The following is an 81083-nucleotide window of genomic DNA, read 5'->3' as shown; positions in this document are numbered from 1 at the left end:
CGCCCTCGGCGCCGCCGTTGCCGCCGCTGCGCCCCCTGTCGCGCTCGCCGCGCAGGCGGCGCTTGCCCTCCTCGCGGCCCGCCGCGCCTGGCTCTCTGCGCGCGGGCTCCCCGTGCCGAGGATGCGCAGCCTCAGCCAGACGGCTGGAACGCTCGTGAGGCTGCTACGCTTGCGCGCCCCCGAGGGTGGCTGGCTCGCCGCCGGCCAGGGCGACCTCGTGAACCTGTTCATGCTCGCCGCCGCGGCGCTGACGCTCGCCCATGCGGTTTCGCCGCCTGCCTCGGCGCCACTTGCCGCCTTCGCCGTGCCGGCCGTGGCGCTCGGGCTGCGCGCGCTCGCCGAAGGCTTCCCGCGCGGCGGAGGAAGCCTCGAGGGGGCAGCGCTTGCCGCGGCGCTGGCGGGTGGCGCACTGGTGCTCGCCCTTCGCGGCGGGCCACCTTCCTGGTGCCTGCTCGCGCTCTGGTTCGCCCTGTTTCCCGCGCTCGCCTGGCGACGGCGCGCTTGATGCGCCGCGCCGCGCCGGCATCTATGTCGCCATGGCACAGAGCATCGTCCCCGCCTTCCTCTCCCGCGCCCCCACCGTCGCGGTGATCCGCCTCGCCGGCCTCATCGCGCCGCCTTCGGGCTTCCGCGCCGGCTCGCTCTCGCTCGAAGGCATGGCCGGGGCGATCGGGCGCGCCTTCGCCGTGCGGCGGCTCGCGGGCGTCGCGCTCGCGATCAACAGCCCAGGCGGATCGCCCGTGCAGTCGAGCCTGATCGCCGGGCGCATCCGGGCGATGGCCGAGGAGAAGAAGCTTCCCGTCACCAGCTTCGTGCAGGATGTGGGCGCCTCGGGCGGCTACTGGCTCGCCTGCGCTGGCGACGAGATCTTCTGCGACGAGAGCTCGATCCTCGGCTCGATCGGAGTGATCAGCGCGGGCTTCGGCTTCGGCCGGGCGATGACCCGCCTGGGCATCGAGCGGCGGCTTTATACCTCGGGCGAGCGCAAGTCGCTGCTCGACCCGTTCGGGCCGGAGCGCGAGGAGGATGTCGCGAGGCTCCGCGCCGTGCAGCAGGACATCCACCAGAGCTTCAAGGCGTGGGTGCGCCTTCGCCGCGGGCAGAGGCTGAAGGCGCCGGAGGAGCAGCTCTTCACCGGCGAGTTCTGGACGGGCCGGCGCGCCGTCGAGCTCGGCCTCGCGGACGGCATCGGCGAGCTGCGCACGACGATGCGGCAGAGGCATGGCGAGAAGGTGCGCTTCGCGGTGTTCGGCGGGCCGCGCCGGCCGTGGTGGGCGCGCTTCGTGCCGGGCGCGGATACGCTCGCCACTGCGGCGGCGGATACGGTGGCGGAACGGATCGCCTTCGCGCGGTACGGGCTCTGAGCCGGCCGCGCTTGCGGCAGATCAAGGGTTGCGGGAGGCGGTGGGCGTAGTCTGCGCCATCGAGCCGGGGGAACCGGCCGAGCGGAGGACCGCACCGTGCCCGAGGCCGCAGCTCGCGACCGCCTTCTGCCCTGGTTGATCGGCCTCGTCATCATCGTCGGCGCGGCCGGGGCGGCGGCCTGGATGCTGATGTCTGATGCCTGCGCCGTACCCAGCATGGCGCTGTTCGTCGCACTCGCGGTGATGCCGGCGGTCTATGTCGTGCTGATGTTCCTGACCCTGACGACCCAGGACTAGGCGCTCGCACTCCCTCCGCCCTGCGCCGCCGCAGTCGGCGGTGCCTGCCTTCGCCGGCTGCCGAGCCACGAGCACACCACGTAGAACACCGGCGTGAAAATCAGTCCGAACGCCGTGACGCCGAGCATGCCGGCGAACACCGCCGTGCCGAGGCTCTGGCGCATCTCCGCCCCCGCCCCCTCTGCGATGACCAGCGGCACCACGCCGAGGATGAAGGCCAGCGAGGTCATCAGGATCGGCCTGAGCCTCGTGCGCGCGGCCTCGACCGCCGCGTCGCGCCGCGACAGCCCGCGCTCCTCCGCCTGCTTGGCGAACTCGACGATCAGGATCGCGTTCTTCGCCGCAAGCCCGACGAGCACGACGAGCCCGATCTCGACGAGGATGTTGCGGTCGAGCCCGCGGAAGTTCACGCCGACCATCGCGGCGAGGATGCACATCGGCACGATCAGAACCACCGCGAGAGGCAGCGTCCAGCTCTCGTAGAGCGCGGCGAGGAGCAGGAACACGAACACGACGGCGAGGCCGAAGGCGAGGATCGCGGTGTTGCCCGCGAGCTTCTCCTGTAGCGCGATCTCGGTCCACTCGAAGCCGAAGCCGGGGGGAAGCCGCTCGCGCGCGAGCTGCTCGATCGCCTCGATCCCCTGTCCTGTCGAGAAGCCGGGCACGAGCGCGACCTGAACCTCCGCCGCCGGATAGAGGTTGTAGCGGGTGACGCGGTATGGGCCCGTCGTGTCGCTGAAGGTCGCGACGGAGCCGATCGGCACCATCTCCCCGGTGTCGTTGCGCGTGCGCAGGTTGGCCACGTCGCTGATGCCGAGGCGGAACGGATTGTCCGCCTGCGCGGTCACCCTGTAGATGCGGCCGAGGATGTTGAAGTCGTTGACGAAGGCAGAGCCGTTGTAGATCGAAAGGGCCTCGAACACCCGTTCGATCGGCACCCCGAGCATCTCGGCCTTGGTGCGGTCGATGTCGGCGAAGACCTGCGGGCTTCGCGTGTTGAAGAGGGTGAAGGCCTGCGCGAAGCCCGGGGTCTGTGCGGCACTCCCGGCCATCGCCCAGGTCGCGCCTTCGAGCGCTGGATAGCCGCGACCCGCGCGGTCCTGCACGTAGAGCTTGAGGCCGCCGCCCGTGCCGATGCCGGGAACGGAAGGCGGCTCGATCACCAGGATGAAGGCTTCCTGGATGCCGAACATCCTCTGCCTCAGGGTGGCGAGGATGTCCTCCGCCGTCAGCCCCTCCGCCTGCCGATCCTCGAAGCTCTTGAGGGTGACGAACACAACGCCGGTGTTCGGCGCATTGGTGAAGGTCGCGCCGTCGAAGCCGACGAAGGCGACGGAGGACTGCACGCCCGGCGTCTCGAGGATCATGTCCGAGGCGCGGCGCACCACCTCGTCTGTGCGCGCGAGCGAGCTGCCGGGCGGAAGCTGGAAGGCTGCGATGAAGTAGCCGCGGTCGAGCGGCGGGATCAGCCCCGTCGGCGTCTCGACGAGGCGGAAATAGGTGAGCCCGAGCAGCCCGGCATAGACCACGAGAACGATCGCGCCGAGCCGCACGAGCCTGCGCGTCAGCCCCGCATAGCCGCGCGCCATGCCCTCGAAGGCACGGTTGAAGCCGCGGAAGAAGAGGCGGAACGGCGCGCCGAGCACGCCCGCGATGCCGCGCGGCGCCTCATGCGTGTGCGGCTTCAGCAGCAGCGCGGCCATGGCCGGCGAGAGGGTGAGCGAGACGAAGCAGGAGATCGCCGTCGAGACGGCGATCGTCACCGCGAACTGGCGGTAGAACGAGCCCTGCAGCCCGGCGATGAAGGCGGTGGGGATGAACACGGCGGCGAGAACCAGCGCGATGGCGATGAGCGCACCACCCACCTCGTCCATCGTCTTGTAGGCGGCCTCGCGCGGAGAGAAGCCTTCGGCGAGGTAGCGCTCGACATTCTCGACGACGACGATCGCATCGTCCACGACGATGCCGATGGCGAGCACGAGGCCGAACAGCGACAGCGTGTTGAAGCTGATGCCGAACGCCGCGAGGAAGGCGAAGGTGCCGATGATCGAGACGGGGATAGCGACGATCGGGATGATCGCCGCGCGCCAGCTCTGCAGGAACAGGATCACCACCAGGACGACGAGCGCGATCGCCTCGAGGAAGGTGACGATCACCGCGTCGATCGATTGCTGGATGAAGACCGTCGGGTTGTACACGACCGAGTACCCGACGCCTGCCGGGAAGTCGCGTGAGAGATTCTCGACGGCCTGCAGCACCGCATCGGAGGTCGCGAGCGCGTTCGAGCCGGGCCGCTGGAAGATGACGATGGCCGTCGCCGGCCGGTTGTTCAGGTATGAATTGACCGTGTAGTCCTGGGCGCCGAGCTCGATCCGTGCGACGTCGCGCAGCCGCGTCACCGTGCCGCGCTCGCGGTCGGTGCGGATGACGATGTCGGCGAACTGCTCGGGCTCCGACAGTCGCCCCAGCGCCTGGACACTGATCTCGAAGGCCGAGGGCGAGATGGCGGGCGGCTGGTTGATCGACCCGGCTGCGACCTGGACGTTCGCCGCGCGGATGGCGTTGACCACCTCGCCCGCCGTCATGTCGCGCGCGGCCACCTTCGCGGGGTCGAGCCAGATGCGCATCGCGTACTCGCGCGAGCCGAACACCTGCACGTCGCCCACGCCGTCGATGCGGGCGAGCACGTCCTTCACGTAGAGGGTGGCGTAGTTCGAGACGTACTGCTCGTCCCGCGAGCCGTCGGGGCTCGTCATGTGGATGACCATCATCAGGTCGGGCGAGGCCTTGCGCACGGTCACGCCGAGGCGGCGCACCTCCTCCGGCAGCCGCGCCTCGGCGACCGCGAGGCGGTTCTGCACGAGCACCTGGGCCTGGTCGATGTTCGTTCCGGGTCGGAACACGACGTTGATCGAGACACGCCCGTCCCCGGTCGACTGCGAGACGATGTAGAGCATCCCGTCGACGCCGTTGATCTCCTGCTCGATCGGGGTCGCGACGGTCTCCGCGATCACGGTCGCCGACGCGCCGGGATAGGTGGCGGCGACCGTCACGGTCGGCGGCGCGATCTCGGGATATTCGGCAACCGGGAGCGCGCGATAGGAGATCGCGCCGACGATCGTCAGCAGGACCGACAGGACGGTCGCGAAGATCGGGTGGTCGATGAAGAAGCGGGAGAGGCGCATCGGAGAAGCCTCAGCCCCCGCCGGCCTGTTGCGCAGCCGCGGCGGTGATCTCGCCTGGCTGCGGCGTGACGCGCGCGCCGGGTCGGACGAAGGGGTTGGCCTGGCCGTTGATGATCACCCTGTCATCGACGCGGAGGCCGGAGCGGATCACGCGCAGGCCATCGACGATCGGCCCTGGCGTGACGACCCGTGGCTCGACCGTGTCGTTGGCGCCCACGACGAGGAGGATCTTGCGCGCCTGGTCGGCGGCGATGGCGGAATCGGGCACGAGCAGCGCCTCCCCTTCGCCCGCGAAGAGGCGCAGCCGGCCGAACAGGCCCGGTGTCAGGAAGCTGTCGGCGTTGTCGAACACCGCACGGCCGCGCATCGTTCCCGAGCGTGGGTTCACGACGTTGTCGACGAAGTCGAGCCGGCCTTCGCGCGTGTAGCTCGTCTCGTCGGACAGGCGCACGCGCACGGGCAGCATGCTGTCGCGGCCGGAGGGGCGCGAGCCCTCGCGGGCGAGACGCGAGTACTTCAGGTAGTCGGCCTCGGAGACGTCGAAGGTGAAGTGGATCGGGTCGGTGCGGACGATCGTGGTCAGAAGCGTCGCCTGCGCGCCGGTCGTGCCGCCGGTGATCAGGTTGCCGACATCGACGCGCCGGTCGCTGATCCGCCCGGCGAGCGGGGCGCGCACCTCCGTCCATTCGAGGTTGAGCTGGGCGTTGCGGAGATTGGCCTGGGCCGATTGCAGGCCGGCGAAGGACTGGCGGAGCTGCGCCTGGCGCGTGTCGAGCTCGCGCTGCGGCAGGGTGCGCGTCTGCACGAGCGGGATGGCGCGCTCGACCTCGCTCTGGGCGAGCTGCACCAGGGCGCGGGTGCGCGTCACCTCCGCCTCGGCGATCTCGACGGCGATCTGGAAGGGACGCTGGTCGATCGTGAAGAGGAGGTCGCCCGGCGAGACGATGTCGCCGTCGCGGAAGTGGATGGCCTCGATGAAGCCCGACACCCGGGCCCGCACATCCACCATTTCCAACGCCTCGAACCGGCCGGTGTGCTCGTCCCATTCGGTGATGGTCCGGGCAAGCGGCGTTGCGACCGTCACGGGCGGTGGCGGCATCTGCGCCGCAGCCGGGGCGGCGGCAAGCAGGACCGCGGCCAGCGTGGCGGCGGGGGCGAGCAGGAGGGGGCGAGCCATGCGAGGGACTCCGTCCGCACGAGCGGGGTGGGCTGTTGCAGCAGGTCGGTGGACCTTGATTTTTGGCAAGACCCGATGCTGCTGTGCAGCAATAGCAGATCGTATGTTGCAGTGGCATTACAGCGTGCTGCCCGCGCGGCTTTGCTTGCCCCACCGCGCCTGCGGCCCTAGAACCGCCGCGCAACCGAGGACCCACCCCCGTGATCCGCATCCTTCTGCTCGGCCTCGTGCTGGCCGGCGTCTGGTATCTCTACAGGATGGTGACACAGCAGAACGCCTCAGGCGGCGCTGCCGTGACCCCGGCGAACGACAAGGAGCCGGTCGCGCCGCCCTTGGCCGAGGCGCCGGCTGCCGACACCTTCGCCACTGACGCACCCTCGGAGGCAATGGCTGCGTCCGAGCAGGCGAGTGCGCTGGAGCGCGAGGCGTCCGCAGCCGATGCGGAGGAGATGATCGAGTGCCCCGTCTGCCAGGCCTACGTGCCCGAGACAGCGCATGACGGCTGCGGTCGGCCCGACTGCCCGATTCCTGCCCTCGCAGAGGCGCGGCAGGGCGAAGGGCGGCCGGGACCGGGCTGAGCGCCAGTTGTCGCTGCACTGCAGCATGGGTAGAACCGCCGGATACTGACCGAACGCGACGAGGCAAAGGTCCGAACGAGACGCGCATGGAGTCCCGCCAGGAAACGGTCGCCCCCGCGGTGCGGGAGGCCCCGAGGAGCTTCCAGGAGATCATCCTCCGGCTGTCCGCGTTCTGGGCGGCACGCGGCTGCGTGATCCTGCAGCCCTACGACATGGAGATGGGCGCGGGGACCTTCCATCCCGCCACTACGCTGCGGGCGCTCGGGCCGAAGCCGTGGAACGCCGCCTATGTGCAGCCCTCACGCCGGCCATCGGACGGGCGCTACGGCGAGAACCCCAACCGGCTCCAGCACTACTACCAGTACCAGGTGATCCTGAAGCCCTCGCCGCCCGACCCGCAGGGCCTCTATCTCGAGAGCCTCCGCGAGCTCGGGATCGACCCGCTGCTGCACGACATCCGGTTCGTCGAGGATGACTGGGAGAGTCCCACCCTCGGCGCCTGGGGGCTCGGCTGGGAAGTGTGGTGCGACGGGATGGAGGTGACGCAGTTCACCTATTTCCAGCAGGTGGGCGGGATCGCTTGCGAGAAGCCCTCTGCCGAGCTGACCTACGGGCTCGAGCGTCTGGCGATGTACATCCTCGGCGTCGAGAACGTCTACGACCTGCCGTTCAACGACCCCGCGTCGCCGACGGCGCTCGCCTATGGCGACGTGTTCCTCCGTGCCGAGCAGGAGTTCAGCGCCCACAATTTCGAGCACGCCGACACGGCCACGCTGCTGCGCCATTTCGAGGATGCCGAGAAGGAGTGTGCCGTGCTGCTCGCGCACGGGCTCGCCCTGCCGGCCTATGACCAGTGCATCAAGGCCTCTCACCGTTTCAACCTGCTCGACGCCCGGGGCGTCATCTCGGTGGCGGAGCGGGCTGCCTATATCGGTAGGGTGCGGGCGCTGGCGAAGGGCTGCTGCGAGGCGTGGCTGGCCGGCGAGCAGGTTGCCTGATGCCCGAGCTTTTTCTCGAACTCTTCAGCGAAGAGATTCCCGCGCGCATGCAGGGCCGCGCGGCGGAGGAGTTCGCCCGCGCCGTCACAGAGGCGCTCGGCGCGCTCAACCCGCGCGAGGTACGGAGCTTCAGCGGCCCGCGGCGCATCGGCCTCGTCGTGACCGCCGAGGCAGCGACGGAAGCGAGCGCGAGCACAGAGCGCGGACCACGCACAAGTGCGCCGGAAGCCGCGCTCGCAGGGTTCCTCAAGAAGCACGGCGCGACGAAGGACGCGCTGCGCGAGGAAGGCGGGTACTGGGTGCTCGAGAAGAGCGCGCCCCCACTCTCCGCCGCGTCGCTGGTGGCCGAAACGATGCCAGGCATTATCCGCCGCTTCGGCTGGCCGAAGTCGATGCGCTGGGGCGGGTCGAGCAGCTTCGCCTGGGTACGGCCGCTCAGGCGTATCCTTTGCACGCTCGACGGCGCGGTGATTGCTTTCTCGCTGGCAGAAGGCGTCGATGACGGGCACGGGCTCGTCGCCTCCAACGTCACCGAGGGCCATCGCTTCCTCTCCCCCGGCGCCATCACGGTCTCTGGCTTCGAGGATTACGCGGCGAAGCTTCGCGACGCGAAGGTGATCGTCGACCCGGCCGAGCGGCGGGCAGCGATCGTCGCGGGCGTCGAGGCGCGCGCGGCCGAGGTCGGCTGCACCGTGGCTGGCGACCCCGGCCTGTTCGACGAGGTGGCCGGCCTCGTCGAATGGCCTGTGCCGCTGCTCGGTCGGATCGACGACGCGTTCATGGACCTGCCCGACCGGGTGCGGCAGCTCACCATGCGGCTGAACCAGAAGTACTTCACGCTGCTGACCGCAAACGGCTCTGCCGCGCCGTATTTCGTCGTCGTCGCCAACATCGAGGCAAAGGATGGCGGGCGCGCCATCGTCGCCGGCAACGAGCGGGTGCTGCGCGCGCGCCTCTCCGATGCCCGCTTCTTCTGGGACCAGGACCGCCGGCAGAGGCTCGATTCGCGCCTGCCGCGCCTCGAGGCGGTGACGTTCCACGCCAGGCTCGGCACGCAGGGCGCGCGCGTCCTCCGGCTCGTGCGGCTCGCGGGCATCCTCGCGCCGATGCTCGGGGCCGACATCGCCAAGGCAGAGCGGGCGGCGATGCTCGCCAAGGCCGATCTCGTCACCGGCATGGTCGGCGAGTTTCCCGAGCTTCAGGGCTACATGGGCCGCCGCTACGCCGCGCATGACGGCGAGGACGAGGCGGTCGCGCTCGCGATCGAGCAGCACTACGCCCCCGCCGGGCAGGGCGACGCTGTTCCCTCCGCGCCGGTCAGCGTCACCGTCGCGCTGGCAGACAGGCTCGATACGATCGCTGGCTTCTTCGCCGCCGACGAGCGCCCCACCGGCTCGGGGGACCCCTTCGCCCTGCGGCGCGCCGCGCTCGGCGTGATCCGGCTCGTGCGCGAGAACGAGCTTCGTCTCGATCTCGTCGTCCTCCTGGGCGAGGCGGTCGCGGCCTTCGCCGAACCTCTCGGGCTCGACCAGGCGCGGCAGGCGGCGCTGGTCGACGGTCTCTACGGCTTCCTCATCGAACGCCTGCGCGTGCAGCTTCGCGCCGAAGGCCGCCGGCATGACGTCATCGCCGCAACGCTCGGCGCGCAGCGGGACGGCGACCTCGTGCGGCTTCTCGCGCGGGCGGATGCGCTCGCCGCACTGCTCGGCACGGAGGATGGCGCGAACCTCCTCACCGCTCACAAGCGCGCGAGCAACATCCTCCGAATCGAGGAGAAGAAGGACGGCCGCGCCTATGCCGAGCCGCCCGACGCCGCGCTGCTTCGCGAACCCGCCGAAACCGCGCTCGCCGCTGCCTTGGATGCCGCCGAGCCGGCCATCGGCGAACGGCTCGGGCGGGAGGATTTCGCCGGCGCCATGGCCGAGATGGGCCGCCTCCGTGCGCCCGTCGATGCCTTTTTCGCTGCCGTGACCGTCAACGCGACGGAAACCGAACTGCGTGGTAATCGGTTACGGCTCCTGTCACGGATCCGGGCGGTCACCGCCCGGGCCGCCGATTTTTCGTTGCTCGAGGGGTAAGCACAATGGACGGAACCACCGCGACCAAATGGGTCTACTCGTTCGGCGCGGGCGCCAACGAGGGCCGCGCGGGCATGCGCAACCTCCTCGGCGGCAAGGGCGCCAACCTGGCGGAGATGGCCTCGATCGGCCTGCCCGTCCCCCCCGGCTTCACCATCACCACCGAGGTCTGCACGGCGTTCTACGCCAATGACCGGAAGTACCCCTCCGGCCTCGAGAAGCAGGTGAAGGATGCGCTGGCCGCGGTCGAGCAGACGACGGGCTTCCGCTTCGGCGATCCCGCCAACCCGCTTCTCGTCTCCGTCCGCTCCGGCGCGCGCGTGTCGATGCCGGGCATGATGGACACCGTCCTGAACCTTGGCCTGAACGACGCCACCGTCGATGGGCTCGCGAGGAAGTCGGGCGATGCCCGCTTCGCCTGGGACAGCTACCGCCGCTTCATCCAGATGTTCGGCGGCGTCGTGCTCGATGTCGATCATCACCGCTTCGAGGAGATCATCGACGAGGTGAAGCACGAGAAGCTCGTGACGGAGGATACCGCGCTGACGGCGGAGGACTGGCAGCGCGTCGTCTCCGGCTACAAGAAGGTCGTCGAGGACGCCACGGGCAAGCCCTTCCCGCAGGACCCGTGGGACCAGCTCTGGGCTGCCGTCGGCGCCGTGTTCGGCTCCTGGATGAACCAGCGCGCCATCACCTATCGCCGTCTGCACGACATCCCGGCCGACTGGGGAACGGCGGTGAACGTCCAGGCCATGGTGTTCGGCAACATGGGCGAGGATTGCGCGACTGGCGTGTGCTTCACCCGCGATCCCTCGACCGGCACGAACCTTCTCTACGGCGAGTTCCTGGTGAATGCCCAGGGCGAGGACGTCGTCGCCGGCATCCGCACGCCGCAGCCTCTGTCGAAGGCCTCCGCCAAGCCGGGCGAGGTCTCGATGGAGGAGGTGATGCCGGAGGTGTACGCCGAGCTGATGCGCGTGCGCGGCGTGCTCGAGACGCACTATCGCGACATGCAGGACATCGAGTTCACCGTCCAGCAGCGGCGCCTCTATATGTTGCAGACGCGAAACGGCAAGCGCACCGCCGCTGCCTCGCTCTGCATCGCCGTCGACATGGCCAATGAAGGCCTGATCGAGCGCGAGGAAGCCGTCCGCCGCGTCAACCCTGCCTCGCTTGACCAGCTGCTTCACCCGACGCTCGACCCGAGCGCGAAGCGCACGCCGCTCGGCAAGGGCCTGCCGGCCAGCCCGGGTGCCGCCTGCGGCGCGGTGGTGTTCTCTGCCGAGGAGGCGGAGGCGCGCGCGCAGAAGGGCGAGAGCGTCATCCTCGTGCGCATCGAGACGAGCCCCGAGGACATCGCGGGCATGCATGCGGCCAAGGGAATCCTCACCACCCGCGGCGGCATGACGAGCCACGCGGCGGTCGTCGCACGCGGCATGGGGCGGCCCTGCGTCGCCGGCGCTGGCGGCCTCGCGGTCGACTACACGAGCCAGACCCTGTCGGCCGGCGGCCAGGTGGTTCGCGGCGGCGAGACGATCACCATCGACGGCGCGACCGGCGAGGTGTTCGTGGGCTCCGTGCCGATGATCGAGCCGCAGCTGTCGGACGAGTTCGCGACCCTGATGGGCTGGGCCGACGAGATCCGCACGCTGAAGGTCCGCACCAACGCCGAGACGCCTCTCGATGCGGATACGGCACGCAAGTTCGGCGCCGAGGGCATCGGCCTCTGCCGCACCGAGCACATGTTCTTCGACGCAGAGCGCATCCTCGCCGTGCGCGAGATGATCATGGCGGACGATGCAGAGGGACGGCGTCGGGCGATCGGCAAGCTGCTGCCGCACCAGAGGAAGGACTTCGTCGAGCTGTTCCGCATCATGGCCGGGCTGCCGGTGACGATCCGCCTGCTCGACCCGCCGCTGCACGAGTTCCTTCCCCACTCGGAGGAGGAGATCGCCGAGGTGGCCGCCTCGATCGGCGCAGAGGCCGAGGCCATGGCGCGTCGTGTGGCCGATCTCTCCGAGGCGAACCCGATGCTCGGCCATCGCGGCTGCCGCCTCGGCATCTCCTACCCCGAGATCTACGAGATGCAGGCCCGCGCCATCTTCGAGGCCGCGCTCGAGGTCGCGAAGGAGACAGGCAAGGCGCCCATCCCGGAGATCATGATCCCGCTCGTCGGCATGAAGAAGGAACTCGAGATCACCCGCGCGCAGGTCGACCGCATGGCCGAAGCGGTATTCGCCGAGAAGGGCGCGAAGGTCGAGTACAGCGTCGGAACGATGATCGAGCTGCCCCGCGCGGCGCTGACCGCCGACCGCATCGCCGACGTGGCCGACTTCTTCAGCTTCGGCACGAACGACCTGACGCAGACCGTGTTCGGCCTCTCGCGCGACGATGCGGGCAAGTTCCTTCCCGCCTATCTCGAGCAGGGCATCCTCGCGAAGGACCCGTTCGTCTCGCTCGATCGCGAGGGCGTGGGCGCGATGGTGAAGATCGCCGTCGAGAAGGGCCGCGCGACGAAGCCCGACATCAAGCTCGGCATCTGCGGCGAGCATGGCGGCGACCCCGCGTCGATCGCCTTCTGCCAGGAGGTCGGGCTCGACTACGTCTCCTGCTCGCCCTACCGCGTGCCAGTCGCGCGCCTCGCCGCCGCCCAGGCGGCGCTCGGCGTGGGCGGCGTCGACCGAACGGCCTGAGCCGCGCAGGCGGCGTGGCCGTGCCGCGCCGCCTCACTCCGCCGGCAGCACCCGTGGCTTGTCGTCTTGCGGCTTGTCGGTCCGCGCCTTGTCTGCGCGAAAGGGCTGGGTGAGGAGCCTGTCGAGCCGAAGCTCTGCCGGGTCACGGAACGTCTCGATGCCGATGGTGAAGCCGAGCTGGCCCGCTGCGGGCTCGGCGCGGTAGGTGCCGAACCACCTGTCCCATACCGACAGGCAGAAGCCGAAATTGCTGTCGGTCTCCTCGCGGATGACGCTGTGGTGCACGCGGTGCATGTCCGGCGTCACGATCACCCGCCGCAGCGCCTGGTCGATCCACCCGGGCAGCCGCACATTGCCATGGCTGAACATCGAGCAGGCGTTCAGAAGCACCTCGAACACGAGGACGCCGAGCGCCGGCGCGCCGAGCGCAATGACGACGGCGATCTTGATCACCATCGACAGGACGATCTCCACCGGGTGGAAGCGAAGGCCGGTGGTGACGTCGAACTCCAGATCGGTGTGGTGCATGCGGTGCAGGCGCCAGAGCGCCGGCACGGCATGAAAGACGCGGTGCTGCGCCCAGATAGCGAGGTCGAGGAGCACGACGGTGAGCGGCACCGCCGCCCAGAACGGTGCGTCGAGAAGTCGGAACAGGCCGAGCCCCTGCGACTCCGCCCAGAGCGCTGCGCCGACCGCGCCTGCCGGGAACAGCACGCGCACGATCAGGCTGTCGAGCGCGACGATGCCGAGGTTGGATGGCCAGCGCGAGGTGCGCCCGTGCGCCTGGTGTCGGCGCGGGGCGAGCAGCTCCCACGCCGCCATGGCGATCAGGACGGATACGAAAACGCCGAGCCGGACCAGCGGCTCGACGGCAGCTCCCCCTTCAGTCATCGCGGCCGCTGAAGGCTACTCGCCCCTCGCCTCGGCCTCGGCCAGCGCGCGGGCCATCTGGCTCAGCGCAAGCTGGTGCCGCTCGTTGCTGATATGGGCGAAGTTCCGCGCAACCTCGAGGCAGAGTCGCTGGCGCTGCGTCATCGGCGCAGGCTCCTTGCCGGGGCCGATGCCGTCGAAGAACCAGGAGATGGGTACGCCCAGAACCTGTGCGATCTCGTAGAGCCGGCCGGCGGCGATCCGGTTCAGCCCACGCTCATATTTATGGGCCTGCTGGTAGGTCACACCGATCGAATCGGCGAGCTGCTGCTGGCTGAGACCGAGCATGAGGCGGCGCTCGCGGATGCGCGCCCCGACATGGCGGTCGATCGACCCGGCGCGGAGAGGCGTTCGCCGTGCTTCCTCGCGCGTCTCATCGGGTTGCATCCGGGACATCACGTCCATGGCACCCTCCGGAGTTGTTGGCGTGGCGCCGGGGCGGCGCCTGCATGGGTCCGCACCTAACACCCAAACCGTGGCGGAATTCGCCTCCCGCGTAAGAACATTGTCGTGAGCACGCGCCGGAGGTTCGCCGAGCCCCGAAGTTTTCCTCGCTATCCCAGTCCCTTGGCGTGCGGCGGTTAACACCTCACGCGATCATGAGCGCAATCCCAGGGCGAGGTAGACACGCTCGCTCGGCGGCCAGGCCTGCACGACGGCATCGCGGTAGGCATAGGCACCCCAGCCAGCGGCCCCGAGCACCAGGATGGTCGCAACCCAGCCGATCGTCGCCGCGCCGCCGAGCCGCGGGCGGGCGGCAGGGGGCCCGTCCGGCGGGGTGGGGAACCGGGCGAAGCCGCCTTTGCCTTCCTGCGCCTCGCGAAATTCGGCGAGCGCCTCGTCCTCGGCCGGCTCGGGCGAGGGCGGGATCTCCGAGGCCTCTGCCCGGGCGGGGCGCTGCGGCGCCTCCGGCCATTGCACGGGTGCGTCGGCGTCCTGCATGTCGCGCCGGGCCAGCCACACATTGCCGCACTTGGCGCAACGCACGCTCTTGCCTGCCGCGCCGATCAGCGACTCGGCCACGTCGTAGCGCGCCGAGCAGCGTGGACATTCGATGATCATGCGAACCCGCCCCAGGACCGTCACGGCTCCGCCCCAAGGGGCCGCGGCCGCAACGTCTCCCGCCGCGCGCGCCGGCGCAAGGGGCGAGATGCGGGCATCGCGGAACGGCTCCTACACATGCGTGGGGCATGCCGCTACCCTGGCCAAAACGCCCGGAGGAGATGCCAGAATGCTGAGACGCTCGCTGCTCGCCGCGCCCGCCCTCGTCCTCGCTGCGCCGGTGCGCGCACAGGGCTGGCCCGCTCGGCCGATCACCGCCGTCGTCACCTACCCGCCAGGCGGCGTGACCGACACGACGGCGCGGGCGATCTGCGAAGGGCTCGCGCGCGAGCTCGGCCAGCCGGTGGTGATCGAGAACCGCCCCGGCGCGGGCACCTCGATCGGCTCCACGCATGTCGCACGCGCGACCCCGGACGGCTACACGATCCTGTTCGGTGCGACGAGCCTCGCCATCAACCCGACCCTGCAGCCGCAGCTCACGCCGAAGGACCCGATGACCGAGCTTCGCCCCATCGGCATGGCGATGCGAAGCCCGTTCGTCCTGCACGTGCACCCCGACGTGCCGGCCAAGACCGTTGCGGAGCTGATCGCGTATGCCAAGGCCAATCCCGGCAAGCTCTCGGGCGGTTCCTCGGGCAACGGGGCGGTGAACCATCTCGCGCTCGAATTGCTGAAGGCGCGTGCCGGCATCGACATCCTGCACGTCCCCTATCGCGGCGGTGCGCAGATGGTGCTGGACCTCGTCGCAGGCCGCGTGCAGCTCGCCTTCCAGGCGGCGCTCGAGGCGATCCCGGTGATGCGCGAGGGCAGGACGCGGGGCATCGCCATCTCGTCCGCGGAACGGTTCGCCGCGACGCCCGAGCTGCCGCCCGTCGCCGCCACGCTGAGCGGTTTCGATGCGGTGTTCTGGCAGGGTGTTTTCGTCCCTGCCGGCACGCCCGATGCCGTCGCCTCCCGCCTTGAGGCCGCCCTCATGAAGGTGACGGGGGATCGTGCGCTCCAGGAACGGTTCGCCGCCCTTGGCGCGGTCGCGGCGTCAGGCGATGCCGCGGCGCTGCGCCGCCTGCTCGCCGAGGAAACCGAGCGCTGGGGCACCCTGATCCGCTCCGCCAACATCACCGTCTGACACAGGACACGGTCATGCTCCGCCGCCTCGCCCTCGCCTCGGTTCTGCTGGCCTCGCTTCCCGCCGCCGCGCAGGAGCCGCTCCGCCTCGTGGTGTGCGCGCCGGCCGGCTCGACGGTCGACATCACCGCGCGGCTCTGGGCCGATGCGCTGAAGGACAGGCTGGGCCAGCCGGTGGTGGTCGAGCCCCGCGCCGGCGCCGGCGGCATGGTCGGCGTCGAGCATGTCGCACGGGCGCGTGCGGATGGCACGACCGCACTCGTCTGCTTCCCGGGAAGCTTCACGATGCGCCCGCATCTCGGCACGCCGATGCCGATCGACCCGAACACCGCGCTCGCACCGGTCGCGCTGCTCGCCACAGCGCCATTCGTCTTCGCCGCGGACGCCCGGCTCGGCGCGACGCTTCCCGCCTTCCTCGAGCGCGCCAGGGCACCGGGGGCCGACCTGTCCTACGCCTCCGTCGGCAATGGCAGCCTCGCCCATCTCGGCATGGAGCTCTTCAAGGCGCGCACCGGCACGACCCTCGTGCACGTTCCCTATCGCGGCAGCCCCGAGGCGATCGCCGACATGCTCGGCGGGCGGATCGCTGCCTTCATCACGCCGCTCTCCGCCGTCGCCGGCCACGTCGAGAGCGGGCGGATCGCGGCGCTCTTCACCACGGGAGAGGCGCGGCTGCCGCAGCTCCCGACCGTTCCGACGGCGCGCGAGGCCGGCCTACCCGACCTGACGGTGGTGACGTGGCACGGTCTCTTCCTTCCTGCCGGCGTGCCGGACCGGGCGATGGCGAAGCTGTCCGCCGCCGTGCTCACGGCAGCGCGGGAGGACCGCGCGCTACGCGAAGGGCTCGCCCGCGCGGGCTCCGACCTGCCCGTGACGACGCCGCAAGAGGCGCGCGCGCATATCGCCGCGGAGAGCGCGACCTGGAAGCAGGTGATCGCCGAGGCAGGCATCAAGGCCGATTGAGCGCGCTTCCCGGTCAGGCTACGCCCGGGCATCATCGGGCCAAGAACGAACGATCGAGGAAGGATATGCCCATGATGATCCGACGCCGCTCGCTGCTCGCCGGCACCGCCGGGGCGGGGGCAGCCGCGCTGCTCGCCCCCTCCGCCCGCGCGCAGGCCTGGTCGCCGACCCGTCCCGTCACCGTCCTCGTGCCCTTCGTCGCCGGCGGGCCGTCCGACATCATCGCGCGGGTGATCGCTGCGAAGATGCAGCTTGGCCAACCCGTGGTGGCGGAGAACCGGCCCGGCGCGAACGGGTCGGTCGCCGGCCAGATGCTCGCCCGCGCCCAGCCCGACGGCTACGCCTTCCTCGTCGGCTCGATCGGCGTCTTCGCGATCAACAAGGCGCTGCGCGGCGCGTCGATCGGCTACGACCCGGAGGCCTTCACGCCGATCACGCTGGCGGTGACGACGCCGAACGTGCTGACCGTGCACCCCTCGTCGCCCGCGAAGAACCTGCAGGAGTTCGTCGCCTGGCTGAAGGCGAACCCCGGCAAGTTCGGCTACTCCACCTCAGGCGTCGGCGCCTCCGACCACCTGACCATGGAGCTGTTCAAGCAGCGCACGGGGACCGACATCACCCACATCCCCTACCAGGGCGGCGCGGCCGCGGCGACCGACCTGATCGCGGGCAACGTGCACGCGACCTTCCAGAACATGCCGACGATCCATGCCCATGTCGCGAACGGGCGGATGCGCGCGCTCGCCGTCACCGCGCCGGAGCGCCACCCGCAGATGCCGGACGTGCCGACCATGGCCGAACAGGGCATGGCCGACTTCAACGTCACCTCCTGGCAGGCGATGATGGGCCCGGCAAACCTGCCAGCGAACATCCGTGACCGCGTGGCCGCTGAGGCGCGCAAGGCGCTGATGGACCCCGAGGCCAAGGACAGGCTGACGAAGATGGGCTTCGATGTCGTCGCCACCACGCCGGAGGCGCTCAAGGCGTTCCAGGCCGACGAGGTGCGGCGCTGGACCGAGGTGGTAAGGACCGCAAAGATCGAGGCGGCATGAGGCATCGGCGCGGCGCGGCGGACACGCCCCCGCCGCGCCGCCCGCTCAGGCGTAGGGCATCCCCTGCGTGTTGACGTAGAGCGAATAGACGCTCTGGCTTGCCGCCATGAACAGGCGGTTCCGCTTCAGCCCGCCGAAGCAGAGGTTGGCGCACCGTTCCGGCAGCGCGACGCGGCCGATCGGCTTGCCGGCGGGGTTGAACACGAGCACCCCGTCGAGCTCGTTGCTTCCCATCCCCCAGCCGACCCAGAGATTGCCATCGACATCCACCTTGAACCCGTCGGGCGTTCCCGGACCGGCATCGAGAAGCGGCCCGCCGCCCGTGAGCCTTCCGTCATCGCCGACATCGAAGGAGCGGATCACCCGCGGCAGCACGCCGGCCTCGACGATGTAGAGCTTCTTCTCGTCGGGGCTGAAGGCGAGGCCGTTGGGGCGATTGACCTCGCCGGTCGCGACGGTGAGCCGGCCGTCGCGCGGGTCGAACCGGTAGACGTTCGTCGGCAGTTCCGGCTCGGCCTGCGTGCCCTCGTAGTGGCCGAGGATGCCGAAGGGCGGATCAGTGAACCAGATCGTGCCGTCCGACTTCACCACCACGTCATTGGGGCTGTTGAGGCGCTTGCCGTCGTGACGATCCGCAAGCGTGGTGATGCGGCCGTCATACTCCGTGCGCGTGACGCTACGCGTGTCGTGCTGGCAGGTAATGAGCCTGCCCTGCCGGTCGCGCGTGTTGCCGTTGCTGAAGTTCGACGGGCTGCGGAATATCGAGGTGCGCCCCGTCGCCTCGTCCCAGCGCATGATGCGGTTGTTGGGGATGTCGGACCAGAGCAGCGCGCGCCAGTCACCCATCCACACGGGGCCTTCGTTCCAGCGCATCCCTCCATGCGCGATGCGCTCGACGGAGGCGAGAACGAGCCGGTAGCGGCCGAAGGCGGGGTCGAGCACCTGCACCGCCGGGTCGGGGGTAGCGTTCGGTCGGCCGCCATTGCGCCAACGCGCTGGAACTCGCGGCAATCGTTGCGGCGGCGGCGATGGCGCCGCGTCTGGTCAGGGTCATGATCGCTTCCTCTCCTTGGCGGCGCGGCCTTGCTGTCGCGCTCGCGCAACGAGGTGTCGCACACACCCCCCTTGCCCGTCAGCCCGGGATGGGGTGCCATCGCCAAACACGAAAGGGAGAGCAAGCCGAATGGACCTGCTGCTTCGCGGGCGCACCGCGCTCATCACCGGCGGATCGAAGGGGATAGGCCGGGCCGCGGCCGAGAGCATGGCGGCTGAGGGGTGCGACGTGATCCTCGTCTCGCGCACCCTCGGCGCGCTCGAGGAGACGGCCAGCGCCATCCGCTCGCGGCATCAGGTGAACGTGCGTGTCCATGCGGCCGACATCGCTGTGCAGGGCACGGCGGAGGACATCGCCGCGCGCTTCCCCGAGATCGACATCCTCGTCAACAACGCAGGCGCCATTCCCGGCGGCAGCCTCGCACAGGTGGACGGAACGACCTGGCGCCAGGCCTGGCAGCTCAAGGTGTTCGGCTACATCGACATGTGCCGGGCCTTCTATCCGCTCCTGAAGGGCCGATCGTCGGCCGCGTTCATTCCGTCGATCGTCAACGTGGTGGGGAACGCGGCGGAAACGCTCGACCAGGCCTACATCTGCGGCGTCACGGGCAATGCGGCGCTCTATGCCTTCACGCGGTCGCTCGGCGGCACGGCGCCGAATGACGGGCTTCGTGTCGTCGGCCTCTCCCCCGGTCCGGTCGCGACCGACAGGCTGATCGGGCTGATGAAGAAAAAGTCGGGCGACAGGACAGGCGACCCGGAGCGCTGGCAGGAACTGTTCGCGCCCATGCCCTTCGGCCGCGCCGCGACACCGGAGGAGATCGGCGACATGATCGCCTTCCTGGCGAGCCCACGGTCAGGCTTCACAAGCGGCACGATCGTGACGATCGACGGCGGCATGGCCGCCCGCTCCCGCGCGTTCTGAACAGGATCACCCGGATGACACAGACGACCATCACCACGACCGACGACGTCAGCCTCGCGGTCGAGGACACAGGCTCGGGCGCGGCGATCGTGTTCGTGCACGAGTTCGCCGGAGACATGCGCAGCTTCGAGCCGCAGGTGCGCTTCTTCTCCCGCCGCTACCGCTGCATCACCTACAACGCACGCGGCTATCCGCCCTCTGCCGTTCCGCCCACGCCCGACAGCTACAGCCAGGAGCGCGCGCGCGACGACATCCGCGACGTGATGGATGGCCTGGGCATCCAAGGGGCGCACATCGTCGGCGTCTCGATGGGCGGGTTCGCGACGCTGCATTTCGGCCTCGCCTACCCGCACCGGGCCAAGTCCCTCGTCATCGCGGGCGTCGGCTACGGCGCGCCGGCGGAGAAGCGGGCACAGTTCGCCGAGGAGTGCGAGGTGGCTGCGAAGCGATTCGAGACGCTGCCGATCGCCGAGGCCGCAGGAAGCTACGGCCGCGGGCCGACGCGCGTGCAGTACGAGAACAAGGATCCGCGGGGCTATGCCGAGTTCATGGCCCAGCTCGCCGAGCATGACCCGAAGGGCGCTGCCAACACCCTGCGCGGGGTGCAGAAGCGACGCCCGAGCATCTTCGAGCTCGAGCAGCCGATGCGGGCGCTCTCCGTGCCGAGCCTGGTGATGACCGGTGACGAGGATGACCCCTGCCTCGAGGCAAGCCTGTTCATGAAGCGCTGCATCGCGACGGCAGGGCTCGTCGTGATGCCCTGCACGGGGCACACGCTGAACCTCGAGGAGCCGGCCGCCTTCAACGCCCACCTCGCCGAGTTCTATGCGGCGGTGGAGCTCGGCCGCTGGCCGAAGCGCGACCCGAGAAGCACCACCGGCTCGATCCTCGGCACGCGCTGATACGCCATCGCGTGTCGCATCGCACGTCGCGGTGCGACTCGCGCAGTGCTGCGTTGACTCCGGTGGGGGCTGCGCCAACCTAGCGGTCATGCGTGCCCTGCTCGCCGCCCTGATGGCAGCTTCCGCCCTCGTCCCGCTCCCGGCCGAGGCGCAGGACGGTTCGCGCTTCCGCGTCGTCAACCGCACCGGCGAGGTTGCCGTCGGCCTCTACGCGGGCGAGCCCGGCCAGCCGGGGCGGAACCTGATCGCCGGTCGCGCGATGCGGCCAGGCCAGACGGCCCAGGTTACCCGCTCCGTCCCTGGCTGCGTCGTGGATGTGCGCCTCGTCACAGCCGCCGGCTCTGTGTTCGACCAGAAGGGCGCGGATATCTGCGCCGAGCCGGAGATCACCATCGGCACAGCGGTCCAGACGCAGGTGCAGTCGAGCTCGTCCGAGGCCCTTGCGGCCGTGCAGCGCGCGCTTGCCGCCCTCGGCTACGACCCCGGTCCGGCGGACGGGCAGATCGGCCCGCGGACCCAGGGCGCCGTCGCCGCCTTCCAGCGCGACCGTGGGCTCCCCCCGTCGGGCGTGCTGGACGGGCCGACGCTCCAGGCCCTGCGCGCCTCCTCCGCCGCCGTCGCCGCCCAGTCGCCTGACGGCAAGCCGCCGCCTGCCGGTGCTGCGGCCCCCTCGCGAGTCGCGGGCGGCAAGCCACCGCCGGCATCCGGCCCCGACCGCCCCGAGCCGATCCCAGGCGGCCGCGTCGCCGCCCTGCCGAGCCCGGGCGCGCAACGCCCGCCGGCCGCCCAGCCGCCCCAGCCTCAGGGGGCGCAGAGGCGGGCCAGCACGGGAACCGGGTTCGTCGTTGCAGAAGGCCGGCTGCTGACGAACCAGCATGTCATCGGCAACTGCCGCGGCGTGCAGGCCGTCGCGCAGGGAAACCGGCGCGTGCCGCTGACGGTGCTCGCGTCCGACAGCCAGCGCGACCTCGCCCTTCTCTCAGGGCCGGCCGATCTCGGCCCAGTGCTCACGTTCCGTGAGGGGCCGGCGCGGCGTGGCGACGAGGTCGTGACCTACGGATTCCCGCTGACGGGCATCCTCGGCAGCGGCCCGACGCTGACGACCGGCGAGGTCTCGGCGCTGACCGGCCTGCGCGATGATCCGAACACCATGATCATCTCCGCGCCGGTGCAGAGCGGCAACTCGGGCGGTCCGCTTCTCGACCGCTCGGGCAACGTGATCGGCGTGATCGTCGCCAAGCTGAACGCGCTCAGGGTGGCGGAGCGGACCGGCGGGGACCTGCCGCAGAATGTCAACATCGCCATCCATGGCCGCGTGGCGCAAGAGTTCATGCGCCGCAACGGCGTCACGCCGCGCACCGCCGCATCGTCAGGCTTCCGGCCGGCGGCGGAGGTCGGCGAGGTCGCCCACCCCTCGACGGTCCTCGTCGAGTGCCTGCGCTGAGCTGAGCCAGGCGTTCAGCGCCCGGCCAGCCCCGCCTCGCGCAGTGTTCGCTCGAGCCCGGCGATCAGCCTGTCCATCTCCGCGAGCCCGAACGCCGTGGGCGCCTGGAAGGGCGGGCGGTCATGCACCGCCTCGAGGCCGATCTGCCGCGCATAGCCGCGCTTGCCGTAGCACAGCGCCTGCTCGATGGAGCGGATGCGGAACACGATGAGCGGCAGAGCCGCCCTGTGCAGGGCCTCCGCCTCGGCCAGCGACGCCTCGGTTCCCTGCCGGAACAGCTCGTAGATCCGCACCTGCAGCGCGACGATGTCGGGCGCGGGGATCAGCCCCGCCACGCCGGCGCGCAGGTTCGAGAGGAACTCGATGCCGCCATGGCCGCAGAACAGCGCGAGCCGGCCCTCCGTCCGCTCGGCCAGCTCGGCCGTCTCGACCGCGGTTCCTTCCGCCTTCAGCACGGTCACGTTCGGGTGGTTCCGGTGCAGCGCCACGAGGCCCGGCACGGAAAGATTGACCGCGAGGTTGAAGGGGTTGTGCTGGACGGCGACGGGGCAGTCGAGTGCATCGGCGGTCGCGCCGAAGAAACGGATCAGCGCCGCCTCGCCGCCCTCTATCGCCGGCGGAGGCTGGAGGATGATCACGTCCGCCCCGTTGCCGCGCGCCTCCCGCGCGAAGGCGAGCTGCTCGGGCTGCGTGCGCTCGCCCACCGTCACCATGAAGGGCTTGCGTCGCGCGAGCGCGTTCGCGACGAGCGCGACGATCTCGTGCCGCTCCGCCGTCGTGTGCTTGCCGACCTCGGTGATCAGGCCGAGCGCCATCAGCCCGTGCGCCCCCGCGCCGAGGCAGTGCTCGACCTGGCGGCGCATGGCGTCGGGGTCGATCCGCCCATCCTCGCGGTGGAAGGCATAGAGAACGGGATAGATGCCGTGGAACGGCCAGGTCCCCCCCGTCATCGGCCCCGTCCACGCATGCTGCCTCGCCGCATCACCCGCCTCCCTCGCCTTTTCGTTCGTTCTGCAATCGGCCTGAAACCTCCGACATCATGCCGAGAAACTGCGCGTGCATGAAGCGGCCCTGACCCACAAGCCCAGGAACACACGCGCCATGCAACGACCCCTCGCCACGCTGATCGCAGCGTCCTGCCTCGGCCTCGCCTCGCCGTCCGTCGCGGCGCCGATCGTGCAGGCGCTGGCAAGCGGCACCGTGCAGCTTCTCTCCTACCCCGCCCTCGGCCAGTCCTTCACCGCGGAGGACGCGACCGTGTCGGTCGGCTTCTGGATCCAGGAGATCAGGCCGGACATCGCCCCGGCGGGAGACAGCGTGTCGATCACGCTGCGCGAAGGCGCGGGGGCGTCCGGCGCGGTGCTCGCCACCGCCACGGTGTCCGGCCTCGCATCGGGCTTCGCCGGCTGGGTGGATGCGGATTTTTCCGCCATCGCACTGACGGCGGGGAGCGTCTACACCGCCGTGATCGGCGACCTCACGCCGCGCTGGAGCCTCTCCTTCTACGCGGCCGATGCCTATGCCGGCGGGCAGATGCTGTTCGCGAGCGCATTGCAGCCGACGCATGAGGCGAAGTTCCGCGTGCTCCCCGTGGCCCCGGCCGAAGAGGAGCCGCCGATCGCGGTGCCTGAGCCGGCCGGCGCGGGCCTCGTCGGCCTCGCCCTCGCCGCCCTGGTCGCGGCGCGACGGCGGCGGGGCGGGTAGCGCCCGCCGCTATCGCACCCGCTCAGGCCGCCTGCCCAGGCCGCCTGCTCAGGCCGGCTGCTTCGCCGGCACGGGCTGCGCCGTCGCGGTGCCGTTGTTCAGCACCGAGCCCGACACGTCATTGAGCGACAGCGAGGGGTCGAGGCAGAGGATCTCCTCGAATTCGGTCACGTTGTGGATCTCGGTGCCCATCGAGATGTTCGTCACACGCTCGAGGATGAACTCGAGCACGACGGGCACCTGGTGCTCGTCCATCAGCGCGCGGGCCTTCTCGAAGGCCTCCTTGAACTCGTTAGGGCTCTTCACGCGAATGGCCTTGCAGCCGAGGCCTTCGGCGACCGCGACGTGATCAACGCCGTAGCCGGCGACACCCTCCTCCTCGGCCATGTTGATGTTGTCGAAGGCGAGGCTCACCTCGAAATCCATCTGGAAGCCGCGCTGCGCCTGGCGGATCAGCCCGAGATAGGAGTTGTTCACCACCACGTGCAGGTAGGGCAGCTTGTGCTGCGCGCCGACGGCGAGCTCCTCGATCAGGAACTGGAAGTCATAGTCGCCGGAAAGCGCGACGATCTCACGGTGCGGGTCGGCGGCGCGCACGCCGAGGGCCGCGGGAAGCGTCCAGCCGAGCGGGCCCGCCTGGCCGCAATTGATCCAGTTGCGCGGCTTGTACACGTGCAGGAACTGCGCGCCCGCGATCTGCGACAGGCCGATCGTCGAGACATAGCAGGTGTCCTTGGCGAAGGCGTCGTTCATCTCCTGGTACACGCGCTGCGGCTTCAGCGGCACCTGGTCGAAATGCGTCTTGCGCAGCATGTTGCGCTTGCGGTGCAGGCACTGCGCGGCCCACTCGCTCCAGTCCGGCAGCTTGCCGGCATTCTTCCACTCCTCCGCCACCTCGATGAACATCGCGAGCGCGGCGTGGGCGTCGGAGACAATGCCGAAATCCGGATTGAACACGCGGCCGATCTGAGTCGGCTCGATGTCGACATGGATGAAGCGGCGGCCCTGCGTGTAGGCCTCGATCGAGCCGGTGTGGCGGTTGGCCCAGCGGTTGCCGATGCCGAGGACGAAGTCGCTCTTGAGGAACGTCGCGTTGCCGTAGCGGTGCGACGTCTGCAGCCCGACCATGCCGGCCATCAGCGGATGGTCATCGGGGATCGCGCCCCAGCCCATCAGCGTCGGGATCACGGGAATGCCGGTGACCTCGGCAAACTTCACGAGAAGGTCGGACGCATCGGCGTTGATGACGCCGCCGCCGGCGACGATGAGCGGACGCTCTGCCGTCACGAGCATGCCGAGCGCCTGCTCGACCTGCGCCCGCGTCGCGGCAGGCTTGTACACGGGCAGCGGCGCGTAGGTGCTCTCGTCGAACTCGATCTCGGCGTTCTGGACGTCGAGCGGCAGGTCGATCAGCACCGGGCCGGGGCGGCCCGACTTCATCACGTGGAAGGCCTGCTGGAACACCCGGGGAACCAGGCCTGGCTCGCGCACCGTGACCGCCCACTTGGTCACCGGCTTGGCGATGCTCTCGATGTCGACGGCCTGGAAATCCTCCTTGTGGAGCTTCGCGCGCGGTGCCTGGCCGGTGATGCAGAGGATGGGGATGCTGTCGGCCTGGGCAGTGTAGAGGCCGGTGATCATGTCGGTTCCCGCAGGCCCCGAAGTGCCGATGCAAACGCCGATATTGCCAGGCATCGCCCGGGTGTAGCCGTCGGCCATGTGCGAGGCGCCCTCGACATGGCGGGCGAGGATGTGGCGGATCGTGCCGCGGCGCTTCAGCGCGGCATAGAGCGGGTTGATGGCGGCCCCTGGCACGCCGAAGGCAACCGTGACGCCCTCCTTCTCGAGAACGCGAACAGCCGCCTCGATCGCCGGCATTTTCGGCATCGCACCATCTCCCATCGCCTGATCCGCCCAAGCCACGCCGCCCGCTCCCGAGGCGGTCGTTCCGTGGCCGGCGAGCAAATGGGATGGCGCAACCCGCGGAACAAGGCATACGGGATTGCTTTCCACGATGCGGAACCGCACCCGGAGAACCGGCGCGGATCAGGCGGTTGGCCGGCCTCCGAACTGCCCGGTCACGGTCTCTGCCGCCCGCGCCACGAGCGCGCCCGCGGCATACAGGGCGGCATCCCCGATGCGGGCGAGCGGCCCGGAGAGGGAGAGGGCCGCGACGGGCCGTCCCTCCTCGTCCACGATCGCGGCAGCCACGCAGCGGAGGCCGACGGCATGCTCCTCGTCGTCGATCGCGAAGCCGCGGCGGCGGATCTCGGCGAGGTCGTCGCGCAGCCTCCTCGGCGTATCGAGGGTCTTCTCCGTCATCCGCGCCAGGCCGTACAGCTGGAGGATTCGCGTGACCTCCGCATCGGGCAGGCGGGCGAGCATCGCCTTGCCGACGCCCGAGCAGTGCATCTTCACCCGCCCCCCCGGCCGGGAGATCGCCCGCATCAGCTGGCGGCACTCCACCTGGCCCATGCACACGACCTCGCCGCCCTCCTCGATGTAGAGGTTTACGGTCTCGCCGCTGTCCTCCATCAGCCGGCGCATCACCGGCCGGGCGAGCGCAAGCACGTCGCGCGCACGGCGGAAGGCCTGGCCGACGATGAACGCCTGCACTCCGACCTGCCACACCCCCTCGCCGGCGACGAAGCGCACGAAGCGCTGGCCCTGGAGCGTAGTCAGAAGCCGGTGCGCCGTCGATGGCGCAAGGCCGACGACCTGCGCCACATCGCCGAGGCTCATGCCATCGGCGCTCTCGGCGAGCGCGTTCAGCAACGACAGCGCCCGGGTGAGGGACTGCACCTGGCTCGGGTCGCGCGGGCTTGCCCGCCCCCTCGCCGTCTGCCGTGCCGTTCCTGCCATGAAAACCCCTCCGCCCGCTCGATCGGCGGGCGGAGGCTAGAGAGGCGGCCGGCAAAATGGAAGCCCGTCCCGCGATGCGGAACGGGCGCCGGCATCAGGAGTTGGGGCCGCGCGTCATCGCATACGGCTGCCAGCGGGCGAGGCCGGAGCCTGGCAGGACCGTCGGGTTCACGCAGCTCATCGGCCAGCGGCCGGACAGCACGAGCGACAGCTCCTGCCCGACGCGCCGCTTGCGTGCCGGGTCGAACCGCGCGGAGGCGGACGCGTTGTGCGGCGAGAGGATGACATGCGGCATTTTCAGAAGGGGGTTGTCCGGCTTCGGCGGTTCGACCTGGAACACGTCGAGCCCCGCGCCGGCGATCCACTGCTCTTCCAGCGCCTTGATCAGCGCCGCTTCATCCACCGTCGGGCCGCGGCCGGTGTTGATGAAGATCGCGCTCTTCTTCATCTGCCGGAAGTGCTTCTCCTTGAGGAAGCCGCGCGTGAGCGGCGTGTCGGGCTGGTGCATCGACACGAAGTCCGACTGCGAGAGCACCTCGGACAGCGAGCCCGGCCGTACTCCGTAGTCCGACAGCGTGAGCTCCTCCACGAACGGGTCGTAGGCAACCATCTGCAGCCCGAACGGCGCGGCGCGCCGGGCCACCGCGCGGGCCACGCGGCCGAAGGCGAGGAAGCCGAGCGTCAGCCCCATCAGGCGTGGCACCTGCAGAAGCTGCGGCCGCCCCTCTCCCCAGCGCCCCTCGCGCACCATGCGGTCCTGCTCGATGGCGCGGCGATGCGTGGCGAGAAGCAGCATCATCGCATGGTCGGCCACCTCCTCGATGAAGGTGTCGGGGCAGTTGGTGACGGGGATGCCCTTCGCGGTCGCGGCCGCGACATCCACATAGTCGACGCCGACGGTGCCGAGCGCGATCAGCTTGCACTTGGAGAGCGCGTTGATCATCGCGGCGTTGAACTTCATGCCCTTGGCATAGACCGCATCGGCTTTCGATGCGGCGGCGATGAAGCCCTCCTCGGTCGCGGGGCACTCGACGATCTCGACATCCATGCCCTCGAGCGCCTCGAGCTCATGGTCATACCCACCGCCCGCGGTGGTGAAGGAGGCGCCTGCGGGGGTGAGGATCGTGAACTTCGCCAAGTCGGTTTCTCCGTTGTGCTGCGTCAGGCTTGCGGCGGCCGGGCGCGGGCCGCCTGGTCGGTGCGCGGGGCGGGGTCGTCCGTGCGGCCGTCCTATTCCTTCACCGCCCCCGTGAGCGAGGCGACGTAGTAGTCGACGAAGAAGGAATAGAAGATCGCGACGGGGAGGGAGCCGAGCAGCGAGCCTGCCATCAGCGCGCCCCACTGGTAGACGTCGCCCGTCACGAGCTCGGTGAGAATCGCCACCGGAACGGTCTTCCTCTCGGAGGACTGGATGAAGGCGAGCGCGTAGATGAACTCGTTCCAGGAGAGTGTGAAGCTGAAGATGCCTGCGCTGATCAGCCCCGGCACCGCGAGCGGCAGGGTGATGCGCCTCAGGATCTGCAGCCGCGTGGCGCCGTCGATCAGCGCGCATTCCTCGAGCTCGTAGGGGATCGACTTGAAGTAGCCGATCAGCAGCCAGGTGCAGAACGGCACGAGGAAGGTCGGGTAGACGAGGATGAGCGCGAGAGGGCTGTCGAACAGGCCGAGCTGCACCACCATCGTCGCGAGCGGGATGAACAGGATCGAGGGCGGCACGAGATAGGCGAGGTAGATGGCGAGCCCGACATAGGGGCTGCCCGTGAAGCGCAGCCGCTGGATCGCGTAGGCCGCGAGCGTGCTTGCGAAGAGGGAGAGGAAGGTGGAGCCGATGGCCACCCCCATCGTGGTCAGGAACCACGACGGATAGGCCGTGTTGAACAGAAGGTGCTTGATGTGCTCGAGCGTCGGCGAGCTGATCCAGAACGGATTGTGGTTCTTGAAGTCCATCAGCTCGGCGTTCGGTTTGAACGCCGTCACCGTCATCCAGTAGAACGGGAACAGCAGGATGAAGATGAAGCAGCAGAGCGGCAGGTAGATCGTCACGAAGCGCCGGCGCTTCGTCTCCCAGGCCATCGTCTCCGGCTGGTTGTCCTGCGGCTTGGCGACGGGCGGCGCGTCGTCTGCGAGGGCAGCGTCAGTCATTGGCCTCTCCCTGCTGCCACTTGCGCCGCGCGAGCGCGAAATAGCTGAACAGCGTTGCGAAGACGAGGAAGGGGATCATGCTCACCGCGATCGCCGCGCCCTCGCCGAGCTGCCCGCCGGGAATGCCGCGCTGGAATGCGAGCGTGGCGAGAAGGTGGGTGGAGTTCACCGGCCCGCCGCGCGTGATGGCATAGACGAGCTGGAAGTCGGTGAAGGTGAAGATGATCGAGAAGGTCATGACGATCGCAAGGATCGGCATGATCATCGGCACGGTGATGTAGCGGAACCGCTGCCAGGGCGTGGAGCCGTCGAGCAGCGCGGCCTCGTAGAGCGACGGCGGGATGGTCTGCAGCCCGGCGAGTAGCGAGATCGCCACGAACGGAATGCCGCGCCAGATGTTCGCAGCGATCAGCGACCAGCGCGCCGGCCAGGCCGTGGAGATGAAGTCGATGTTGGTGTCGCGCCAGCCGAGCACGTCGACGAAGACGTAGGAGATGATCGAGAACTGCGGATCGTAGATCCACCAGAACGCGATCGCCGAGAGCACCGTCGGCACGATCCACGGCAGCAGAATGATGGCGCGGATGAAGCTCTTGATCGGCAGGTGGTTGTTGAGCAGCAGGGCGAGCCACAGGCCGAGCGCGAACTTCCCGATCGTCGCAATCGCGGTATAGAAGACCGAGTAGAACACCGCCGACCAGAAGATCGGGTCCTCGAACAGCCAGATGAAGTTCTCGAGGCCGACCCAGATGCCGCGTCGGCCGATCGTCGTGTCGGTGAAGGCGAGCCAGATGCCCAACCCCAGCGGGTAGGTCAGGAACACCGTCAGCAGCCCGACCGCCGGCAGAAGGCACATCACGATCAGGAACGGCTTCCAGTCCAGCAGCCAGCCGATCCAGGTCTCCTCGCGCCGCGGCGGCGTCCAGCGTGTCGGCGCGGCCGCTACGGCCGTTGGCGTGGTGTTCATGTCCTGCCCTCGAGCCTTCTCGGGGTGGGGCGGCACCCTCTGCGCGAGGGTGCCGCCCCGTCTCCGCTCAGCGTGCCCGGAAGAAGCGCTGGGCCCGGCGCTCGGCCTCGCGCGCCGCCTGCTGCGGCGTCGACTGGCCGGAGGCGACGGCGGCGCACATCTGCACCATGATGTAGTCCGCGTTCGCGGCCGCCGAGGCCTGGCTGATCGGCCCCTTGTAGCCGATCCAGTAGTCCGATCGCATCACGTCGCGGAAGATCGCGACCTTCGGGTCGGACTGCCACACCGGGCTCGCCGCGTAGGCAGCGAGCGGCTGCGACCAGTAGCCGAGGTTCGCCTGCAGCCACGGGTCGTACTGCTCGGCCTCCATCAGGAAGGCGATCAGAGCCTTCGCCGCGTTGGGGTAGCGGCTGTGGCGGAAGGTCATGGCGTTCAGCGTCAGCCCCGCCATCGGCGAGGCGGCGGCCTTGCCCTTGGGCAGGAGCGAATGCTCGGTGTCGGCAGCGATCGGCGCCGTTGCGGGATCGTTCTTCAGCGCGAAGTAGAGTGAGACGCCGTTCGCCGTCAGCCACAGCTCCTGCGCCGCGTACGCGCGGTTGTTGCTGATGTCGCCCCAGGCGATCGTGCCCGGGATGAACGTCGCGTAGAGCTCCTTCAGGTACTCGAGCGCGGCGATCGTCTCGGGGCTGTTGATCGCGACATTGCCGTCGGGGTCGACGAGGAACCCGTTATGCGACCAGACGAGCCAGTTGGCGAAACCGTTGCCGTCGCCCACCGCGTTGCCGAGCGCGAAGCCGGACGGCTTGTTCGCCGCCTTGAGCTTCTTGCTCAGGTCGAGGAACCCGGCATGGTCATCCGGCGGCGCCTGGAAGCCCAGCTCGTTCACTGCCGACTTGCGCCACACGAGCGGCCCGCCCGAGGCGCCGAAGGGGATGCCGATCCAGTTGTTCGTTCCGTGGCGCTTGCCGTAGCGCTGCGCCATGGCGAGCCAGCCGCCGTAGCGCGCACCGAGATACTCGGCGACGTCGGTCAGGTCGACGAGCTTGTCGACATAGATGTGCGGGCTCTCGTTGAAGCCGATGATCACGTCGGGGCCGGCGCCGGTATTCGCCGTCACGGCCGTCTGCTGCGTGATGTCCTCCCAGCCGACGAAGTCGACGCGCACCTGCACGCCTGTCTGCTGCGTGAAGCGGGCGCAGTTGGCGCGGAACACCTCCTCGTCGGGCTGCACGAAGCGCACCGGGCGCAGCATGCGCAGGCTCGCGCCGCTCTCGATCGGCCAGGAGGGCGGGTTGACATTGGCGCGCTGGATTTGCGCACCCGCCCCTCCGGACAGCGCGACGGCGGCCGCAGCCGATGCGCCAAGCATCAGCGTGTCGCGTCGGGTGATGATGTTCGCCATGGTGTTCCCTCCGTTTTCGTTGATCACGCGTGACTAGATCCGCCGCCCCGTCTGCTTGTCGAACAGATGCACAAGCTCGGGGTCGGGCATCACCGGCAGCACGTCGCCGTGCCTGGCGGCGATGCGTTCGCGGAACGCTCCCAGCATCGAGGCTTCGCCGTGGCGCAGCACGACCTGCGTCTCCGACCCCGTCGGCTCGACGACCTGCACGGTCGTCGGCACGCCCGCGGGGTCGAGGCGAAGATGCTCGGGCCGGATTCCGTAGATCACCTCCGCGGGCCGCGCACCCGAGCCGTTCGGCGGCAGCGGCCAGGCGGCGCCGTCGGCGGTGCGGAAGGCGCCGCCCTCGATTTTGCCCTCGATCATGTTCATCGCCGGGCTGCCGATGAAGCCCGCGACGAAGAGGTTGTTCGGCCTGTCGTAGAGCTCGAGCGGCGGGCCGATCTGCTCGACGACGCCGTGGTTCATCACCACGATCTTGTCGGCCATCGTCATCGCCTCGATCTGGTCGTGCGTGACGTAGACCGTCGTCACCTTCAGGCGCTGGTGCAGCTCCTTGATCTCGGCGCGCATCGCCACGCGAAGCTTTGCATCGAGGTTGGAGAGCGGCTCGTCGAACAGGAACACCTGCGGGTTCCGCACGATCGCACGCCCCATCGCGACGCGCTGGCGCTGGCCGCCGGAAAGCTGCCGCGGGTAGCGATGCAGGAGCTGGCCCAGGCCGAGGATCTTCGCCGCACGGCCGACCTCCTCCTCCATCACCTCCTTCGGCGCGTTCGCAAGCTTGAGCGAGAACGCCATGTTGTCGAACACGGTCATGTGCGGGTAGAGCGCGTAGTTCTGGAACACCATCGCGATGTCCCGGTCCTTCGGCGGAACGGTGTTCACCACCCTGCCGCCGATCGAGATCGTCCCGCCCGTGATGTTCTCGAGCCCCGCGATCATGCGCAGAAGCGTCGACTTGCCGCAGCCCGACGGCCCGACAAGCACGACGAACTCGCCATCCGCGATGGAGACGTTGACGTCGCGCAGCACCTGGGTGCTGCCGAAGTACTTCGTGACGTCCTTCACCTCGACCGTGGCCATGAACTCTCCTTCTCGCGCCGTGTGCGCAGGCCGTGCCGCTCAGGCGATCCGCGACACCGCCGTTTCCTTTGCCGTGATGAACTCGACCAGCGCCGGCTTGCCTTCCCGTGTCGCGGCGATGCCGCGCCTGATCGCGGGAACGATGTCGGCCGCGCGCTCGACCCGCTCGCCATGCCCGCCGAAGGCCCGGGCCATCGCGGCATAGTCGCCGCTGATGTCGGTCGAGCGGAACTTCTCCGTCGAGATCGGCATCACCTTGAGCTCGATCGCCATCGAGAAATTGTTGAGCAGGATCGACAGGATGGGGATGCGCTCGCGCACCGCCGTCTCGAAATCCATGCCCGTGAAGCCGATCGCTGCATCACCCCATACGTTGATGCAGAGCTTCTCGGGAGCGGCCAGCTTCGCGCCCATGGCGAGGCCGAGCCCGTAGCCGAGCTGCGTCGTCTTGCCCCAGCCGAGATAGGACAGCGGCTCGCTCGCCACCCAGAAGGGGGAGAGCTGGTCGCGCGGGCTGCCGGCATCGTGGGTGATGATGGTGTTGGCCAGATCGACCGTGCCTGCGAGGTCGCGCAGCACGCGGTAGGGCGACAGCGGGCTCGCCTCGCTGTCGCGCTTCTCCGCCCATTGCGCGAGCCAGGCCTCGCGCACCGAGGCGATCTCGGAGGCGACCGACGACGGGTCGCGCGTCTCCTTCACCCTGTCGGCAAGCGCGTCGAGCAGCGCATCGAGCGTCAGCGCCGCGTCACCGACAAGGCCGATCTCGACCGGAACGTCCTTGTTCAGATGATCGGGGTCGAGCGTCGCGTGGATGATGCGCTTTCCCTTTGGCATCGCCACAGCGAAGCTGCTCTCGGTGAAGGAGCAGCCGATTCCGAGGATGACGTCGGCCGCCTTCAGGAAATGCGGCACCGTCGCCGGCACGGCGAGGCCGCCGGAGCCGAGCGCGAGCGGGTGGTTCTCGGGGAACGCGCTCTTGCCGCCGAGGCTCGTGGTCACCGGCGCGGCGAGAAGCTCGGCCAGTTTGCGGAGCTGCGGCCAGGCCTTGGCCCAGTGCACCCCCTGGCCGGCATAGATCACCGGCCGCTTCGCCCCCGCGAGAAGCGCCGCGGCACGCTCGACATCGGCCGGGTCGGGGCCGTAGCGGGTGGCCAGCACGGGCGTGTAGTCGAGCGGCCCCGCCACCTCCTCGTTCCACATGTCGGCCGGGATCTCGACGAGGCAGGGGCCGCCCCGGCCATTGCGGAGCCGCGTGAAGGCCCGGCGCATCACCGCGCAGACCTCGGAGGCGAGCACGATCGGCTCGGCCGACTTGGTGATGCCGCGCATCTGCACGGAGGAGTTGAAGTTCGGGTCGATATGGGCGAGCCGGCGCGGGTAGCCCATGGGCAGGACGAGAACGGGTACGCTCTCGCCATAGCACTGGGCGACGCCGCCATAGGCGTTCTCCGCACCCGGTCCATGCTGCATGCAGAACGCACCGATCTGCCGGCCGGAGGTGACGCGCGAGATCGCGTCCGCCATGTGCAGGCCGATGCGCTCCTGTCGGACCATGATCGGGCGAATGTCGATCGCCGCCGCGTACTCGATCAGGTGATTGACCGGATAGCCGGTCAGCACCTCGATGCCTTCGCGCTTCATGATCTCGGCGATGGCTTCGCCAAGCTTCACCCCTGTCCTCCCCCGGCGACAAGCGCCTTCATGCGCCGCGACGAGGCGCGGCACCTGTTTTCTTTTGGATCGTTCCGCCGGAAGCCTAGACGCCGTTTCGGCCGGGCCGCAACCCCGAAAGCCGGAACAGGACCGGCTCCGGCCCGGCCGTTGATCCGCCTCAATGCGATGGCGTGGCGTTCAATGGTGAACTTGAAATGTTCGAATGTTCCAGGCCGGGAAGAACCAGAAGAGGCAGGAGGCCCTGACATGAGACCCATCCATTTCGCGTTCGCCGCTGCAATGGCACTGGCCTCCGGCCAGGCTGCGGCGCAGGCCTACGATCCCGTGGCCCGCGGGGGCGAGCTCTACCGCTCCGCCTGCGCCTCATGCCATGGGGTGGACGGAAAGGGCGGCGGCCCGGTCGCGCGCTATCTGGAGACCAAGCCGTCCGACCTGACGACGATGACGCGGCGAAACAATGGAACCTTTCCGTTCTACCGTGCCTTCCAGGTGATCGACGGCCGGGAGGAGGTGGCCCAGCACGGCCCGCGCGACATGCTCATCTGGGGCAACATGCTGCGGTTCGAGGCTGGCGACCAGTACGGATCGCTCATGCGCGAAACCTATGTCCGCGGCCGCATCTACGAGCTCGTGAGCTACCTCGACTCGATCCAGCAACGCTGAGCCTGCAATCCGACCACCGCCGGCCGGCGGTGGTCGGATGGAACTCCGTCATGAGGGGGACGTGATGCGTGGATCGTGGCTTTTCTTGATGACGTCCGTGACACTTGGCGCGGGCGCGGCTCATGCAACCGACACGCAGACACTGCGGAGCGGGCAGGCCTTCTACCAGTCCGCCTGCGCGCAATGTCATGGCATCGACGCGAAGGGCGGCGGCCCCTTGGCCAATGTCCTTACCGCCAAGCCGACCGACCTGACGACGATGTCGCGTCGCAATGGCGGACAGTTCCCGTTCTACGAGGCGTTCAAGATGATCGAGGGCAGGACGGCGGTGCCCGCGCACGGCACGCGCGAGATGCCTGCCTGGGGCGCGATCCTCGAGATCGAGCAGCGGGGCCAGCCGCAGGGCACCTCGCCGAGCACCTACGTCTATGGTCGGATTTCCGAGCTGCTGGTCTATCTCGAGTCCGTCCAGCAGCGCTGAACCTTCGTGCCACGGCCGGCGGCGGCCCAACGCGTGGCGGAGGGGGCGGCCACCGTTGGCCGCTTGCGGCGCGCAGACGCGGCGTGCTGCGCTGCGTCCTTCTGCCATCACCTGGAGCGATCCCGATGACGGACCCTTCGCCGGACCGCCGTTTTCCCCCCGTTCTTGCCGGGCGCAAGGCGCTCATCGTCGGCGTGGCGAACGCGCAGTCGATCGCCTGGGGCTGCGCCCAGGCCATGCACAGGGCTGGCGCAGAGATCGCGATGACCTACCTGAACGAGAAGGCGAAGCCGCATGTCGCGCCGCTCGCCGAGGCCGTGGCCGCGCCCATCTTCCTGCCCCTCGAGGTGCGCGACACCGCGCAGGTCGATGCGGTGGTCGATGCCGTCGCCACCCGCTGGGGAAGGCTCGACATCCTCGTCCACTCCATCGCCTTCGCCCCGCGCGAGGCGCTTGCCGGGCGCGTCGTCGATTGCCCGCGGGAGGGGTTCCTCACGGCCATGGAGGTGTCCTGCTGGTCGTTCCTCGACCTCGCCCGCCGGGTCGAGCCGCTGATGGCCCAAGGCGGAACGATGATCACCATGTCCTATCTCGGCGCCACCGAGGTGGTGGAGAACTACGGCGTCATGGGGCCGGTCAAGGCCGCCCTCGAGTGCGCCGTCCGCTACATGGCGACGGAACTGGGACCGAAAGGTATCCGCGTGCATGCCGTCAGCCCCGGCCCGCTCGCCACCCGCGCCGCCTCGGGCATCCCGGATTTCGATGCGCTGATGGAGCGCGTGGCCTCCCGCGCGCCAACGCGACGGCTCGTGACCATCGAGGAGGTCGGGGCGGCCTGCGTGTTCCTGGCGACCGACTACGCCGGCGCGATGACCGGCAACACCCTCTACATTGACGGGGGCTACAGCATCCTCGGCTGACGCATTTCCGTAATCTTACCGAAACGTAGAGTTTCGATAGGCTTCCGTGATATACGCGCTCAAAGGATTGACCTGCGTCAACCTGAGGGCGCGTGGCCAGCATTAGGCTGCAAGCGACCAGGGATGGTCGGGTATGCGCTGCCGCCGGGAGAGCGCGCCTCGATGATCGGAAACGCACCCTTCGGGAGATCGGCGGCATGCCAAAGCACCGTATCGACAGCTTCTTCACCACCCCGGCCGCGCGGAACGACCGCTGGCGTGACCTGCATGCCGCCGCGAAGGCCTGGGCTGCAGGGAGGGGCGATCGGGCGTCGGTCGATACGCACTTCGCGGGGCTCGGGGCCACCGAGGAATTCTATGCCTATCCCGGGGCACGCCTGATCGCGGCGCTGGCCGAGAAGATCGGACGCGACGACGCACCTGGCACCGCCGCCCTGGCCAGGCGCATCTCGACGTCGATCGCCGCGCAGAGCTACCGCGAGGAACTCGGCGAATGGGACCTGACCGACGAGCAGCCCGACGCCCTGTCCGAGGCGATGCCGCCAACAGCGGCCACGGTGCACGCGCGGCCCTATTTCGAGATGCTGATGGTCACGCCCGTGCCGCCGGCGCGCTACCCGCATCTCGTGTCGGAGATGCGCAAGCTCCGCCGCCCGGAGGACCCATTCGTCTACGAGGTGGTGCCCGTCGGCAGCCTCGAGGACGCGATCTGCGCGATCATGCTGAACCCCAACATCGCAGCAGTGACGATCTACGAAGGCTTCGCGCTCCGCTCACGACATGACGCGCCGGTGCTCCGGCAGATCCTCGAAGGCAAGGTCGATCCCGCGACGGCAGACGATGCCGACCTCGCGCTCAAGCTCGCCAACGGCATCAAGAACACCCGCCCCGAGCTGGACATCTATCTGCTCTCCGACAGGCGGGTGGAAGCGCTCGCTGGCGACCCGCGCAGCGCGCCGATCCGCCGCGTCATGTACCAGATCGAGGAGATGCTGGAGCTGCATCTCTCGGTGATGGAGGGCATCTCCGAGCGGTTCCAGACGCCGTTCTTCGACAACCTCAAGAAATACGCGCAGCGGCCGATCGCGACCTTCCATGCCCTGCCCATCGCGCGCGGCAAGTCGGTGTTCAAGTCCGCCTGGATCCGCGACATGGGCGAGTTCTACGGCATCAACCTGTTCCTCGCGGAAAGCAGCGCGACGACGGGCGGCCTCGACAGCCTTCTCGAGCCCACGGGCAACATCAAGAAGGCGCAGGAGCTTGCCGCCCGCGCGTTCGGCGCCGACCACGTGTTCTTCGTGACGAACGGCACCAGCACGTCGAACAAGATGGTGCACCAGGCCCTGCTCGGCCCGGGCGACATCGTCATCCTCGACCGCAACTGCCACAAGTCGCACCATTACGGCTGCGTTCTCAACGGCGCGCAGCCGCTCTATGTCGAGGCGTTCCCGCTGACGCAGTACTCGATGTACGGCGCGGTGCCGCTCGCGTCGATCAAGAAGGCCCTTCTTGCCGCCAAGGCGGAAGGACGGCTCGACCGCGTGAAGATGGTTGACCTGACGAACTGCACCTTCGACGGCCACATGTACAACACCCGGCGCGTGATGGAGGAATGCCTCGCCATCAAGCCCGACCTGATCTTCCTCTGGGACGAGGCGTGGTCGGGCTTCGCGCACTGGTCGCCCTTCCTCCGCCCGCGCACGGCGATGGGCGCGGCCGAGGCGATCGAAAGATGGATGCATTCCAAGCAAGCCGTCGATCAGTACGAGGCGCAGGCGAAGGAACTCGGGCCCGACCCATCCGATGAGGCACTGCTGGCGGCACGGCTGGTGCCCGATCCGAGCAGGATCCGCCTCCGCGTCTACCAGACGAACTCGACGCACAAGTCGATGTCGGCGATCCGCCAGGGCTCGATGGTGCTGGTGCGTGATGTCGAGTTCCACCGCGTCGAGAGCCAGTTCCACGAGGCGGTGTTCACGCATGCCTCCACCAGCCCGAACCAGCAGCTGATCGCCTCGATGGATGTCGCGCGGCGGCAGATGGAGCTCGAAGGCTACGGACTGGTGCTGAACGCGATCGAGATCGCGCTCGACATCCGCCGCGAGGTGAACGCGCACCCGATCATCTCGAAATACTTCCACGTCGCCGGCGCCGACGAGATGATCCCCGCCGAGTATCGCCAGAGCGGCTTCGTCGATTACCTCGTCTCGGGGGCGACCTGGGGCGACGCGCTGAGGAGCATTGAGGAGGACGAGTTCATCCTCGACCCGACGCGCATGACGCTCGTCTGCGGCAGGGCCGGGTTCGACGGCACGCAGTTCAAGGGGCTGCTCGCGGGCAAGTACGACATCCAGCTCAACAAGACCTCGCGCAACTCGGTGCTTCTCCAGTCGAACATCAACAACACGAGAAGCGACGTCGCCCATCTCATCCGCGTGCTGCTCGAGATCTGCACCGAGATCGAGAAGCGCCTCGCGCATGGCGGCGAGGAAGGACGGAAGGCCTTCGCCGCGCGCGTGAAGAGCCTGATGGAGGACGTGCCGGACCTGCCGAACTTCAGCCGGTTCCACCAGGTGTTCCGCACCGATGCGGGCGAGCGCACGCCGGAAGGCGACATGCGCACGGCCTTCTTCTCCGCCTATGACGAGGAGGGCTGCGAGTACGTGCCGCTGTTCGGCGACGAATGCGACAGGCGGCTGGCCGAAGGGCCCGAGATGGTCTCGGCCAACTTCGTCATCCCTTATCCGCCCGGCTTTCCGATCATGGTTCCCGGCCAGGTGCTGACGCCCGAGACGATCACCTTCATGCGCAAGCTCGATGTGAAGGAGATCCATGGCTACGAGCGGGCGCGGGGGCTGAAGTTGCTGAAGCCAGACAGCGTCGGCGCGCGGCGGTCGCGCTGAGCGCGGGGGAGGACAGAGCCATGCAAGCGTTCTTCCAGTTCCTCGCCGCAAACCCCTTCATCCTGCTGTTCCTCACGGTGGGTCTCGCCGTATGGCTCGGCAGGAAGAGCATCGCGGGCTACGGGCTCGGCATGGTGGCATCCGCCATCATCATCGGCTGTGGCCTCGCGGTGTGGGCGAGCGTGTACGGCGTCACGCTCGCGCTCGACAATTTTGCCAAGAGCCTCTTCTACTATCTCTTCATGTACGGCGTGGGGCTCCGCGTCGGGCCGTCCTTCGTCAACAGCCTCGGCGGCGACGGCATCAAGTTCACCTTCCTCGCGATCGTCTCCTGCGTGATCGGGCTCGCCATCGTCGTGCTCGGCGCGCGCATCCTCGAACTTCCCCCGGGTGCAGCCGGCGGCATGCTGGCCGGCTCGCAGACCATGTCTGCCGCGATCGGCTCGGCCGAGCAGGCTGTGACGGCCGGCGTGGTGCGCCTGCCAGAGGGCACGACGGCCGAGCAGGTCACGGCGATGATCGCGCTGTCCTATGGCATCACCTACATCTGGGGCACCGTCGGCATCATCCTGATCACCAAGTACCTCCCCGCCTGGTGGGGCATCGATGCGAAGGCCGCCGCCCGCGCCTACGAGAAGGAGCACGGCGTCGCCTCGGGCGACAGTCCTGCCCTGTCTGGCTGGACACCGGGCGCGCTTCGCGCCTACCGGCTCGAGAACACGGCCTGGGTCGGCCGCACGATGCGCGAACTCCTGCGCGAGAACCCCGAGTACCGCTTCGCAAACCTCGTGCGCGACGGCGCAGCGCTCGGCGCGGCGCAGGAGGAGCCGCTGCGGCTCGGCGACGTGATCGCCCTCGGCGGCCGCCGCGAGGCGATGACGGAGAAGATGGGCCTGATCGGGCCGGAAGTGTCGGACCGGCTCGCGCTCGACATTCCGCTCGACCAGGCGGAAGTGCTGATCACCAACAAGGAGATGCTGCAGAAGACTCGCGACGAGTGGCGCGCCCTTCCCGGCGCCGACCAGGTCCAGGTGCAGAAGATCGAGCGTGGCGGCGTGCCGGTTCCGATCGGCTCGAACACTACGCTGCAGCGCATGGACGTCGTGACGATCGTCGGCCTCAAGGACGCGGTCGACCGCATCGGCCAGACCTTCGGCCGCGTCGTACGCCCCTCCGTGGCGACCGACCTGTTCACCCTCTCCTTCGGCATGATCCTCGGCTTCCTGATCGGCGCGATCAGCTTCCCGGCCTTCGGCGCCAGCATCGGGCTGGGCAACGCGGGCGGGCTTCTCGTTTCAGGGGTGATCGTCTCGTCGCTCTCCTCCCGGCTCAGGTTCTTCGGCAATACGCCGACTGCGGCGCGCAACGTTCTCGAGGATCTCGGTCTCGTCGTCTTCGTCGCCATCGTCGGCATCAACGCGGGCAACTCGCTTCTCGCGCAGCTCACCGGCGTGCTCGCGCTCAAGATCTTCCTCGTCGGCTTCGTCGCCTGCTCGGTGCCGCCGGTGATCGTGTGGGCGATCGGCTACCACGTGTTCCGCATCAACCCCGCCGTGCTGATGGGCGGTGTCGCCGGGGCTAGAAGCCATTCCGGGCCGTGCCGCGAGGCGGCAGTGGAGATCCAGTCCAACGTGCCGTGGATCGGCTTCCCCGTCGGCTACGCGGTCTCGGGCGTGCTGCTGACGGTGTTCGGCTACTTCGCGATGCTTCTCGCGCAGTAGCGGGTGGAGGCGGCGATGGCGTGGGCCCAGGAGTTCCTCGTCAAGTATCCCGAGCTCACGCTCTTCCTCGTCATCGGCATCGGGTACTGGATCGGTTCGCTGCAGCTCGGGCCGCTGAAGCTCGGGCCCGTCACCGGGTCGCTCTTCGCCGGCATCGCGGTGGGGCAGGTCGCGCATGTGCCGGTCTCCGGCACGGCGAAGTCGATCCTGTTCCTGCTGTTCCTGTTCGGCATCGGCTACTCGGTCGGGCCGCAGTTCATGCAGGCCCTGAAGCGGGACGGGCTGAAGCCCGTGCTTGTCGCGGTGGTGATGTCCGTCGCCGGCCTGGGCACGGCCTTCGCCGTCGCCAAGCTCCTCGGGCTCGACCCCGGCTTCGCGGCGGGCCTGGTTTCCGGCGCGCTCACAGAGAGCCCTGCCATGGGCACGGCGACGGAGGCGATCAACGCGCTGCCCATCCCCGAGGCGGACCGTGCCCGCTTCGTCGCCCACATCGCGGTGGCCGACGCGGTCTGCTACCTGTTCGGCGCGGCAGGGATGATCTGGTTCCTCAGTTCCCTCGCGCCGAAGCTGATCGGGGCCGACCTCGTCGCCTCCGCCCGCGCGCTCGAGGCGGAGCTCGGCATCACCCATCAGGCGCCCGGGACGGCATCGGCCTGGCGCCGGTTCGAGCTGCGCGCCTATCGCGTGACCGAGGGCGGCCCGGCGGTCGGCAAGACCGTCGCCGAGATCGAGCAGGGCGCCTTGCCGCAGCGCATCTTCCTGCACCGCGTGCGGCGTGGCGATGGGTGCCGCGACCTGGCGCTCGACGACAGGCTGGAGGCAGGCGACATCGTCGCCGTGTCCGGCCGGCGCGAGGTGCTGGTCGACCTGATCGGCCGCCAGCGCGAGGAGGTCGAGGACCGCGAATTGCTCGATATCGTCGTCAGCGTCGTCGATGTGCTGGTGACGTCGCGTGCCATCGCCGGCAGGACGCTTGCAGAGCTCGCGACGGCAGAGACCTCGCGCGGCGTCTATCTTCGCGCCATCACGCGTGGCGGGCAGGAGATCCCGATCGCCCCGGGCACGGAGATCCTGCGCGGCGACGTGCTCACGGTGGTCGGTGCGGTGCCCACCGTCGAGCGCGCGGCGAAGCTGATCGGCCCGATCGTCCGCCCGACGGAGCAGACCGATTTCGTCGTGCTCGGGCTCGCCATCTTCCTTGGCGGGCTCGTCGGCGTGCTCGTGACGATTCCGATCGGGGGAATGCGCATCTCGCTCTCGACCAGCGTCGGCACGCTTCTGGCCGGGCTGGTCGTCGGCCATCTCCGCACGCGGTACCCGTTGTTCGGCCGAATTCCCGACGGCGCGATCGCGCTGATGACCGCGCTCGGGCTTGCCGCCTTCGTCGCGATGACGGGGCTGCATGCCGGGCCGATCTTCTTCCAGGCCATCGCCGAGGCAGGGATCGGCCTTCTGCTCGGCGGCATGGTGGTGACGATGGTGCCGCTCATCGTCGGGCTCTATTTCGGCCACCATGTGCTGAAGCTGCACCCGCAGCTCCTGCTCGGCGCCCTCGCGGGCGGCCAGACGATGACGGCCGCGATGGCCGCCGTTCAGGAGCGCTCGGGCAGCACCGTCTCCGTCCTCGGCTACACCCCCGCCGTGCCGATCGGGCACATCCTGCTGACGTCATGGGGCACGGTGATCGTCAACCTCGTCGCCGCATGAGCGGCGGCGCCTCACGCGGGCGCCATGGCGAGCCGCGCGACCTCGATCACGCCCGTGACCATGATCTGGATTCCGACGCAGAGAAGCAGGAAGGCCGAGAGTGTCGTGACCACCCTCGCCCCCTCGTTGCCGGCGAGCCGGACGATCCTGTCTGCGTTGCGGTAGAAGAGCAGGATGATCGCCGCGACCACGACGGCAGCGGCAACGAAGCCGCCGACCGCGGAGACGATCAGCGCGCCCTCGCGCTCGGTTCGCGCCGCACCGAGCGCGATCGAGACCGCGATCGTGCCGGGGCCCGTCGTCAGCGGCATGGTCAGGGGATAGAAGGCCATCTGCATGATCGGCGCGGTATCCATCGCCGCCGGCGCCGCTTCCTGCTCGGGTCTCTTCTGCAGGAGACCCCAGCCGGCGGAGGCGACGACGAGGCCGCCGGCGATCCGCAGCACGGGCAGGGTGATGCCGAAGAAGGCGAGCACGAAGGTGCCGAAGAAGTAGCTGCACAGCATCACCGCGAGCGCATAGATGGCAATGCGCGAGGAGAGCTTCTTCCGCTCCGAAGCTGCCGCCCAGACCGTCATCTCGCGAAACACGAAGACCAGCCCGACCGGGTTGATGATCGACAGGAGCGCCACGAAGGCCAGCAGGAAATCGTCGATCACTCGTTCCATTCGGGCACTATCCCACCGGCGCCCTGCGGCGCACAACGACAAGGACCATGACGATGAGCACCCGTCGCATGCTTCTCCTTTCCGCCCCCCTTGCGGCGTTGCCTGGCGTGGCGCGCGCCGCGACGGCCGCGGAGATCGACCGCGACGCCACCGCGGCGCTCGCCCGGCTGTACCGCGCCAAGCCGCAGGCCAGGGCGCTCGGCGAGAAGGCCGTGGCCATCCTGATCTTCCCCGAGGTGACGAAGGCCGGGCTCATGATCGGCGGCGAGATCGGCTACGGTGCCCTGCGCCGCGGGGACAAGACGGTCGGCTACTACCGCACGCAGGCGGTGTCCTACGGGCTCCAGGCCGGGGCGCAAAAGTTCAGCTACGCGCTGTTCCTGATGAACGAGGAGGCGGTGCGCTGGCTCGACCGGTCGGACGGGTGGGAAATCGGCTCGGGCCCGTCCTTCGTCATGGTCGACGAGGCCTATGCCGCCCGCATGTCCTCGACGACGCTGACGCAGGATGTCTATGGCATCGTGTTCGGCCAGAGCGGGCTGATGGCCGGCATCGGGCTGCAAGGCTCGAAGATCACGCGCTATCGTCCCTCCCGCTGACCACCCGCAGGAGGGAGAACAGGATTGACCATGCACATGCCGGGCGCCGCGCCCTCCCGCGGCGTCGCCTATGCGGAAGGCCGCTACATGCCGCTCGAGGAGGCGACGATCGCCATGCTCGATCGCGGCTTCGTCCGCTCCGACGCGACCTATGACGTGGTGCATGTGTGGAAGGGGCGGTTCTTCCGGCTCGAGGACCATCTCGACCGGTTCGAGCGTTCGGTGGCTGGGCTGCGGATGACGTTGCCCCTGCCGCGCGAGGAGATCGCGGCGATCCTGCATGGCTGCGTCCGCCGCGCCGGCCTCGCCGATGCGTATGTGCAGATGGCGCTCACGCGAGGCGTGCCGCCACCCGGAACGCGCGACCCGAAGCTCTGCCAGAATCGGTTCACCGCCTTCGCGCAGCCCTTCGTGTGGATCGCCAACGAGGCGCAGCGGCGCGAGGGGCTCTCGCTGGTCGTGACGAAAACGCAGCGAATCCCGCCCGAGGCGGTCGATCCGCGCATCAAGAACTTCCACTGGCTCGACCTGACCATGGGCATCTTCGAGGCGCAGGACCGTGGCGCGGACGTGCCGCTCCTGCCCGACCGCGACGGCAACCTGACCGAAGGGCCAGGTTTCAACGTCTTCGCGCTCCACGGCCGAACCCTGGTCACGCCCGATCGCGGCATGTTCGAGGGGATGACGCGCCGAAGCGTGATCGAGCTCGCGCCCGAATTGCAGCTTGCCGTCGAGGAACGCGCGCTGCACGCCTCGGAGCTCGCGCGGGCGGAGGAGATCTTCCTGACAAGCACCGCCGGCGGGATCATGCCGGTCTCGCGCCTCGACGGCGCGCCGGTGGGCGAGGGGCGGCCGGGGCCCGTCACCCGTGCGATGCACGATCTCTACTGGCGGCGGCACGAGGAAGGCTGGCTCGCCACGCCGGTCGACTACGAGGGAGGCTGAGCCTCCCGGCCCGCCCGGGCCGCGAGGATGAGCGCCCGCCGCACCCCATCGGCATCGGCCACCGGCCTCTCGAAGGCGAGGCGAAGCACCGCGTCCTCGCGGGCGAAGTCGCAGCCATCGACGTCGACGGCGATGAGGCGCCAGCCAGCGCCCTCGCCGCCGAGCAGCCCCGTCGCGATCGCGTCGCAGGCATCGGCATGGTCGGCGTTGACGTGGCCGACGATCTCCGCCTCCGCCGCGGCGATGGCGGCAGCCGCATCCTGGTCGGGCAGAAGCGCCGAGGCGCCGAGGCGGTGCGCCATCGCGAAGCCGCCGACGAACTGCGCCTCGCGTGGCACGATGCACCAGAGCGAGAAATCGGGCAGCTCGGCATAGAGCGTCGCGTAGGGGTGCCGGGCGAGCCAGCGTGCCTTCAGGGCGGCCGCCCCTTCGCCCTCGAGCCGCTCTGCCGTGCCGGTCACGGTCACGCGAGGTCGGGTCTGCGGGTTCGGGCCCGCCGCCTCGCCGGTGAAGAGCAGCGCGCAGCGCGGCTCGGCCGCGAGGTGGCGCGTGTGCGGCGAGAGGGCGGACAGCCAGAGGAGGATCGAGAGGTCGCCCGCGGTGGCCGGCGTCACCAGGCTGGCATAGGGCTGGCCGTCGGCGACGGTCGCGAGCGTCGCCTCGCCAGCGGCGCGGATCAGCGCCCTTGCCTTGCCGGGGGCAGCCTCCTTCGACCGGGCAAAGGCCTCGCGCTGCGCCTCGTCCAGCGCCATGAATTCACGCCCCCTGCAGTTTCGGCCATACTGCGCGCCCCCCGGCCGCGGCAGCTCACCGGGGAAGAGGAGTTTCCATGGCGCAGACCATCGCCCTTGTCGACGACGACCGCAACATCCTCACCTCGCTGCAGATGACGCTCGAGGCGGAGGGGTTCCAGGTGCGCACCTACACCGATGGCGAGAGCGCGCTGCACGGCATCGCCGCCAAGCCGGTCGACCTCGCGGTGCTCGACATCAAGATGCCGCGGATGGACGGGCTCGAGCTGCTGCAGAGGCTGCGCAAGCAATCCGCCCTGCCGGTGATCTTCCTCACGTCGAAGGACGAGGAGCTCGACGAGCTGATGGGGCTGAGGCTCGGGGCGGACGACTACATCACCAAGCCGTTCAGCCAGCGCCTGGTGCTCGAGCGCATCCGCGCTCTGCTCCGGCGCAACGAGACCGCGCGCGGCGAGGGCTCCGGCGCGCCCTCCTCCGGCGTGCTGACGCGGGGAAGCCTGACGCTCGACGAGAACCGGCACCTGTGCCTGTGGAAGGGCGCGAACGTGCAGCTCACCGTCACCGAGTTCCTGCTCGTCAAGGCGCTCGCTGCGCGTCCTGGCATCGTCAAGAGCCGCGACCAGCTGATCGATGCGGCCTATGGAGAGAACATCTACGTCGATGACCGCACGATCGACAGCCATGTGAAGCGCATCCGGAAGAAGTTCCGTACCGTCGACAACACCTTCACCCAGATCGAGACGCTCTACGGCATCGGCTACCGCTACAAGGAGGAGTAGCCCGAAGGGGGCGCGCACCCATGCCCGACACGGCGATGCAGGCTGCCGAGGCGGCACCGGCGCAGGCGCGCCGGCAGGAGCCCCGGCGGCCGCGCTTCGCGCGACGGCGCGTCTCGCCCCTGCTCAAGCGCATCCTGATCGTCAACGCGCTTCCCGTCGGCCTGCTTGCGGCTGCCCTCCTTTATCTCGACGACTACCAGAAGGGGCTCGTGGACGCCGCGGTCGCGGGACTGCGCACCCAGGCGCAGATCTATGCCGGGGCGATCGGCGAGAGTGCGACGAACATCGAGAACCCCGACGCGCCGAGCATCAATGTCGATCTCGCGAGGCCGCTGCTGCGGCGCCTCGTCGAGCCCACGCCGGGGGCGCAGGCGCGACTCTACAGCCCGGAAGGCATCCTCCTCGCTGACAGCCGCGTCCTGCCCGGGCCCGGCGGCACCGTCGTCACCGAGCCGCTTCCCGAGCCGCCAGCCTCGCGCGGCTTCTTCGGAACGCTCGTCGAGCACGGCTACGACGCGGCGATGGCGCTGCTCGTTCGTGGCCTCACCTACCCGACGCTGCCCGACGGCGCGGACTGGATGCCCGACCTGCAGGGCGAATTCCAGCGCACCGGCGAGGGCGAGCTCGCGCCGGTACTCCGGCGCACCGCCGATGGCCGTCTGATCGCCTCCGTCGCCGTGCCGGTGAGCCGGAACCGGCGCACCGTCGGCGTCGTGGTGTTCACGCGCGAGGCGCAAGAGGTCGACCAGGCCGTGTTCCAGGTGCGTGTCTCCATCCTCGCCATCGTCGCGATGGCGCTTGTGGTGACGGTCGCGATGTCGGTCTATCTCGCAGCCACCATCGCGCGGCCCGTGCGGCGGCTGGCCAAGGCGGCGATGCGCATGCGCGAGGGGCGCGGCCGGTCGGGCAGCGTGCCGCGTGACCTCGTCGCCCGGCGCGACGAGATCGGCGAACTTGCCGATGCGCTCGACGAAAGCGCCTCCGCCCTCTGGGCGCGCATGGACGCGATCGAGCGCTTCGCCGCAGACGTGTCGCACGAGATCAAGAACCCGCTCACCTCCATCCGCAGCGCGATCGAGACGCTCAAGCGCCTGTCCGACCCCGAGCGGCAGCAGCGGCTTCTGGCCATCATCGCGGAGGACGTGCAGCGGCTCGACAGGCTGATCAGCGACATTTCCGATGCGAGCCGCGTCGATGCGGAGCTGTCCCGCACGCCGACGGAGGCGATCGACATCGCCCCCATCCTCGCCACGCTCGCCGAGCTGAACGAGGCGACGCGGGCAGAGGGCGGGGCGCGCATCGTTCTCGATGCGCCCGCCGAGGGCCTCGCCGTGCGTGGCGTGGAGGGGCGTCTCGTTCAGGTGCTGCGCAACCTGATCGCCAACGCGGTGAGCTTCAGCCCACCGGACGGGCGCATCTTCCTGACCGGGCGGACGCTCGGCAGAACGGTGGAGATCGCCGTCGAGGACGAGGGGCCTGGCATTCCCGAAGCCCGGCTCGAGCACGTGTTCGAGCGCTTCTACTCGGAGCGGCCGACGGGCGAGCGTTTCGGCCAGCATTCGGGCCTCGGCCTCTCGATCTCGCGCCAGATCATCGATGCGCTGCGCGGCACGATCTCGGCAGAGAACAGGCGCAACGCCGCAGGCGAGGTGATCGGCGCGCGCTTCGTCGTCAGGCTGCCCGCGGCGTGACTGCCTCCGAACGAGGCAATCGGGTGCGATCGTGTGCAAAGCGTTAACCTGTGCCTTCAGACTGGCCACGCGCGGCTTGACAGGCACCCGTCACGTGCGGCGGTACTGATCGCGCATCATGCAGATCCACGCGACATGCTGTGCCCTCGGCCCCGCCGCGCACGACACCTTGCCCGCCGCCGTGCTTCTCCTCGGCGCGTCAGGCAGCGGCAAGTCCGACCTCGCGCTTCGGCTCGTCGATGCCGGTTTCGTCCTCGTCGCCGATGACAGGGTCGACCTCGCCTCGGAGGGCGGAGCGGTCATCGCGTCGGGACCCGACGCGCTCGCGGGGCTCATCGAGGTGCGCGGCATCGGCATCCTCCGCCTCGGGGCGTCGGTCCGGCGGGCGCGGGTGGTGCTCGCCGCGAGCCTTGCGTCGCGCGAGACGATCCCCCGCCTGCCCGAGCAGACGACGATCGACCTCGTCGGCACGCGCGTGCCAGCGATCGCGCTTGACCCGGAGTTGCCCTCGGCGGTCGCGCGCATCCGCCTCGCGCTCGATGTCGTGTGCGGGCGCGCGGTCAGCCGCTGCGGCGCACTCGGCGACAGCGCAGCCCAGGCCGTGCCGTCGTGACCACCGAGGCGAGCCGCCGCTCGGTCGCCCTGGTCACCGGGCTTTCCGGCGCGGGGCGCTCGTCCGTGCTGCGCGCGCTCGAGGACCTGGGCTGGGAGACCGTCGACAACCCGCCGCTCGGCGTCGTCGCAACCCTTCTCGCCCAGCCTGACCAGGCGGCGCCGATCGCCATCGGCATCGACGCGCGCCGGCCGGATTTCGATGCCGAGGCCGCGGCGGCGCTGGTCGAGCGGGTTCGGGGCGAGCCGAGGCTCGACGTGACGGTCGTGTTCCTCACCGCCGATGAGGAAACCCTGCTCCGGCGCTACACCGAGACGCGCCGGCGGCACCCGAAGGCCCAGACGGGCAGTGTCCTCGAGGGCGTGCAGCGCGAGCGTGCGCTGCTGATGCCTCTCGAGGCGATCGCCGACGTGGTGCTCGATACCTCCGTCATGCCTCTTCCCGAGTTGCGCGCAGCGGTCGAATCGCGTTTCGCAAGAACAAGCGAAACAACGCTCTGGATCGGAATCGTCAGTTTCTCCTACGCGCGTGGGTTGCCGAGGGAGGCTGATCTCGTGTTCGACGTGCGGTTTCTTCGAAATCCGCACTATATACCTGGGCTGAAACCCTTGACCGGCCTGGACCAGCCCGTCGTCGATTACGTTGCCGACGACCCCGATTTCGCCGCATTCTACGGCCGCATGACTGGGTTACTGTTTCCACTGTTGCCCCGCTACGTTCGGGAGGGGAAAAAATACCTTACCATCGCGATCGGCTGCACAGGCGGCCGGCACCGCTCCGTGATGGTCGCCACACGCCTCGGCGCCGATCTGCGCGAGGCCGGTTGGCGCGTCGCCGTGGCCCATCGGGACATCCGGTCGGGCTCGGAAACCGGAGCAGCCGCTGGCGGAACCGCGGCGTGATCACATCAAGGCCCACAATGTCCCTGCAGCGCACCTGCGCACCGTTGCGCCCCGCGAAACGGGCGCACCATCCGGTCGGACACGGCCGATGACCCAGGCAGGCCGATGATCGGCCTCGTGCTCGTGACGCATGGGCGGCTCGCGGAGGAGCTGCGCCTCGCGATGGAGCATGTCGTCGGCCCCCAGCAGGGGGTCGCGACGATCTGCATCGGCCCCGACGACGACATGGAAACCCGCCGGGCCGACATCCTGAAGGGCATCGCCACCGTCGACACGGGTGACGGCGTCGTACTGCTGACCGACATGTTCGGCGGCACGCCGTCCAACCTCGCCATCTCTGCGATGAACGGCCGCAACGTCGAGGTGCTGGCCGGCGTAAACCTGCCGATGCTCGTGAAGCTCGCGGCCGTGCGGTCGAGCGAGCCGCTCGGCTCGGCCGTCGCCTGCGCGCAGGAAGCGGGGCGAAAGTACATCGGCGCGGCATCGCGCCTCCTCGGGGACGAGCATCCGCGATGACGATGATCGACGACTGGCCGCGCGACGGGGCGGAGGAACCGACCGATCCCTTCCCCACCGCGCCTGATGCCAACACGCCGCCGCCGCTGACGCGGCAGATCGTGATCTGCAACCAGCGTGGCCTGCACGCCCGCGCCGCGGCGAAGTTCGTGAAGCTGGCCGAGACATTCTCCGCCTGCGTCACCGTGCGCAAGAACGGCTCCTCCGTCTCGGGACGATCGATCATGGGGCTGATGATGCTCGGCGCCGGACACGGCTGCACCGTGACGCTCGAGGCGGAAGGGTGGGACGCACGCGAGGCGCTGGATGCGCTGGCCGGCCTGGTCGAGGCCGGCTTCCATGAAGACTGAGGCCAAGCCGGCCCCACGCCGCCAGCCGGCCCAGACGGAGCCTGCCTCCGCCCCGCGCAGCCGGCGTGACCGCGAGAGCGGCGAGCTCGTGCTGCATGGCCTCGCCGTCTCGCAGGGCGTGGGCATCGGCAAGCTTGCCACCGCGAGCGAGGGCGCCCCGACGATCGAGCGGCGCGAGCTGTTCGAGGACCAGGTGCCCTGGGAAACCGAGCGCTTCGACCAGGCGGTGGCGCTGTCGCGCAAGCAGCTCGCCAAGCTTCGCGCGCGCCTGTCGATCCTGCCGGAGGACGCCAACCGCGAGCTCGAGCCGCTGCTCGATGCGTATGCGCAGATGCTCGGCAACTCGCGGCTGACGCGCAACATCCGCAAGCGTATCGCCGAGCAGAGGGTGAACGCCGAAGCCGCCGTGGCCGACGAGGCCGATGCGCTGGCCGAGGCGATGTTCGCCGCCGGAACGGATGACCGCGCCACCCGCCAGCGCAGGGCCGACGAGGTGCGCGAGATCGGCAGGCGGCTGACCCGCAACCTGACCGCCACGCCCTGGCGCAACTACGCCTCGCTGCCACACGGCGCGATCCTCGCCGCCGAGCTCCTCACGCCCTCCGATGCCGCCCTGCTCGAGCCTGCGCGGCTCGCCGGCGTCGCTGCCGAGGAGGGCGGGCTCGAGGGCCACACCTCGATCATGCTGCGCGCCCTCGGCGTGCCGGCCGTGCTCGGCGTACCGGGGCTGATGGAGCATGCGAGCCCCGGCACGATGGCGATCGTCGACGGCGGCGCGGGGACGGTCACGCTCCGCCCGACCGCCGCGACGCTCGCCGCGGCGCGCAAGGCCGTCGCTGCCTACGCGCGGGAGCGGCAGCGGCTGGCCAAGCTTCGCCGGCTTCCCGCGATCACGCGCGACGAGGAGCCGGTCGAGCTCCAGGCCAACCTGGAACTGCCGATCGAGCTGCCGATGATCGCCCAGTCCGGCGCCGTCGGAATCGGGCTCCTGCGCACCGAGTTCCTGTTCATGAACCGCGACGACGTGCCCGACGAGGACGCGCAGGCGGAGGCCTATCTCCAGGTCGTCGACGCCATGCAGGGCGACCCCGTCACCATCCGCGTGCTCGACTGGGGTGGCGAGAAGCAGATCGAGAGCCTGGTTGCGCGCGGCATCGTTCCCGGCGCGGGCGGCGACAACCCCGCCCTCGGCGTGCGCGGCCTGAGGCTCCTGCTCAAGGAGACGGAGCTGTTCGAGACGCAGCTCGCCGCCATCCTCCGCGCCGCCGCGCGCGGCCCGGTGCGCGTGCTGCTGCCGATGGTAACCACGCCCGAGGAGGTGCGCGCCGCCCGCGACATGTATGACCGCGTCGCCCGCAGGCTGCGCCGCCGCGGCGTGGAGATCCCCGATCCGCTTCCCCCGCTCGGCATCATGATCGAGACGCCAGGCGCGGCGCTCGCCGCCGACAGCCTCGCGCTGGAGAGCGACTTCTTCGCGATCGGCACCAACGACCTCGCCATGTACACGCTCGCGGTGGACCGGTCGGAGACCGGCGCGAGCCATCTCTACGATCCGCTTCACCCCGCCGTGCTGCGGCTGATGCAGTTCGCGACCGAGGCCGCGCTCAGGATGCGCATGTCGGTGTCGGTCTGCGGCGAGATCGCCGGCGATCCGAGGCTGACGCCCCTTCTCCTGGGCCTCGGAATCCGCAGCCTCTCGATGTCCTCGGCCTCCGTGCCGCGGGTGAAGCAGGCGGTCCGCTCGGTCGCGATCGACGATTGCGCCCGCTTCGCCCGGTCCGTCATGGAACAGTCCGACCCGGCGCGCATCGCCGCGCTCGTCGCCGAGTTCCGCAGCAGGATGGATGCCTGAGGCTGCCGGCGGGCTTGGACTATCCCCGCTCGCTTCGGGCTATGATCCGCGCCGGACTGGAATCGCCCGGGGGGATGCGTGATGGCGCAATCGCGTGACTGGTCGGGGCCGCTGGCCCGCGAGGCGATGGCCTATGTGCTGGCGGGCGGCCGCGGCAGCCGCCTGATGGAGCTGACCGACCGGCGCGCCAAGCCGGCCGTCTATTTCGGCGGCAAGGCACGCATCATCGACTTCGCCCTCTCCAACGCGCTGAACTCCGGCATCCGCCGCATCGGTGTCGCCACGCAGTACAAGGCGCACAGCCTGATCCGCCACCTCCAGCGCGGCTGGAGCTTCCTGCGGTCGGAACGGAACGAAAGCTTCGACATCCTTCCCGCCAGTCAGCGAAGCGGCGACGAGCGCTGGTACAGCGGCACGGCCGATGCGGTGTTCCAAAACATCGACATCATCGAGAGCTACGCGCCGCGCCACATCGTCATCCTCGCCGGCGACCACATCTACAAGATGGATTACGAGACGATGCTGCGCGACCATGTCGAGCGCGGCGCGGACGTCACCGTCGGCGCGCTCGAGGTGCCGCGGGCCGAGGCAACGGGCTTCGGCGTGATGCAGGTCGATGCGTCGGACACGATCGTCGAATTCCACGAGAAGCCGAAGGACCCCCCAGGCCAGCCCGACAGGCCCGACCTCTCCCTCGCCTCGATGGGCATCTACGTGTTCGACACGGGCTTCCTGTTCGACCAGCTTCGCCGCGACGCCGAGGATCCGGGCTCGAAGCATGATTTCGGTGGCGATATCATTCCCTTCATCGTCCGCAACGGACGCGCGATCGCGCACCGGTTTGAGCATTCCTGCGTCCGGTCCGAGCAGGAGACGTCGAGCTACTGGCGCGATGTCGGCACCGTCGATGCGTACTGGAAGGCCAATATCGACCTCACCGCGATCGTTCCCGAGCTCGACCTCTACGATCGCTCCTGGCCGATCTGGACGCATGCCGAGATCACGCCGCCGGCGAAGTTCGTGCACGACGCGGCGGGGCGGCGCGGCGAGGCGGTCTCCTCGCTGGTGTCGGGCAACTGCATCGTCTCGGGCGGGGCTGTGCGCTGCTCGCTTCTGTTCACAGGCGTGCGCGTCCACTCCTACTCGCGCATCGAGAGCAGTGTGATCCTGCCCGACGTCACGATCGGCCGGCATGCGCGGCTCGACAAGGTGATCATCGACCGCGGCGTGACGATTCCGGAACGGCTCGTCATCGGCGAGGACCCGACGGCCGATGCGGTACGCTTCCGGCGCACGGAGAGCGGCGTATGCCTCGTCACCCAGGCGATGATCGACAGGCTCAGGAGCTGAGCCGCCGGTGCGTGTCCTCGCCGTCGCATCGGAAGCCTATCCGCTCGTCAAGACCGGCGGGCTTGCAGACGTCGCGGGGGCACTTCCGGCCGCGCTCGCGGAGCATGGCGTCGCGGTCACCACCCTGCTACCTGGCTATCCCGCGGTGCGCGACGCGCTCACCGGCGCCGTCGCGTGCGCGCTGCCCGACGGGCACCAGCTTCTCGCGGGCCGCGCCGGCGGGCTCGACCTACTCGTGCTCGACGCGCCAGCGCTGTTCGACCGTCCTGGCTCACCCTATCTCGCACCCGGCGGTTATGACTGGCCGGACAACGCCCAGCGCTTCGCGGCGCTCGGCCGCTCCGCCGCCATCGCCGCGCGCGGTGCCGGCACGATCGCGCGGTTCGACCTCGTTCACGCGCATGACTGGCAGGCTGCGCTCGCGCCGGCCTATCTCGCCTTCGCCGAGGGGCCGCGCATCCCGAGCGTGATGACGATCCACAACATGGCCTTCCAGGGACAGTTCCCGCCCGCGGTGTTTCCCGCGCTCGGGCTTCCGCAAGAGGCCTTCACGATCGAGGGCGTCGAGTACTACGGGATGGTCGGCTACCTGAAAGCCGGGCTGCACTACGCCGACAGGATCACAACCGTGAGCCCCACCTATGCGCGCGAGATCGCCACCCCCGAGGGCGGCATGGGCCTCGATGGGCTGATCCGCGCGCGTGCGGGACGTGTCCTCGGCGTCGTGAACGGCATCGACGTCACGGTGTGGAACCCGGCAGCGGACAGGACGCTCCGGCAACGATACGGTGCCGGCACGCTGGAGGCGCGCGCAGCGAACCGCGCGGCCATCGAGCAGGCCTTCGGCCTCGGCGCGGAAGCAGGGCCGATCTTCGCCGTCGTCAGCCGGCTGACCTGGCAGAAAGGGATGGACCTGCTCGCGGAGGCGCTGCCGGCGCTCATGGCGGAGGGCGGCCGGCTTGCCCTTCTCGGAACGGGGGATGCCGCCCTCGAAGGCGCATTCCTCGCCGCAGCACAGCGCTACCCCGGCCGCGTCGGCGTGCGGATCGGATTCGACGAGGGGCTGTCGCACAGGATCTTCGGCGGGGCAGACGCGATCGTCGTGCCGTCGCGCTTCGAGCCCTGCGGGCTGACGCAGCTCTACGGGCTTCGCTACGGGTGCGTACCGGTCGTCTCGCGCGTCGGCGGTCTCGCCGACACGGTCATCGACGCGAACGAGGCCGCCGTCGAGGCGGGCGTGGCGACGGGCGTGCAGTTCTCGCCCGTCACCGTCGCCGCGCTCGAGGCCGCGCTCGCCCGCGCCGTCGCCCTGTTCCGCGACCCGGAGGCCTGGCAGTCGATCCAGCGGGCGGGGATGCGGACGGACCTCTCCTGGTCGCGCCGTGCGGCGGCCTATGCGGCGCTGTTCCGCGAGGTTGCCGGCTAGAGCACCTTCCGATCGATTGGAAACAATCGATCGGAAGCTCGTGCTCTAGAACCATAAATGGGTAGAGCAGCTTAGCCCGACCTGATGGAACCAGCGTTGGTTCCATCAGGTCGAACGCTGCTCTAGTCGTCGAGCCGCGGCCGCGCGCGGGCCGACTTGATGCCGGCGCGAACCGACTTCGCTTCGAGCCTGCGCGCCTTCGCGCCTGCGCTTGGCCGTGTCGGCCGGCGCGGCGGCTGCACGATCGCCGCCTCGGCGATCAGCGCCACGAGGCGCGCGACGGCATCCTCCCGGTTGCGCTCCTGGCTCCTGTGCCGTTGCGCCGTGAGGACGATCACGCCCTCGCCCGTCGCGCGCCGGCCGGCAAGACGGATCAGCCGCTCGCGCACCTGGGCTGGCAGGGAGGCCGACGCCGCGGCATCGAAACGAAGCTGCACCGCGTTCGAGACCTTGTTGACGTTCTGCCCGCCCGGTCCGGAGGCGCGGATCGCGGTGAAGCTGAGTTCGTCTGGGTCGAGCGACAGCCGGTCCGTGACGCGGATTCGCTCGCTCACGGCAAGGCAGGCACGCGGCCCGAGCGGTAGAGGAACGCCTCTTCATGGCGGGCGGCGGCCTCGCGCGCTGCGAGGATGAGGGCGTGGTCGGGCGAGAGGCCGCAGGCCGGGTCGGTCGCCGCGGCATCCCCCGTCAGGGCGAAAGCCTGACAGCGGCAGCCGCCATGGTCCTTCGTCCGCCTGTCGCAGCTCCGGCAAGGCTCGCGCATCCAGCCCTCGCCGCGATAGGCATTGAACCCCTCGCTGTCGCGCCAGATCTCGACGAGCGGCCGGTCCGTCACCTTCTCCCAGGTGATGTTGGGAAGCGAATGCGCCGCATGGCAGGGAAGCGCGAGCCCGTCCGCCGTGACGACGATGAACCGCTCGCCCCAGCCATCCATGCAGGGCCGCGGGCGGTCGGACATGTAGTCTGGCAGAACGAAGAGCACGTCGATCCTGCCGCGCAGCCGGTCGCGCGCGGCGGAGGCGATGTCGCGCGCCGCGCCCACCTGCTCGGGCGAGGGAAGGAGTGCTGCGCGGTTCGGAAGCGCCCAGCCAAGATACTGGGTGTTGGCGAGCTCGAGCCGCTCCGCCCCGAGCCGTTCCGCGAGCGCGACGGCTTCGGCGACGTGGCCGATGTTCGAGCGGTGCAGCACCATGTTCAGCGTCAGCGGCAGGCCGAGCTCCTTCACCCACCCGGCGACCGCAAGCTTCTGCTCGAAGCTGCGCGTGCCGGCGATCCGGTCGCAGCCCGCCTCCGTCACATCCTGCACGGAGAGCTGCACGGCATCGATGCCGGCGGAGGCGAGCGCGGCGAGGCGCTCGCGCGTCAGCGGCAGGCCCGACGTGATCAGCGTGGTGTAGAGCTCGAGCCGCCGCGCAGTGCGCGCGATTGCCTCGAGGTCGTCGCGCAGGAGCGGCTCGCCGCCCGTGAGGTTGAGCCCGACGACGCCCAGCGCTTCGGCCTCCTCGAGAACGCGGCACCACTCCGCGGTGGACAGCGCATCGCGCCGCTTCGCCCAGTCGAGCGGGTTCGAGCAGTAGGGGCAGCGCAGCGGGCAGCGGTAGGTAAGCTCCGCCACCAGCGTCCAGGGCCGCGGCGCGGTCATGGCGCCGCCTCGCGCACGAGGCCGCGGGAGACGAGCTGGTCGAGGAACGGCGTGATCTCGGCGGCGACTTCCCCGGTCTCGCGCCCGAAACGCTCGGCCAGGAGTGCGGCGATCTGGGAGAGGGTGCGCTCGCCGTCGCAGAGCCTCAGCGTCGCCGCCGCCGTGAGGTTCAACGCAAGCCCCGCCTCGGGGTAGAGCAGCAGCGTCCGCCCGGTCTGCCGGTCCTCGCGGAGGCGCGCGCGCGGCGCGAGCAGAGGGCGGGCGTCGGGCGACATCTCACGCCGCGGCCGCATCCGGCGCCTTGGCCTGGTCCTTCTCGACGCAGTCGAGCAGGTGCCAGAGGATCTCGGTCTTGCGGATCAGCGCCGCGACGGAGGCATGCTGCTTTGCGTATGTGTCGGCGTTCTGGACGACGAAGCCGATCGCCTCCTCGCTGTCCACCTTGGCCTGGCGCACGCGATTGCGGAAATAGGTGATCATTCCGGGATCGACCCACGGGTAGTGCGTTTCCCAGGCGAGGATCCGCCGGCTCATGATGTCTGGCGAGAAGAACTCCGTGAGCGAGGAGGCGACCGCTTCGAGAAGCGTCCGCTCCCGCACGAGGGCAACGTAGTTGTCGCAGGCGAAGCGCACACCGGGAAGCACGTCCGCGCAGGTGCGCACGCGCTCGACATCGAGGCCCACGCCTGCGGCGAGCCTGAGCCACAGCGCAAGCCCGCCCTCGCCTTCGGCGTCGCCGTCATGCTCGCGGATCCGGCGGATCCACATGCGGCGGAAGGCCGGGTCCTCCGACTTGGCGAGGATCAGCGCGTCCTTGATGGGGATTCGCGTCTGATAATAGAACCGGTTGCGCACCCAGGCCTGGATGTCGGAGCGCGAGAGCGTGCCGGCATGCATCCGGTGATGGAACGGATGATGGTCGTGGTAGCGCGCGGCCCCTTCACGGCGAAGCCACTCGATGAACTCCTCCCGCGGAAGCGGCGGACGAAGCGGATCGATCAGTTCCGTCACAGCACGATCTCCATCCCGTCATGCGCCACCGTCCAGCCGGCGCGCTCGGCCTCCCGGCGCTCCGCACTCTCCTCGTCGAGAAGCGGATTGGTGTTGTTGAGGTGGATCAGCACGCGCCGGCCTGCCTCGAGCCCGGCGAGGGAAGCGAGGCTGCCGCCTCCGCCTCCGACCGGAACGTGGCCCATGCTCGTCGCCGTCGCGGTACCGAGCTTCTGCGCGATCAGCTCGTCGTCCGACCAGCACGTGCCGTCGAGGAACACGGCATCGGCCCCGTCCATCAGACCGCGCAGCGCGGGCGTGATCGCCGCCGTGCCAGGGACGTAGGCCATCCGCCTACCCGTCTCGGTCTCGGTCAGCGCGATGCCGATGCTCTCGAGCGGGTCGTCCTCGACATGCCCCTTGAGATGCGGCGGTGGGCGGCCTGGCGCGGGCGCGGCGCGAAGCGTCAGCCCGAGCGGTGCACCCTCCGGGTCGGCAAGCGGAATGTCGGTGCCGTCGGCGATGTCGTGCCACGTCACCTGCCCCGGAAACCGGGAGAGGGTGCGGGCCAGGCTGTTGCCTTCGATGAACCCGCGCCGCACGCAGGGCGCGGCATAGACGACCAGGGGCTGGCTCTCCCTGAGGCTGAGAAGCCCAAGCACATGGTCGAGATCGCCGTTGGTGAGCACGATCGCGCCAATCGGCGTGTGCCGGGGCGCCTTGGGGTGAAGCGCCGGAAATGCCTCGATCTGGGAGCGGATCTCGGGGCTCGTATTGAGCAGCACCCAACGCTCGCCATCAGCCGATACGGCGGTGCTCTCCTGGGTGCGGGGGGATGCCTTCACCGTGCCCTCGCGAACGCCGCGACACAACCGGCAGGCGCAATTCCACTGTGGGAATCCGCCTCCAGCGGCGGAGCCGAGAACACGAACATGCATTGGGCGCGAACCTGCCCTGGAGGCCGCCGGCGGCGAGGGAAGCGCGAACGCTCCCCCGCCGCCGGGGCGGAATCAATCGCGCTCTTCGGCCAGATCGTCAGCGTAGGAGCCGATCTCGGCATCCATACGGATCTCGTCGAAGGCCGGGCTTTCCCAGGTCTCGGTCATGGTGTTCTCCCACTCGCGGTCTGTTGCCGCACCTCTCATCATATAGCGCGCCGGGCGCGGCACGCCAGCCCAGGCGTGCGCGGGCCGGTTGAACTTGGCGTTGGTTGAACTTGCTGTTGACTGCTCAACGCGCATTCGCGAGCGTTGCCGCGCCGGTGCCCCCTCGCCGGCCAAGCATCAAGGGAGAAGCAACCATGGCGACCTTCGCCTCCATGCGCCTCGCGCTCGGCGCGGCGCTGCTTGCCGCAGCCGCGGTGCCAGCCTACGCGCAGCAGCAGCAGGTTCCCGCATGGGCCGTCGGCCGTGAAGGCAGCGGGATGAGCCCCACCCTCGCGCCGCACGCGCCGAAGCTCACCGTCACGCCAGAGAACGAGCTTCCGATCAACGACCTGCGGGTGCCCGACGGCTTCAAGATCGAGGTCTGGGCCCATGGCGCGCCAGGTGCCCGGATGATGGCGGTCGGCGATCGCGGCACCGTGTTCGTCGGCTCCCGCGTGATCGGCCGCGTGTACGCGATCAGCGACGAGGGCGGCCAGCGCCGGGTGCGCATCATCGCCCAGGGGCTGAAGCAGCCGAACGGAATCGCCTTCAAGGACGGGGCGCTGACCGTCATCGCCATCAACCAGGTGCTGCGCTGGGAGGGCATCGAGGGCAAGCTCGACAACCCCGGCCAGCCGACCGACCTGACCTCCGCCTTCAACCTTCCGCCAGAGGAGCATCACGGCTGGAAGTTCGCCGGGTTCGGCCCGGACGGGCGGCTCTATACGAATGTCGGCGTGCCCTGCAATGTCTGCGAGTTCGACCGTGACCGCTACGCCATCCTGGTGTCATTCCGCCCCGACGGGTCGGACCGCCGGATCGAGGCACGCGGCATCCGCAACTCGGTCGGCTTCGACTTCCACCCGGCGACGCGCGAGCTCTGGGCCACCAACAACGGGCGCGACTGGGCCGGCAACGACGTCCCCGAGGACACGCTGCATCGCGTCCGCCGCTCTGGCGAGGACCATGGCTTCCCGTTCTGCGTGGGCGACTGGAACGACCCCGCGGTGCCCCGCCGGGCCTGCAGCGAGTTCGAGCAGCCCGCCGCCAAGCTCGGGCCTCACGTCGCGGCGCTGGGGATGCGCTTCTACCGCGGCACGGGGTTCGGGGCCGAGTACGAGAACCAGATCTTCATCGCCCGCCGCGGCTCGTGGAACCGCGAGAAGAAGAGCGGCTACGACGTGGTGGTCGCGAAGCTCGACGGGCAGGGTCGCGTGACGGGCATCCAGCCCTTCCTGACCGGCTTCCTCGATGCGAGCGGGGAGAAGTTCACCGGCCGGCCTGTGGACGTGCAGCAGCTCCAGGACGGCTCGCTCCTGGTGGCGGACGAGCAGCTCGGCGCGATCTACCGCATCAGCCGCCGTTGATGCGCACCACACTGATGGGGGCCGCGGCACTCGCCGCGGCCCTTCTCTTTCCTGGCGCGGTTGCGGCGGCGGATGCCGCGCGCGGCCAGGCGCTCGCCGAGAGCTGTGCGGCCTGCCACGGGCCGGGTGGCAACTCGCAGCTCGACCTCGTGCCCTCTCTCGCCGGCCAGCAGCCCCTGTTCCTCACCCTGCAGATGATCCTGTTCCGCGAGGGAATTCGCGCCTTCCCGCCGATGAACGAGGCGATGAAGGGCGTGGTGGACCGCGACATCGAGGACCTCGCCGCCTACTACGCGAGCCTCACCCTCGAGCCGCAACCACCCGCGCGCGATGCGGCCAAGGTGGAGCGCGGCAAGGCCCTGTCGGCCACGCATCACTGCGGCTCCTGCCACCTGCCGGACTATTCGGGCCAGAACCAGGTTCCGCGAATCGCCGGGCAGCGGGAAGACTTCCTCCTCCACACCATGCTCGAGTACCAGCAGCAGAAGCGCAGCGGCACCGACACGGCGATGAACGCGGCGCTCTACGGTCTCTCCGAGGCCGATCTCGAGGCGCTCGCCCACTACCTCGCCCTGCAGCGCTGAGCACCGCCCGGCGGCGTTGCCGCCGCGGCGCGCTTCGGCTAAGGCGCCTGCCCGATGGATGCCGCGACCGACAGCGCCACCGCCCAGGGGCCGCTTCCGGCTTGGCGTGCCCGCGTGGCGCGCGGCGAGCTCATGCCCGACACGGCGCAGGAGTTCGCGGCCGAACGCCTCCAGGGGCTCTGGCGGGCGTTGGCCGGCTACGCCCCGCCAGCGCCCCAGCTGGGCCAGGGCGGGCTGCTCTCTGCCTTCCGCGCGCGGCTCGGCTTCGGCCGATCGGACGGCGCACGCCAGCGCCGCGTCCGCGAGGATGGGACGGACGTGCCGCAGGGGCTCTACCTCGTCGGCTCCGTCGGGCGCGGCAAGTCGATGCTGATGGACCTGTTCTTCGTTTCCGCACCGACCGAGCGGCGACGCCGCGTGCACTTCCACGCCTTCATGCAGGAGGTGCAGCGCTTCCTGCACGCGCACCGGCAGCGCTCCGACGAGGCAGACCCAATCCCCGCGCTCGCGGACCAGGTAGCGGAACGGTCGATCCTGCTCTGCTTTGACGAGTTCCAGGTGCACGACATCGCCGATGCGATGATCCTCGGCCGGCTGTTCGAGGCGCTGTTCGCGCGCGGCGTGATCGTCGTCGCCACCTCGAACACGGTGCCAGACGAGCTCTATCGGGACGGGCTGCAGCGCGAGCGGTTCCTGCCCTTCATCGCCGTCATCAAGGAGCGGCTCGAGGTGATCGTGCTCGATGGCGGGCGCGACTACCGGCGCGACCGTATCCTCGGCATGCGCACCTGGTGGGCGCCGGCGGATGCGCGGGCCGATGCCGCGCTCGGCCGCACCTTCGAGGAGCTCGCCGGCGAGGGCAGCCCCGCACCCCTCGTGCTCGAGGTGCTCGGCCGGCGTGTGACGCTGCCGCTGGCGCTGAATCACGTCGCACGGGCCGATTTCGAGGCGCTGTGCGGCGTGCCGCTCGGCCCGGCCGACTACCTGGCGCTGGCGACGCACCTGCACGCGCTCGTGCTCGACGACATTCCGCGCCTCTCGCCGCAGAATTTCGACCGCGCCCGGCGCTTCATCACGCTGATCGACGCGCTCTACGAGCACCGGGTGAAGCTCGTCGCCTCCGCCGCCGACATCCCCGACCGGCTGTACGAGCGCGGCGAGAACGCCTCGATGTTCCAGCGCACCGCGAGCCGGTTGATGGAAATGCAGAGCGAGGACTATCTCGCCCTGCCGCATCTGACCTGAGGAGAAAGCCATGGTGACGCCCGAGCCACCGGAGACGGTTCCGCCCGGAGAGCCTGCGCTCCGCACCTTGGCGATGCCGGCCGACACCAACCCCTCCGGCGACATATTCGGCGGCTGGCTTCTCGCGCAGATGGATCTCGCGGGCGGGCTCGCAGCGGGGCGTGCGGCCAGGGGCCGCGTGGCCACGGTGGCGATCGAGGCGATGGCCTTTCACCGGCCGGTGAAGGTGGGGGACGAGGTATCAGTATGGGCGGAGCTGCTCGGCATCGGCCGCACCTCGCTGCGCTTCCGGATCAGCGCCTGGCGCCGCCCCCGTGAGGCCGAGGTGCATGAGCGAGTCACGGTCGCGACCTTCACCTTCGTGGCGCTGAACGAGGACGGCACGCCGCGGCCGGTGCGGCGGTAAGGTCTCTTTCGCGGAGCTCCACAGAGAGGGCAGCACGACGCCCCAGCCGGTCGCGAACCGCGTTACGATCGCCACGATCCATTTCGCCAGGTCAGGTTCGACGCGGGCATTGCCCGACTGAACACGTCGCCCAGCCGGGCGCCATCCGCCACGGAGTGCCTGACGCCATGATTCCGCGTTTCGTCGATGCGTGGCTCGATCGCGACCAGGGTGCGCTCGGGTCGCACTACGCCGCCTTCAAGGAATGGCGCTGGGGCGACCCGCATGTGCGCATCATCGACCTCCTGTGCGACCGCTCGAAGCTTTCCGTCGATGTCGGTGCCCATCTGGGCGACTACACGTACTTCATGCGCCGGGTCTCGCGCGCCTGCCTTGCCTTCGAACCGAACCCGGCGCTGGCGGCGCATCTTCGCCGCCGTTTCCCGACGCGCGTGACGGTCCGCGAGGCCTCTGTGTCGGATCGTCCTGGCCGCGCCGTGCTGCGCATACCACGGGACGGGCTCGGGCTCGCGACGATCGAGCCGGCCAATGCCGTTTCGGGCGATGAGGAAGTCGATGTGGAGATCGTGACGCTCGACGAGGCGGTGACGGAGGACGTGGCCTTCCTGAAGGTCGACGTCGAGGGCCACGAGATGAGCGTGTTCCACGGCGCAGAGGGGGTGCTCAAGCGCTGCCGCCCCAATATCATCGTTGAGCTGGAGAACAGGCATCGCCCGGGCATCGTCGACGAGGCCTTCGCGTATTTCGCAGCGCTCGGCTATCGCGGCTGGTTCCTCCACCGCGGTACGGTTCTGCCGATCGAGCGGTTCGATGCGGAGACGCACCAAAACTTCAGCGTGAGCAAGCCCTATGTCGCGAACTTCATCTTCTCGCCTCGCCCTGATCTGGCGAGAGGCTTGCAGCGCGGATGCGCTGAGGGTCCAGCGTAGCTAGCGGAAGCGCAGTCGCACCGCCGCAAGCCCGAGGACGCCGACGACGAACACGCCGAGCGCCGCCGGCGCCGCGATGGCGACTGCGGGGCCGAAGGCGATGTTGTCGAACTCGAACGCATAGCCGGCGGAGGAGGCCACCAGGCGGTCGAACGCCGCGTCCGAGCGGATGTTGATGTACCGTGTTCCCTGCGGCCCCTGGTTTCCGGACGCACCGGCGATCACGTCGCCGCCGCGCACCGTGCCGACGAGCGTGTCCCCCGCGAACAGTGCGAGCGCGTTGTGGTCATCGACCGATCCCCAGAGCAGCCCGAGGTCGAGCGTGAGGTAGGGCAGGATGATCTCGGCACGCGCATCGCGCTGCGCCAGCGTCGATCCGGTCGTGAGATAGGTCGTGGCGTCGACGCCGGAGCGCTGTCTGCTGCCGCCCGCGCCGAACCCCTCGCCATTTTGCCCCGTCAGGAACGGCGCGGCGTAGCGACCGTCGCTGCTGCCGGTGACGGCCGCTGCGCCGCCGAACAGCGTCACGACGATGCCGCTCACCGGGCTCGTTCCTCCGACCGCGCCGAGCGCAAGCCAGTCGAGATTGTCGCGCATCGTAAGCGAGGGGGCGGGGCTGCCGTTCGGCGTCTCCGAGATCGTCACCGCGGCCAGCGCCGGGCCGCAGGCGCCGAGCCCGATCGCCACCGCCATGGCCCGAACAACCCCACCCAAGCGCGTCATCGTCAGCATTCCCGATCCTCTCGCGTTGCGGCCACGACGCCGCTTGTGCATCCGACACCACTCGGCTTCACACACCGTTAACGTCGCCGCGGCGAGATCGCTTCACGGTCCCTTAACCCGCACGGCTCCACACACAGGAGCACGCCAGGAAGAGGCCACCATTGCGGTTGGACAGGATGCTGCCGATGTCGCACGCCATCGCCGAGGAGGATCCCGTCCTGCCGCTGACCGAGCGGCTTGGCGCAGCCTCCGCGGCGCTTCGCGCGCTTCCGCCGCTGCAGCTCTCGGGCCGGATCGGTGCCGTCACCGGGCTTGCCGTCGAGGTCGAGGGCGTCACCGGCTTTCTTTCGGTGGGCGACCGGCTTGTCGCGACAGCCCGCGATGGGCGCGAGGTCGCGCTCGAGGTCATCGGCTTCCGTTCCGGCCGCGCCCAGGCCATGGCGCTTGGCGACCTCGCGGGGCTGGGCCCCGGCATGCCTGCGCGCATCGGCGGCGAGGCGACATTCTCGGTCTCGCACGCCTGGCTCGGGCGGGTGATCGACCCGCTCGGCAACCCGCTTGACGGCAAGGGGCCGCTGGTTCCTGGCCGGGTGCCCCGGCCCGTGCGCACCGCGCCGCCGCCGGCCACGGCGCGCTCTCGCCTCGGGCCGCGCCTGCCGATGGGGGTGCGCGCGCTCGATCTGTTCGCCGGCTGCCGCCAAGGGCAGAGGCTGGGACTTTTCGCGGGCTCCGGCGTCGGCAAGTCCACGCTGATGGCCATGCTCGCCCGCCAGGCGGAATGCGACGTCGCCGTCATCGCGCTGGTCGGCGAGCGCGGCCGCGAGGTGCGCGAGTTCATCGAGGACGATCTGGGCGAGGCAGGGCTCGCGCGCTCGGTCGTCGTCGTCGCGACCTCCGACGCCGCGCCGCTTCTCCGCCGCGAGGCGGCGCATGCGGCGCTGGCGGTGGCGGAGCATTTCCGCGACGAGGGGCTGAACGTGCTGCTGATGATGGACAGCGTCACGCGCTTCTGCCTCGCGGCGCGCGAGATCGGCCTCTCCGCCGGAGAGCCGCCGGCCACGCGCGGCTACCCGCCTTCGGTGTTCGCCGAGCTTCCCCGCCTGCTGGAGCGCGCAGGCCCGGGACTGGAGGGCAAGGGTGGCTCGATCACCGCACTCTTCACCGTGCTGGTCGAGGGTGAGGACCATGACGAGCCCGTGGCCGACGCAGCCCGCGGCATCCTCGATGGGCATGTCGTGCTCGAGCGCCGCATCGCGGAATCCGGGCGCTTCCCTGCGGTGAACGTGCTCCGCTCGCTATCCCGCGCCGCGCCGGGCATCCTCTCTGCCGAAGAGAAGGCGCTTCTCTCCCGCGCACGGCGGCTTCTCTCGCTGCATGCGGACATGGCCGACATGGTGCGGCTTGGCGCCTACAGGCCTGGAACCGACCCCGAGGTGGACGAGGCGGTGCGCCTCGCCCCGCGCATCGAGGCGCTACTCGCCCAGGACAAGGACGAGGCGGAGAGCCCTGAGGCCGCCTTCGGCGCGCTGGCTGGCATCCTCGCAGGCGCCGATGCGGCGTGACCCGCTCGCCACGCTCGCCCGCCTCCGCCGCCTCTCGGTGAACGAGGCACGGCGGGACCTCGCCGCTGCCATCGCCGCCGAGGACGCAGCGCTCGCCCGCGCCGAAGCGGCAGAGCGGGCGCTCACCACCGAAGCCGAGCAGGGTGACCCCGGCGCCTATGCCGCCTGGCTCCCGCTCGGCCTCGCCCAGGCCCGCGCCGAGGCAGCCAAGGCCGATGCGGCCGCCCGTGCCTCGGAGCGACGGCGCCTCGCTCTGGCCGAAGCACGGGCGGCAGAGCGCTCGGTCGAGATCCTCGCCGAGAAGCGCGATGCCGAGGCGGCGAAGGCGGCGCAACGCCGTGCCCAGGCGATGCTCGACGAGGCGGCGCAGAGCGTCCGCCGCTTCCGCAGCGAGGGTGGCCGGAGGCGCTGATCGGGGCCGCAGGAAGGCCCTCCCGCCCCCGCCTTGCCGCGATGCACCAAACACGCTAGGGGAACCCCCGCCCGGTTCCGGGCGAGGCGGAAGGGCGCCGGCTGGACGCGCGCCGCGCCTCGGCAGCAGTCAGAGAGACAGAACGAGGAAGGTGGCCATGGCCCGCAGCAAGATCGCGCTCATCGGAGCCGGCAACATCGGCGGAACGCTCGCCCACCTCGTCGGCCTCAAGGAACTCGGCGACGTCGTGCTGTTCGACGTGTTCGGCGGCGTGGCTGCCGGCAAGGCCCTCGACATCATGCAGTCCGGCCCCGTGGACGGGTTTGACGCGATGATGTCCGGCGGGTCGGACTATTCCGCCATCAAGGGGGCGGATGTCGTCATCATCACCGCAGGCTTCCCGCGCCAGCCGGGGATGAGCCGCGACGACCTCGTGGCCAAGAACGCGGGCGTGATCGCGCAGGTGGCAGAGGGCGTGAAGACGCACTGCCCCGATGCCTTCGTCATCGTCATCACCAACCCGCTCGATGCGATGGTGTGGGTGTTCCAGCAGAAGTCGGGCCTGCCGCCGGAGAAGGTTGTCGGCATGGCGGGCGTGCTCGACAGCGCCCGGTTCCGGCTGTTCCTCGCCCACGAGTTCGGCGTCTCGGTCGAAGACGTCACCGCCTTCGTGCTCGGCGGCCATGGCGACACGATGGTACCGCTCACGCGCTACTCCACCGTCGCCGGCATTCCCGTGCCCGACCTCGTGAAGATGGGCTGGTCGACGCAGGAGAAGATCGACGCGATCGTTTCGCGCACCGCCAATGGCGGCGGCGAGATCGTGAAGCTTCTCGAGAAGGGCTCGGCCTTCTACGCGCCTGCGGCTTCCGCGATCGCGATGGCGGAGAGCTACCTCCGCGACAAGAAGCGCGTGCTGCCCTGCGCCGCCTGGCTCACGGGCCAGTACGGCGTGAAGGACCTCTATGTCGGCGTGCCGGTGGTGATCGGCGCGGGCGGCGTGGAGCGCATCGTCGAGATTTCCCTCAACGACGGCGAGAAGGCCGCCTTCGAGAAGAGCTGCGGCGCGGTGCGCGAACTGATCGAGGCGAGCCGCAAGCTCGTCGGCTGAACCCGACCGGGCCGGGAGCAGTCCCGGCCCGCTTCGTATCCGGACCACATTTCCTTCGAAACGGGGGCTCCCGCATGAACATCCACGAGTACCAGGCCAAGGAAGTCCTGGCCAAATACGGCGTGGCCGTGCTGAAGGGCGGCGTCGCCTGGAGCCCTGAGGAGGCGGAGAAGATCGCCGCCTCCCTCGGCACGCCGGTGACGGTGGTGAAGGCGCAGATCCACGCCGGCGGCCGCGGCAAGGGCCGCTTCCTCGACGATGCCTCGGGCAAGGGCGGCGTGCGCATCGCCAAGTCACCTGCCGAGGCGAAGGCGGCCGCCGAGGCGATGATCGGCAAGGTGCTCGTCACGGCACAGACCGGCCCCGCCGGCAAGAAGGTGCAGCGCGTCTATGTCGAGAGCGGATGCGACATCGCGCGCGAGCTCTATCTCGGCCTGCTGATCGACCGGGCCGTGGGCCGCGTCGTGATCATGGCCTCGACCGAGGGCGGCGTTGAGATCGAGGAGGTGGCGGCGCACCACCCGGAGAAGATCCTTCGCGTGCACATCGACCCTGCCGCTGGCGTGCAGGGCTTCCATGGACGCAAGCTCGCCTACGGGCTTGGGCTCACCGGCAACCAGGTGAAGAGCTTCACGAATTTCGTGCTCTCGCTCTACCGCGCCTTCGTCGAGCTCGACTGCGCCATCGTCGAGATCAACCCGCTGGTGGTGACGGGCGCGGGTGACGTCGTGGCGCTCGACGCCAAGGTGACGTTCGACGACAGCGCGCTCTACCGCCACAAGGACATCGCCGAGCTCCGCGACGAGAGCGAGATGGACCCGAAGGAGCTCGAGGCCGGCAAGCACGACCTCAACTACGTCGCGCTCGACGGCAATATCGGCTGCATGGTCAACGGCGCCGGGCTCGCCATGGCGACGATGGACATCATCAAGCTCTACGGCGGCGAGCCCGCGAACTTCCTCGATGTGGGCGGCGGCGCGACGAAGGAGCGAGTGACCGCGGCGTTCAAGATCATCCTCTCTGACCCGAACGTCGAGGGCATCCTGGTCAACATCTTCGGCGGCATCATGCGCTGCGACGTGATCGCCGAGGGCGTGGTCGCGGCCGCGCGGGAGGTGTCGCTGTCGGTGCCGCTCGTCGTCAGGCTCGAGGGCACCAATGTCGATCTCGGCAAGAAGATCCTCGCCGGGTCGGGCCTGCCGATCGTTTCCGCCGACAACCTTGCCGATGCCGCCGCCAAGGTGGTCAAGGCCGTGAAGGAGGCCGCGTGACATGGCCGTTCTCGTCGACCAGAACACGAAAGTCATCACCCAGGGCTTCACGGGCGCCCAGGGCACGTTCCACAGCGAGCAGGCGATCGCCTACGGCACCAAGGTCGTCGGCGGGGTGACGCCGGGCAAGGGCGGGACGACGCATCTCGACCTGCCTGTGTTCGACACGGTCGCCGAAGCGAAGGAGCGGACGGGCGCGAACGCGTCCGCCATCTACGTGCCGCCCGCGTTCGCGGCGGACGCCATCCTCGAGGCGATCGACGCGGAGATGCCGCTGATCGTCTGCATCACCGAGGGCATCCCGGTGCTCGAGATGGTAAAGGTCAAGCGCGCGCTCACGGGCTCGAAGTCGAAGCTGATCGGGCCGAACTGCCCGGGCGTGATCACGCCCGATGCGTGCAAGATCGGAATCATGCCCGGCCATATCCACCGCCGCGGCAAGATTGGCATCGTCTCGAAGTCGGGCACGCTGACCTACGAGGCGGTGGCCCAGACCACCGCCGCGGGTCTCGGCCAGACCTCCTGCGTCGGCATCGGCGGCGACCCGGTGAAGGGGCTCGACTTCATCGAGGTGCTGGAGATGTTCCTCGCCGACGCCGAGACGCAGGCGATCATCATGATCGGCGAGATCGGCGGGCAGAGCGAGGTGGAAGCCGCCGAGTTCCTCGCGCGGGAGAAGGTGAAGAAGCCCGTCGTCGGCTTCATCGCCGGCGCGACGGCCCCGCCCGGCCGGCGCATGGGCCACGCAGGCGCCGTGATTTCGGGTGGCAAGGACACGGCCGCCTACAAGATGGCGGCGATGCGCGAGGCGGGTATCCATGTCGCTGACAGCCCGGCCGCGCTTGGCTCGACGATGGTCAAGGCGCTCGGCTGACCGCACGATCACTGGCGCCTGAACGCACGGCGCGGGCCACGGCCCGCGCCGTTTTCGGTCGCGCTCAGCCGAGCAGGCTGTAGTCCGTCGGATCGACGGGGGGGACGAGTGTCGTCGCGGAGGCGAGCGCGTCACCCACAGGGTCGGGAACCGTCTGGCTCGTGCCCGGAAAGAGAAGCGCAGGGTCGCTTCCGAAGGTGACGCTGTCGGTCGGCAGCATCGGGTCGATCACCGCCGCGCCGATGCCGCGCGTCGCTTCCGTCACCACGAGCGGTGCGGTGTCGGCCGGCGCCTGGCCTTGGGTCGAGGCGGACGACGCGGACGCGGAGGAGGACGAGGACGTTCCCGAGGACGCCGTATTGGACGAGCCATCCGCCGCCTGGCCAGGCTGGCTGCCGTCGCCCTGGTCGGCCTCAGGGGGCTTACGGGACGCATTGCCGTTCGAAGCCGCGTCCGGCTGCGCGCGCGAACCTTGGCCGCTGGAACCGCCGGCGACCTTCTCCGCCGGTGCGGCAGGCGCCTGTGCGACGACGTCGGGCTCGGCCGAGTCGGGATCGAACTCGATGGAGCACTTGGGAAGCTGCGCGCCCTGCTCGCCGCCCCTGCTGTCGCGTGCGGGTGCCTCGGGCCCATCGTCGCCGGTGGCGTCGTCCTGCTTCTCCGCCGAGGTCTGGTCGCCTGGACGGCAGGCCGGGGCGTTCTGGTCGGCGCCGCCGCCGGAGAGATCGCTGACGCGAACGGGGGCGGCGTGCGGGTTCGAGGGCTCGCCGACCTGCGCGACCGTCACGCTCGAGGCGGTCGGGCCATTCCAGGTGAAGCGCTCGTGGGGTCCGTCATCCGACAAGGTCGCATCGATGCGCTCGCTTCCCCCCTCGGGCACCTCGCTCTGCCGGCGCGGCTCGGCGGTGGCGGTGCTGAAGGAGGTCGGCAGCACGGGAAGTGCCGCGAGTGCCGGAAGCGGAACCGGCGCGCCGGGAGAGAAGGCGGCCTGCGCTGCCTTCGTCGTCCAGGTCGAGCGGAGCTTCGCGTCCGTCACGGGGAGAATGCACCTCCGATACAGCCCAGCCGAGACAATCCGGCGGGCAGTCCCGCGTCCATGCTGAACACAGACTACCGCGAGCGCGCGAGTTCGTGAACAGATTTTCCCCGGTGAGGACTAGCGCGCGTGATCCCCACGTCTGTTCCTGGTGCAGAAGCGGACCAAGCCGTTCATGCGAAAGGCTCGTGGGTGCCTCACCGGAACAGAAGCGCGGCGCCTCCCGCCTGCGCCCCCGGCACCAGGAAGCCCCCTTCCACCCTGCGACCATGCGCGCCGGCGATCCGCCCGGCCGCCGCGCCGCCATCCGCGGTGCCGATCACGATGCCGGCGATGAAGGGCAGGCAGGGTACGGAGAGGCCAGGCAGGGCCGCCTCGGCCGCTGCGGCGTCGAGCACCCTGAGCGCCCCGCCGGCAAGCGGCAGGGTGAAGCCACCCGGAACGGCCACCGGCTCGGAGCCGATCAACCTGCCGAACCGACCAGCCACTTCCCCCGGGTCGGCGACCGCCAGGATCGTCTCGTCGAGCGAGACTGCCTCGTTGGCGTGCTTGAGAAGCTGGGGCTGCCAGAGCAGCTCCGGCGTCAGGTGCCGGATGAGCTGCACCCTGCCCTCCGGTGCGTCGGGCAGGGGAAGCCTTGCGAAGCGCGCGGTGCGCGTCCCCTCCGGCGTGTCCACCGGGCGCTCGAGCCAGGCGATGCCGGGAATGGGAATGCCGAGGCCGCGCAGCCGGGCGAGCTCGGCGTCGGCGTCCTCGACGCCGAAGGCGACGATGTGCAGCCCCTCGTAGCGGGCGAGGAACCGGTCCAGCGTGTTCGACGGCAGGGCCGGGTCGACGACAGCGATCAGCTCGAGATAGCCCCGCTCGAGCATGGCGCAACGATTGCCGGTGCCGATCGGGCGAACCACCCCGTCCGCCCCCGGGGCACGGTGCTGCGCGAAAGGCGAGAGGGTGAATCCGAGGGCTTCGTACCGCGCCGCGAGGGGAGCGAGGTCGCGCCCGGCGATGCCGACATGGTCTAGGGTCGTGGCTGCCATCGCCTCAGGGCGCCGTCTCGTACTTCGCCTGGTGCCAAGCCTTGGGCTCGGCATCGGCCTCGCGGTACCAGCGATCGACGAGCTTATGGGCGCGCACGGCCTGGACATAGGCGCGGCTCGCCTCCGACAGAGGCGGTGCCCAGGTGATGAACCGCGTCACGACGGGGGCGTACATCACGTCGGCGATCGTGAACTCGGCGCCGAAGAGGTACGGCCCGCCCTCGCCGAAGCGGCCGCGCGTCTCGGCCCAGATCGCCTCGATGCGGGCGATGTCGGCCAGCGCCTCCGGCGTCCGCCCGTGCCCGGCCGCGCGGGCGGAGAAATCCGCCCCCGTGTTCATCCACATCGCCTGGCGCAGAGCGCGGAAGCCCGCATGCATCTCGGCGGAGATTGCGCGCGCATGCGCCCTGGCGCGGATTTCCGCCGGCCACAGGCCCGGCGCGAGCTCGGCGCAGTATTCGGCAATCGCGATGCTCTCCCAGATCACGGCACCCTTGTGATGCAGGCAGGGCACGAGGCCGTTCGGCGAGGCGGCGGCAATGCGCGCGGCCGTGTCGGGCTGGCCGAGAGGTATCAGCACCTCCTCGACGTCGAGCCCCGCGAGGTGAACCGGAAGCCAGCCGCGAAGGCTCCAGGATGAGTTGCGCTTCGTGCCGATGTAGAGTGTTCCGTCAGGCATCGTCGCCTCTGCTTGGGTGGCAGGAGCAGGCACGGTGCCACGGGCCGGCGATGCTGCAAATCCCGCCGGCTATGGACGCCCGGTTGATGCGGCCTTGGCGCAGTGCCACCCTGCCGCCGCGCTGCATGCTGCCGGCGCTCAAGGAGGCGCCTTCCCATGAACGTTCCGCTTCGCCCCAACAATCTCGACGCGTTCTGGATGCCGTACACGGCCAACCGGAGCTACAAGACCGGCCCTCGCCTGCTCGCCCGCGCCGAGGGCGTCTCCTACTACACGCCCGAGGGTCGCGAGGTTCTCGATGGCACGGCCGGTCTCTGGTGCGTCAACGCGGGGCACGGGCGGCGCGAGATCGCCGACGCCATCAAGGCGCAGGCAGATGAGATGGATTTCGCGCCGACCTTCCAGATGGGCCACCCCGTCGCCTTCGAGGCCGCAGCGCGGCTCGCGGAGTTCACGCCGGACGGGCTCGACCGCATCTTCTTCACCAACTCGGGCAGCGAGAGCGCCGACACGGCGCTGAAGATGGCGCTCGCCTACCACCGCGCCCGCGGCCAGGGCCACCGCCAGCGCCTCGTCGGGCGCGAGCGCGGCTACCATGGCTGCGGCTTCGGCGGCATGAGCGTCGGCGGCATCGTCGCCAACCGCCGCCAGTTCGGCGCGCAGCTTCCTTATGTCGATCACCTGCCGCACACGCATCTTCCGCAGAACCTCTTCAGCCGCGGCGAGCCGAACGAGGGCGCGCATCTCGCCGACCATCTCGAGGATCTCGTGAAGCTGCACGGCGACACGATCGCCGCCGTGATCGTCGAGCCGGTAGCGGGCTCCACCGGCGTGCTCGTACCGCCGAAGGGATATCTGAAGCGCCTGCGCGAGCTCTGCACCAAGCACGGCATCCTGCTCATCTTCGACGAGGTGATCACCGGCTTCTCGCGTCTCGGCAGCGGCTTCGCGGCGGAGCATTTCGGCGTGATGCCAGACATCATGACGATGGCGAAGGGGCTGACCAACGCCGCGGTGCCGATGGGCGCTGTCGCGGTGACGAACGATGTCTACGATACGGTCGTCAACGGCGTCCCGGGCGGCATCGAGTTCTTCCACGGCTACACCTATTCCGGCCACCCGCTCGCCTGCGCCGCCGCGATCGCCTCGATCCGGATCCACCAGGAGGAGGACCTCGCGGGCCGCGTGCGCGAGCTGCTTCCCTACTGGCAGGATGCCGCGCACGCGATGCGCTCGAACCCGCTGGTGACGGATATCCGGGATTCCGGGCTGATCGCCGGCATCGAGCTCGAGCCGATGAAGGACCGCCCGACCGAGCGGGCGATGCGGGTGTTCCAGCGCTGCTTCGACGACGGGCTTCTCGTGCGCGTCACCGGCGACATCGTCGCGCTCTCGCCGCCACTGACGGTGGAGCGCAAGCATGTCGACCGGATCTTCGACACGCTCGACAAGGCCGTGCGCGCGGAAGCCGCCTGAGGTTCCGGAGGCGGGCGGCGTGACGATGGCCGGCGCGGCTCCGGGCAGGCGCGAGTAGCCGATGCGCCAGGCCTCGCGCCTGATGCTCGCGGGCCTCGCGCTCGGTGTCGCCGTCACCGGCGGCGGCGTGGTGTGGTCGCACCTCGCCTCGCAACGCGCCATCGCGATGCTCGAGCGCTACTCAATCGAGCCGGGGCGATTCGATGCAGCTGGCCTCGCGCTCGACCAGGCGCGGCTCTATGCCGCCGCGCTCGAGACGCTCGCCGGCGCGCCGCCCGTGCTGCTGCGCCAGCGCTACGAGGCCTTCGTCGCCTCGATCGCGCGCATCCGCGGCGATGAGTGGCGCGTGCACTTCGCCTCCCTGCCCCGCTTCGAGGAGACGCTGGTCCAGCTCGACGCGCTCGTCGCGCGCATCGACGACCTTCTCGGCACCTCCGCCTCGGTGCCTGGCGCGGCGATGCCGCAGGCGGCGGTGATCGAGCTGACCCGCCTTCTTCCTCCCTTGCGCGAACCGCTCGCCGATCTCGCGCTTGCCTTCGATGCGGCGACCTCCGTGCAGGTCGTGCAGGCGGTGCGGCGGCTCGAGCGCATCCGCCAGACCGAGGCGCTCGCGACCGGCGCCTTCCTCGTCGCCGTGCTCGGCCTCGCCACGGCCGGGCTCGTGATCGTGCGCGGCCTGCCGAAGGGCGAGGACGTGGAGTTCCCGGTTTCCGCGCCGGTCTTCGCCGGCGCGCCCATCCTCGCCGCCACGGCGCGCGACCTCGCCGGCCCGCTGCACAGGATCGCCGGGACCTTCGGCATGGTGCTCGACACGCCGGGCCTCGATGCCGAGAGCACGCGCGCGGCACGCGCCGCGCTCGACGCGGCCGAGGACCTGCTCGACCTCTCCGACGCGCTCGGCGATGCCGCTTCGCTCGCGGCAGGGCGGGCAGACCCGTTGCGCGCGCCGTTCGATCCGGTGGAGACGGTGGGCGATGTGCTGCGCTCGCTCGAGACACGGGTGAGCGAGCTCGGCGGCCGGGCCGCGCTGGTCGGCGGCCCGCTTCGTAGCGCCGCGCCCCAGGGCAGGAGCGAGGGGGAGGAGCCGGCCCTTCTCGCGGTCGGCGACGCGCCGCGCTTCGTGCGGCTCCTCAAGGCGCTCATCGTGCGGATGTTGCCGCTCGCACCCGGCGCGACGCTCGGCATCGCCGTTCGGTTCGAGGGCGAGAAGCTCGCCCTCCTCGTCGGCGACAGCTCCGCCGCGACGCTGCGCGGCGGTGCCTTCGAGACGGTCGATCTCCGCGAGGCCTGGCCGGGGCAGGACCTCTCGGACGGCCTCTCTCCCGCGATCGCGCTTGCCGAGGCGATGGGCGGCGAGCTCACCCGCGCCCGCGCCGGGGCGGGCCGGTCGGAGACCGTGCGCGCGGTGCTTCCCTTCGCGCCGCGCGCGGCCGACGCGGTCGAGGACACCGAAGCCGCAGCGCCGCGCTCCCTCACCCTTCTCGCGGTCGATGACGTGCCGACGAACCGGCGCCTGCTCGCCGCGATGCTCGAACGCCACCACCATGTCTGCGACACCGCGGCGGATGCGACCGAGGCGCTCAGGCTGCTGCGCGAGCGGCCCTACGACGCGGTGCTGATGGATGTGCAGATGCCCGGCACGGACGGGCTCGCGGCGACGCGGATGATCCGCGCCCTGCCGCCCCCCGTCGGGCAGATCCCCGTGATCGCCGTCACCGCGCATGTCCTGCCGGAGCAGCACGAGACGTTCCGCGCCGCCGGCATGAACGGCGTGATCGCCAAGCCGGTCGCGACCGCAGCACTTCTGGACGAGCTCTCCCGCGTTGTCGTCCAGCGCGTCTCGAGCCTGCACCCGACCCGGGCGGAGACGGTGGCGTTGCTCGACGAGGAGACGCTCACCTTCGTCCGCTCGACCCTCTCGCCTGCCGATTTCGCCCGCTTCGTCGAACGCCAGACGGCGGAGGGCGCGGCCGCGCTGGCCGATGCCGAGGCGGCGCTGCGGCGGGGCGACCAGAAGGGGGTGGCCGCAGCAGCCCGCGCCGTCGCCTCGGCCTACGAGGCGGTGGGCGCGCCGCGCGTCGCGGCGATGGCCCGGCACCTCGAGGAGGCGGCGTCGCCGCAGGGCATCGCCCAGCTCCGCGAGGCGGCGGAGGCGACCGAGGCGGCGCTCAGGAGCCGTGCGACAGGCGCACGCCAGCAAGGCTGGTCCGGCCAGCAGGCGACGACCATATAGCGGGGCAGCACGCCCCTCTTCCTCGACCGGGAAACGCCATGCCTGACACGCTCCCTGATACGCGCCCCAACCGCGACACCGTGCCCGTGACCGTGCTGACCGGCTATCTCGGCGCCGGCAAGACCACCCTGCTCAACCGCATCCTCACCGAGCAGCACGGGCGTCGCATCGCGGTCGTGATCAACGAGTTCGGCGAGCTCGGCGTCGACAACGACCTCGTCATCGGCGCGGACGAGGAAGTGTTTGAGATGAACAACGGCTGCATCTGCTGTACCGTCCGCGGCGACCTGATCCGCATCCTCGGCGGTCTGATGAAGCGGCGCGACCGGTTCGACGCCATCCTGCTCGAGACGACCGGGCTGGCCGACCCCGCTCCCGTCGCCCAGACCTTCTTCGTCGACGAGGACGTGAAGGCGAAGACCCGGCTCGACGCGATCGTCACCGTCGTCGATGCCAAGCACCTGCCGCAGCGGCTTGCCGACACGCGGGAGGCCGGCCAGCAGCTCGCCTTCGCCGACGTGGTAATCCTGAACAAGACCGACCTCGCGACGGAGGAGGAGCTCGCCGCCCTCGAGGCGCGCATCCGCGCGATCAACCCGCACGCGACGATCCACCGCGCGGAGCGGGGCAACGTGCCGGTCGAGACCGTGCTCGGGCGCGATGCCTTCTCGCTCGAGCGCATCCTCGGCGAGAAGCCCAGCTTCCTCGAGGAGAGCGACCACAGCCACGACGAGGAGGTGCGCTCGGTCTCGTTCTCCATTCCCGGCCCGGTCGATCCGCACAAGTTCAACGAGTGGATCTCAGCCCTGCTCGCCGAGAAGGGGCCGGACCTGCTTCGTACCAAGGGCGTGCTCGCCTATCCGGGCGAGGACCGGCGCTTCGCTTTTCAGGCCGTGCACATGATCGCGGACGGGGACTTCGTGAACCCGTGGAAGGAGGGCGAGGAACGAGCGAGCCGGATCGTCTTCATCGGCCGCAACCTCAACCGCCCGCAGCTCCGCCGCGGCTTCGAGGCCTGCGCCGCCGCATGAGCGCCGAGGCCTCCGGCGCGGACTTCATCCTCGAGACGCGCGGCGCGCAGCACCGCCTCGAGGCGCATGTCGTCACCGCCGCCGTCGAGGGCTCGGGGCGCACCGCCGCCTTCGCGCTCGGTGACGGAACGGTCGCGCTCGTCTCGCTTGCCGACCCGGCCCGCGTCGCGGCGCGGCCCGCCGTGCATGACGGCGCCGCGCTCTCCCTCGCGCCCGATTCGGCGCCGGGCGCCTTTCTCTCCGGCGGCGACGACGGGCTGTTCGCAAGGCTCGACGCCACGGGAGAGGCCGCGCCCCTCGCCACGTGGCCGGGTGCATGGGTCGAGCACGTGCTTGCCTTCCCGGGGAAGGGACCGTGGCGTGCGGCGGCTGTGGGCAAGCAGGTGCACCTGTTCGACGGCGGCAAGGACGCGCGCATCCTCAAGTCGCTCGCCCATCCCTCGACCGTCACCGGAATCGCGACCGACGGGAAGGGCAAGCGGATCGCGGCGAGCCACTACAACGGCGCGAGCCTCTGGTTCGTCGCCGCGAAGGAGGACCGCCCCCGTGCTTTCGCCTGGAAAGGCAGCCACACAGGCATCGCGATGAGCCCCGATGGCCGCTACCTGGTCACCTCCATGCAGGAGAACGCCCTGCATGGCTGGCGGCTGGAGGATGGCGCGGACATGCGGATGAGCGGCTATCCCGCCAAGACGAAGTCGATGTCCTTCACCCCGCGCACCCGCTGGCTCGCCACTTCCGGCGCCGAGGCCGTGGTGTGCTGGCCCTTCACCGGCGACGGGCCGATGGGCAAGGCGCCGCGCGAGCTCGCCGGGGGCGATGCCGTGCTCGTCAGCCAGGTCGCCTGCCACCCGCAGCACGAGGTGGTCGCGGCCGGCTTCGCGGACGGTCTCGTCGTGCTGGTCGAGATCGAGAGCGGGCGCGTGCTGCCTGTCGCTGAGCCCGGCCGCGGCGCGGTCAGCGCGCTCGCCTGGAGCCCGGAGGGGCGCTGGCTCGCCTTCGGCACGGAGCAGGGTTTCGCCGCGCTCGTCGATTTCTCGAGCCCGCCGCCGCGATAGCGGTCACTCCCGCCGCGTCGCCGTCATCATCATGTAGCGAGCGGAACCGCTGCGGATCAGCCGCTCGAGCCCGAGCGCGCCGAGCCGGGCGTCGAGCGCGCGGCGGAGATCGCCAAGCGGAACGAAGCGCCGCGCCGTTGCGAGCCGGCGGGCAAGCCTGTCCACCGCCGCCGGGCTGTGGGCGGGCACCATCGGCGTCAGGTCCTCGACCGCGAGGAGGGTCAAGCCGGCGGCCTCGATCCTCCGCCGCCATTCCGCCTCGCCAGCGATCGAGGGCGCGCGGAGCCGGCGTGCGAGCTCGCTGCGCTCCCGCTCATCGGCCTCCACCATGTCCTCGACGAGAACGAGCCGCCCGCCCGGGCGAAGCACGCGGCCGAGCGCGGCGAGGCCGGCCTCGGCATCGCGCGCGCGCAGCAGCGCCTCGACGGCGAACACCGCATCGAACTGCTGCATGGGTGGATCGTCGGGCGCGCCGAGATGGAGGGCGATCGCGCCGATGAGGCCACGGGCCTGCGCGAGGGCGCGCGCCCGCTCGCACTGGATCGGCGAATAGGTCAGCCCCACCCACCGCCCGCCACGGCGCGTCGCGAGATCGACCATCAGGTTGCCGAGGCCGCAGCCGGCATCGAGGGCGACGGGCTCAGGCGGCAGCTCGGCCGCCTGCTCGGCAAGACGGTAGAGGAGCCCCGTGTCCGGCGCGCCGCCAGGTAAGGCGAGCACGCGGTGGGCCGTCGGCTCGGCTCCGCGGAGACGCGCGCGCAAGGTCGCATCCCGCGCGCAGACGTCGAGGAACCGCGCGATGGCGCGGTCGCTCGCTCGTGCAGTCACCGGCATGGCGGCTCGCCCGGCACCAGACCTTCTCCCTGTTCAGCGGCGCACCCTGCCCATGGCAGCTTGCCGCGACAAGGGCCGTGCTGTGGCGAAATCTTGCAACGGCGACCAGGACATGGCCTGAAGGAGCATGCTCGACAAACTTCGCGAAGCCACCGGCCTGATCCGCTCCGTCGCCGTCTACCATCGCGGCGGCAAGGCCCGTCGCGCGGCGCTCGACCGGTGGTATGGCCGCTTCCTTGCGCCCGGCGAGCTCGGCTTCGATGTCGGCGCGCATGTGGGCGACAGGGTGGCGAGCTTCCGCCGCCTCGGCGCGCGCGTCGTCGCGGTGGAGCCCCAGCCGGGGCCGCTGCGCGTGCTTCGGCTGATGTTCGGCCGAGACCCCTCCGTCACCCTCGTTGCCGCGGCGGTGGCCGCGGAGCCGGGCTCGGTGACGCTGCACGTCAACCCGGCGAACCCGACCGTCAGCACCGCCTCGGCGGAGTTCCTGAAGGCAGCCGATGGTGCCGTGGGCTGGGAGGGGCAGCGCTGGTCGGTTGCCGTAACCGTGCCCGCCGTCTCGCTCGATTCGCTGATCGCCGAGCACGGGCTGCCCGACTTCGCCAAGATCGACGTCGAGGGGTTCGAGGCGGAGGCGCTGCGTGGCCTCTCGCGCCCGCCGCGCGCTCTCTCCTTCGAGTTCACCACGATCCAGCGCGACATCGCGGAGGCCTGCCTCGACCGGCTCGTGGCCCTCGGCTACCGCGCCTTCAACGCTTCGCTCGGCGAAAGCCTCGCCTTCGCGCACCCGCGCCTGATCGGCGCCGAGGCCATGGCAGAGTGGATCGCGGCCCTGCCGGCCGACGCCAACAGCGGCGACGTCTATGCCTGCCTGGACCCCGAGCGGCTTGCCTAGATCCAGCGCCGGACGCGCCGGAGATAGGCCTCGTAGGCAGGCCCAAACCGGGCGGCGAGGTAGGGCTCCTCGCGGGCGATGACCAAGCGGTCCATCACCACGAGCACCGGCACAAGCAGTATCAGTGCCCAGGACGACGCAAGCGCGAGCGCGAGCCCGGCATAGGCGGCGCTGACGCCGAGATACATCGGGTTTCGGCTGATCGCGTAGGGCCCGCGCTGCACGAACCGGGTCGCCGCCTGCCAGGTGGGAATGCCCGTTCCGGCCCGGTGAAAAAGCCAGGCCGCCCACAGCGCGAAGCAGGTTCCGAACACGAGAAGCATGCTCGCCGCGCCGTGCCGGACGCCGTCCGAGAAGAAGGCCGGGAGCGGCAGGAGCCTGTCGAGGCCGAGCCCTGCGAGGAACGCAGCGGCGTAGAGGATGGGCGGGTGGATGGCGACGGGAGGCGGGCTGTCGTCGAGCCCCTCGGTCACTGGGTCGCTTCCTGGGCCGGTTCCTCGACGGCTGCCATCCACGGCATGCGCACGGGATGCAGCACCGCCTCGCCGCAGCGGAGCGTGCCCTCGAGCGCCTCGGTGCGGAGCATCGCGAGCGCCCGATCACCCCGCCCCGACCGGATCGTGCCGACCTCCGCCTCGGCGGCGAGCACGGGCGTGCCCGGCTCCGGCAGCTTCCCCTCGACACGGACGGGAACGAGCTTGCGCTTGACGAGACCGCGATACTTCGTGCGCGCCGTCAGCTCCTGCCCCATGTAGCAGCCCTTGGTCCAGGACACGCCGCCGAGCGCGTCGAACCAGGCTTCCAGAAGCAGCGTCCTGTCCGCCTCGAGGTCGCGCGAGCCGTCCGGCAGGCCAAGACCGAGGCGATGGCTGTCCCACGCCTCGAAGGGCTCGCTCGCGGCCGGCGCCTCGGCTTCCGGAAACACGCCGCGCCAGCCTGCCTCCACGCTGCGCGGATCGGGCGCCGCAAGCCCCGGCGGCATGGCCGCGCCGCCCCAGCCCGCCGCCACCACGACGCCGGGCGAGATGTCGGCCACCGTCACCTTTGCGCGCAGCCGGAACCGGGCGAGACGCTGGGCGAGATCGCCCGCCCTTTCCCGCTCGCACTCGAGCACCAGCCGCTCGCCCTCGGCGAAGACAAAGAACTCGTGCAGCCAACGCCCCTGCGGCGTCAGCAGGGCGGACCACAGCGCCTGGCCGGGCGCTGCCCGCGCGACGTCCGCCGACACGAGGCCCTGGAGGAAGGCCACCCTGTCGGGCCCCTCGACGGCCACGGCGCCGCGATGAGGCAGATGGGAGATAGCGCTCATCCTCCGGAGATGGGCGCGGCGGCCGGGTGGAACAAGCGCCGGCCTCCTCCCCCCCCCCCCCGGCCAGCCCGCCCCTGACAGCGGCCCACGCCTCGGCTACAAGGCGCGCGATGCGCATCCTGTTCGTCACCGCGACCCGGATCGGCGACGCGGTGCTGTCGACCGGCCTGCTCGACCATCTCCTCCGCGCGTATCCGGGCGCTTCCGTCACCATCGCCTGCGGCCCCGCCGCCGCCGGGCTGTTCGACGCCTGCCCCGGGCGCGAGCGGGTGATCGCGCTTTCGAAACGGCGCCTCGGGCTGCACTGGCTCGAGCTCTGGCGTGCGGTCGCGCCCATGCGGTGGGACATCGCGGTCGACCTCCGCGGCTCGGCGCTGACTCTGATGCTGCGCGCCGGCAGGCGCTACGTTATGCGCGGCGGGCGGAAGGAGGGGCACCGCATCGCGCAGCTCGGCGCCGTGCTCGGGCTCGACCCGCCCCCGCTTCCGGTCGTCTGGACGGCACCGGCGCACGAGGCGAAGGCCGCCGCCCTGCTTCCGCCAGGCCCGCCGATCATCGGCCTCGGCCCGACGGCGAACTGGGCGGGCAAGGTGTGGGACGCCAACCGCTTCGTCGCCCTGTTCGACCGTCTTGCCGCCGCCGACGGCCCGCTTCCCGGCGCGCGCGCGGCCGTGTTCGGCGGCCCGGGCGAGGCCGAGCGCGCGATGGCCGCGCCCGTGCTCGCCGCCCTCCCGCG

At 70.0% G+C, this 81083-nt stretch carries 77 protein-coding genes; 47 read left to right on the top strand and 30 right to left on the bottom strand.

All coding sequences use genetic code 11. The features are described from left to right. The 3 genes from FIF60_RS21605 to FIF60_RS13010 form a co-directional block, all read left to right on the top strand. Positions 1-505: hypothetical protein (locus FIF60_RS21605; RefSeq protein WP_204251191.1), on the top strand; the 505-nt coding region annotated here is incomplete at its 5' end. Positions 506-536: 31 nt separating this feature from the next. Further along, positions 537-1364 carry a S49 family peptidase gene (locus tag FIF60_RS13015; RefSeq protein ID WP_144186515.1) on the top strand — a complete coding sequence of 276 codons (828 nt, stop codon included), beginning with the start codon at positions 537-539 and terminating at the stop codon, positions 1362-1364. A 96-nt stretch (positions 1365-1460) separates the two neighbouring features. Beyond that, positions 1461-1661, top strand: a complete 201-nt coding sequence (locus tag FIF60_RS13010; RefSeq protein ID WP_144186514.1) for a hypothetical protein — start codon at positions 1461-1463, stop codon at positions 1659-1661. Here FIF60_RS13010 and FIF60_RS13005 read toward each other — a convergent pair. Together FIF60_RS13005 and FIF60_RS13000 are read right to left on the bottom strand one after the other, a co-directional pair. Then, positions 1658-4846, bottom strand: a complete 3189-nt coding sequence (locus FIF60_RS13005; protein WP_144186513.1) for an efflux RND transporter permease subunit — start codon at positions 4844-4846, stop codon at positions 1658-1660. The genes FIF60_RS13010 and FIF60_RS13005 overlap by 4 nt on opposite strands. A gap of 10 nt (positions 4847-4856) precedes the next feature. Next, positions 4857-6023: an efflux RND transporter periplasmic adaptor subunit gene (locus tag FIF60_RS13000; RefSeq protein ID WP_144186512.1), complete on the bottom strand. Its 1167-nt coding sequence runs from the start codon at positions 6021-6023 to the stop codon at positions 4857-4859. A 200-nt stretch (positions 6024-6223) separates the two neighbouring features. On the opposite strand from FIF60_RS13000, the gene FIF60_RS12995 reads away from it, so the two are divergent. The 4 genes from FIF60_RS12995 (at position 6224) to ppdK (ending at position 12370) form a co-directional block, all read left to right on the top strand. Further along, positions 6224-6601, top strand: a complete 378-nt coding sequence (locus FIF60_RS12995; protein WP_144186511.1) for a hypothetical protein — start codon at positions 6224-6226, stop codon at positions 6599-6601. 86 nt (positions 6602-6687) lie between these two features. Beyond that, positions 6688-7599, top strand: coding sequence for a glycine--tRNA ligase subunit alpha (locus FIF60_RS12990; RefSeq protein WP_456305151.1), 912 nt, complete (start codon positions 6688-6690; stop codon positions 7597-7599). Next, on the top strand, positions 7599-9677 hold the full coding sequence (gene glyS / locus FIF60_RS12985; protein WP_144186510.1) for a glycine--tRNA ligase subunit beta: 2079 nt from the start codon (positions 7599-7601) through the stop codon (positions 9675-9677). Before FIF60_RS12990 ends, glyS begins: the two co-directional genes overlap by 1 nt. A 5-nt stretch (positions 9678-9682) precedes the next feature. Next, positions 9683-12370, top strand: a complete 2688-nt coding sequence (gene ppdK, locus FIF60_RS12980) for a pyruvate, phosphate dikinase (RefSeq protein WP_144186509.1) — start codon at positions 9683-9685, stop codon at positions 12368-12370. Between the two features lie 33 nt (positions 12371-12403). Here the strand turns inward: ppdK and FIF60_RS12975 are convergent, their stop codons facing one another. The 3 genes from FIF60_RS12975 to FIF60_RS12965 form a co-directional block, all read right to left on the bottom strand. Beyond that, positions 12404-13261: a sterol desaturase family protein gene (locus FIF60_RS12975; protein WP_144186508.1), complete on the bottom strand. Its 858-nt coding sequence runs from the start codon at positions 13259-13261 to the stop codon at positions 12404-12406. 15 nt (positions 13262-13276) lie between these two features. Next, positions 13277-13705, bottom strand: coding sequence for a helix-turn-helix domain-containing protein (locus tag FIF60_RS12970; RefSeq protein ID WP_456305150.1), 429 nt, complete (start codon positions 13703-13705; stop codon positions 13277-13279). Positions 13706-13897: 192 nt separating this feature from the next. After that, positions 13898-14362: a zinc-ribbon domain-containing protein gene (locus FIF60_RS12965; protein WP_144186507.1), complete on the bottom strand. Its 465-nt coding sequence runs from the start codon at positions 14360-14362 to the stop codon at positions 13898-13900. Between the two features lie 169 nt (positions 14363-14531). Between FIF60_RS12965 and FIF60_RS12960 the strand changes: the two genes are divergently transcribed. From FIF60_RS12960 to FIF60_RS12950, 3 genes are all read left to right on the top strand, one after another. Beyond that, positions 14532-15488, top strand: coding sequence for a Bug family tripartite tricarboxylate transporter substrate binding protein (locus FIF60_RS12960; protein ID WP_144186506.1), 957 nt, complete (start codon positions 14532-14534; stop codon positions 15486-15488). 14 nt (positions 15489-15502) lie between these two features. After that, positions 15503-16450 (top strand): Bug family tripartite tricarboxylate transporter substrate binding protein, encoded by a 948-nt coding sequence (locus tag FIF60_RS12955; protein ID WP_144186505.1) that lies wholly within the window; start codon positions 15503-15505, stop codon positions 16448-16450. A gap of 71 nt (positions 16451-16521) precedes the next feature. Continuing rightward, positions 16522-17502: a Bug family tripartite tricarboxylate transporter substrate binding protein gene (locus FIF60_RS12950; RefSeq protein WP_144186504.1), complete on the top strand. Its 981-nt coding sequence runs from the start codon at positions 16522-16524 to the stop codon at positions 17500-17502. Between the two features lie 45 nt (positions 17503-17547). Here the strand turns inward: FIF60_RS12950 and FIF60_RS12945 are convergent, their stop codons facing one another. After that, entirely contained in the window at positions 17548-18450 is a 903-nt protein-coding gene (locus FIF60_RS12945; protein WP_338032080.1) for an SMP-30/gluconolactonase/LRE family protein, read from the bottom strand. Positions 18451-18685: 235 nt separating this feature from the next. Between FIF60_RS12945 and FIF60_RS12940 the strand changes: the two genes are divergently transcribed. The 3 genes from FIF60_RS12940 to FIF60_RS12930 all read left to right on the top strand — a co-directional run bounded on the left by FIF60_RS12940 (position 18686) and on the right by FIF60_RS12930 (position 21826). Further along, positions 18686-19480: a short-chain dehydrogenase/reductase gene (locus tag FIF60_RS12940; protein WP_144186503.1), complete on the top strand. Its 795-nt coding sequence runs from the start codon at positions 18686-18688 to the stop codon at positions 19478-19480. 14 nt (positions 19481-19494) lie between these two features. Then, entirely contained in the window at positions 19495-20382 is an 888-nt protein-coding gene (locus FIF60_RS12935) for an alpha/beta fold hydrolase (protein WP_144186502.1), read from the top strand. A gap of 88 nt (positions 20383-20470) precedes the next feature. Then, positions 20471-21826, top strand: coding sequence for a serine protease (locus FIF60_RS12930; RefSeq protein WP_158639199.1), 1356 nt, complete (start codon positions 20471-20473; stop codon positions 21824-21826). Between the two features lie 14 nt (positions 21827-21840). On the opposite strand, the gene FIF60_RS12925 is transcribed toward FIF60_RS12930, so the two are convergent. Beyond that, complete coding sequence (locus tag FIF60_RS12925) at positions 21841-22776, bottom strand: dihydrodipicolinate synthase family protein (RefSeq protein WP_144186500.1); 936 nt, start codon at positions 22774-22776, stop codon at positions 21841-21843. A 151-nt stretch (positions 22777-22927) separates the two neighbouring features. On the opposite strand from FIF60_RS12925, the gene FIF60_RS12920 reads away from it, so the two are divergent. Beyond that, on the top strand, positions 22928-23530 hold the full coding sequence (locus FIF60_RS12920; RefSeq protein WP_144186499.1) for a PEP-CTERM sorting domain-containing protein: 603 nt from the start codon (positions 22928-22930) through the stop codon (positions 23528-23530). A 48-nt stretch (positions 23531-23578) separates the two neighbouring features. Here the strand turns inward: FIF60_RS12920 and gcl are convergent, their stop codons facing one another. From gcl to FIF60_RS12880, 8 genes are all read right to left on the bottom strand, one after another. After that, entirely contained in the window at positions 23579-25417 is a 1839-nt protein-coding gene (gene gcl, locus FIF60_RS12915) for a glyoxylate carboligase (RefSeq protein ID WP_144186498.1), read from the bottom strand. Positions 25418-25576: 159 nt separating this feature from the next. Then, on the bottom strand, positions 25577-26392 hold the full coding sequence (locus tag FIF60_RS12910) for an IclR family transcriptional regulator domain-containing protein (protein ID WP_144186497.1): 816 nt from the start codon (positions 26390-26392) through the stop codon (positions 25577-25579). A gap of 94 nt (positions 26393-26486) precedes the next feature. After that, positions 26487-27530 (bottom strand): C-terminal binding protein, encoded by a 1044-nt coding sequence (locus FIF60_RS12905; protein WP_144186496.1) that lies wholly within the window; start codon positions 27528-27530, stop codon positions 26487-26489. Between the two features lie 92 nt (positions 27531-27622). Continuing rightward, positions 27623-28534, bottom strand: coding sequence for a carbohydrate ABC transporter permease (locus FIF60_RS12900; protein ID WP_144186495.1), 912 nt, complete (start codon positions 28532-28534; stop codon positions 27623-27625). Next, positions 28527-29501 (bottom strand): carbohydrate ABC transporter permease, encoded by a 975-nt coding sequence (locus FIF60_RS12895; RefSeq protein WP_144186494.1) that lies wholly within the window; start codon positions 29499-29501, stop codon positions 28527-28529. The genes FIF60_RS12900 and FIF60_RS12895 overlap by 8 nt, the downstream gene beginning before the upstream one ends. A 67-nt stretch (positions 29502-29568) precedes the next feature. Beyond that, positions 29569-30903 carry an ABC transporter substrate-binding protein gene (locus tag FIF60_RS12890; protein ID WP_144186493.1) on the bottom strand — a complete coding sequence of 445 codons (1335 nt, stop codon included), beginning with the start codon at positions 30901-30903 and terminating at the stop codon, positions 29569-29571. A 33-nt stretch (positions 30904-30936) separates the two neighbouring features. After that, positions 30937-31989, bottom strand: a complete 1053-nt coding sequence (locus tag FIF60_RS12885; RefSeq protein WP_144186492.1) for an ABC transporter ATP-binding protein — start codon at positions 31987-31989, stop codon at positions 30937-30939. Positions 31990-32028: 39 nt separating this feature from the next. Further along, on the bottom strand, positions 32029-33660 hold the full coding sequence (locus FIF60_RS12880) for a thiamine pyrophosphate-requiring protein (protein WP_144186491.1): 1632 nt from the start codon (positions 33658-33660) through the stop codon (positions 32029-32031). A gap of 249 nt (positions 33661-33909) precedes the next feature. Here FIF60_RS12880 and FIF60_RS12875 point away from each other — a divergent pair, with 249 nt between their 5' ends. From FIF60_RS12875 to aspT, 6 genes are all read left to right on the top strand, one after another. Next, entirely contained in the window at positions 33910-34326 is a 417-nt protein-coding gene (locus tag FIF60_RS12875) for a cytochrome c (protein WP_158639198.1), read from the top strand. A gap of 88 nt (positions 34327-34414) precedes the next feature. After that, positions 34415-34807 carry a c-type cytochrome gene (locus tag FIF60_RS12870; RefSeq protein ID WP_158639197.1) on the top strand — a complete coding sequence of 131 codons (393 nt, stop codon included), beginning with the start codon at positions 34415-34417 and terminating at the stop codon, positions 34805-34807. Positions 34808-34932: 125 nt separating this feature from the next. Beyond that, positions 34933-35727 carry an enoyl-ACP reductase FabI gene (gene fabI, locus FIF60_RS12865; protein ID WP_144186488.1) on the top strand — a complete coding sequence of 265 codons (795 nt, stop codon included), beginning with the start codon at positions 34933-34935 and terminating at the stop codon, positions 35725-35727. 197 nt (positions 35728-35924) lie between these two features. Next, entirely contained in the window at positions 35925-38630 is a 2706-nt protein-coding gene (locus tag FIF60_RS12860; RefSeq protein ID WP_144186487.1) for a decarboxylase, read from the top strand. A gap of 20 nt (positions 38631-38650) precedes the next feature. Continuing rightward, on the top strand, positions 38651-40351 hold the full coding sequence (locus FIF60_RS12855; protein ID WP_144186486.1) for an aspartate:alanine exchanger family transporter: 1701 nt from the start codon (positions 38651-38653) through the stop codon (positions 40349-40351). Between the two features lie 15 nt (positions 40352-40366). Further along, positions 40367-42058, top strand: a complete 1692-nt coding sequence (gene aspT / locus FIF60_RS12850; protein ID WP_144186485.1) for an aspartate-alanine antiporter — start codon at positions 40367-40369, stop codon at positions 42056-42058. A gap of 11 nt (positions 42059-42069) precedes the next feature. Here aspT and FIF60_RS12845 read toward each other — a convergent pair whose 3' ends face one another. Then, positions 42070-42726 carry a MarC family protein gene (locus tag FIF60_RS12845; protein ID WP_144186484.1) on the bottom strand — a complete coding sequence of 219 codons (657 nt, stop codon included), beginning with the start codon at positions 42724-42726 and terminating at the stop codon, positions 42070-42072. Between the two features lie 53 nt (positions 42727-42779). Between FIF60_RS12845 and FIF60_RS12840 the strand changes: the two genes are divergently transcribed. Then, positions 42780-43325 (top strand): lipid-binding SYLF domain-containing protein, encoded by a 546-nt coding sequence (locus FIF60_RS12840; RefSeq protein ID WP_204251190.1) that lies wholly within the window; start codon positions 42780-42782, stop codon positions 43323-43325. A 30-nt stretch (positions 43326-43355) separates the two neighbouring features. Further along, the gene (locus FIF60_RS12835; protein ID WP_204251189.1) at positions 43356-44270 is read left to right on the top strand and encodes an aminotransferase class IV; all 915 of its coding nucleotides are present in this window, start codon (positions 43356-43358) and stop codon (positions 44268-44270) included. Here the strand turns inward: FIF60_RS12835 and FIF60_RS12830 are convergent. After that, positions 44255-45022: a HugZ family pyridoxamine 5'-phosphate oxidase gene (locus FIF60_RS12830; RefSeq protein WP_144186483.1), complete on the bottom strand. Its 768-nt coding sequence runs from the start codon at positions 45020-45022 to the stop codon at positions 44255-44257. The two genes, FIF60_RS12835 and FIF60_RS12830, sit on opposite strands and share 16 nt — an antisense overlap. Before the next feature lie 77 nt (positions 45023-45099). Here FIF60_RS12830 and FIF60_RS12825 point away from each other — a divergent pair, with 77 nt between their 5' ends. The 9 genes from FIF60_RS12825 (at position 45100) to glgA (ending at position 54501) form a co-directional block, all read left to right on the top strand. Continuing rightward, complete coding sequence (locus FIF60_RS12825; protein ID WP_144186482.1) at positions 45100-45801, top strand: response regulator transcription factor; 702 nt, start codon at positions 45100-45102, stop codon at positions 45799-45801. A 20-nt stretch (positions 45802-45821) separates the two neighbouring features. After that, positions 45822-47492, top strand: a complete 1671-nt coding sequence (locus FIF60_RS12820) for a stimulus-sensing domain-containing protein (RefSeq protein WP_239451609.1) — start codon at positions 45822-45824, stop codon at positions 47490-47492. 118 nt (positions 47493-47610) lie between these two features. Beyond that, the gene (locus tag FIF60_RS12815; RefSeq protein ID WP_144186481.1) at positions 47611-48105 is read left to right on the top strand and encodes an HPr kinase/phosphorylase; all 495 of its coding nucleotides are present in this window, start codon (positions 47611-47613) and stop codon (positions 48103-48105) included. Continuing rightward, positions 48102-49007, top strand: a complete 906-nt coding sequence (gene rapZ, locus FIF60_RS12810) for an RNase adapter RapZ (protein ID WP_144186480.1) — start codon at positions 48102-48104, stop codon at positions 49005-49007. Before FIF60_RS12815 ends, rapZ begins: the two co-directional genes overlap by 4 nt. Positions 49008-49112: 105 nt before the next feature. Continuing rightward, positions 49113-49523: a PTS sugar transporter subunit IIA gene (locus FIF60_RS12805; RefSeq protein ID WP_144186479.1), complete on the top strand. Its 411-nt coding sequence runs from the start codon at positions 49113-49115 to the stop codon at positions 49521-49523. A 2-nt stretch (positions 49524-49525) separates the two neighbouring features. Then, positions 49526-49873, top strand: coding sequence for an HPr family phosphocarrier protein (locus FIF60_RS12800; protein WP_144186519.1), 348 nt, complete (start codon positions 49526-49528; stop codon positions 49871-49873). Further along, positions 49863-51725 (top strand): phosphoenolpyruvate--protein phosphotransferase, encoded by a 1863-nt coding sequence (gene ptsP, locus FIF60_RS12795; RefSeq protein WP_144186478.1) that lies wholly within the window; start codon positions 49863-49865, stop codon positions 51723-51725. Before FIF60_RS12800 ends, ptsP begins: the two co-directional genes overlap by 11 nt. Before the next feature lie 81 nt (positions 51726-51806). Next, positions 51807-53075 (top strand): glucose-1-phosphate adenylyltransferase, encoded by a 1269-nt coding sequence (gene glgC, locus FIF60_RS12790; RefSeq protein WP_144186477.1) that lies wholly within the window; start codon positions 51807-51809, stop codon positions 53073-53075. A 7-nt stretch (positions 53076-53082) separates the two neighbouring features. Beyond that, a complete protein-coding gene (gene glgA, locus FIF60_RS12785) occupies positions 53083-54501 on the top strand; it encodes a glycogen synthase GlgA (protein WP_144186476.1) in 1419 nt (472 codons plus the stop codon). A 122-nt stretch (positions 54502-54623) separates the two neighbouring features. On the opposite strand, the gene arfB is transcribed toward glgA, so the two are convergent. The 6 genes from arfB to FIF60_RS12755 form a co-directional block, all read right to left on the bottom strand. Beyond that, positions 54624-55055, bottom strand: a complete 432-nt coding sequence (arfB, locus tag FIF60_RS12780; RefSeq protein WP_204251188.1) for an alternative ribosome rescue aminoacyl-tRNA hydrolase ArfB — start codon at positions 55053-55055, stop codon at positions 54624-54626. Beyond that, the gene (pqqE, locus tag FIF60_RS12775) at positions 55052-56143 is read right to left on the bottom strand and encodes a pyrroloquinoline quinone biosynthesis protein PqqE (protein WP_144186475.1); all 1092 of its coding nucleotides are present in this window, start codon (positions 56141-56143) and stop codon (positions 55052-55054) included. The genes arfB and pqqE overlap by 4 nt, the downstream gene beginning before the upstream one ends. Then, a complete protein-coding gene (gene pqqD / locus FIF60_RS12770) occupies positions 56140-56418 on the bottom strand; it encodes a pyrroloquinoline quinone biosynthesis peptide chaperone PqqD (RefSeq protein ID WP_158639196.1) in 279 nt (92 codons plus the stop codon). Before pqqD ends, pqqE begins: the two co-directional genes overlap by 4 nt. A 1-nt stretch (position 56419) precedes the next feature. Continuing rightward, complete coding sequence (gene pqqC, locus FIF60_RS12765) at positions 56420-57154, bottom strand: pyrroloquinoline-quinone synthase PqqC (RefSeq protein WP_144186473.1); 735 nt, start codon at positions 57152-57154, stop codon at positions 56420-56422. Then, positions 57151-58071, bottom strand: a complete 921-nt coding sequence (gene pqqB / locus FIF60_RS12760; protein ID WP_144186472.1) for a pyrroloquinoline quinone biosynthesis protein PqqB — start codon at positions 58069-58071, stop codon at positions 57151-57153. The genes pqqC and pqqB overlap by 4 nt, the downstream gene beginning before the upstream one ends. A 72-nt stretch (positions 58072-58143) precedes the next feature. Continuing rightward, positions 58144-58374, bottom strand: a complete 231-nt coding sequence (locus FIF60_RS12755) for a hypothetical protein (protein WP_144186471.1) — start codon at positions 58372-58374, stop codon at positions 58144-58146. A gap of 59 nt (positions 58375-58433) precedes the next feature. On the opposite strand from FIF60_RS12755, the gene FIF60_RS12750 reads away from it, so the two are divergent. From FIF60_RS12750 to FIF60_RS12730, 5 genes are all read left to right on the top strand, one after another. After that, positions 58434-59645: a PQQ-dependent sugar dehydrogenase gene (locus FIF60_RS12750; protein ID WP_239451608.1), complete on the top strand. Its 1212-nt coding sequence runs from the start codon at positions 58434-58436 to the stop codon at positions 59643-59645. Then, positions 59645-60229, top strand: coding sequence for a c-type cytochrome (locus tag FIF60_RS12745; protein ID WP_204251187.1), 585 nt, complete (start codon positions 59645-59647; stop codon positions 60227-60229). Before FIF60_RS12750 ends, FIF60_RS12745 begins: the two co-directional genes overlap by 1 nt. A 54-nt stretch (positions 60230-60283) precedes the next feature. Next, positions 60284-61474 (top strand): cell division protein ZapE, encoded by a 1191-nt coding sequence (gene zapE, locus FIF60_RS12740; RefSeq protein WP_144186470.1) that lies wholly within the window; start codon positions 60284-60286, stop codon positions 61472-61474. Between the two features lie 10 nt (positions 61475-61484). Beyond that, positions 61485-61880: an acyl-CoA thioesterase gene (locus FIF60_RS12735; RefSeq protein WP_144186469.1), complete on the top strand. Its 396-nt coding sequence runs from the start codon at positions 61485-61487 to the stop codon at positions 61878-61880. A gap of 167 nt (positions 61881-62047) precedes the next feature. Next, on the top strand, positions 62048-62809 hold the full coding sequence (locus FIF60_RS12730; RefSeq protein ID WP_144186468.1) for an FkbM family methyltransferase: 762 nt from the start codon (positions 62048-62050) through the stop codon (positions 62807-62809). On the opposite strand, the gene FIF60_RS12725 is transcribed toward FIF60_RS12730, so the two are convergent. Next, the gene (locus tag FIF60_RS12725) at positions 62810-63541 is read right to left on the bottom strand and encodes an Npun_F0296 family exosortase-dependent surface protein (RefSeq protein WP_144186467.1); all 732 of its coding nucleotides are present in this window, start codon (positions 63539-63541) and stop codon (positions 62810-62812) included. A 176-nt stretch (positions 63542-63717) separates the two neighbouring features. On the opposite strand from FIF60_RS12725, the gene FIF60_RS12720 reads away from it, so the two are divergent. The 5 genes from FIF60_RS12720 (at position 63718) to sucD (ending at position 68762) form a co-directional block, all read left to right on the top strand. Next, positions 63718-65094: a FliI/YscN family ATPase gene (locus FIF60_RS12720; RefSeq protein WP_144186466.1), complete on the top strand. Its 1377-nt coding sequence runs from the start codon at positions 63718-63720 to the stop codon at positions 65092-65094. Beyond that, positions 65084-65506, top strand: a complete 423-nt coding sequence (locus FIF60_RS12715) for a hypothetical protein (RefSeq protein WP_144186465.1) — start codon at positions 65084-65086, stop codon at positions 65504-65506. Before FIF60_RS12720 ends, FIF60_RS12715 begins: the two co-directional genes overlap by 11 nt. Before the next feature lie 157 nt (positions 65507-65663). Continuing rightward, positions 65664-66617, top strand: a complete 954-nt coding sequence (gene mdh, locus FIF60_RS12710; protein ID WP_144186464.1) for a malate dehydrogenase — start codon at positions 65664-65666, stop codon at positions 66615-66617. 74 nt (positions 66618-66691) lie between these two features. Next, on the top strand, positions 66692-67888 hold the full coding sequence (gene sucC / locus FIF60_RS12705) for an ADP-forming succinate--CoA ligase subunit beta (RefSeq protein WP_144186463.1): 1197 nt from the start codon (positions 66692-66694) through the stop codon (positions 67886-67888). A gap of 1 nt (position 67889) precedes the next feature. Beyond that, a complete protein-coding gene (gene sucD, locus FIF60_RS12700; RefSeq protein ID WP_144186462.1) occupies positions 67890-68762 on the top strand; it encodes a succinate--CoA ligase subunit alpha in 873 nt (290 codons plus the stop codon). 64 nt (positions 68763-68826) lie between these two features. On the opposite strand, the gene FIF60_RS12695 is transcribed toward sucD, so the two are convergent. The 3 genes from FIF60_RS12695 to FIF60_RS12685 form a co-directional block, all read right to left on the bottom strand. After that, positions 68827-69798, bottom strand: coding sequence for a hypothetical protein (locus tag FIF60_RS12695; protein WP_144186461.1), 972 nt, complete (start codon positions 69796-69798; stop codon positions 68827-68829). A gap of 197 nt (positions 69799-69995) precedes the next feature. After that, positions 69996-70835, bottom strand: a complete 840-nt coding sequence (locus FIF60_RS12690) for a VOC family protein (protein WP_144186460.1) — start codon at positions 70833-70835, stop codon at positions 69996-69998. A 4-nt stretch (positions 70836-70839) separates the two neighbouring features. Continuing rightward, positions 70840-71514, bottom strand: coding sequence for a glutathione S-transferase family protein (locus tag FIF60_RS12685; protein WP_144186459.1), 675 nt, complete (start codon positions 71512-71514; stop codon positions 70840-70842). 156 nt (positions 71515-71670) lie between these two features. Between FIF60_RS12685 and FIF60_RS12680 the strand changes: the two genes are divergently transcribed. The 4 genes from FIF60_RS12680 to FIF60_RS12665 all read left to right on the top strand — a co-directional run bounded on the left by FIF60_RS12680 (position 71671) and on the right by FIF60_RS12665 (position 77312). Further along, positions 71671-72990, top strand: coding sequence for an aspartate aminotransferase family protein (locus tag FIF60_RS12680; RefSeq protein WP_144186458.1), 1320 nt, complete (start codon positions 71671-71673; stop codon positions 72988-72990). Positions 72991-73051: 61 nt separating this feature from the next. Next, the gene (locus FIF60_RS12675) at positions 73052-75223 is read left to right on the top strand and encodes a response regulator (protein WP_144186457.1); all 2172 of its coding nucleotides are present in this window, start codon (positions 73052-73054) and stop codon (positions 75221-75223) included. Between the two features lie 38 nt (positions 75224-75261). Continuing rightward, the gene (locus FIF60_RS12670) at positions 75262-76254 is read left to right on the top strand and encodes a CobW family GTP-binding protein (RefSeq protein WP_144186456.1); all 993 of its coding nucleotides are present in this window, start codon (positions 75262-75264) and stop codon (positions 76252-76254) included. Beyond that, positions 76251-77312 carry a WD40 repeat domain-containing protein gene (locus FIF60_RS12665; protein WP_144186455.1) on the top strand — a complete coding sequence of 354 codons (1062 nt, stop codon included), beginning with the start codon at positions 76251-76253 and terminating at the stop codon, positions 77310-77312. Before FIF60_RS12670 ends, FIF60_RS12665 begins: the two co-directional genes overlap by 4 nt. A 3-nt stretch (positions 77313-77315) precedes the next feature. On the opposite strand, the gene FIF60_RS12660 is transcribed toward FIF60_RS12665, so the two are convergent. Then, the gene (locus FIF60_RS12660; protein ID WP_158639195.1) at positions 77316-78140 is read right to left on the bottom strand and encodes an SAM-dependent methyltransferase; all 825 of its coding nucleotides are present in this window, start codon (positions 78138-78140) and stop codon (positions 77316-77318) included. A 133-nt stretch (positions 78141-78273) separates the two neighbouring features. Here FIF60_RS12660 and FIF60_RS12655 point away from each other — a divergent pair, with 133 nt between their 5' ends. Continuing rightward, positions 78274-79038 (top strand): FkbM family methyltransferase, encoded by a 765-nt coding sequence (locus FIF60_RS12655; RefSeq protein WP_144186453.1) that lies wholly within the window; start codon positions 78274-78276, stop codon positions 79036-79038. Here FIF60_RS12655 and FIF60_RS12650 read toward each other — a convergent pair. Together FIF60_RS12650 and ygfZ are read right to left on the bottom strand one after the other, a co-directional pair. Continuing rightward, complete coding sequence (locus FIF60_RS12650) at positions 79035-79511, bottom strand: methyltransferase family protein (RefSeq protein WP_144186452.1); 477 nt, start codon at positions 79509-79511, stop codon at positions 79035-79037. The two genes, FIF60_RS12655 and FIF60_RS12650, sit on opposite strands and share 4 nt — an antisense overlap. Beyond that, entirely contained in the window at positions 79508-80347 is an 840-nt protein-coding gene (gene ygfZ, locus FIF60_RS12645) for a CAF17-like 4Fe-4S cluster assembly/insertion protein YgfZ (protein ID WP_144186451.1), read from the bottom strand. The genes FIF60_RS12650 and ygfZ overlap by 4 nt, the downstream gene beginning before the upstream one ends. A 110-nt stretch (positions 80348-80457) precedes the next feature. Here ygfZ and FIF60_RS12640 point away from each other — a divergent pair. Continuing rightward, a partial coding sequence (locus FIF60_RS12640; RefSeq protein WP_144186450.1) for a glycosyltransferase family 9 protein occupies positions 80458-81083 on the top strand: 626 nt, incomplete at its 3' end.

The organism is Elioraea rosea (assembly GCF_007644105.1).
GTDB classification, from domain to species: domain Bacteria; phylum Pseudomonadota; class Alphaproteobacteria; order Acetobacterales; family Acetobacteraceae; genus Elioraea_A; species Elioraea_A rosea.
This window is presented reverse-complemented; position numbering and strand designations above follow the sequence as displayed.

What these genes read in the sequence shown, in the direction of transcription:
- FIF60_RS13015 (WP_144186515.1), top strand. Translation starts at nt 537, where the DNA reads ATGGCACAGAGCATCGTCCCCGCCTTCCTCTCCCGCGCCCCCACCGTC.
- FIF60_RS13005 (WP_144186513.1), bottom strand. Translation starts at nt 4,846, where the DNA reads ATGCGCCTCTCCCGCTTCTTCATCGACCACCCGATCTTCGCGACCGTC.
- FIF60_RS13000 (WP_144186512.1), bottom strand. Translation starts at nt 6,023, where the DNA reads ATGGCTCGCCCCCTCCTGCTCGCCCCCGCCGCCACGCTGGCCGCGGTC.
- FIF60_RS12990 (WP_456305151.1), top strand. Translation starts at nt 6,688, where the DNA reads ATGGAGTCCCGCCAGGAAACGGTCGCCCCCGCGGTGCGGGAGGCCCCG.
- glyS (WP_144186510.1), top strand. Translation starts at nt 7,599, where the DNA reads ATGCCCGAGCTTTTTCTCGAACTCTTCAGCGAAGAGATTCCCGCGCGC.
- ppdK (WP_144186509.1), top strand. Translation starts at nt 9,683, where the DNA reads ATGGACGGAACCACCGCGACCAAATGGGTCTACTCGTTCGGCGCGGGC.
- FIF60_RS12975 (WP_144186508.1), bottom strand. Translation starts at nt 13,261, where the DNA reads ATGACTGAAGGGGGAGCTGCCGTCGAGCCGCTGGTCCGGCTCGGCGTT.
- FIF60_RS12970 (WP_456305150.1), bottom strand. Translation starts at nt 13,705, where the DNA reads ATGGACGTGATGTCCCGGATGCAACCCGATGAGACGCGCGAGGAAGCA.
- FIF60_RS12965 (WP_144186507.1), bottom strand. Translation starts at nt 14,362, where the DNA reads ATGATCATCGAATGTCCACGCTGCTCGGCGCGCTACGACGTGGCCGAG.
- FIF60_RS12960 (WP_144186506.1), top strand. Translation starts at nt 14,532, where the DNA reads ATGCTGAGACGCTCGCTGCTCGCCGCGCCCGCCCTCGTCCTCGCTGCG.
- FIF60_RS12955 (WP_144186505.1), top strand. Translation starts at nt 15,503, where the DNA reads ATGCTCCGCCGCCTCGCCCTCGCCTCGGTTCTGCTGGCCTCGCTTCCC.
- FIF60_RS12950 (WP_144186504.1), top strand. Translation starts at nt 16,522, where the DNA reads ATGATGATCCGACGCCGCTCGCTGCTCGCCGGCACCGCCGGGGCGGGG.
- FIF60_RS12940 (WP_144186503.1), top strand. Translation starts at nt 18,686, where the DNA reads ATGGACCTGCTGCTTCGCGGGCGCACCGCGCTCATCACCGGCGGATCG.
- FIF60_RS12935 (WP_144186502.1), top strand. Translation starts at nt 19,495, where the DNA reads ATGACACAGACGACCATCACCACGACCGACGACGTCAGCCTCGCGGTC.
- FIF60_RS12930 (WP_158639199.1), top strand. Translation starts at nt 20,471, where the DNA reads ATGCGTGCCCTGCTCGCCGCCCTGATGGCAGCTTCCGCCCTCGTCCCG.
- FIF60_RS12925 (WP_144186500.1), bottom strand. Translation starts at nt 22,776, where the DNA reads ATGACGGGGGGGACCTGGCCGTTCCACGGCATCTATCCCGTTCTCTAT.
- FIF60_RS12920 (WP_144186499.1), top strand. Translation starts at nt 22,928, where the DNA reads ATGCAACGACCCCTCGCCACGCTGATCGCAGCGTCCTGCCTCGGCCTC.
- gcl (WP_144186498.1), bottom strand. Translation starts at nt 25,417, where the DNA reads ATGCCGAAAATGCCGGCGATCGAGGCGGCTGTTCGCGTTCTCGAGAAG.
- FIF60_RS12910 (WP_144186497.1), bottom strand. Translation starts at nt 26,392, where the DNA reads ATGGCAGGAACGGCACGGCAGACGGCGAGGGGGCGGGCAAGCCCGCGC.
- FIF60_RS12900 (WP_144186495.1), bottom strand. Translation starts at nt 28,534, where the DNA reads ATGACTGACGCTGCCCTCGCAGACGACGCGCCGCCCGTCGCCAAGCCG.
- FIF60_RS12895 (WP_144186494.1), bottom strand. Translation starts at nt 29,501, where the DNA reads ATGAACACCACGCCAACGGCCGTAGCGGCCGCGCCGACACGCTGGACG.
- FIF60_RS12890 (WP_144186493.1), bottom strand. Translation starts at nt 30,903, where the DNA reads ATGGCGAACATCATCACCCGACGCGACACGCTGATGCTTGGCGCATCG.
- FIF60_RS12885 (WP_144186492.1), bottom strand. Translation starts at nt 31,989, where the DNA reads ATGGCCACGGTCGAGGTGAAGGACGTCACGAAGTACTTCGGCAGCACC.
- FIF60_RS12875 (WP_158639198.1), top strand. Translation starts at nt 33,910, where the DNA reads ATGAGACCCATCCATTTCGCGTTCGCCGCTGCAATGGCACTGGCCTCC.
- FIF60_RS12870 (WP_158639197.1), top strand. Translation starts at nt 34,415, where the DNA reads ATGACGTCCGTGACACTTGGCGCGGGCGCGGCTCATGCAACCGACACG.
- fabI (WP_144186488.1), top strand. Translation starts at nt 34,933, where the DNA reads ATGACGGACCCTTCGCCGGACCGCCGTTTTCCCCCCGTTCTTGCCGGG.
- FIF60_RS12860 (WP_144186487.1), top strand. Translation starts at nt 35,925, where the DNA reads ATGCCAAAGCACCGTATCGACAGCTTCTTCACCACCCCGGCCGCGCGG.
- FIF60_RS12855 (WP_144186486.1), top strand. Translation starts at nt 38,651, where the DNA reads ATGCAAGCGTTCTTCCAGTTCCTCGCCGCAAACCCCTTCATCCTGCTG.
- aspT (WP_144186485.1), top strand. Translation starts at nt 40,367, where the DNA reads ATGGCGTGGGCCCAGGAGTTCCTCGTCAAGTATCCCGAGCTCACGCTC.
- FIF60_RS12845 (WP_144186484.1), bottom strand. Translation starts at nt 42,726, where the DNA reads ATGGAACGAGTGATCGACGATTTCCTGCTGGCCTTCGTGGCGCTCCTG.
- FIF60_RS12840 (WP_204251190.1), top strand. Translation starts at nt 42,780, where the DNA reads ATGAGCACCCGTCGCATGCTTCTCCTTTCCGCCCCCCTTGCGGCGTTG.
- FIF60_RS12835 (WP_204251189.1), top strand. Translation starts at nt 43,356, where the DNA reads ATGCACATGCCGGGCGCCGCGCCCTCCCGCGGCGTCGCCTATGCGGAA.
- FIF60_RS12830 (WP_144186483.1), bottom strand. Translation starts at nt 45,022, where the DNA reads ATGGCGCTGGACGAGGCGCAGCGCGAGGCCTTTGCCCGGTCGAAGGAG.
- FIF60_RS12825 (WP_144186482.1), top strand. Translation starts at nt 45,100, where the DNA reads ATGGCGCAGACCATCGCCCTTGTCGACGACGACCGCAACATCCTCACC.
- FIF60_RS12820 (WP_239451609.1), top strand. Translation starts at nt 45,822, where the DNA reads ATGCCCGACACGGCGATGCAGGCTGCCGAGGCGGCACCGGCGCAGGCG.
- FIF60_RS12815 (WP_144186481.1), top strand. Translation starts at nt 47,611, where the DNA reads ATGCAGATCCACGCGACATGCTGTGCCCTCGGCCCCGCCGCGCACGAC.
- FIF60_RS12805 (WP_144186479.1), top strand. Translation starts at nt 49,113, where the DNA reads ATGATCGGCCTCGTGCTCGTGACGCATGGGCGGCTCGCGGAGGAGCTG.
- FIF60_RS12800 (WP_144186519.1), top strand. Translation starts at nt 49,526, where the DNA reads ATGATCGACGACTGGCCGCGCGACGGGGCGGAGGAACCGACCGATCCC.
- ptsP (WP_144186478.1), top strand. Translation starts at nt 49,863, where the DNA reads ATGAAGACTGAGGCCAAGCCGGCCCCACGCCGCCAGCCGGCCCAGACG.
- glgC (WP_144186477.1), top strand. Translation starts at nt 51,807, where the DNA reads ATGGCGCAATCGCGTGACTGGTCGGGGCCGCTGGCCCGCGAGGCGATG.
- pqqE (WP_144186475.1), bottom strand. Translation starts at nt 56,143, where the DNA reads ATGACCGCGCCGCGGCCCTGGACGCTGGTGGCGGAGCTTACCTACCGC.
- pqqD (WP_158639196.1), bottom strand. Translation starts at nt 56,418, where the DNA reads ATGTCGCCCGACGCCCGCCCTCTGCTCGCGCCGCGCGCGCGCCTCCGC.
- pqqB (WP_144186472.1), bottom strand. Translation starts at nt 58,071, where the DNA reads ATGCATGTTCGTGTTCTCGGCTCCGCCGCTGGAGGCGGATTCCCACAG.
- FIF60_RS12755 (WP_144186471.1), bottom strand. Translation starts at nt 58,374, where the DNA reads ATGCGCGTTGAGCAGTCAACAGCAAGTTCAACCAACGCCAAGTTCAAC.
- FIF60_RS12750 (WP_239451608.1), top strand. Translation starts at nt 58,434, where the DNA reads ATGGCGACCTTCGCCTCCATGCGCCTCGCGCTCGGCGCGGCGCTGCTT.
- FIF60_RS12745 (WP_204251187.1), top strand. Translation starts at nt 59,645, where the DNA reads ATGCGCACCACACTGATGGGGGCCGCGGCACTCGCCGCGGCCCTTCTC.
- zapE (WP_144186470.1), top strand. Translation starts at nt 60,284, where the DNA reads ATGGATGCCGCGACCGACAGCGCCACCGCCCAGGGGCCGCTTCCGGCT.
- FIF60_RS12735 (WP_144186469.1), top strand. Translation starts at nt 61,485, where the DNA reads ATGGTGACGCCCGAGCCACCGGAGACGGTTCCGCCCGGAGAGCCTGCG.
- FIF60_RS12730 (WP_144186468.1), top strand. Translation starts at nt 62,048, where the DNA reads ATGATTCCGCGTTTCGTCGATGCGTGGCTCGATCGCGACCAGGGTGCG.
- FIF60_RS12725 (WP_144186467.1), bottom strand. Translation starts at nt 63,541, where the DNA reads ATGCTGACGATGACGCGCTTGGGTGGGGTTGTTCGGGCCATGGCGGTG.
- FIF60_RS12720 (WP_144186466.1), top strand. Translation starts at nt 63,718, where the DNA reads ATGTCGCACGCCATCGCCGAGGAGGATCCCGTCCTGCCGCTGACCGAG.
- FIF60_RS12715 (WP_144186465.1), top strand. Translation starts at nt 65,084, where the DNA reads ATGCGGCGTGACCCGCTCGCCACGCTCGCCCGCCTCCGCCGCCTCTCG.
- mdh (WP_144186464.1), top strand. Translation starts at nt 65,664, where the DNA reads ATGGCCCGCAGCAAGATCGCGCTCATCGGAGCCGGCAACATCGGCGGA.
- sucC (WP_144186463.1), top strand. Translation starts at nt 66,692, where the DNA reads ATGAACATCCACGAGTACCAGGCCAAGGAAGTCCTGGCCAAATACGGC.
- sucD (WP_144186462.1), top strand. Translation starts at nt 67,890, where the DNA reads ATGGCCGTTCTCGTCGACCAGAACACGAAAGTCATCACCCAGGGCTTC.
- FIF60_RS12690 (WP_144186460.1), bottom strand. Translation starts at nt 70,835, where the DNA reads ATGGCAGCCACGACCCTAGACCATGTCGGCATCGCCGGGCGCGACCTC.
- FIF60_RS12685 (WP_144186459.1), bottom strand. Translation starts at nt 71,514, where the DNA reads ATGCCTGACGGAACACTCTACATCGGCACGAAGCGCAACTCATCCTGG.
- FIF60_RS12680 (WP_144186458.1), top strand. Translation starts at nt 71,671, where the DNA reads ATGAACGTTCCGCTTCGCCCCAACAATCTCGACGCGTTCTGGATGCCG.
- FIF60_RS12675 (WP_144186457.1), top strand. Translation starts at nt 73,052, where the DNA reads ATGCGCCAGGCCTCGCGCCTGATGCTCGCGGGCCTCGCGCTCGGTGTC.
- FIF60_RS12670 (WP_144186456.1), top strand. Translation starts at nt 75,262, where the DNA reads ATGCCTGACACGCTCCCTGATACGCGCCCCAACCGCGACACCGTGCCC.
- FIF60_RS12665 (WP_144186455.1), top strand. Translation starts at nt 76,251, where the DNA reads ATGAGCGCCGAGGCCTCCGGCGCGGACTTCATCCTCGAGACGCGCGGC.
- FIF60_RS12655 (WP_144186453.1), top strand. Translation starts at nt 78,274, where the DNA reads ATGCTCGACAAACTTCGCGAAGCCACCGGCCTGATCCGCTCCGTCGCC.
- ygfZ (WP_144186451.1), bottom strand. Translation starts at nt 80,347, where the DNA reads ATGAGCGCTATCTCCCATCTGCCTCATCGCGGCGCCGTGGCCGTCGAG.